We start from the raw sequence: 115343 nt of genomic DNA on the forward strand, positions 1-115343 counted from the left end.
ACCGCCGACCTCGCCGGCGGGCTCACCGTGGACTACGTCAACTCCGGCGCGGTCAGCCGGGCGGAACCGTTGCGCGGGGCCGTCGACGCCGCTCGGGCGGTCGCCGCCGTGAACGGCGACTTCTTCGACATCAACAACTCCGGCGCCGCCCAGGGTGTGGGCATCCGCAACGGCCAGCTGGTCCAGTCCGCGGTCAGCGGGCACCGCAACGCCGTCGCGATCACCACCGAGGGGCTCGGCCGGGTCATCGAGGTGAACTTCGACGGCACCGCGACGCTGCCCACCGGCCCGGTGACGTTGACCCAGTTCAACAACATGATCCAGGCGAACGGCATCGGCGTGTTCACCGCGCTCTGGGGGTCGTACACCCGGGAGCGCGCGGTCACCGGCGCCAACCGCGTCACGGAGGTCACGGTGGTCGACGGCCGCGTCGCCACCGTCGGCGGCACGGCCGGAAGCGGGCCGATCCCGGCCGGCACCACCGTGCTGCTCGGTCGCGACGCCGGTGCGGACGCCCTCGCCGGTCTGCGCCCCGGCGACCCCGTGACGGTCGCCTACCAGCCCAAGCCGGCCGACGGCAGCGCGCTGCACGCGGCGATCGGCGGCAGCCACGTGCTGGTCCGCGACGGCGTGGTGCAGAGCATCGCCGACCCGTCGCTGGCCCCGCGCACGGCGGTCGGCTTCTCCGCCGACGGCCGCCGGATGATCATGTTGACGGTGGACGGCCGGCAGGTCGACAGCCGTGGCGTCACCCTGACCGAGATGGGTCGCATGATGGCCGAACTCGGCGCGCACCACGCGCTCAACCTCGACGGCGGCGGCTCCTCGACGCTGCTCGCCCGGGAGCCGGGCGCGGCGGCCGTGCAGGTGGAGAACAGCCCGTCCGACGGCAGCGAGCGCGCCGTGCCCAACGGCCTGGCCATCTTCGCGCCCGAGGGCAGCGGCCGGCTCGCCGGGTACTGGCTGGAGACCGCCAGCGACCCGACCACCGCCCCCGGCGTCGCGCCGGTACGCGGCGGCCGGCCCGACCGCGTCTTCCCCGGCCTGACCCGGCGGCTCACCGCCGCCGGCTACGACGAGACGTACGGCCCGGCGGCCGGCGCGCCGACGTGGCGGGCCAACCCGGCGGTGCACGGCGTCGTCGACAGCAAGGGCCGCTTCCGCGCCCTGTTGCCCGGGAAGACCACGGTCACCGCCTCGCGGGACGAGGCCCGTGGCACCCTCGACCTGACCGTGCTGGGGCCGCTGGCCCGCATCGACTCCACGGTGGACAGGGTCGGCCTGACGGGCGCGCAGGGCAGCGCGCTGTTCGGCGTGGTCGGCTACGACGCCGAGGGCAACACCGCCCCCATCGAGCCGGACGACCTGAAGCTCGACTACGACAAGGACCTGCTGAAGATCGCCCCGACGGCCGACGGCAACCTCGCCGTCACCGCGCTGCGGGACACCGGCTCGGCGCTGGTCACCGTCCACGTCGGCCGGAACAGCACCGTCCTGCCGGTCACCGTCGGGCTGACCGACGTGCCGGTGGCCACCTTCGACGACGCGGCGGCCTGGAAGTTCAGCCAGGCACGCGCCAGCGGCGCCGTCGCGCCCGCGCCGGGCCGCACCGGCACGGGCCTGAAGATGACGTACGACTTCAGCCAGTCCACCGGCACCCGGGCCGCGTACGCGGACCCGCCCGCCTGGATCGAGGTGCCCGGCCAGCCGCAGGCGTTCGGCATGTGGATCCACGGCAACGGCACGGGGGAGTGGCCCAGCCTGCACCTGCACGACGCGCAGGACACCCAGCACGTCCTGCGCGGCCCGCTGATCACCTGGACGGGCTGGAAGTACGTCGAGTTGGCCGTGCCCGCCGGGGTGCAGTACCCGGTGCGGATCCGCCGGTTCTACGTGGCGGAGACCAACGCCGCCGCCCAGTACCGCAGCGAGGTGGTCATCGACGACCTGGTGGCGAAGGTGCCGCCGACGGTCGACGTGCCGGCCGAGAAGCCGCGTACCGACCGGGTGGTGCTGCGCGACGGCACGGTGGACGGTGCGCCCTGGCGCTTCGCCGTCATGTCCGACGCGCAGTTCGTCGCGGCGAACCCGGACAGCGACCTGGTCGCCCAGGCCCGCCGTACGCTCCGCGAGGTCAAGGCCGCGAAGCCGGACTTCCTGGTGATCAACGGCGACTTCGTGGACACCGCGTACCCGGCCGACTTCGCGCTGGCCAAGCGGATCCTGGACGAGGAGTTGGGCGGGGAACTGCCCTACTACTACGTGCCTGGCAACCACGAGATCATGGGCGCCCCGATCGCCAACTTCCGGGCCGCCTTCGGCGCCACCGAGCGGACCTTCGACCACAAGGGCACCCGGTTCGTCACGCTGAACTCGTCGACCGGCTCCCTGCGCGGCGGCGGCTTCGACCAGGTGCGGATGCTGCGCGAGGCGCTCGACTCGGCGGCCGGCGACCCGGCCGTCGGCTCGGTGGTCGTGCTGCACCATCACCCGCCGCGCGACCCGAGCCCGGCCAAGGCCAGCCAGCTCGGTGACCGGAAGGAGGCGGCGCTGCTGGAGCAGCGGCTGGCCGACTTCCAGCACCGCACCGGCAAGGGCGCGGCCTTCGTCGGCGGGCACGTCGGCACCTTCCACGCCGACCGGGTCGACGGGGTGCCGTACCTGATCAACGGCAACGCGGGCAAGAATCCCTCCACCCCCGCCGACCAGGGCGGCTTCACCGGGTGGACGGAGTTCGGGGTGGACCCGGTGACCTCGGCCGAGGCCGAGCTGGCCCGCATCAACCCCTTCGTCGAGGGCCCGCGCTGGGTCGCCGCCGAGACCCACGCGCACGTCGACGCGCTCACGCTGACCGCCCCGGCCAGCGTCGCGGTCGGCGCCCCGGCGACGGTCGCCGCCGCGGTGACCCAGCCCGGCGGGCGTACGGTGCCGGTGGCGGCGCCGGTGAGCGCGGACTGGTCCGCCTCGCCGAACGTGCACGTCGGCTCGATCCTCGGGCTGCGGCCCTGGCACGTGGCCTACTTCGACCCGGCCACCGGCAAGCTCACCGCCCTGCGTTCCGGCGCGCAGGTCAAGCTGGCCGTGGCGGTCAACGGCGCGCACGCCGAGGCGACGGTCACCCTGACGGCAGCCGCCGCGGCTCCCGCCGCCTGACACCGCCGCCCCGAGGCCCGTACCGGTTGCCGGTGCGGGCCTCGGTGGTGAGCGGTGCCGACCGGGTCGACCGGTGCCGACCTCAGAAGTCGCCCTCGGCGACCTGGAAGACGGTGAGGCCGAGGGCGCGCCACATCCGCACCACCTGCTGCCGGTCGTCGAAGACGCCGACCACCCGGTAGCGGCCGGCGATCTCGCGTTCGTAGATCTCCCGCTTGACCACGGAGTCCTTCCGGCTGTCGCCGACGGCGCGCAGGTGCAGGCCGAGGTAGGGGACCCGGACGTGCCGGGCCAGCCACGCCTCGGTGGCGGCGCGGGCGGTGGCGTCCCGGCCCGAGCAGAACACCACCCCGTACCCGGCGGCGTGCATCGCCCGGACCGCCGCGATCACCGCCGGGTTCGGCTCGTCCTCGGCGACCCGGGTCATGTCGTACGGGCTGCGCGAGACGTTCAGCGCGACCGTGCCGTCGATGTCGACCAGGACGATCTCCGGCGGCTCGGCCGACGGGGCGTGCACCGTGGCGGGCCGCCCCGGCCGGGCCTGCGGCACGGGCAGCGGCAGCGTACGACCCTCGAGGTAGCGCTCGTGCAGCCGGCGGATCCACGCCTCGCCTACCCGGTCGGCCTCGGGGCGGGCGGCGTCGCGGCGCAGGCACTCCGCCAGCGGCACGTCGGTGAAGTCGTGCACCTCGAACTCGGCACCGTGCCGGGCGGCCAGGTCGGCCCAGTCGCGCAGGGTCCGCGACCGCAGGTTGGTGTCGTCGACGCAGACGTCGGCCCGGGCCCGCAGCAGCGCCTCGACCTGGGCCCGCTGCACGACGGTGACCTGCCACTCCGCCCGCTGGGTGAACAGCCGCTCGCCGTGCAGCATCCGGCGCAGGTCGTCCCGGTTGACCCGGACCACGGACGGCTGGAGCGTACGGGCGAACGTGGTCTTGCCGGAGGCGGGCAGTCCCCGGGTGGCGATCAGGCGGGCCATCGGCTCCTCCGTGTCGTGACGTCCTCGGCGTTCCCCGTCGCCTCCGGCACCGTGCCACGCGCGGGGCACGACCGGGCGGCGGCCGTACCGGGGTGAATGCCCGGCGGCGGGCCGGGAATGCGGCAGGTACGGCGCGCGTTGTCGATGCCGGACCAGCCGTGCGGCCCGACTGCCGGGGCGGCGCGCGCCCATGGCACACTGGTCAATCGGCCACCGGTTCCGGTTCACGCCCGAGCCCGTCGCACCCGCGACGGACACCGACGGCGACCCGGCGACCACCCACGAGAGGACCGAGGCGAGATGAAGTCCAACATCCACCCGGAGTACGTGACCACCGAGGTCAGCTGCTCCTGCGGCAACACGTTCACCACCCGCAGCACCGCCAAGGGTGGCTCGATCCACGTCGAGACCTGCAGCGCCTGCCACCCGTTCTACACCGGCAAGCAGCGCGTCCTGGACACCGCGGGCCGGGTGGCGAAGTTCCAGCAGAAGTACGCCAAGGTTCAGGCGAAGAAGGCCAAGTAGCTCCTCGTTCGGCGCCCGCGTCCGGTTTCGTGCCGGGCGCGGGCGCCGTCCGTGTTGCCCCTGACACCGCCCTCGTCGCCGAAGGAGCCTCCCCCGCATGAGCAGCGAGCGTCTGGCCGCCCTCCTCGACGAGTACGCCGAGTTGGAGAAGCGGCTGGCGGATCCGGCCATCCACGCCGACCAGGGCACCGCCCGCCGGGTCGGCCGCCGGTACGCCGAGCTGGTTCCGCTGCACAAGGCGGCCGGGGAGCTGGAGCAGGCCCGCGCCGACCTCGCCGCCGCCCGGGAGCTGGCCGCCGAGGACGCGTCCTTCGCCGCCGAGGCGGAGTCGATCGCGGGGGCGCTGCCGGCGCTGGAGCAGCGGCTGGCGGAGCTGCTGATCCCGCGCGACCCGCACGACGCCAAGGACGTGATCGTCGAGATCAAGGCGGGTGAGGGCGGCGAGGAGTCCGCCCTGTTCGCCGGTGACCTGCTGCGGATGTACACCCGCTACGCCGAGCGGCGCGGCTGGCTCACGGAGGTGCTCGACGCCCAGGACTCGGACCTGGGCGGGGTGAAGGACGTCTCGCTGGCGATCAAGGCCAAGGGCGTGCCGGAGGGCGGCAACGGCGTCTGGTCGCGGCTCAAGTGGGAGGGCGGCGTGCACCGGGTGCAGCGCGTACCGGTCACCGAGTCGCAGGGCCGCATCCACACGAGCGCCGCCGGTGTGCTGGTGCTGCCCGAGGCCGAGGACGTCGACGTCACCATTGACCAGAACGAGCTGCGGATCGACGTGTTCCGCTCGTCGGGGCCGGGTGGGCAGTCGGTCAACACCACCGACTCGGCGGTACGCATCACGCACGTACCGACCGGCATCGTGGTCTCCTGCCAGAACGAGAAGTCCCAGTTGCAGAACCGGGAGCAGGCGATGCGGATCCTGCGTGCCCGACTGCTGGCGGCGGCCCAGGAGCAGGCCGACGCGGCCGCCTCGGACGCCCGCAAGGCGCAGGTGCGCACCGTGGACCGCTCCGAGCGGATCCGCACCTACAACTTCCCGCAGAACCGGATCACCGACCACCGGATCGGCTACACCGCGTACAACCTGGACCTGGCGCTCGCGGGCGACCTGGACGGGGTCCTCGACGCCCTCGCGGAGGCCGACCGTGCCGCCCGCCTCGCCGGCGACACCGAGCTGACCCGCCGCTGACCCCGCACGGGGTCAGGACGCGGGTGGGCGGTGCTTCGCGCGCAGCATCTCGCGGTCGGCGGCCTCGAAGGCGGCGCCGAGGGCGTCGCGCAGGCCGGGCCCGGCGGCGCCCACCTCGGCGAAGCCGACGCTGACCCCGACCGGGGTGCCGGGCACCAGCGACTCCCAGTCCTCGGTGCGCACCGCGGCGTCGATCCGGCGGCCCACCTCGGCCGCCTCGGCCATCCCGGCGCCGGGGAGCACCACCACGAACTCGTCCCCGCCGTAGCGGGCCACGAAGTCGCCCCGGCGCATCACCCGGTTGATCACCCCGGCGACGCGCTGGAGCACCAGGTCGCCGGAGTGGTGCCCGTGCCGTGTGTTGACGGCCTTGAAGCCGTCCAGGTCGCAGACGCCGATCACCACCCGGTCGCCCTGGGCGACGACGGTGGCGATGTAGCGCTCCAACCGCCGCCGGTTGGGCAGCCCGGTCAGCGGGTCGGTCAGCGCCTCGCCCTCGAAGCGGGCCGCCTCGCGGCGCATCTCCTCGTGGTCGATGCGGGCGGCGATGCCGTCGATGTAGACGTCGCGGAGCCGGTCGTTGCGCTGGGCGGCCAGCCGGAACGCCAGCCGGTCGGCCCGGTGCGCCCCGGCGTGGTCGCCGGCGCGGGCCAGGGCGATGCTGCGCAGCCGGGCCGGTTCGGCCGCGCCCAGCGTCTCGGTGGAGACCACGACGGTGTCCAGCCGGGTGACGGCCTCGATCGGCCGTGCCTCGGCGACCGCCAGGCAGACCTGGCCGAGCTGGCGCATGTCGCGGGCGCGGGCGCTGTCGCCGCCGTGGCCGAGCAGCCGGGCCGGGGCGGCGTCCGTGTCGACGTCCAGCCGGTCGCCGAGGGCGGAGCGCCGGGCGGCGGCGTAGCCGTACGCGGCGAGGCTGCTCGGGCGCAGTCTCCCGGCCCGCCCGCTGCGCAGGAAGCGGTCGAGGTCGGCGGCGACGTCCCGCAGCACCCGCAGGCAGCCGTCGCTGTCGCCGTTGTGGTCCAGCGCCACGGCGTTGCGCAGCCGGATGCCGGGGGCGGCGAAGGTCTCCTCGGGGATGCCGGCGGTGCCGCCGAGCTGCCGGGCGCGCTCGATCGCGCCGAGGGCGTAGCCGTGGAAGCTGAGGTACGAGTAGGCCATCGCCAGGTCGTGCCAGCCCCAGGCGGTGTCGCGGTCGGGGTCCTCCACGGCGCCCAGCGCCCGCGCGGCCTTCACCAGGTGGGTGACGCAGCGGTCCAGCGCGCCCTGGTGGTGCGCGGCGAGGGCGGCCAGCGCGTTGAGGTGCCCGAGCAGGTAGGGCTCGGCGAGGTCGCGGACGGCGGTGGAGGCCTCCTCGACGGCCCGGGTGTACTCCGCCGTACGCCCCAGGTTGATCACGGCGCAGAGGCGCTGCACCAGGGCGTCGGCCCGCGCGTACGGGTCGGTGGTGGTGGCGACGACCCGGTCGAGGATCGCGTACGCCTCGGCGGACCGGCTGGTCTCCTGGAGGGTGCGCGCCCGCGTCAGGGCGTCAACCTGGTCGGTGACCCGGTCGAGCCAACCCACCGCGACCTCCTGTCGGTGTGCGTCCGGACGCATCCGCTCGTGATGTCCAGCGCGACGCTCCATGATTATCTCGTGACCACAGTGCCGCAACACCCGTCCGAAGGGACGAGACGGCAACGCCCTTCCGTGGCCCTGGCCCGCGCGTCCCGCACCCTCGCCGACGCCGGGATCGCCTCGGCACGGGCCGAGGCGGAACAGTTGGCCGCGTACGTGCTGGCGGTGCCCCGGGGGCGGCTGGCGCTGGCCGACGACCTCACCGCCGAGCAGCTCGCCCGGTTCGACGAGCTGGTCGCGCGGCGGGCCGGACGGGAACCGTTGCAGCACCTCACGGGCAGCGCCGGCTTCCGGCACCTGGAGCTGGCCGTCGGGCCGGGCGTCTTCGTGCCCCGGCCGGAGACCGAGCTGCTCGCCGGCTGGGGGATCGACCAGGGTCGGCGGATGGGCGCCGGGCTGGTGGTGGACCTGTGCAGCGGCTCGGGGGCGATCGCCCTCTCGGTCGCCCAGGAGCTGCCGGCCGCCCGGGTGGTCGCGGTGGAACGGTCGGCGGCGGCGCTGCCCTGGCTGCGGCGCAACGCGGCGGACCGGGCCGCCGCGGGGGACCGGCCGATCGAGGTGGTGGCGGCGGACGTCACCGCCGCCGACCTGCTCGCCGACCTGGTGGGCCGGGTCGACGTGCTGCTCTGCAACCCGCCGTACGTGCCGTCGGACGTCGCCGTACCGCCGGAGGTCGGCCGGCACGACCCGGCGAACGCGGTCTTCGGCGGCGCGGACGGACTGGCGGTGATCCGCCCGGTGATCGCCCGGGCGGCGGCGCTGCTGCGCCCGGGCGGGGTGCTCGGCATCGAGCACGACGACTCGCACGGCACGGCGGTGCCCGACCTGCTCGCCGGGGACGGGCGGTTCGAGGCGGTCGCCGACCATCCGGACCTGACCGGGCGGCCCCGCTTCGCGACCGCGTCCCGTCGGTCGGACGGCCGGCACGCCGCCACCGGCGCGACGTGGCAGACTGACTCCTCGTGATGCTCTACGACTGCCGGTCGCCCGCCGACCGGGACCGCGGCATCGCCGCCGCCATTGAAGCCGTCAAGAACGGCGAGCTGGTCGTGCTGCCGACCGACACGGTCTACGGGATCGGGGCGGACGCGTTCACCCCGTACGCGGTCAAGGCGCTGATGGACGCCAAGGGCGGCCCTCAGGCACCGCCGCCCGTGCTGATCGGCTCCCGGCACGCCCTCGACGGCCTGGTCTACTCGCTGCCCCAGACGGCCCGGGACCTCGTCGAGGCGTTCTGGCCGGGGGCGCTGACGATCATCGTGGCGCACGCGCCCAGCCTGCGCTGGGACATCGGCGACGTCTCGGGGACGGTGGCGGTACGGATGCCGCTGCACCCGGTGGCGCTGGAGGTGCTGCGCGAGACGGGTCCGATGACGGTCGCCTCGGCCAACAAGACCGGCCAGCCGGCGGCCCTCACCGCCGAGGGGGCCCGCGACCAGCTCGCCTACTCGGTGCGGGCCTATCTGGAGGCGGGGCCCTGCCCGGATCCGGTGCCGAGCACCATCGTGGACCTGACCGGCGAGGTGCCCCGCGTCCTGCGCCAGGGCGCCGTCGGGCTGGAGAAGCTCCGCGACGTGGTGCCCGACATCCTCGCCGACCAGGGGGTCTGAGTGCCTCCGTTCACCGTGCTGCACGTGTGCATGGGCAACATCTGCCGGTCCCCGATGGCCGAGCGGCTGCTGGCCCTCGCCGTCCGCGAACGGTTGGCCCGCCGCGACGTCGACCCGGAGCGTGCCGACGAGCTGCTGCACAGCCACAGCGCCGGCACCGGCGGCTGGCACGCCGGCGAGGAGATGAACCCGCCGGCGTCGCGCCAGGTGCTCTCCCGGGGCGGCAGCGTGGCCGGCTTCGCCGCGCGCAAGCTGCGTTCGGACCACATCGACGCCGCCGACCTCGTGCTCACCGCCACCGCCGACCAGCAGGAGTACGTGGTGGCGCTGCGCCCCGACGCCGCGGCGCGCACGTTCGTGCTGGGCGAGTTCGGCCGGCTGCTCGCCGGGGTGGACGCCGCCGGGCTGCCGCCGGCCGAGGCGACCCCCGAGGCGGTGTACGCGCGCGGCGTGGCCGTGGTGGCGGCCGCCCACGCCGCCCGCCTGGGCACCACCTCGCTGCCCACCGACGATCTCGACGACCCGTGGGGGCGCGGCGACCAGTGCTTCGGCCGGGTCGCCGACGAGATCGAGGAGACCGTGCACCCCCTCGCCGCCGCGCTCCTGCCGTAACCCACCCGAGGTACCCCCGCGCGTGAGCTTCCTGCGGGTTTGGGGGAAAAGGGCGGTCGAGAGGAGATTTCGGGTCATTCTGGGTGGGTCCTGACCGGCTCCTGCGGGGAGAGCTGATGACCCGGGCACGCCTCGACAAACTGTTCACCGTGCTGCTCGCCGGAGTGCTGGCGGGGCTGGCGCTCGCGGTCGCGGCGCTACCGGCCGCGCTGGTCTTCGGGATCGGGTTCTCCACGCTCGCCGCGCCGTACTCGGAGCTGCCGAACACGCTGCGCACGCCGCCCACACCCCAGCGCTCGAACCTCTACGCCAACGACGGCACCACCCTGATCACCTCCTTCTACCAGGAGGACCGGGTGGACGTGCCGCTGGCCGAGGTGGCGCCGGTGATGGCACAGGCGGTCATCGCCGCCGAGGACGCCCGGTTCCACGAGCACAGCGGCGTCGACCTGCGCGGCGTGGTGCGGGCCTTCACCGTCAACCAGGGCTCCGGGGAGACCCGGCAGGGCGCGTCCACGCTGACCATGCAGTACGTCCGCAACGTGCTCAGCAACGACCCCCGGCTGAGCGAGCGGCAGCGTACCGCCGCCACCGAGCTGACCACCGCGCGCAAGATCCAGGAGATGCGGTACGCGCTGGCCCTGGAGCGGGAGCTGACCAAGGACGAAATCCTCGCCCGCTACCTCAACATCGCCTACTTCGGCGCGGGCGCGTACGGGGTGGCCGCCGCGAGCAGGCGCTACTTCTCGAAGCCGCCGGCGGAGCTCACCCTGGCCGAGGCGGCACTGCTGGCCGGTCTGGTCCGCTCCCCGCACACCGACGACCCGATCAACGGCGACGCCGACGCGGCGCTCGCCCGCCGGACGTACGTGCTCGACCGGCTGGTGGAGTCCGGGCAGGTCCCGGCCGAGGCGGCGGAGCGCGCCAAGGCCGAGCAGTTGAAGCTGCGCCCCAGCCAGACGCCGAACGACTGCTCGGGGGTTCCGGCGGAGCACAGCGACTGGGGCTTCTTCTGCGACTGGTTCACCCGTTGGTGGAACGCCCAGCCGGCGTTCGGCGCGACGGTCGACGAGCGGCAGCTCCTGCTGCGCCGGGGCGGCTTCTCCATCGTCTCCTCGCTCGACCCGGCCGTGCAGCGCGCCACCACCGAGCAGGTCCGCCGGATCTACTCGGTCGAGGACCGCTGGGCCGCCCCGACGGCGGTGGTCCAGCCCGGCACCGGCCGGGTGCTCGCGTTGGCGGTGAACCGGAACTACGGCGTGGCCGACAACCCCGCTGGGCAGAAGAACCACCCGAACACGGTCAACCAGCTGGTCGCCGGGGGCGGGGCGATCGAGGGTTACCAGGCCGGTTCCACGTTCAAGCTCTTCACGATGCTGGCCGCACTGGAGTCCGGGCTGCCGCTGAGTACGGAGTTCGACGCGCCGGACCGGATCGTGACCAACTACTCGGCGTCCGGGTCGGCGAGCTGTGACGGGTACTGGTGCCCGAGGAACGCCAGCGGGTCGATGGACGGCGAGCACACCATGTGGACCGCCTTCGGCGAGTCGGTCAACACGTACTTCGCCTGGCTGACCGAGCGGGTCGGCGCGGACCGGGTGGTGGAGATGGCCGAGCGGCTCGGCATCGTCTTCCGCTCCCAGGACGACGCGCAGCTGGCCCGCCACGGCGCGCGCGAGTGGGGGCCGTTCACCCTCGGCGTCTCCGCCACGACCCCGCTCGACCTGGCCGGCGCGTACGCCGCCGTGGCGGCCGAGGGATCGTGGTGCGCGCCGCTGCCGGTCGTGTCGATCACCGACGCGGCCGACCGTCCGGTGGCCGCCGGGCGGCCGGACTGCCGGCAGGCGGTGGACGTGGACGTGGCCCGGGCGGCGGCCGACGCGGCCCGCTGCCCCGTCGGCGACCAGTCGATGTACCGGGAGTGCGACCGCGGCACCGCCGAGGGGCTGCGCCGGCAGGTGGGCCGGCCGGTGGCGGGCAAGACGGGCAGCTCGGACGGGTACGCGACGGAGACCGTGGTCGCCTTCACCCCGCAACTGGCGGTCGCCTCGATCGCCGCCAACCCCGACGATCCGCGTGACGCGGTCGGCCAGCGGGTGCAGGGAAAGCTGGTCGAGGCGGTGGGGGAGGTGCTCGCCTTCGCGCTGCGCGACGAGCCGGTGCGCGACTTCGTGCCGCCCAGCGAGACCACGGCCTTCCGGTTCAGCGGCACCCGGACCGGCAACTGAACCCGGCCGGCAACTGAAATCGGCCGGCAACCGGAGCCGGCCCGGCTACCGGGAGCCGGTCCCGGCGAGTGAGCAGGGCCGGCGGCTGAACCCGGCCGGCAGGTGAACCGGGCCGGCTGCCGGAGCGGGCCGGCTCAGCGGCGCGGGGCCGGGGTGGCGGGCCGGCGGGCGGCCTGCTCGGCCTGGCGGGCGATGTTGCGGGCCATCCCGCCGAACACCACCGCGTGGAAGGGCGCCACCCCGCCCCAGTACGCGTGCCCGGACAGCCCGCGGGGCAGGAACACCGCCCGCTGCTGGTAGCGGCTGCGCTCCCCGTCCACCCGGATCACGCGCATCTCCAGCCAGGCCCGGCCCGGCAGCCGCATCTCGGCGCGCAGCCGCAGCAGTTCGCCGGGCACGATCTCCTCGACCCGCCAGAAGTCCAGCGCCTCGCCGACCTGGAGGCGGTGCGGGTCGCGCCGGCCCCGGCGCAGCCCCACCCCGCCGATCAGCCGGTCCAGCCAGCCCCGCGCCGACCAGGCCAGCGGGAACGAGTACCAGCCGTGTTCGCCGCCGACGCCCTCGACGACCCGCCACAGCTCCTCCGGCGGGGCGTGCACCGCCCGCTCGCGTACGTCGGTGTAGGCGGTCCCGCCGGACCACCGAGGGTCGCTGGGCAGCGGCTCGGCGGGCGCGTCGGGGCCGCTCGCGTTCGACCAGCGCGTCTCCACCTCGCCGTCGCGGACCTTCGTCAGGGCCGCCGCGACCGCCTCGTCGAAGCCGGTCAGCCCGTCGGGCGGGTCGGGGACGTACTCCGCGATGTCGTGCTCGTGGGCGACGGCCTCGTGGACCAGGCTCTCCACCAGGGGCCGGGCGATCGCGTTCGGCACCGGCGTGACGAGCCCCACCCAGTACGAGGAGAGCGACGGTGTCAGCGGTCGTACCGGCAGGACGACGCGTCGGCGCAGCCCGGCCACCCGCGCGTACCGCTGCATCATGTCCTCGAAGGTGAGCACGTCCGGCCCGCCGACGTCGAAGGCGCGGTTGACCTCCGGCGGCAGGCTCGCGCAGCCGACCAGGTAGCGCAGCACGTCCCGGACGGCGATCGGCTGGATCCGGTTGCGTACCCAGCGCGGGGTGACCATGGCCGGCAGCCGCTCGGTCAGGTAGCGCAGCATCTCGAACGAGGCGGACCCGGAGCCGATGATCACCGCGGCCCGCAGCACGGCCGTCGGCACCCCGCTGTCGAGCAGGATCCGCCCCACCTCGGCCCGCGAGCGCAGGTGCGCCGACGGGACCTGCCGGTCCGCCGCCGGCTCCGGCCCGCCGAGGTAGACGATCCGGCGTACGCCGGCGGCCCGCGCGGCGTCGGCGAACCGGGTGGCGGCCTCCCGGTCGGCGGCCTCGAAACCGGCCTGGCCGAGCGAGTGCACCAGGTAGTACGCGACGTCCACGCCGGCGAACGCGGCCGGCAGGGTCTCCGGCCGGCGCAGGTCGCCCTCGGCGATCTCGGCCCGCGCGGCCCACGGCACGTCCCGCAGCCGGCCGGCGTGGCGGGCCAGGCAGCGCACCTGGTGCCCCTCGGCCAGCAGACGGGGCGCGAGCCGCCCGCCGATGTAACCCGTCGCTCCGGTGACCAGGCATCTCACGGCCTCCAGTGTGCGGCCCAATAGACTTTGGCGCTGTGGCTACTGAGACGAGCACCTTCTGGGGGCCGGACTTCGACCAGCTCCGTGCGACCGACCCGGAGATCGCCGGGGTGGTGCTCGGCGAGCTGGACCGGCTCCGGGGCGGACTGCAACTGATCGCGAGCGAGAACCTCACCTCGCCGGCGGTGCTGGCCGCGCTCGGCTCGACGCTGACCAACAAGTACGCCGAGGGCTACCCGGGCCGGCGCTACTACGGCGGGTGCGCCGAGGTCGACCGGGCCGAGGAGATCGGCATCGCGCGGGCGAAGGAGCTGTTCGGCGCCGAGCACGCCAACCTCCAGCCGCACTCGGGCGCGAGCGCCAACCTGGCCGCGTACGCCGCGCTGGTCCAGCCGGGGGACACGGTGCTCGCCATGGACCTGCCGCACGGCGGCCACCTCACCCACGGCAGCCGGGTGAACTTCTCGGGCAGGTGGTTCCACACCGTCGGCTACACCGTCCGGCCGGACACCGAGCTGATCGACTACGACGAGGTGCGGGATCTCGCCCTCGCCCACCGGCCCAAGATGATCATCTGCGGGGCGACGGCGTACCCGCGTCTGATCGACTTCGCGCGGTTCCGCGAGATCGCCGACGAGGTCGGGGCGTACCTGATGGTCGACGCCGCGCACTTCATCGGGCTGGTCGCGGGGAAGGCCGTGCCGTCGCCGGTGCCGCACGCCGACGTCGTCTGCTTCACCACGCACAAGGTGCTGCGCGGGCCGCGCGGCGGCATGATCCTCTGCCGGGAGTCGCTCGCCCAGCGCGTCGACAAGGCGGTCTTCCCGTTCACGCAGGGCGGCCCGCTGATGCACGTCGTCGCCGCCAAGGCGGTCGCGCTGCGCGAGGCCGCCCAGCCCGAGTTCCGGACGTACGCCGAGCGGGTGGTGGCCAACGCGCGGGCGCTCGCCGCCGGGCTGGCCGACGAGGGGATGCGTCCCGTCTCCGGGGGCACCGACACCCATCTCGCCCTGCTCGACCTGCGCGAGGTCGGGGTGAGCGGCGCGGACGCCGAGGCGCGCTGCGACGCCGCCACCATCACCCTGAACAAGAACGCCATCCCGTACGACCCGCAGAAGCCGATGGTGGCCTCGGGCATCCGGGTCGGCACCCCGAGCGTGACCACGCAGGGCATGCGCGAGCCGGAGATGCGCCAGGTCGCCTCGCTGATCGCCCGCGCCGTACGCACCGATCCGGCCGCCCCGGGGGGCGCCGACACCCTCGCCGGGATCGCGGGCGAGGTCGCCGAGCTGGTCGCCGCCTTCCCGGCGTACCCCCGATGAGCGAGCCGCGCGCGGGCGAGCCGGGCGCCATCCGGTCCCGGCTGCCGCACCTGCGCCTGCCGCTGCTGGCGTGCGCGGTGCTCGCGCTGGTCGCGGTGCCGGTCGCGGCGGTGCTGCGCGGGGCCACCGGCGCGGCCGGCGTGGCCGCCGGCATCGCGCTGGTCATCGTCAGCTACCTGGTCTCCGGCGTCTCGGTGGCCTGGGCCGACGCCGTCAACCCGCGGATGATCATGTCGGTGGGACTGGTCACCTACGCCACGAAGATCGTGGTGCTCGGCGTGGCGATGGCCGCCGTGGCGGCCACCGGCTGGTCCGGCCTGCCGGACATGGGGGTCGCGATCATCGCCGCCGTGGTGGTCTGGACGGGGGCCCACCTGGCGTGGGCCCTGCGTTCGCCCCTGCCCACCTTCCATCGACGTGGTGAGTGAGCGAGCTGTCGGATTCACGCCCGGCATTTCGGGCTGCCGTGGCGGGCCGCACGGGAGTAACCTGACCAACGACTTTCGCGCCCGCACCCACGGCCCGCACGCTGCGATGCAGTGTGGGGGGTGCCGCACACTCCCGCGCGTCCCTGCTGATATTGTTCGCCACGTCATGGCCGAAGACCCACACCCCCGCAGGTCCGACGACCCATCGTCGGAAGGCGCGGCAGGGGCCGTCCTGGGCTACCTACTCGCCGGCATCGTGGTGTGGGGTTTCCTCGGATGGTTGGCGGAGCGACTCCTCGATCTGCGAACCGGCGTCGGGGTCGCCCTCGGCATGATCTTCGGCGCGGCCGGAGCGATTTACCTGATCATGAAGAGGCTCAGTGCTTGAGTGCCAGCACGCGCGGGTCTGTCGAGTGCGGAGGATGACACGGTGAGTGGACAGCTCGTCGCCGCAGAGGGGCTTCCCTGGCCCCCCAGCGTCGGAGATTTCTACCCGCCGGACGTGGCTGGCCCCTGGGTCACCAAGTTCGGGATCATGGTCTGGCTCGCGGTGGCGCTGCTGATCATCTTCTTCATGCTGGCCTACCGGAAGCCCAAGCTGGTCCCCAGCAAGGCCCAGTGGTACGCGGAGTCGGTCTACGGCCTGGTCCGGGACAACATCGCCCGCGAGCAGATGGGCAACGCCGGCATCCGCTTCGCGCCCTACTTCACGGTGCTGTTCAGCTTCATCGTGCTGACCAACCTCTTCGCCATCGTGCCCGGGTTGCAGATCTCGCCGAACTCGCACATCGCCTTCCCGATCGTCCTCGCGGCGATCTCCTACGTGATGTACCTCTACATCGGCGCCCGCAAGCACGGCCTCGGCAAGTACCTCAAGATGAGCCTGATCATCCCGAACGTGCCGTGGCCCATGCACATTCTGCTGATCCCGATCGAGTTCATGCAGACGTTCATCGTCCGGCCCGTCACGCTGGCGCTGCGGCTCTTCGCCAACCTGTTCGCCGGCCACCTGCTGCTGCTGGTCTTCACCATCGGCGGCTTCGTGATGCTCAACTCGAGCAGCCTGTTCATCCAGGTGACCTCGGTCTTCTCCTTCCTGATGGCGATCGTGATGGCCTTCTTCGAGGTGCTGGTCGCCGTCCTGCAGGCCTACGTCTTCGTCACGCTGAGCGCGAACTACATCGGAAGTTCGCTCGCCGACGAGCACTGATCGGGCTCGGCGGGCCACCCGGTCCGACCAAGCTTCTGGTACCGACCCGCGTACGCGTGAGTCCTCACGCGTCGAACAGGAGGAATACCCGCAATGACTGTTCTTGCCGAGATCGGCGGTAGCGTCAACACCATCGGCTACGGCCTCGCCGCCATCGGCCCCGGTATCGGTGTCGCCCTGGTCTTCGCGGCCTACATCCAGTCGAGCGCGCGTCAGCCGGAGTCCGCCGGCTACAACCGCACCTGGCTGATCCTGGGCTTCGCCCTGGTCGAGGCCCTCGCGCTGTTCGGCCTGGTGCTCGCCTTCGCCGTCGGCGGCTGACGAGAGTTCTCTCCCGACCCGGAGGTCTGACATGTTCATCGCCGCAGAAGGTGTGGAGCACAACCCGATCCTGCCCATCTGGCAGGAGATGGTCGTCGGGACCATCGCCTTCGCCCTGCTCTGCTTCGTCCTGCTGAAGTTCGTCATGCCCCGCATGGAGGCGATGTACCAGGCGCGGGTCGACGCGATCGAGGGTGGGCTCAAGCGGGCCGAGGCCGCCCAGGCCGAGGCGAACCAGGTGCTTGAGCAGTACCGCGCCCAGCTCGCCGAGGTGCGTACCGAGGCGGCCCGGATCCGGGACGACGCCCGGGCCGACGCCGAGGGCATCCGCCAGGACATCCTCGCCAAGGCGCGGGAGGAGTCCGACCGGATCATCGCGGCCGGCAAGGAGCAGCTCGCCGCCGAGCGGGCCACCATCGTGCGCGAGCTGCGTACGGAGGTCGGCACGATCGCGGTCGACCTGGCCAGCAAGATCGTCGGGGAGTCCCTCGCCGACGAGGCGCGTCGCAAGGGCACCGTCGACCGGTTCCTGAGCAACCTCGAGAGCGCGGGGGCCCGCTGATGCAGGCCGCCAGCCGGGAGTCGTACAAGGTCGCGGCCGAGCGCCTCGACGCGTACGTCCGCGGCGCGGAGCCGTCGGCGGTGGCCACCACCGCCGCCGACATCCTCTCCGTCGCCGACCTGCTGCGGCGCGAGCCGCGGCTGCGCCGGGCGCTCTCCGACCCGGCCCGCTCGGGCGCCGACCGCGCGGCCCTGCTCGGTGAGCTGCTGCGTGGCAAGGTCGGCGCCGAGGCGCTGGACCTGGTCACCGCGCTGGTGTCCGGCCGCTGGTCGGTGCCGTCGGAGCTGCTCGACGGCGCCGAGCGGATCGGCGTGGAGGCGCTGCTGGCCAGCGCCGACTCCGCCGGCGACCTCGGTGAGGTCGAGGACGAGCTGTTCCGCTTCGGTCAGGTGGTCGCCGGTCAGCCCGCGCTCTCCAACGCGCTGGCCGACCCGATCGCCCCGATCGGGCAGCGGGCCGGCCTGGTCCGCGAACTGCTCGCCGGCAAGGCCCGCCCGGTCACCGTCAGCCTCGTCGAGGTGGCGTTGAGCGGGTTCGGGGGACGCTCCTTCAACGGGGCGCTCACCCGGCTGGTCGAGCTCGCCGCCGACCGGCGGGACCGGCAGGTGGCGTACGTGACCGCCGCGGCCCCGTTGAGTGAAGAGGACGAGCGCCGGTTGGGTGCCAGCCTCTCCGCGATATACGGTCGAGAGGTTTCCGTCAAGCAGACGGTGGACCCCTCGGTTCTCGGTGGCGTGAGCGTACGGGTCGGCTCCGACCTGTACGACGGCACCGTTCTGCGCCGCCTCAACGAGAGCCGTAACGCGCTCGCGAAGCGCTGAGGCGGCACCGCCGCCCAGCGCCCTGATAGACGCCATTCGGACCGGTCGGTACTAGGTATCCCGGGCCCCTGATACTTAAGGAAGCAGAGGATGGCCGAGCTGACCATCTCGACGGAGGAGATCCGCGGCGCCCTGGAGCGCTACGTCTCCTCCTACTCGTCCGAACTCTCCCGCGAGGAGGTCGGTACCGTCGCCGACACCGGCGACGGCATCGCCCACGTCGAGGGCCTCCCCTCGACCATGACCAACGAGCTCCTGGAGTTCGAGGACGGCACCCTGGGTGTGGCGCTGAACCTCGACGTCCGGGAGATCGGTGTCGTCGTTCTCGGTGACTCCGCCAAGCTCGAAGAGGGCCAGCGCGTCAAGCGCACCGGCCGGGTGCTCTCCGTGCCGGTCGGCGACGCCTTCCTCGGCCGCGTGGTCAACGCGCTCGGCCAGCCGATCGACGGGCTCGGCGACATCGCCAACGAGGGCTTCCGCGAGCTGGAGCTCCAGGCCCCGAACGTGATGGCCCGGCAGTCCGTCGACGAGCCGCTGCAGACCGGTATCAAGGCCGTCGACGCCATGACCCCGATCGGCCGCGGCCAGCGTCAGCTGATCATCGGCGACCGGAAGACCGGCAAGACCACCGTCGCGCTGGACACCATCCTCAACCAGCGGGACAACTGGCGCTCCGGCGACCCGAAGAAGCAGGTCCGCTGCATCTACGTCGCCATCGGCCAGAAGGCCTCCACGATCGCCTCGATCAAGGGCATCCTGGAGGAGGCGGGCGCGATGGAGTACACCACCATCGTCGCCTCCCCGGCCTCCGACCCGGCGGGCTTCAAGTACCTCGCCCCCTACACCGGCTCGTCCATCGGACAGCACTGGATGTACGGCGGCAAGCACGTCCTGATCGTCTTCGACGACCTGAGCAAGCAGGCCGAGGCGTACCGCGCCGTGTCCCTGCTGCTGCGTCGCCCGCCGGGCCGCGAGGCGTACCCGGGTGACGTCTTCTACCTGCACTCCCGCCTGCTGGAGCGCTGCGCGAAGCTCTCCGACGAGATGGGCGGCGGCTCGATGACCGGCCTGCCGATCATCGAGACGAAGGCCAACGACATCTCGGCCTTCATCCCGACCAACGTCATCTCCATCACCGACGGCCAGATCTTCCTCGAGACCGACCTGTTCAACCAGGGCGTCCGGCCGGCCATCAACGTCGGCACCTCGGTCTCCCGGGTCGGTGGCGCCGCGCAGGTGAAGCCGATGAAGAAGGTCGCCGGTTCGCTGCGGCTCAACCTGGCCCAGTACCGCGAGCTGGAGGCGTTCGCCGCCTTCGCCTCCGACCTGGACAAGGCCTCCCGCGCCCAGCTGGACCGCGGTTCGCGCCTGGTCGAGCTGCTCAAGCAGCCGAACTACTCGCCGTACCCGGTGCAGGAGCAGGTCGTCTCGGTCTGGGCCGGCACCGAGGGCAAGCTGGACGACGTCCCGGTCGGGGAGATCCGCCGCTTCGAGTCGGAGTTCCTCCAGTACCTGCGTCACAAGCACGAGGGTGTGCTGGCCAGCATCGCCGACCACCAGTGGAACGACGACATCATCGGCTCGCTCGACGCCGCCATCGCCGACTTCAAGCAGGTCTTCCTCGGCAAGGAGGACGAGCGGCGGATCAACGAGGCCCCGGCCGCGCCGCTGGAGGGCGAGGAGAGCCGCGAGACGGTGACCCGCTTCCGTGACGGCGCCAGCGCCGGCCCGGCCGAGAACCAGTAAGGGCTGATTCATGGCGGCCCAGGTACGCGTTCTTCGTCAACGGATCCGCTCGGCGAAGGGGATGAAGAAGATCACCAAGGCGATGGAGCTCGTGGCGACGAGCCGGATCGCCAAGGCCCAGGCCCGGGTGGAGGCGTCCCTGCCGTACGCCCAGGCTGTCACCGGTGTGCTCACGGCGCTGGCGTCCAACGCGCAGATCGACCACCCGCTGCTCACCCCGCGTCCGCGGGTGCGGCGGGCGGGCGTCCTGCTGGTCACCTCCGACCGCGGCCTGGCCGGTGGTTACAGCTCCAACGCCATCAAGATGGCCGAGTCGCTGATCGCCCGGCTGCGGGCCGACGGCAAGGAGCCGGTGCTCTACGTCATCGGGCGCAAGGGCGTCGGGTTCTTCCGGTTCCGCGACCGGCCGATCGAGGCCAACTGGACCGGGTTCTCGGAGCAGCCGACCTTCGCCGACGCCCGCGCGGTGGGCGAGACGCTGATCAAGGCGTTCACCGCCGGTGCGGACGACGTCGACGGCGGCGCCGGGGCGGACGGGGTGCTCGGGGTGGACGAGCTGCACATCGTCTACACCGAGTTCCACTCCCTGATGACCCAGACCCCGGTCACCAAGGTCATCGGCCCGATGCAGGTGGAGGACCGGCCCCGGTCCGAGGGCGCACTGCCGGCGTACGACTTCGAGCCGGACGCGGAGGCGCTGCTCGACGCGCTGCTGCCGAAGTACATCAACACGCGGATCTACGCGGCGTTGCTGGAGTCGGCGGCGAGCGAGTCGGCGGCCCGTCGGCGGGCGATGAAGAGCGCCACCGACAACGCCGAAGAGATGATCGAGAAGTACACGCGTGAGATGAACTCGGCCCGCCAGGCCGGGATCACCCAGGAGATCAGCGAGATCGTCGGCGGCGCGAACGCGCTGGCCGCGTCGGGAAGTGAAGTGTGATGACTGCCCCAGTAGAGACCAAGACGGCCACGGGTCGCGTGGTCCGGGTCATCGGCCCGGTCGTCGACGCCGAGTTCCCGCGCGACGTCATGCCGGCCCTGTTCAACGCCCTGCACGTCAACGTGACGCTCTCGGGCGGCGAGAAGACGCTGACCCTCGAGGTCGCCCAGCACCTGGGCGACAACATGGTCCGCGCCATCTCGATGCAGCCGACCGACGGCCTGGTTCGCGGCACCGAGGTGCGCGACTCCGGCTCGCCGATCACCGTTCCGGTGGGCGACACGGTCAAGGGCCACGTGTTCAACGCGATCGGCGAGTGCCTCAACCTCACCGAGGGCGAGACGCTCCAGCCCGACGACCACTGGGGAATCCACCGCAAGGCCCCGGCCTTCGCGGACCTGGAGCCGAAGACCGAGATGCTGGAGACCGGCATCAAGGTCATCGACCTGCTCGCCCCGTACGTCAAGGGCGGCAAGATCGGCCTGTTCGGCGGTGCCGGCGTGGGCAAGACGGTGCTCATCCAGGAGATGATCACCCGTGTGGCCCGGAACTTCGGTGGTACCTCGGTCTTCGCCGGCGTGGGTGAGCGCACCCGCGAGGGCAACGACCTCATCGCCGAGATGACCGAGTCGGGCGTCATCGACAAGACCGCGCTGGTCTACGGCCAGATGGACGAGCCGCCGGGCACCCGCCTGCGGGTCGCCCTCTCCGCGCTGACGATGGCGGAGTACTTCCGCGACGTGAAGAAGCAGGAGGTGCTGCTCTTCATCGACAACATCTTCCGCTTCACCCAGGCCGGTTCGGAGGTCTCCACCCTGCTCGGCCGGATGCCGAGCGCGGTGGGCTACCAGCCGACCCTGGCCGACGAGATGGGCGAGCTCCAGGAGCGGATCACCTCCGTCCGGGGCCAGGCCATCACCTCGATGCAGGCGATCTACGTGCCGGCGGACGACTACACCGACCCCGCTCCGGCCACCACGTTCGCCCACCTCGACGCGACCACCAACCTGGAGCGTTCGATCTCCGACAAGGGCATCTACCCGGCCGTGGACCCGCTGGCGTCCTCGTCCCGGATCCTCGCCCCGGAGTTCGTCGGCGCCGAGCACTTCGCGGTGGCGACCGAGGTGAAGCGGATCCTGCAGAAGTACAAGGACCTGCAGGACATCATCGCCATCCTCGGTATCGAGGAGCTCTCCGAGGAAGACAAGATCACCGTGCAGCGCGCGCGGCGGATCGAGCGCTTCCTGTCGCAGAACACCTACGCGGCGGAGCAGTTCACCGGCGTGCCGGGCTCGACGGTGCCGATCCAGGAGACCATCGAGGCCTTCAAGAAGATCAGCGAGGGTGAGTACGACCACTTCCCCGAGCAGGCCTTCTTCATGTGCGGTGGTCTGGAGGACCTGGAGCGCAAGGCAGCCGAGCTCATGAAGAGCTGACCTGTCGGTCCTGACGAAAGGCCGCCCCGGGTTACCGGGGCGGCCTTTTGCCCGTCTTCGGGCGTCTTGATCGCCGCCGACCCGATCGGCGTACTCGGCGATCATGCCGTACGCGAGGTAACGTCGATCCGCCCACGCACCACGTGGGCGCCGATCGCAACGAACCGGCTGCATGCGCCCGTCTCCTGATCGTGGGCGTGACGAACGGAGATGATCGTGGGTAAGGCCGACAAGGGCGGCGCCAAGCCGTCCAGGTGGTCGGGTGTGCCGCGCTGGGCCCGGGTCTGCACCGTCTTCGGTGCCGTCCTGATGCTGCTCAGCGGCGCGGTGCTGGTCGGAGCCGAGGCGCTGATGGCCCGCTACGAGGGCGCCGTCGGCAAGGCCGACCTCTTCGGCGACCAGGCGGCCGGGGCCAAGGAGCGCAAGAGCGACATCAAGGGCCCGCTCAACATCCTGCTGGTGGGCATCGACCCGCGCAATCCGGAGATGCCGCCGCTGGCCGACTCGGTCATGGTGCTGCACGTGCCGGCGGAGATGGACCGCGCCTACCTCTTCTCCATGCCGCGTGACCTCATCGTGGAGATCCCCAAGTTCAGCCGCGCGGAGTTCAACGGCGGCACCGACCGGCTCAACGCGGCGATGTCGTACGGCAGCCGGGTGCCCGGCGCCAATCCGGACGCGGCCCGCGGCTTCGAGCTGCTGGCGACGACGGTGCAGAACGTCACCGGCATCACGCGCTTCGACGCCGGCGCCATCATCAACTTCAACGGCTTCAAGAAGATCGTCGACGCGATGGGCGGCGTCGACATGTACATCGAGCGCGAGGTGCGCTCCGAGCACCGGGAGCCGGACGGCAAGCACCGCAAGCCGAACCCGAACGGTGAGGGCTACGTCGGCCCGCAGGCGGTCTACAAGAAGGGCAACCAGCACCTCAGCGGCTGGCAGGCGCTCGACTACGTCCGCCAGCGCTACCCGAAGAACGGGGTTCCCGACGGCGACTACGGGCGGCAGCGGCACCAGCAGCAGTTCGTCAAGGCCATGGCGGGTCAGGCGCTGAGCGCCGACGTGGTGACCAACCCGGTCAAGCTGGACCGGGTGCTGCGCGCGGCCGGCGAGTCGCTGATCTTCAGCGGCCGGGGCCACGGCGTGGTCGACTTCGGCCTGGCGCTGAAGGACATCCGCCCGGAGACGATCCAGATGATCAAACTGCCGGGCGGCTCGGTCATCGAGAACGGCCAGTACCGGGGCGAGAAGTTCGAGCCCGCCGTGGACGACTTCTTCGCCGCACTGAGCAAGGGGCAGCTCGACGCGTTCCTGGTGGAGCATCCTGACTTCCAGAACAAGTCGAAGTAGCCGTGGCGCAGGTCTCGCCACCCGCGTTGGGGGCTGGTCGGAGGCACGACTAGACTTTCGACAATCCGCCGCCGCAGCAAGGAGACAGCGTGGCAAAGCAGCTTCACGTCGAGCTCGTAGCCGTCGAGGAGAAGGTCTGGTCCGGCGAGGCCGAGATGGTCGTCGCCCGTACGACCGAGGGCGAGCTGGGTGTGCTGGCGGGGCACGCGCCCCTGCTCGGCCAGCTTGCCGAGCCCGGCCAGGTGCGCATCAAGCTTCCCGGCGGCGAGCAGGTCTCCTACGAGGTGGCCGGCGGCTTCCTGTCGGTGACCGACGAGGGCGTCACCGTCCTGGCCGAGAGCGCCACCCCGGTCTCCGCCGCGCAGAGCCGCTGAGCCGAAGCGCCGATGGAGATCGTCGAGGGGATCGGAATCGGCGTCGCCGTCATCCTCGGCGCGCTGTTGATCCTCATCGTGCGGCGGGCCGTCGTCACCCGTAGCGGTGGCATCATCCGGCTCACCGTCCGGACCTCCACGATTCTCGACGGCCGCGGCTGGTCTCCCGGCTTCGGCCGCTTCGTCGGTGACGAACTCCGCTGGTACCGGCTGGTCAGCTTCGCCATCCGCCCCACCCGGGTGCTCTCCCGCAAGGCGCTCGCCGTCGAGCGGCGGCGGCTCCCCGAGGGGCAGGAACGCCTCTCGATGCCCGCCGACTGGGTCATCCTCCGCTGTACGAGCGGGCACGCTCCGGTGGAGATCGCCATGGCCCGTTCCACGGTCACCGGATTCCTCTCCTGGCTCGAGGCCGCCCCTCCGGGGGCGGTCTCGCCGCGTCTGGCCTCCCAGGACTGGCCCGCCGCCTGACGTCCCCTCGTCCTTGGGGGTTTCCGCCGGAGCCCACCCGCTCCGGTGGTCAGGCCTGATCCCTCCGCGGGCGGGCTGCCCGGAAACCCCTGCCGTCGCACTGCCCGCGATCCGGCGCACTCCCACCGCACCTTCCACCGTCAGCGGTCTACGACCTGCCGCCGGTGTACTGGAGCGCCGCGCACGCCGCAGAGGTCGGATCGACTGCCGGCGTGGCGACGCGACCAGTTCCGTCAACCGTGGGTGGTCAGCGCTTGCCGCCCGGCACCCATAGCACATCTCCGTCCGGATTTGCCGTTCTTGACAGGATAAAGAGCAAATCGGAGAGCCGGTTGAGATACTTTGCCGGGAGCGAGCTGGTCCGATCCGGGTCGTGCGCGACCAGGGCCCACGCCGCCCGCTCGGCGCGCCGGGCGACCGTCCGCGCCACGTGTAGCAGCGCCGCACCCGCGGTGCCGCCGGGGAGGATGAAGGAGTCGAGCTTGCTCAGGCGTGCGTTGTACTCGTCGCACCAGCCCTCCAGGCGCTCGACGTACGCCTCGGTGACCCGCAGCGGCGGGTACTCCGGATCGGGCTCGACCGGCGTGGACAGGTCGGCTCCCACGTCGAACATGTCGTTCTGGATCGACGCCAGGACGGCCCGCAGCTCGTCGTCGAGCTGCCCCAGGGCGAGCGCCACGCCGATCGCGGCGTTGCACTCGTCGACGTCCGCGTACGCGGAGATGCGCGGATCGGTCTTCGGTACCTGCTCGTTGTTGCTCAGCCTGGTCATGCCGGCGTCGCCGGCCCTTGTGTAGATGCGCGTGAGGTGGACGGCCATGACGCACAGCCTACGGATAGCGGACCTGACGATCCCGGAGCGCCCGGGCGGCGCCGCCGTCCGACCGGCCGGGGTGGGGCCCGGCGACGCCGCTGATCCGGCGGTCGACGAACTCGACGTCATCCGGGTACGCGGTGCCGCGCGCCTGGCCGGCACGGTGCACGTCGTCGGCGCCAAGAACTCGGCGCTGAAGCTGATGGCCGCCGCGCTGCTCGCCCCGGGCCGCAGTGTGATCACCAATGTGCCGCGGATCACCGACATCGCCATCATGGGCGAGGTGCTCCGCCGGCTCGGCTGCGGCGTCCACTTCGACGCCGACGAGCCGGTCGACCCGATGGTCGCGTACGACGGGGTGGCCCGCTCCCGGTCGGTCGTCATCGACGTGCCCGAGCGGCCCGGCACCGAGGCGGACTACGACCTCGTACGCCGGCTGCGCGCCTCGATCTGCGTGCTGGGCCCGCTGCTGGCCCGCCAGGGCTACGTGCGGGTGGCCCACCCGGGCGGGGACGCCATCGGCTCGCGGGGCCTGGACATGCACGTCTCCGGCCTGACCCGGATGGGCGCCGAGATCTCCGGCGAGCACGGGTTCGTGATCGCGTCGGCGCCGCACGGGCTGCACGGCGCGGAGATCGTGCTCGACTTCCCCAGCGTCGGGGCGACGGAGAACCTCGTCATGGCGGCGGTGCTGGCCCGGGGGCCGAGCCTCATCGACAACGCCGCGCGGGAGCCGGAGATCGTCGACATCTGCACGATGCTGAACCAGATGGGGGCCCGGATCTCCGGCGCCGGCACCTCCACCCTGCACATCGAGGGGGTGCCGGGGCTGCGGCCGGTGCGGCACGCCACGGTGGGGGACCGGATCGTGGCGGGCACCTGGGCGTTCGGCGCGGCGATGACGCAAGGGGACGTCACCGTGACCGGGGTGGAGCCGGCCTTCCTGGAGGTCGCGCTCGACAAGCTGGTCTCCGCCGGTGGCCTGGTGGAGACCCGGGGCGACGCGTTCCGGATCCGGATGGACGACCGGCCGAAGGCGGTGGACGTCGTCACGCTGCCGTACCCCGGGTTCGCCACCGACCTGCTGCCGATGGCGATCGGGCTGGCCGCGGTCAGCGACGGGGCCTCCCTGATCACCGAGAACATCTTCGACGGCCGGTTCATGTTCGCCAACGAGATGATGCGGCTGGGCGCGGACATCAAGACCGACGGCCACCACGCGGTGGTCCGCGGCCGGGAGGTGCTCTCGGGTGCGCCCGTGCGCGCCACCGACATCCGGGCCGGGGCCGGGCTGATCATCGCCGGGCTCTGCGCCGAGGGGGTCACGGAGGTCTCCCACGTGCACCACGTGGACCGGGGCTATCCGGACTTCGCGTCCGACCTGCGCGCGCTCGGGGTCGAGGTGGAGCGGGGGACCGCGCCGGAGGAGCCGGACCTGACCATCTGAGCCCGCCCGCGTCGGTAGGCACCAGCGCGGCCCGCTCCCGCTCGCGGGGCCAGGCCGGACGCGGCCGCCACATCGCCGACACGCCTTAGCATCCGTTCAGGCTCGCCGACTAGGGTGCTGGCAGACACTCAATCAGGCGAGGGAGAAGCAGATGGCGGGTCGACTCGCGGTCGTCGGGGCCGGGCTGATGGGCTCGGGTATCGCCCAGGTGGCGGCGCAGGCGGGCTGGCAGGTGACGCTGCGGGACCTGGACGACGCGGCCACCGGGCGGGGCGTGGACGGCATCCGGAAGTCGCTGGCGAAGTTCGCCGAGAAGGGGAAGATCGAGGCGTCCGAGGTCGAGGCGACCCTCGCCCGGATCACCCCGACCACCGACCTGGAGGCGGCGGCCGACGCGGACATCGTGGTCGAGGCGGTCTTCGAACGGCTGGAGATCAAGCACGAGGTGTTCCGCGCGCTCGACAAGATCTGCAAGGCCGACGCGGTGCTCGCGACCAACACCTCGGCCATCCCGGTGACGCAGATCGCCGCGGTGACCGAGCGCCCGGAGGCGGTCGTCGGCACCCACTTCTTCTCGCCGGTGCCGATGATGAAGCTCTGCGAGCTGGTACGCGGCTACAAGACCAGCGACGAGACCCTGGCGACGGTGAAGGCGTTCGCCGAGGGCATCGGCAAGACCGTCGTGGTGGTCAACCGCGACATCGCGGGCTTCGTCACCACCCGGCTGATCTCCGCCCTGGTCGTCGAGGCGGTCAAGCTCGTCGAGTCGGGCGTGGTGTCGGCCGAGGACCTGGACACCGCCTGCCGCCTTGGTTTTGGCCACGCCATGGGCCCGCTGGCCACCACGGACCTGACCGGCGTGGACGTGCTGCTGCACGCATCGAAGAACATCTACACCGACACGGCGGACGAGAAGTTCTTCCCGCCGGAGCTGCTCCAGCGCATGGTCACCGCGGGCGACCTGGGCCGCAAGAGCGGCAAGGGCTTCTACACGTACTGACGGGCGGGTCGGCGGCGACGCGCTCGGCGTCGTCGACGCAGCCGGGGCGACGTCCCCGGCCGCTCAGCGGACCGCCTCCGCCAGTGCGGGGGCGGTCCGTCGCAGCCCGGCGGTGAGCACGAGCGTGGCCACCAGCGACGCCGCGGCGAGCAGCGCGACGGCCCAGCTCGCCGGGACCAGGTCCGCGACCGTGCCGGCGAGCACGGCACACAGCGCCTGCGTGGCCAGCATCCCGTTGTGGTGCAGGCCGAGCACCTGGCCCCGGATCTCAGCGGGCGAGTGGGCGATCAGCCGCTCCTGCAACGGCAGCCCGGCGGCGAAGCCCACCGAGGCGACGACCGCGACGAGCATGGCCAGCGGCAGCGCCGGCGACAGCGCGAAGACCAGGTACGGCAGGGCGAGCAGCAGCCGGAGGACGGGGACCAGCCGGTCCCGCCAGTCCGGCGGCAGGAACCGTCCCACCCCGATGTCGCCGGCCAGCATGCCGAGGGCCGCGGCAGCGTAGAGGAAACCGGCCCGATCCCCGGCGTACGGCACGAAGAGCGCCTCGCAACCGACGACCAGTCCGCCCGGCACCCACAGGTTGAGCAGGAGCGAGCGACGACCGGGATCCGTCCACAGTTCCCGGTTCACCCGCAGGGTGCGCCCGACCGTCATCCGGGCGGTGGCCCGCGCCGGGCGCTCCGAGATCCCGAACCACCCGACCGCCGCCGCCACCACCCGCAGCACCGTCGAGAGCAGGAACACCTCGTACGGGTTCAGCCAGACCAGCACGACGCCGGCCAGTCCGAACCCGGCGATCTGCATCGCGCCGACGCTCGTGTTCATCGTGGACCTGCCCAGCACGTAGGCGTCGGTCGGCAGGATGTCGGTGAGCAGCGCCCACCGGGCCCCGCCGGTGATCGAGCCGACGTACGCGCCGACGAAGATGATCGCGAACCGGGCCCACAGCGGCAGGCCGGGCACGGCCTGCAACGCCGTGCCGGCGGCGACCACCAGGGCGGCGAGGGTCAGCGCCCGGCGGGGCGGCAGGCTGTCCGCGGCCGACAGCAACGTCAGGCTGCCGAGCACGCCGGCGAGTGGTGCGCCGAACATGCTCAGCGCGGTGAGCAGCGCCGAGCCGGTCGACGCGTAGGTCAGCGCGCCCAGCGCCAGCGCCGACGTCGTGTGCGCCGCGATCCCCGCGCAGTTCGCCAGGAACAGGTTGCGGAACTCCCGGACCGCGAACAGATCCGCGTACGTCTTCACGGCGCCATCGTCGAGGGCACCGGGCGGATCTCGTAGAGTTACGTCCGGAGGCGAAACGTGGGCGTCTGGCAGGTGCCGTCGGATCTACTCGCGCGCAGCCGCTTCACGGTCTCGCCGATGGTCGACACGATCGCCGCGCTGCGCGCGCTGCACGACCCGCGTACCCCGTGGCAGCGGGCCTGGCGAGCACGGCACGTCGAGGCGTTCCGACGGATGCTGGCCGGTCGACCGGTCATCCGGGCGCTGCTGCCCGCGTCGTTCCATCCCCGGTGGACCGCGGACTTCCTCACCGTCGCGCCCGCCGGGCCGGAGCCGACGTTCGCGGCGGAGCTGGCGGCCGTCGGGCGGCTGTCCGACGAGCGGATCCGGGCCGACCTGCGCGCCACCCGCCCGGAGCCGCTCTCCGCCGAGTTGCGGGCGGACGGTCTCGCCGGTCAGGTGGTGGAGCTGCTCGACTGGGTCTGGACGCACACCGTCGAGCCGGAGTGGCCGAAGCGGGAACGCCGGCTGCGGGCGGACATCGTGGCCCGCACCGCCGCGTTGAGCACGGGCGGCTGGGCCGCGGTGTTCGCCGACCTCAACCGCAACATGCGCTGGCTGGGCGACGGCCGTCTCCAGGTCAACGACTACCCGGAGCCGCCGCTGTCGCTGGACGAGGCCGAGCAACTTGTCTTCCTTCCGGCGCACTGCCGTCGTGGCTGGGTGGTCTGGGACAGGCCGGTCCGGTTCGGGATGGTGTATCCGGTGCGGGGGGTCCTGGTCGATCCCACGTCACCGGCCTCCGACGGGCTCGCCAGGCTGATCGGCGCGAACCGGGCCAACATCCTGGCCAGGCTGGACACGCCGCTGAGCACCTCGCAGCTCGTGGTGGTGACCGGGCTGTCCCTCGGGACGGTGAGCGACCACCTGCGGGTGCTGCTGGACGCGGGCGCCGTCGGCAAGCGGCGGTCCGGGCGCGAGGTGCTCTACTGGCGTACGCCGCTCGGGGTCGCGCTCGTCGCCGGCGGCTGAGCCGGGCCGCCCGCCCACCGGTGGCGAAAGGGCCGCCCGTGCGGCTGTCGCGCCTGGTCCACTCGGTGGGCTCAGGTGAAGTAGTGGCCCTGTTGGAGGTCCGCGATCAGTCCGGGGCCAGCAGGCCGCCATCCGAGAAGGTCGCGGGTGATCTGTGCCGAGGCGGGCCCGTCGACTGCCCAGAGATCGCCGAGCCAGCCGACGTAGTCGCCAGCTTCCTCAGAGCTGACGGAGACCGCCGGGACGGCCAGACGCGCGGCGAGGACCTCGGCGACCGTACGGATCGGCACGCCCTCGTCGTCGACCGCGTGCAGCACGGACCCGGCCGGCGCGGACTCGACCGCGAGGCGGAACAGCCGCGCGGCGTCGTCGCGGTGGACGGCGGGCCAGCGGTTGCCGCCCTCGCCGACGTACGCGGCGGCGCCCTTCTGGCGGGCGAAGCCGATCGCGGTGGCGGTGAAGCCGTTGTCGCCCCTGCCGTGGGTGGCGGGTGGGAGCCGCACGATCGAGGAGCGGATCCCGTGCTCGGCGAGGGCGAGGGCCCGGCGGGCGTTCGCCATCCGGCCGCCGGCGCCGCTGACCGGGCCCGTGCTGCCAGCGTCCGGGGCCAGCCCGTCGCGTTCGGTGGCGACGACACCGGAGGGCAGCCCGAGTACGCCGAGCATGCCGGAGGCCATGACGAACGGCTTGCCGGTGCCGGCGAGGGCCTCGCCGAAGGCCTCGACCGCCCCGCGATCGGCGTCGGTGGCGCCGGCGGAGTCGCCGACGAAGAACAGGTCGTGCTTGAACGCGAGGTGGACGACGCCGTCGGAGCCGGCGGCCGCGTCGCGCAGGTCGTCGAGGTCGTCGAGCGATCCCGGACGGGCCTCGGCTCCCATCGCCCGCAGGGACTCAGCCGCCGCGTCCGAACGGGCCAGCCCGGTGACCTTGTGGCCGGCGGCGATCAGCTCGGGGACGAGCCCTCGGCCGACCCAGCCCGACGCACCGGTGACGAACACGTGCATGGGGACCTCCCAGATCCTAGAACGATCGTGCTAGAAACAACCGTAGTACGATCGTTCTAGGAATCGCAAGACGAGAGGGATCGCGAGGCGGCGATGACGGGACGGCCGGTCAATCACCAGCGGCGGGCCGACCTGCTCGACGCCGCAGTGGACTACGCGATACGGCACGGGTTCGCCGAGCTGTCGTGGCGGCCGGTGGCCCGCGCCCTCGGGGTGTCGACCACCACGCTGGTGCATCACTTCGGCACCAAGGAGCAGATGCTCGAAGCCATCCTCGGTCGGCTGCGGGAGCGCGCTTTCGCGGCCACGAGCGATGCGGTCGGCGACCAGCCCGACCTGGCTGCGGCCGCGCGCGCGGTCTGGGCCCGCGCCTCCGATCCGCGGCAGTCGGCGGAGTTCAGGCTGTTCTTCGCGGTCTACGGACGCGCCCTGCAGGCGCCGCGACAGTTCGCGGAGTTCCTCGAGCGCGTCGTGGCCGACTGGATGAGCGCCCTGGTCGACGCACAAGGGTCGGACGCCGACGTGGCGGCGGCGACGCGCAGGGCCACCCTGGTGATCGCGACGATCCGCGGGCTGCTGCTCGATCTGCTGGCCACCGGCGACCGCGACCGCGTCCAGGCCGCGGCCGACAGCTTCCTGGCGACTCTCGAACGCGACGCGCCGCCGCGCTGAGCGACGCGCCGCCGCGCTGAGCGACGCGCCGCCGCGCTGAGCGACGCGCCGCCGCGCTGAGCGACGCGCCGCCGCGCTGAGCGACGCCCCGGCGCTGAGCGGCCGGCATCGGGGAACACGGCCCGCTATCGCTGACCCTCGAATCAGTTAACTGCCCGGTCGGAGCTGCCGCCGATCCGGCCGGCAAGCCTCTGACCTGCGATGTTACGCCAGTCACATCGGCTACGGCTATCCCGGGGAACTGACCCCTGGCTAATATCCCTATCTAACCGATCTGGTTTGTGGGACTTAGTGGATGGTCTGCGGCGTCAGCGGCAGTCGGCCGCGTGTCCGGACGGAAGGTTGTGATGAGTTCCACCGCCGCTCACTCGGGCATCTCGTGGCTGCGGCTGGGGATGCGTCTCGCGCCCTGGCTGAGCGTGCTCGCGATCGTCGCGATCTGGACCGTGACCACGGCGACGGGTTCGGTGTCGGCCCAGTTCCTTCCGTCCCCGACCGACGTCGCCGGTGCCGCGACGGAACTGGCCGAGACAGGTCTGCTGTGGCCCTCCATCGGGGTCACGGTCACCCGGGGGCTGCTCGGGGCCGGCATCGGCATCGCGGCCGGGACGCTGCTGGGCCTGCTCGCCGGGTTCGCCCGCTGGGCCGAGTTCGTGCTCGACAAGCCGGTCCAGATCGTGCGGGCCGTCCCGTTCACGGCCATGCTTCCCCTGCTCATTCTCTGGGTCGGCATCGGCGAGCAGACCAAGGTGCTGCTCGTGGTGCTGGCCACGGCGGTCCCGGTCTACTTCAACACCTTCGGCGGCATCCGGAACGTGGACCGCAAACTGGTCGAGGCCGGCAGGGTCTACGGCCTGACCGCGTACCAGCTCTCCACGCGGGTGCTCCTACGCGGAGCCCTGCCTTCGGTATTCATCGGGATCCGGTACGCGCTCGGCATCACCTGGGCGGTGCTCGTGATCGCCGAGAGTCTCAACGCGGTGAGCGGCATCGGCTTCCTCCTGACCAACGCACGCCAGTACGGGCAGGGTGACGTGGTCGTCCTCTGTGTCGTCCTGTACGCCGCGTTGGGACTGGTCACCGACGCGCTCGTGGCGCTGCTCGAGCGCCGGGTCTTCCGGTGGCGACAAGCCCACCGCGGTGTCTAGCCCCCACCGGACGGATCGGTCCGGGCAAGCGCGCCAACAAAGGAAACGTGACATGAGAAATCCACCCCGCCCCCGTATTCGTCGTCGCGCGCTCAGCGGCCTCGTGCTCGCTGCGGCCCTCGCCCTGACCGCCTGCGCCGGTGACCCGGCCTCCTCGGCCACCTCCACGGGTGCCTCCTCCTCGCCGGGAGGCCCGACCGATCCGGCCGTCGCCCGGGTCGGGTACTTCGGCGGCACCAACCTCTGGACTCTCGCCGAGGACAGCAACGCCGTGTCGGACGCCCTCAAGAAGATCGGCGGGTCCGTGCAGTGGAACGGGCCGCTCGCACCGGTCGAGGCATCCGAGGCGGCCAAGGCCGGTCGGATCGACTTCACCTCGAACTCGGTGGCGACCTTCTTCAACGAGGCGGACTCCGCGTCGAGCCTGGTGGCCTTCGCCCTGGTCCGCAACAAGGGCGACAACCAGGGAATCGTCGTCCGCAACAAGGCCGGCATCTCGACCGTCGCCGATCTCGCCGGGAAGCGGGTCGCGGTGAGCACCCCCGGTTCGACGGGCGAGTACGTGCTGCTCGCCGCGTTGGAGTCGGCCGGCCTCAAGGCCGACGCCGTCAAGGTCGTCTACATCGCCAATCCCGCCGACGGCGTCTCCGCACTCGCCAGTGGCGATGTGGACGCCCTCGCCACCTGGGACAACTTCCTGGCGTCGGCCCAACTGGTCAAGGACACCACGGTGCTGACGACCAACGCGCAGACGGGGGCGCGCAACTGGAGCCTGTTCGTCGTCACCCGGGCGTTCCTCGACGCGCACCCCGCCACCGTCAAGGCCGTGTTCGAGGGACTCGCCAACCAGGCGACCCAGATCCGCACCGACCGTGAGGTGGAGAAGAAGGCACGACTGGCGGACGGGCAACCGGCCGCACTCGTCGACGTCGTGGTGGGCTTCGACCCCGGAGAACTGGTCGCGATCAACAACGAGGTCCTGGCGCAGATCAAGGAGGTCGGCGAGCAGACCGTACGTTTCGGGTTCCGCAAGAGCGTCCCCGATCTCTCCAAGAACTACGTGGACGTCACGACCCTTGGCGACTGACATGCTCGAACTGGCCAGCAACGTCTCTCGCGCGTTCGGCGACCAGCGTGTTCTCGACGGACTGGACCTGACCGTCGGGGAGGGCGAGATCGTCGCCCTCCTCGGCCGGTCCGGTTCCGGGAAGTCCACCCTCCTGCGCCTGCTCGCCGGACTGGACGAGCCGGACGCCGGTCGGGTCTCGGTGCCGGACCAGGTGGCGGTCGTCTTCCAGGAGCCGCGGCTGTTCCCGTGGCTCAGCGTGCTCGACAACGTGACCGTGGGCCTGCCCGGCGCCTCGACCGGAGCGGGGCTCGACGCGCTCGCCGAGGTCGGGCTCGCCGACAAGAGTCACGCCTGGCCGTTGACCCTGTCGGGCGGGGAGGCCCAGCGGGTCGCCCTGGCCCGTGCCCTGGTCCGGGAGCCCCGGCTCATGCTGTTCGACGAGCCGTTCGGCGCGCTCGACGCCCTCACCCGCATCTCCATGCACCAACTCGTCGTCAGGCTCTGGGAACGGCACGCGGCGACCGTGGTGCTGGTGACGCACGACGTCGACGAGGCGGTGGCGCTGGCCGACCGGATCCTCGTGCTGCGGGAGGGGCGGATCGCCCGTTCGCTCGCGGTCGCCAGGGACGCCGCCGGCCTGGTCCCGGGGCCGGAACTGCTCGCCCACCGGGCCGAACTGCTCGGCTGGCTGGGTGTCGAGCGGCAGGGCAGCTTGCGCAGGAAGTCCCGCGCGGCGGTGCCCGCCGAGCCACCCGAACCCGACACGCAACGCCCCGACATCCCCGGGAACGCCGCGTCCGGCGGACGCCGGGTGTCCCCACCATCGCCCGCAGGAAGGTACGCCCCGAAATGACCCACGAGCATGTGAGACTCGGTCTCGTCTACAGCGGGATCGGACGCCACTCCAGCGCCTGGCGGCTGCCGGAGGTCAGGGCGGACGGCTACACCGACCCGACGCTGGTCGCCGAGAGCGTGCAGCTCGCCGAGCGCGGCAAGTTGGACTTCTTCTTCGTCGGCAACTCGCTGACCAGCTCCGCCCACCGGGGCAACTTCGCGTACACCGGCAAGAGCGTCCAGGTGTCGCACGACCACCTCTTCGCCGTCGAGGGCTTCGCCCTGATGGCCTACGCGGCGGCATTCAGCGAGAAGGTCGGCCTCGTGGTGACCTTCAACTCGACGTACAACGATCCGTTCCACATCGCCCGCGTCACCGCGACCCTCGACCACCTCTCGCGTGGGCGGCTCGGTCTCAACATCGTCACCGGGTCGGACCTCTCGGCGGCCTACAACTTCGGACGGGAGCGGCACCTGGACAACGAGGACCGGTACGACCGGGTCGAGGAGTTCACCGACGTGCTGCGGGACCTGTGGGACAGCTGGGAGGACGGCTGGCTCGTCGCGGACAAGGAGCAGGCCGTCTACCACGACGTCAGCAAGGCGCGGCGGATCGACCACACCGGTAAGCACTTCTCGATCCGGGGCCCGCTGAACTTCCCCCGGCCGCCACAGGGACACGTTCCCTTCATGCACCCCGGATACTCCGAGCGCTCACTCGAGTACGCCGCCAAGTACACCGAGATGCGGTTCATCCAGTGGCGGCACGCCGAGTGGAACAAGGCGTACTACGCCGACATCAAGTCCCGCGTCGTCCGGCACGGACGGGACGCCGACGACCACCTGCTCATCGCGGGGATCACCCCCTACGTCGCCGAGAACGCGCGGGACGCGCACGCCAGGTTCCGCGCGGTGCAGGACCTGAACACCAACGTCTTCGTACCGCAGGTGCTGTCCGAGCAGCTCGGGATCGACCTCGCCGGCCGTACGGGAGCGGACCGGGTGCTGGCCGCGATCGACCGTACGCTCATCCCCGAGAAGGCATGGATCATCGACAACGCGGTCGCGAGCTTCGACGACGAGGACATCACCCTGGAGGACCTGACCCACTACATGGGCAACAATCCCCAGTCGCAGCCGGCGATCGTGGGGGACGCGAAACAACTCGCCGACTTCGTCGAGTCCAACTTCCGGGACGGGGCGTTCGACGGCCTGGCGATCTGCCAGCCCTACTGGCCCGGACCGGCGGCGGACTTCGTCGACCTGGTGGTGCCGGAACTCCAGCGTCGGGGCGTCTTCCGGACCGAGTACACGACGTCGACGCTGCGTGAACACCTCGGACTCAAGCCCGCGCCGAACCGGCTGGCCGAACGCGCGGCGGTCGCCGAGGACGGCGGTGCGGCGTGACCACGGTCGCAACCGACCGGCAGCCGTACGTGCTGACGCTGCGGTCGACCGAGGTGGTGGGGCGCTTCGTCGCCGACGCTGACGTGGCGTTCACCATCGACAACGGCAAGCTGGTGGAGCACGTCGAGCACCCGGGCACGGCGGCGTACTTCCTGGCCAGCCTCGCGGGATGCGCGCTGAACCTCATCGCGGCGCGGTCGGTCGAGTGGGAGTTGCCGTACCCGCGACTCAAGGTCGGCGCGTCGTACCTGGTCGACGCGGACGACAGCACCCGCTTCGAACGCATCGAGCTGTCCTTCAGGTTCGCCGACACGCCCGAGGAGCAGAGCCGGCGCTACGTCGACGACTTCACGGCCCGCTGCCCGATCTACAACACCCTGGTGCGCGGTGGAGCACCGATCAGCATCGAGGTCCAGGTGGGCGATTGATCCCCAGGGGATCGCCCGACGGGGGGCCGGGCACGTCGTACCCCGACCAGGAGGAACCCATGACCGTCACCGCCGAGCCGGCCCAGCCGGTCGACCCGGACACGTTCCGTGCCCTGTTGCGCCGGCAGGCCGCGTCCGTCGCGGTGGTCACCGCCCCGGGCACCCCGCCGGTGGGGTTCACCGCCACCTCGTTCACGTCGGTCTCGCTGCGTCCACCGCTGGTGTCGTTCTGCCTGGACCGGTCGTCGTCGAGTTGGCCGACCGTCGCCGGCGCCGAGCACGTGGCGGTGCACCTGCTCGGCGCCGACCAGCAGGACGTGGCGCGGACGTTCGCCACCAGGGGCATCGACCGCTTCGCCGCGTGCCCCGGCTGGCAGTACGGCCCGTACGGGGTGCCGCTGCTGCACGGGCCGGTCGCCTGGCTGCTGTGCCGGGTCACCGAGCGGGTGCTCGCCGGGGACCACGCGATCGTGCTGGCCGAGCCGCTGGCCGGCCGGCACGGCGAGGGCGCCCCGCTGCTCTACCACATGGGCCGGTACGCCGCCCTGCCCCCGGATGGCGGCCCCACCCCTTGACGGGGCACGAACTCAGCCGTCGCGCTTGGTGGTCCAGCGGAACGTGGTCAGGCAGAGCACCAGGCCGATCACGCACCACGCGACGAGCACCAGGGCGACCCGGTCCAGCTCGAACGAGCCGCCCGGCTCACGGGCGCCGAAGGCCTCCGGCAGGAAGACCGAGCGCAGGCCCTGGCACATCCACTTCAGCGGGAAGAGCGCCGCCACCTGCTGCATCCACGTCGGCAGCTCGGTGAAGACGAAGAAGACCCCGGAGATGAACTGGAGCACCAGCGCGACCGGGGTGACCACCGCCGAGCCACTGCGGGCGGTGCGGGCCAGCGACGAGATGGCGATGCCGCACAGCGTGCAGGCGGTGATGCCGAGCACCGACACCCAGCCGAACGTCAGCCACTTCGCGGCGGTGCCGGGCAGCTCCAGGTCGAACAGCGCCACCGACACGGCGAGCAGCAGCACGGTCTCGGCGATGCCGATCGCCACCACCATGATCACCTTGCCGGCGAACCAGACCCACTTCGGCATCGGCGTGCCCCGGTAGCGCTTGAGCACCCCCCGGTCGCGCTCGATCGGGATCCAGACGCCGAGGTTCTGGAAGCTCACCGTCATCAGGCCGGTGGCGATCATGCCGGTGATGAAGTACTGGGTGTAGCTGACCCCGGGGGCGATCTCGTCACTGAAGATCGCCGCGAAGATCAGGATCATGATGACCGGGAAACCCATCGTGAAGACGACGGACTCCCGGCTGCGCAGGAACTGGGTGATCTCCAGCCGGCTCTGCCGCAGGCTGAGGCCGACCGGACCGGGCCGCCGGGCGGCTGCCGTGCTGGCCGGCGTGGCCGGCTTCATCGTGGTGGTCATCGGTGTCCGATCATCCGCAGGTAGATGTCCTCCAGGGTCGGCCGGGTCACCGTCAGGCCCGGGACCTCACCGCCGAAACGCGCGGCCAGCTCCGCCACGAGCGCCGTCGGCGTCGCACTCTCCGCCGTCTCCAGCACCCCCTCCGGCGTACGCCAGGAGACCGTCGCCAGGGCCTCCCGCCGGTTGCCGAGCTGGTCGGGCGTGGACACCTCGACCACCCGGCCGCCCGCGATCACGCCGACCCGGTCGGCGAGGGACTCGGCCTCGTCGAGGTAGTGGGTGGTGAGCACGATGGTGGTGCCGGCGGCGGCCAGGTCCCGGATCAGCTCCCAGAACTCCCGGCGCGCCTCCGGGTCGAAGCCGGTGGTCGGCTCGTCGAGGAAGAGCAGCTCGGGGCGGCCGACGATGCCGAGGGCCACGTCGAGCCGGCGCTTCTGCCCGCCGGAGAGGGTGTGCGTACGCGCCTTCGCCTTGCCGGCCAGCCCGACGCGCTCGATGACCTTGTCCGGGTCGTCGGCGTCGGCGTAGAAGCCGGCGAAGTGGCGCACCACCTCGGCGACCGTCAGCTCGTCGAACTCGCCCGTGCCCTGGAGCACGATGCCCACCCGGGAGCGCCAGTCGGCGGCCGGACGGGCCGGGTCGCTGCCGAGGACGTCGACGTCGCCGGCGTCGCGCCGCCGGTAGCCCTCCAGGATCTCCACGGTGGTGGTCTTGCCGGCGCCGTTGGGGCCGAGGAGGGCGAAGACCTCGCCACGGTGGACGTCGAGATCCACGCCCGCCACGGCGACGTTCCCGCCGTACGCCTTGCGCAGCCCCCGTACGGAGATCGCCAGCTCGTCATGCATGCGTCAAGTGTGCGACCTGCTCGCGGCGGCCGACCGGGCGGGGTGTGGCGGTCGCACCCATGTCGGGTGCTTCGCACCCGGGTTTCCGCTCCATGGAGCTGTGTGGTTTTCCACAACCTCGGTGACTGAACGGTAACTTAGACTCCGGCCATGGACGAGAAGGCTCTCCCCGGCCGGCTGCCCGAGCGCGACCGCCCCTGGGTGATGCGCACGTACGCCGGGCACAGCTCGGCCGCCGCGACGAACGCGCTCTTCCGCCGCAACCTGGCGAAGGGGCAGACCGGGCTGTCGGTCGCCTTCGATCTGCCCACGCAGACCGGCTACGACCCCGACCACGAGCTCGCCGCCGGTGAGGTGGGCCGGGTGGGCGTCCCGGTGGCGCACCTCGGCGACATGCGGGCCCTCTTCGACGGCATCCCGCTGGCCGAGATGAACACGTCCATGACCATCAACGCCCCGGCCATGTGGCTGCTCGCCCTCTACGGCACGGTCGGCGCCGAGCAGGGGGCCGAGCTGTCCCGCTGCGCGGGCACCACGCAGAACGACATCATCAAGGAGTACCTGTCCCGGGGGACGTACATCTTCCCGCCGGCGGCGTCGCTGCGGCTGACCGCCGACGTCGTCGCGTACACGCTGCGCGAGATGCCGCGCTGGAACCCGGTGAACATCTGCTCGTACCACCTCCAGGAGGCCGGCGCGACGCCGGTGCAGGAGGTCGGCTTCGCGCTCTCCACCGCCGTCGCGGTGCTCGACGCGGTCCGCGACTCCGGGCAGGTGCCCGCCGAGCGGATGGGCGACGTCGTGCAGCGGGTCTCCTTCTTCGTCAACGCCGGGGTGCGCTTCGTCGAGGAGATCGCCAAGATGCGCGCCTTCGGGGCGCTCTGGGACGAGATCACCCGCGAGCGCTACGGGGTGGAGAACCCGAAGCAGCGCCGGTTCCGCTACGGCGTACAGGTCAACTCGCTGGGCCTGACCGAGGCGCAGCCGGAGAACAACATCCAGCGCATCGTGCTGGAGATGCTCGGCGTGACCCTCTCCCGGGACGCCCGCGCCCGCGCCGTGCAGCTGCCCGCCTGGAACGAGGCGCTCGGCCTGCCCCGGCCGTGGGACCAGCAGTGGTCGCTGCGCATGCAGCAGGTGCTCGCGTACGAGTCGGACCTGCTGGAGTACCCGGACCTGTTCGAGGGCTCGCACGTGATGACCGCGCTGGTCGAGGAGATCGTCACCGGGGCCCGGGTCGAGCTGGAGAAGGTGCTGGAGATGGGCGGCGTGGTCGCCGCCGTCGAGACCGGCTACCTCAAGAACGCGCTGGTCGCCTCGCTGGCCGAGCGGCGTCGCCGGATCGAGTCCGGGGCCGACGTGGTGGTCGGCGTCAACAGGTTCACCGAGACCGAGTCGTCGCCACTGACCGCCGCCGGAGCCGGGTCGGTCGAGCAGGTCGACCCGGCCGTCGAGGCGGCGGCCACTGAGGCCGTACGCCGGTGGCGGGCCGGGCGGGACGACGCGGCGGTCGACGCCGCGCTGGCCCGGCTGCGCGCGGACGCCGCGACCACGACGAACCTGATGCCGGCGACGCTGGAGTGCGTGCGGGTCGGGGTGACCACCGGCGAGTGGGCCGGCGCGCTGCGCCAGGTCTTCGGCGAGTACCGGGCGCCCACCGGTCTGACCGGCGCCGCCGGCGTCGGCGGGGACGCCACCCTGGCCGCCGTCCGGCAGCGCGTCGCGGCCACCGCCCGCGAGCTGGGCAGCGGCCGGCTGCGGCTGCTCGTCGGCAAGCCCGGCCTCGACGGGCACTCCAACGGCGCGGAGCAGATCGCGGTACGCGCCCGCGACGCCGGATTCGAGGTGGTCTACCAGGGCATCCGGCTGACCGCCGGACAGATCGTCGCCGCCGCCGTCGAGGAGGACGTGGACCTGGTCGGCCTCTCGGTGCTCTCCGGCTCGCACCTGGCGGCGGTGCCGGCGGTGCTGGACGGCCTGCGCGCCGCCGGCCGGGCGGACCTGCCCGTGGTGGTCGGCGGGATCATCCCGGCCGACGACGCGGAGCAGCTGCGTGCCGCCGGGGTGGCCCGCGTCTTCACGCCCAAGGACTTCGCCCTGACCGGCATCATCGACGAGCTGGTGACCGTGGTGCGCGACGCCAACGGCCTGGGCTGACAGCAAGGGGTCCCCCGTCGGCGAGGGACCCCTTGCTCCGCTTCGGGTCGGTCAGCGGCTGACGTAGGTCATGCAGTCGGCCATGTCGTTGTCGGGGCCGACCTTGATCCCCGGCGCGCGGCACTCCAGCTGCTCGTTGTGCTGGCAGTCCGCGCGCTGACAGGCGCCGACCTGGGCGGTCATGCCGCCGTCCACCCCGCCACGGACCGCCGGCATCTCCACGAAGGTGTGGCAGTGCGCGTGGTCCGGGCTGCCGATGGTGATGGCGAAGGCGTGGCAGTCGTTGGTGTGGTTGTACGAGCACGCCGCCACGACACATTCCTGGACGCGGGGCATCTCCACTGCTGCGGTCATGGTGACCTCCCATAGAGTCTTGCCCCGATTTTAGGCTTTTGCGGCCTTTTTCGGGCTGGTTCAGCCCAGTCCGAGCACCTCCGACAGCGGGGCCGGCTCGAGGCCACGCTCGGCCAAGCCAGCCAGGATGTGTGGCAGCGCCTCGTCCGTCATCGGGGCGTTCGCCTCCGTCACGTGCAGGACGATCACCGATCCGGGACGTACCCCGGCCAGCGACGCGCGCACCACCGGCCGCCAGGACTTCGCGAACGGGTCGCCGCTGACCACGTCACCGTCCACCACGGTCAGGCCCAGCGGGGCCAGCGCGGCGAGGGCCTTCCGGTCGTGGCACAGCCCCGGAAAGCGGAAGTACCGGGTCTGCCGCCCCCTGTACGCGGCCATCACGTCGAACGTCCTGGCCACGTCGGCGGTCATCTCCCGCTCCGCGATGCGGGGCAGGCCGTAGCAGTCCGCGGTGAAGGCCAGGTGCCCGTACGTGTGGTTGGCCAGCTCGAAGCGCGGGTTCGCGGCGAGTCGGCGGGTCACGTCCGGGTACTGCTCGACCCACTTGCCCGTGAGGAAGAAGGTGGCCGGCACCCGTTCCCGCTCCAGCAGGTCGATGATCTTCAGGTTCGCGTACGACCGCACCGCGCCGCTGCGCAGCTGGTAGCGCATCGCGTCCGTCATGTCGGCGTCGAAGGTGAGCGCGACCTTGTTCCCCGTACGCGGCCCGTGGTCGACGACGGGCGGTCTGGTGCCGGGCGGGGTCGCCCCGGGCACCGTCCCGCCGGGCGCGGCCGCTGTGGCGGTCGGTGCCGGGGTGGCCGCAGGCTGCGGAGATCTGCCCGTCGCCGCGATGCGCGCGATGCCGGCGTTGGCCGGGTCGCGCAGCGGGGCAGGGGCGGCGAGGAGCGCTGCGGCGGCGGCCACGGCGATGAGCGTCGCGACGAGCGGAACGCGGGGGATCTTCACGTGCACCGAAAGATGATGTCAGCCGCCCGACCCACGGTCTCCGTGGCGGGCGGCACGGGTCCAAGGCGAGGGGTGCTGGCCACGTGATCAGGACGCCATGGGCCTTACCCGGCAGTCTTGAGGTCCATGGCGTCCTGATCACGGATGAGCCGGATGTTCCTGAACGGGCACGGTGGCCAATCACGGCCTGGTTGTCCGGTTTGCGGGTGTGGCCGGCCGCATCGTGGGGGCGGAATCGTGGCTGGGGCGGGGTCGTTACATGCGTACGGCCGAGCAGGGTCCACCCCGTCGAGTGAGCGACGGGCCGGCGGCCCGGGCCCCGGAATGATGGCGGCCCGGCAGGGGGTTCGGCACGCCGCCCAGGTAGGCACGCCGCCAGGTCGGCGGGGGGTAACGCCGGGTCGGCGGGCGTACGCCGGTCAGACGCGGAAGCCGGCGGCCCGCGCCGCCTGACGTTCCCGGCGGCGGTCGGAGCGGCGGCGCAGGAACCAGAAGAGGAAGACGACCAGCCCGAGCAGGAACGCCAGCACCAGCACCGGCAGCAGGATCGCCACCACCGACATGGCCACGCTGGTGGCGTCCTCGGCGGTGCTGGCCACCGGCGCACCGATGCCGGCCGTGGTCGCGTTGATGACCGGTCGGGCGGCGGCCTTCAGCACGTGCACGCCGAGGGCGATCACCACCCCCGCCACCACGGGGACCCACTGGTTGGACGAGAAGAAACTGCCCGGGTCGCTCACCGTCACGGTCTCCGACGAGGAGCCGGCGCCGAACGCCAGGCCGCCGGCGGTCGGCCGGACCACGGTCTGTACGACGTCGTTGACGTGGTCGACCACCGGGACCTTGTCGGCGACGATCTCGACCACCAGCAGGACGGCCAGGATGGCGATCACCCAGCCGTTGCCCAGCCACTGCCACCCGCCGGGCAGGTCGATCACGCTGGTGTAGCGGGCCAGCAGTCCCATGGTGAGCAGGGGAACGTACGCGTTCAGCCCCGCCGAGGCGGCGAGACCCGTACCGGTGAGAACTTCGAGCACCGTCTCAGCATCGCACCGGCACGCCAGTGCCGCTCGCTGGCGTGGGCCGGGGTCTCGGCTACCCTCGTCGGGTGCGGTTGGTCATTGCGAAGTGCTCGGTGGACTACGTCGGACGGCTCTCGGCCCACCTGCCGCCGGCCACCCGGTTGCTCATGGTGAAGGCGGACGGGTCGGTGTCGATCCATGCCGACGACCGGGCGTACAAGCCGCTGAACTGGATGAGCCCGCCCTGCCGGTTGGAGGAGGCCCCCGGCGTCTGGCGGGTCGTCAACAAGGCGGGCGAGGAGCTGCGGATCACCCTGGAGGAGATCTTCCAGGACACGTCGTACGAGCTGGGTGTCGATCCGGGCCTGCGCAAGGACGGCGTGGAGGCGCACCTCCAGGAACTGCTGGCGGCCAACCCGGAGACCCTCGGCGAGGGCTTCACGCTGATCCGCCGGGAGTACATGACGGCCATCGGCCCGGTGGACCTGCTCTGCCGCGACGCCGCGTCGGGCACCGTCGCCGTCGAGGTCAAGCGCCGGGGCGAGATCGACGGCGTCGAGCAGCTCACCCGCTACCTGGAGCTGCTCAACCGCGATCCGCTGCTGGCTCCGGTGGCCGGGGTCTTCGCCGCGCAGGAGATCAAGCCGCAGGCCCGCGTACTCGCCACGGACCGGGGCATCCGCTGCGTGGTCGTGAACTACGACAGGCTGCGCGGCATCGAACGCGACGAACTCACCCTCTTCTGAGGCGCCGCCGGCCCGTGCCACGGGCGCTCCCGCGCCGGGCGCCCGCGAAGGAGTGCGTCCGGGCCGTCACCTGCCGTACATGATCTTGATGGCCTTCACGAGCCGGGCGACGTCGGCCGGCGTGCGCTCGAAGGTCGTCGAGGGCAGCAGCGACCGGGCCCGCCGCCGGGTGATCGCCTTGGCGCGGCTGAACTCCCGCAGGCCGTCCTCGCCGTGGATGCGCCCGAAGCCGGAGTCGCCGACGCCGCCGAAGGGCAGGGTGGACATGCCGGCGAAGGTCAGCGCCGAATTGACCGACGCCATGCCCGAGCGCAGCCGCCGGGCGATCGCCACGGCGTGCCGCCGGCCGAAGACCGAACCCCCCAGGCCGTACGACAGGGCGTTGGCCCGGGCGACGGCCTCGTCGGCGTCGCGGACCCGGTTGATGGTCAGGGTCGGGCCGAAGGTCTCCTCGCGTACGGCGGCGGAGTCCTCCGGGACGTCCACCAGCACGGTCGGCCGCACGTACGGGGGCCGCACCGCGTCCGCGCCGCCGAGCACCGCCCGGCCGCCCCGGGACAGCGCGTCGTCGATGTGCCGGCGGATCACGTCGAGCTGGCTCGGCATGGTGATGGGGCCGATGTCCGCGTCGTCCGGGCCGACGGTCAGCCGGCCGGCCCGCTCGACCACCTTGCCGACGAAGGCGTCGAAGACCGGCTCGACCGCGTAGACGCGCTCGATGCCGATGCAGGTCTGGCCGGCGTTGGTCAGCGCCCCCCAGACGCACGCCTCGGCGGCGGCGTCCAGATCGGCGTCGGCGTCGACGATCATCGCGTCCTTGCCGCCGGCCTCCAGCAGCACCGGCGTCAGCGACTCGGCGCAGGCCGCCATCACCTTCCGGGCGGTCGCCGACGAGCCGGTGAAGGCCACCTTGCCCACGCCCGAGCGGCAGAGCGCCGCCCCCACGTCACCGAGCCCGTGCACGGCGGTGAACACCGGCTGCTCCGGCACCACCTCGGCGAACGTGTCGACCAGCCACTGGCCGACGACGGGCGTGTACTCGCTGGGCTTCAGCACCACGGCGTTCCCCGCCGCCAGCGCGTACGCGGCCGAGCCGATCGGCGTGAAGACGGGGTAGTTCCACGGGCCGATCACGCCGACGACGCCGTACGGCTGGTATTCGAGGTGGGCGGAGAACTCGGCCAGGACGAGCCGCGAGCGCACCCGGCGGGGGCCCAGCACCCGGCGGGCGTTGCGGGCCGCCCAGTCGACGTGCTCGACGGCGGTGACCAGCTCGACGACGGCGTCGGCGACCGGCTTGCCGCCCTCGGCGTGCACCAGCTCGGCGATCTCCTCGATCCGCTTGGCGAGCAGGGTGCGCCAGCGCAGCAGCCGCTCCCTGCGCCCGCCGAAGCCGAGCCCGGCCCACCACTCGCCGGCGGCGCGGGCCCGTTCGACGGCCCGTTCGACGTCCGCGGCGGTGGCGACGGGCAGGCGTCCGACCTCCGCGCCGGTCGCCGGGCTCGTGGAGACCAGCCGATCGTCCTCGATGACCGGGGTACCCGGGGCATGCACAGCCGTCATGGCGGAATTCTAGACCCGAAGATTACTCACCGGTAGGGCCGCGTAGGCAGGTCCCGCCCGTCGGACCCGGGCGGGACCGGGCGAGGTGGGCACGGGACGGGGTGGACGGCCGACGGCCGGACTTGTGATGATTCTTGCACCGCTGCGCGCCGAACCGCCGAACGTCAGGTGTCCGGCCGGGGACGCGGAGGTGACCACGCGGCGGTGGAGGGCGACTACCGCCTGATGGCAGGCTGACGCACGGGTGACCGTGTGGGGTGGAGGCGGACTGTCCGATGGAGGAACATCCGGAACTGAGACCGTTGTTGACGGTGGCCGGCGGGTCGATGCGAGGGCTGAGCGTCCGGGTGAGCCCTGAACGGCAAGTCATCGGTCGGGCGCCGACGGCCGACATCGTGGTGCACGACGCCCACCTGAGCCGCCGGCACGCCGAGGTCTGGCTGACGGGCGAGGGGGCGACCCTGGCGGATCTGGGCTCCACCAACGGCACCTGGCTGAACGACCGGCGCATCACCGGCGTGGAGCGGCTGGCCGACGGGGACGTGATCCGGCTCGGCCGCACCGAGCTGCGCGTCTTCGACCCGGGTGTGGCGCGTACCGACCCGGTGGGCTTCTCCTTCGCCGCGCCGCGCCGGGACCGTCGCCCGACCCTGCCGTTGCCGATCGCGACCCCGCCCGTACCGGCCGTCGGTCCGGCGTCGCCCGTGGCGATCCCGGCCGCACCGGCCGTCGGGCCGCCGCTGGCGGCGGTTCCGGCGGTGCGGTCCGCCCCGTCCTGACCGGCGGTCGGCCGACGCCGGCCCACCCCTCGCCGGCCGGCGTCCGGCCCCACACCCACCGGTGACGGGAAGTGGCGGGCCGGCCCATGGACCGTCGGGCGTCGTGATGGCAACATCCGGCGGATGGAGACCGGACAGCGGCTGGTGTCGGCGAACGGAATCACCCAGGCGGTGCGGCTGGCCGGGCCGCCGGACGGCGCTCCCGTACTGCTGATCCACGGCAACTGTTCGTCGGCGGCCTTCTGGGAGCCGCTGGTACGACGGCTGCCGGCCACCCTCCGGGTGGTGGCGCCCGACCTGCGCGGCTACGGGCTCACCGACACCGCCCCGGTGGACGCGACCCGCGGGCTGAGCGACTTCGCCGACGACGTCGCCGCGTTGCTCGACGACCCGTCCCTCTTCGCGCCCGGCGCCCGGCCGGTGGTGGTCGGCCATTCCCTCGGGGGCGGGGTGGCCATGCGGCTGCTCGTCGACCACCCCGACCGGGTGGGCGCGCTGCTGCTCGCCGCGCCGGTCTCGCCGTACGGCTACGGCGGCACCCGGGACGTGACGGGGACACCGACGACGCCCGACTTCGCCGGCACCGGCGGCGGCACCGCCAACCGGGACTTCGTCAAGCGGCTGGCCGCCGGCGACCGGAGCGCGGACGCCCAGACCAGCCCACGCGCCGTGCTGCGGGCTACCTACGTGGCGGACCCGGCGTCGCTCGGTGACGACGAGGAACTGCTGCTGGACAGCCTGCTCTCCACCGCGACCGGCGACGACAACTACCCCGGCACGGCGGTCACCTCGCCGAACTGGCCCGGCACCGCCCCCGGCCGGCGCGGCGTGCTCAACGCCCTCTCGCCGGCGTACTTCCGGGTCGCCGACGAACTCGTCGCCGTGGCCGACAAGCCGCCGATCACCTGGATCCACGGGGACGCCGACCTGATCGTCTCGGACACCGCGATGATGGACCTGGCCCACCTGGGCGCGCTGGGCGTACTGCCGGGCTGGCCGGGGGAGGCGGCCTGTCCGGCGCAGCCCATGGTGGCGCAGACCCGGGCGGTGCTGGAGCGTTACGCGGCGGCCGGCGGGACGTACCGCGAGGTGCCGCTGCCCGGCTGCGGGCACAGCCCGCACCTGGAGCAGCCGGCCGAGTTCGTCGCCGAGCTGCTGAGGCTGGCCGCCCCGCAGGGCTCGTGAAATTTCCCACGGCGTCTCGACAACCCAGCGTCACGTGGCAGACTCGCGCGCATAAACTTAAGGGTCGTTCACGCGGCCGTGCGAGCTTTGAGGAGGCTGGTCGTGGCGCGCGATTTCAGCAGCGTGGGCGTTGTGGGCCTGGGCACCATGGGTGCCGGCATCGTCGAGGTCTTCGCGCGCAACGGGGTCGACGTCGTGGCGGTGGAGGTCTCCGAGGGCGCGCTGGAACGCGGCCGGGCCATCCTCACCGGGTCGACGGACCGGGCCGTGGCCAAGGGCAAGCTCGCCGAGGCCGACCGGGACGCGCTGCTGGGCCGCGTACAGTTCGCCGTCGGGCTGGACGCGCTGCACTCGGTGGACCTGGTCGTCGAGGCGGTGCCCGAGCACCTGGACCTCAAGCAGCGGATCTTCGCCGAGCTGGACCGGGTCTGCAAGCCCGAGGCGATCCTGGCCACCAACACGTCGTCGCTGAGCGTCACCGAGATCTCCGTCGCCACCACCCGGCCCAACCAGGTCATCGGCATCCACTTCTTCAACCCCGCCCCGGTCATGAAGCTGGTCGAGGTGGTCCGGACGGTGGTCACCTCGACCGACGTGGTCGCCGACGTGGAGGCGCTCTGCAAGCGGCTGGGCAAGGTCGACGTCACCATCAGCGACCGGGCCGGGTTCATCGCCAACGCGCTGCTCTTCGGCTACCTCAACCACGCCGTCGGGATGTTCGAGTCGCACTACGCCACGCGTGAGGACATCGACGCGGCCATGAAGCTCGGCTGCGGCCTGCCGATGGGCCCGCTGGCGCTGATGGACCTGATCGGCCTGGACACCGCGTACGAGATCCTCGACACCATGTACCGGCGCGGCGGGCGGGACCGCCGGCACGCCCCGGTGCCGCTGATCAAGCAGATGGTCACCGCCGGGCTGCTCGGCCGCAAGTCCGGTCGGGGCTTCTACACCTACGAGCGGCCGGGTTCCCCGGTCGTCGTACCCGACGAGCAGACGCCGGTGACGGCGGAGTCGGCGCTCGGCGACGCCCGCGCCATCGCGAAGGTGGGCATCGTCGGCTCCGGGACGATGGCCACCGGCATCATCGAGGTCTTCGCCAAGGCCGGCTACGAGGTCGTCTCGGTGACCCGGGGCGCGGAGAAGTCCGCCAAGGTCTTCGAGGTGGTCAAGACCTCGCTCAACAAGGGCGTCGTACGCGGCAAGCTCAGCGAGGCCGACCGGGACGCGGCGCTCGGTCGGATCAACTGGTCGGCCACCCTGGAGCACCTCGCGGACGTCGACCTCGTCGTCGAGGCCGTGGTCGAGGAGCTGAGCGTCAAGAAGGCCCTCTTCGCCAGCCTCGACGAGATCTGCAAGCCGGGCGTCGTGCTCGCCACCACCACCTCCTCGCTGCCGGTGATCGACGTGGCCATGGCCACCCAGCGGCCCGCCGACGTGATCGGGCTGCACTTCTTCAACCCGGCGCCGCTCATGCCGCTGGTCGAGGTCGTGGAGACCATCCGCACCTCGGCGGAGACCACCGCCACCGCCCGCGCGGTCTGCACCGCGCTGGGCAAGACGGGCGTGGTCTGCGGCGACCGGTCCGGCTTCATCGTCAACGCGCTGCTCTTCCCGTACCTCAACGACGCGGTGAGGATGCTGGAGGCGAGCTACTCCACCGCCGACGACATCGACCACGCGATGAAGCTCGGCTGCGGCTACCCGATGGGCCCGTTCGAGCTGCTCGACGTGGTCGGCCTGGACGTCTCGCTGGCCATCCAGCGGGAGCTCTACCTGGAGCTGCGCGAGCCGGGCTTCGCGCCCGCGCCGCTGCTGGAGCACCTCGTCACGGCCGGCTACCTGGGCCGCAAGAGCGGCCGTGGCTTCCGCGACCACACCCGTCGCTGACCGGGTCAACGCCGCAAGCCGGTGACGGCGTCTGCATGGTGTGACCTTTGAGGAGTACGTCAGCAGCCGAGGCCCCGCCCTGGTGCGGCTGGCCCGGCTGCTGACGGGCGACGAGCATCGGGCCGAGGACCTCACCCAGGACGTCCTGGCCCGCGCGTACGTGCACTGGCGGCGGATCGCCAGAGTGGACCGGCCGGACGTGTACGTGCGCCGGATGCTGATCAACGCCAACAACTCGTGGTGGCGACGGCGAACGAACCGCGAGCTGGCCACCGCCGACTTCGCGGAACGACCGCAGCACGGCGACCTCGGCGGCGAGACGGCCGACCGGGACGCGATGTGGCGGCTCGTCCTCGCCCTGCCGACCCGCCAGCGGGCGGTGCTCGTGCTGCGTTACTACGAGGACCTCGACGACGCGACGATCGCCCAGATCCTCGGCTGCTCGCCGGTCACCGTCCGCACCCACGCCATGCGGGCGCTCGCCCATCTCCGGGAACGCTGCGGCATCCCGACGACCAACGGGAGCCGGCCGTGACCGACCTCGACGAACGAATCGTACGGACGCTGCGGGAACGCGCCGAGGGAACGGTCGACACCGACCGCCTCACCGCGCGTGCCGTCGCCCGGGGGAGGGCCCGCCGCCGCCGTCGCCGGATCGGCGGGGGCACCGCGCTGGGACTGGCGGCGGTGCTCGGCCTCACCGTCGCCACCGGCACCGGCCTGCCGGAGCGGGTACGCCCACCGGACACCGCCGCGCCGACCGTCGCCACCGCCGCGCCGCCCCGGCTGGACGACGTCCCCGGTGCCGCCGCCCGGCCCGACCTGGTCGGCACGGATCCGCAGGTGCTGCACTTCGGAGTCGACCCGGCCCGCGCCCGCTACCTGGGCTGGTACGTCGGGTTCGGCGTGGAGAGCGTCCGCGTCGACGTCGGCGGTGGCCGGCCGGTCAACGTCGCGCTGGCCCGTTCCGCCGCCGCGCTGCGAGGGCACGCGATCGAAGGGCTGCCGGTGCCGATCACCGGGATGACGCCGGAGACCGCCTTCGACGGCGCCGACCGCCCGCACCGAAAGGGCGGCACCTCCGTCTGGGTCCGGCTCTGGCAACCGGCCCCCGGCCTGTACGCCCGGGCCGCCGTGTCCGCCTCGACCGCCGAGGAGATCGAGGTGGCGGTCGGTGCCCTCCGGTGGGGTGAGGCGCGCCGCTGCGGCGCGCCGCTGCGGCTCACCACGCTGCCCGCCGGCGCCCGGCTGGACCAGTGCACCGCCGACGCGGGGTCCTTCCCCGCCACGTTGCACCTGTCGCTGGTGGTGTACGGGCCCGGCGAGACGCAGACGAGTGTCACGTTCTACTACGCGCGCTCGATGGTCACCGGTCGTACGGCGGGCAACCGGACGATCGGGGGCCGGGCCGCCTACCTCTATCCCCAGGGCGACCAGTTGGAGCTGCTCGGCATCCCGAAGGCCCACCTGATCGTCGACTTCAGCTGGTCGCGTGGGGGCTTCACGGAGGCGGACGCGGCCGTCCTGCTGGGCGGGGCGCAGGTCGCCGCCGATCCCGGTGACCCGCAGACCTGGGACTGACCAGTGCCCGGGCCGGCCCGCCCCCGGGCCGGTCCGGCCGTCGGCCCGTACGCTTGGCAAGCGTGAGCCCCCGTCGCAACCGACCCCGCCGCGATGACGCCGCGCACCTCGACTCCGACCGGGTCCGTCAGGGCGTCGCCTCCGTGCAGCAGTGGCGCGACGGCGACTGGCAGGTACGCGGCATCAGCGGCGGCGCCTCCACCAAGACGTACCGCTGTCCGGGCTGCGACCAGGAGATCCGGCCCGGCGTGGCGCACCTCGTGGCCTGGCCGGCGGACGGGCGGGGCGACCTGACCGACCGGCGGCACTGGCACAGCGGGTGCTGGCGGGCCCGGGACCGGCGCGGGCCGGTCGTGCAGCGCGGCCGGGGCGCTCCCCGCTACGGCTGAGCGATCTGGATCACGCTGTTTCCGCCCCGCCCGGCGGTTTCCGGCGGCACCGGCGAGACTGGTGGGGTGAGCACACCGATCCGCGCGTCCTCCATCCTGCCCGGGCACCGCGAGGACATCGAGCTGCACACCGCGGACAATCTGCGGCTGGTCGGCGAGCTGGCCCGTCCGCTGGACCGTGCGCCGGTGGGCACCCTCGTCTGCCTGCACCCGCTGCCGACGCACGGCGGGATGATGGACAGCCACGTGTTCCGCAAGGCGGCGTGGCGGCTGCCGGCCCTGGCCGACCTGGCGGTGCTCCGCTTCAACACCCGGGGGACCAGCAGCCTGCGCGGCACCAGCGAAGGGGCCTTCGACAACGCGGTCGGGGAGCGGTTCGACGTCGCCGCCGCCATCGAGTACGCCGAGTTCCACGAGCTGCCGAACGTCTGGCTGCTCGGCTGGTCGTTCGGCACCGACCTGACCCTGAAGTACGGCTGCGACCCGGCCGTCGTCGGGGCGATCCTGCTCTCCCCGCCGCTGCGCTTCTCCGCCCCGGCCGACCTGGAGCACTGGGCGGAGTCCGGCAAGCCGCTGACCGCGCTGGTGCCCGAGTTCGACGACTACCTGCGTCCCGACGAGGCCCGGGAGCGCTTCGCGGCGGTGCCGCAGGCCGAGGTGGTCGGGGTGCCCGGTGCGAAGCACCTCTGGGTCGGCGACGCCGAGACCGTGCTGGACGAGGTGGTCCGCCGGGTCAACCCGGCCGCAGCCGTGCCGCTGCCGACCACCTGGGACGGCCCGATGGAGACCGGCGACGTCAGCGCGTACGCCGACCGCACGGTGGCCTCCTTCGCGGACCGTCCGGTGCCCGGCCCGCCCGCCGGTCAGGCCGGCTGATCCACCCTGCTGTCGGTCGCCCCTCGCGCCGACCCGGATCGTCCGTCCCGGCCCTCGGGCCGTCCGGCTGGGCCGACCCGCGTCAGCGGGAGTCCTGCCGGGGCAGGACGACCTCCCGCAGGATGAGCTGGAGCGCGGCCACCGCCGGGATCGCGATCAGCGCGCCCACCACGCCCAGCAGGGAGACCCCGAGCAGGGCGGCCACCAGGGCGGCCACCTCGTTGACCGACACCGACCGGCGCATGATCTTGGGGTAGATCAGGTAGTTCTCCACCTGCTGGTAGATCAGGAAGAACACCGCGCAGGCGATGCCGACCGGCAGGTCGGTGGCGAAGCCGACCAGGCTGACGATCACGGCGCCCAGGGTCGCGCCGATCTGCGGGATCAGGTCCGTCACCGCCACCACCACGGCCAGCGCGAACGGGTACGGCAGCCCGACGATCAACGCGAAGACGTACGTGGAGATCCCGGCCAGCACCGCGATGGTGAGCGCGCCGACCATGTACGCGCCCACCTTGGTCAGGATCTCGTCCCCGATGAGCCGCACCCGCTCCCGGCGCGAGCGGGGCACCAGCGAGTAGCCCAGCTCGCGGAGCCGGTCGAAGTAGGCCAGGAAGTAGATGGTCAGCACCAGCACGGTCAGCGCCCGGAAGGCCGTGCCGAACACCAGCTGGGCCCCGCCGAGCACCCCGCCGAGGGCCTGGCCGATCGTGTCCGCGTTCGCGGCGCTCTGCAAGCGCTCCATCAGGTCGTACCGCACCACCAGGTCGTTCACCGTCTCGTTGCGGCGCAACGCCTCCAGGTAGCTCGGCAACTGCTCGATGAACTGCCCGCTCTGCGTCACGATCGGCGGCACCAGGGCGAACACGCCACCGCAGAGCAGCAGCACGACCGTCAGCGCGACCACCGCCACGGCGAGCCCGTGCGGCAGCCCCCAGGAGCGCAACCGCACCACGGCGGGGTGCAGGCCGACGGCGAGGAAGAGCGCGATGACCACCAGGACCAGGATCCCGGCCGCGTTGCGCAGGCCCAGATAGAACGCGTACGCGAGCAGCACCCCGGCCGCGCCGGTGAAGCCGACCAGGAAGCTGCTGCGCTTCAGCGGCCGTCCCGGCGTACCGAACCGGCTCGACACGGTCGCCGCCGGCTCGTCGAGGCCCGCGGTGCCCGTGGCTGTACCGCCGTGGTCCGTGGTGCCCGTGCCCTGGTCGTCGTGGTTCCTCGTGCCCGTGCCCGTGGCCTGGTCGTCGTGGTCCGTCGTGCCGGCCCGGTCGGCGTGCCGGGGCGCGCCGGCGTGCTTGGGCTTCCGGCTCCCGTCGCCCGGTCCCGGTGCGCTGCCGGGCTCCCCGCCGCCGCTCGACGCCTTCGGTCCGTCGTCTGCCATCGGACCTCCCCTGATCGATTCCCGCCGAGGCCCCGACCCGGTACGCGTCGGGCGGACCTCACCCGGGAGCGTACGCCGCCAGCCCGGCCGATCACGCGGTCCGGCCGACCCGACGCAGCTCGACCGACCCGACGCAGCTCGACCGACCCGACGCAGCTCGACCGACCCGACGCAGCTCGACCGACCCGACGCAGCTCGACCGACCCGACGCAGCCCGGCCGACCCGACGCAGCCCGGCCGACCCGACGCAGCCCGGCCGACCCCGCAGTCCGACCGACCCGCCTGCCCGACCAGCCGGGCCTTGCCGCCCACCCCGCCGGGGGCGGGGGCAGGCCCGAGTCTTGAGACCTCTGGCAGGAACGGGCCCCTCCAGGGGCCGGTTCCTACCAAGATCCGCCCGACGATCCGGGTCGTCGGGCGGAGGGGCTGGTCGGGGTCAGTCCTTCTCGACGACGACCTTGCTCGGCTTGGCGCTGCGCTCGTCGGTGGTCGGCTTCGCCGGGCGCTTGCCGTTCTCGCCGGTGCTGGTGATCTTCGTCGGGGTCGCTCCCCGCCCCGCCTCGCCGGGCACCGCCGCCACGGTCGGCTCGCCGTCCACGCCCGCGCTGGCCGTACCCCCGTCGACCGTGGTCACGCTGGCGACCTTGCCGTTGGCCGGCTGCCCGGCGTCGGCCGGCTCGATGCGGCCCTTGGCCGGCTGCCCGGCGTCCTCGGGCTCGACCTTGCCGCCGGCGGGCTTCCCACCCGGGGCGGACGCGCCCTCCCCGGTCGCCCCGACGCCCGCGCCGGCCGGGGCCTTGTCGCCCGCGCCGGTCGGGGCCGCGTTCGCGCCCACCGGGGCCTTGTCCGGCGTGCCCGCCTTCTCGTCGGCAGTGCCCACGCCCGCCGGGACCTTGTCGGCCGGAGCCTTGTCGGTGTCGGGGCGGGGCTTACCGCCGTTCGCGGTGGCCGGCTTCCCGCCCGCCACCACCGGGGCGGCGACGCCGTCCGTGCCACCCGGCCGGTCGGTCGCGCCGACCATCCCCAGCCGCAGCTCCGCCACCTGTCGCTGGAGCTCGTCGGACTCCTGGCGAGCCTGCCAGGTCTCCTGCCGCAGGTCGGCCAGCTGCTGCTGGGCCTGGGCGATCTCGAGCATGACCTGGGCGAGCTGCTGACGGCCGGCGGCGGCCTCCTGCTGCGTGGCGGCGAGGTGCTGCTGGGTGGTGGCGAGGTGCTGCTGGGTCGTGGCCGCGTACTCCTCGAACTGCCGGCGCGACGTCGCCACGTGCTCGTCGGCCTTGCGGCGCTTCTCGGCCGCCTCCGACTCGGCCCGGCTGAGCAGCGTCGTGGCCTCCTCCTCGGCCCGCTGGCGCATGGTCAGGGCGTCCTGCTCGGCGGCCTGGCGGATCGCGGCGGCACCCTGCTCGATCTCGTTCCTGCGGGCGGTGTACTCCGTCTCCAGCGTGGTGCGGCGCGCCTCGAACTCCGACTCCAGCTCGTCGCGCCGGCTCGTGTGCTGCTCGTCCAACTCGGTGAGCCGGGTCTTGTACGTCTTCTCCAGCTCGTCGCGGCGCGTGGTGAACTCCTGCTCGGCCGCCGCGCGGCGCTGGGTCAGCTCGCGGTCCGCGGCTTCGCGCCGGCTGTTGACCTCCTGCTCCACGCCGGCCCGCCAGGCACCCAGTTCCTGCTGCGTCTGGGCCCGCGAGTGCTGCACGTACGCCTCGGTCTCGCTGCGCATCCGCTGCACGTACGCCTCGGTCTCGGCGCGGTTGCGCTTGGCGGTCTCGGCCGCCTGGGTGGTGAGCCGCTCCGCCTCCTGGCGGGCCTTCTCGCGGGTCGCCCGGCCGGCGCCGGCGGCGTCGTCGATGATCTGCTTGGCGTCGCGCTGGGCCTTGGCGTGGGTGGCCCGGCCCGCCTCGGTGGCCTGGTCGACCAGGCGCTTGGCCTCCTGCTGGGCCTTGGCGTGCACCTCCTTGGCCGCCTCGCGCAGCTGGGTGGCCTCCTGCTGCGCCTTGGCGTGCGCCTCCTTGGCCGCCTCGCGCAGCTTGGTCGCCTCCTGCTGGGCCCGGTGGTGGATCTCCTTCGCCGCGTCCCGCAGCTGGGTGGCCTCCTGCTGGGCCTTCGCCAGCGCCTCCTGGGCGGCCTTGCGGAGCCGGGCGGCCTCCTCCTGCGCCGTCCGGACGGCGGCGTCCGCCTCGGCCCTGCGCGCCGCGCTGTGCCGCTCCTCCTCCGTACGGCGGGCGGCCAGCGCGATCTCGAAGTCCTTGAGGGCGGTGGCGGCCTGCTCGCGGGCCTCGTCGACGATGTGCTCGGCGGCGGCCCGGCGGGTCTCGATCTCCTCGTTGGCGGAGGCCAGGATCGCGTCGGCCTGCTCCTCGGCGAGGGTGAGGATCTGCTCCACCCGCGGGCCGAGGTGCCGGTAGGAGACGTTCTCCAGCGCCCCGGACGACTTGCGCGCCTGGGCGAGGTCGCGCTGGAGCACCTCGACCTGGCCGGCCAGCTTGTGGATCTGTGTGTAGGCCTGTTCCCGTTCGGCCGCGAGGGCCGCTATCTCGTGCTCCGCGCGAGCGACGTACCGATCGACCTGTCGTTTCTCGTACCCCCGCAGAGCGGACTCGAAGCTGGGCTCCGTGGTCACGTCTCCGCCGAGAGCGAACAGTTCCTCGCCGTGCGACATACCCCCATCCTCACACGCAACCAGTCCGGCTGGGGCGATACGGACGCCCCGGATAGGAGCTACTTCACTACCGGCGCGCGCGGGCAATTTGCGTGGAGAACAAACGCATACGGCGCGGGGCGCACCGGTCACCCGGTGTCACCCCGCGCCGCGGATCATGCCCCGTGCGGTTGGGTCAGTTGGAGGTCTCCGCGGTCACCCGCTCGTCGGCGCTGTCGGCCTTCTTCGCCTCCGGCTTGGCCTGCGCGGCCGGTACGCCCGGCACGATGCCGGCGAGGCCGGAGAGCATCTGACCGAGCTGCGACGTGACGGCGTCCTTCTGCCGGGTGAGGTCCTCGACCTCGCGGCGGGCCGCCTGGGTGGTCAGCTCGGCCTCGGTACGCGCCTCGGTGAGCAGGCGCTTCGCCTCCGCCTTCGCCTCGGTGAGCGTCTTGTCGGCGAGCGCCTTGGCCTTGTCGACCGTCTCGTTGGCGGTGCGCTCGGACTCGACCCGGCGGGCCTCGGCGCGCTGCTCGATCTCCTTGGCCCGCTCCTGGGCGGCGTGGGCGCGCTGCTCGGCCTCGCTGACCAGCTTCTGGGTCTGGGCGACCTGCGCGGCGTGCCGCTCGGACTCCTCGCGCTCGGCCTTCTCCCGGCGCTCGGCGAGCTGCAACTCCAGGGCCTGGAGGTCCTTGTCGCGCTTGTCGCGGGCGTCGGTGAGCAGCTTGGTCGCCTCGGCGCGCTTCTCCTCGGCCTCGCGGGCGGCCTTCGCGCGCTGCTGGGTGATCTCCCGCTCGGCGGTGGCCCGCAGGGTGGCGACCTCGCGTTCGACGGTGGACTTCAGCTCGGCGACCTCGTGGGCGGTCACCGTGCGCAGCTGCTTGGTCTCCCGGTCGGCGTCGGCGCGCAGCGTGTCGGCCTCGCGGCGGGCCTGGACGCGGACCTCGGCGGCCTCGCGCTCGGCGGCGGTGCGGACGCTGCCCGCCTCCCGCTCGGCGTTGGCCTTCATGGCCGCGGCCTCGGCGCGCGCCTTGTCGGTGATCTCGCGTGCCTCCAGGCGCGCGGCGGACAGGATGCCCTCCGACTCCCGCTTGGCCTCGTTGCGGTGGTCGTTGGCCTGCTCCTCGGCCAACCGGAGGATCTGCTCGACGCGGGTGCCGAGGCCCGAGAGGGTGGGCCGGCTGTTCTCCTCGAGCTGCTTGTTGGTGTCGGCGAGCTTCTGCTCCAGCGCGCTCATGCGCTGCTCGGCCTGGCGGAGCCGTCGCTGGGCGTCGTTCATCCGCTGCTCGGCCTCGGCGCGGGCCTGCTCGGACTGGGTCAGCGCGGCCGTCATCCGGCCGATGAAGTCATCGACCTGGTGGGTGTTGTAGCCGCGCAGGCCAACGGTGAAATCGGGCTGCGAGTTCGCGTTATCGAAGAACGCAAGAGGGGAGGACTGCTGGGGCATTGGGACATACTCGCAGACCCCCCAGGGTGCTTCGCAAGAGCGGTACGGAGCTTTCGTGTCCTCTTTACATGGTCAACTGCGGCCACACGTACGGTCGGACAGATCGCCGATCTTGGCAGGTCCCGGGCGGGTCGGACGGCACGGAGCGTGACAGGGAAGACGGCACGGAGCGTGACATGGAAAAGGGCCGCGGGAGCGCCCCGCGGCCCTTTGTCTCGCCATGGTCCGGGTCACTCGAATGAGCGTCCGGCGCCTCCGGCGGAAAGGCAATCGCCGTTCACCGCAATGGTCGACGACGCCTCACCCGTCGGGTCAGTGGCCGCGGAACCGGTTGATCGCGTCCTCGTGCCGCGAGCGGAGGTCGCGGTCGCGTACGCCGAGGCCGTCCGTCGGGGCGAGGCAGCGGACGCCGACCTTGCCCTGGTGCGCGTTGCGGTGCACCTCGTACGCGGCCTGGCCGGTCTGCTCCAGCGCGTAGGTCTTCGACACCGTGGGGTGGATCCTGCCCAGCGCCACCAGCCGGTTGGCCTCCCACGCCTCGCGGTAGTTGGCGAAGTGGCTGCCGACGATCCGCTTGAGGTGCATCCAGAGGTAGCGGTTGTCGTACTGGTGCTGGTAGCCGCTGGTGGAGGCGCAGGTGACGATCGTGCCGCCCTTCTTGGCGACGAAGACGCTGGCGCCGAAGGTCTCCCGGCCGGGGTGCTCGAAGACGATGTCCGGGTCGTCGTCGCCGGTCAGCTCGCGGATCCGCTCGCCGAAGCGGCGCCACTCGTCCTGGTCCTGGGTCTGCTCGTCCTTCCAGAACCGGAAGCCCTCGGCCGTGCGGTCGATGACCAGCTCGGCGCCCATCTTCCGGCACAGCTCCGCCTTCTCCGGCGAGGAGACCACGCAGACCGGGATCGCGCCGCCGTTGAGCGCCATCTGGGTGGCGTAGCCGCCCAGGCCGCCGGAGGCGCCCCAGATCAGCACCACGTCGCCCTGCTTCATGTTCGCCCCGTGGTGCGACACGAGCTGCCGGTACGCCGTCGAGTTGACCAGCCCCGGGCTGGCCGCCTCCTCCCAGCTCAGGTGGCGCGGCTTGGGCATCAGCTGGTTGGCCTTGACGACGGCCAGCTCGGCGAGGCCGCCGAAGTTGGTCTCGAAGCCCCAGATCCGCTGCTGCGGGTCGAGCATCGTGTCGTCGTGCCCGGCCGCGTCCTCCAGCTCCACCGACAGGCAGTGCGCGACCACCTCGTCGCCGGCCTTCCACTTCGTCACGCCGGGCCCGGTGCGCAGCACCACGCCCGCGGCGTCCGAGCCCACCACGTGGTACGGCAGGTCGTGCCGCTTGGTCAGCTCCGAGAGCCGGCCGTAGCGCTGGAGGAACTTGAAGGTCGGCAGCGGCTCGAAGATGCTGGTCCACACCGTGTTGTAGTTGATGGCGCTGGCCATCACGGCGACCAGCGCCTCGCCCGGTCCCAGCTCCGGCGTCGGCACCTCCTGCACGTGCAGCGCCTTGCGCGGGTCCTTGTCCCGGGTGGCCAGTCCGTCGAACATCCGGGTCTCGTCGGCACGTACCACCACGCCCCGGTACGACTCGGGTACCGGCAGGCCGGCGATTCCGGCGAGTTCGCGCTCCGGTTGGTCGGATCCCTCCGCCGCCATGATCGCTTCGAGGATGTCCTGCAACGTCGACCTCCCGTTCGTCCGCACCCCGCCCACGCGGGCCTGGGTGCTGCCATCGTCGGCGTCGGTGCGGTCGGCCGCCATGTCGGCATCCGACACATCCGGGCCGGCCGCGCTCCTGTGGGCGGGACGTTACTGAACGGTAGCTAACGCCGGAAGTCCTCTGTGAAAAACTGCATTGGCCGATGCGCGGAGGTGCCCGGGTGGCGGTCGAACCACGCAGCGGCGCGCTCGGTGGGGGTTCGTCGACCCGGCCCCCGCCCAGGTGACGGGGGCCGGAAGGCGGATCAGTGCGCGGCGGCGGGCTCGACGAGTTCGACCAGCACCCCGCCGGCGTCCTTCGGGTGGACGAAGTTGACCCGCGAGTTGGCGGTGCCGCGCCTGGGGGTGTCGTAGAGCAGCTTCACACCCCGTTCGCGCAGCTTCGCGCAGGCGGCGTCGATGTCCGCCACGGTGTACGCCACCTGCTGCACGCCCGCTCCCTTCTTGTCGAGGAACTTGGCGATGGTCGACTCCGGCGTCAGCGGGGCGAGCAGCTGCACGCAGCCACCCTCGGCGTCCGGGCCGACGGCCAGCATCGCCTCGCGGACGCCCTGCTCCTCGTTCACCTCGGTGTGCACGCAGCGCATCCCGAAGGTGCGCTGGTAGAAGTCGATAGCGGCGTCCAGGTCGGCCACGGCGATCCCGACGTGGTCGATGCGGCGAAGACCGATGTCTGTGACGTAGTCGGCAGCGGTCTCGACGGGGGAGTTCTCAGCCATGGCGCTAGTCTGACCGAACAATCGTTCAGGCGTACAGGTCGGCACCCCCTCGGAGGCAGGCATGGCTTCGGTGATCGTCAGCGGCGCGCGGACCCCGATGGGGCGACTGCTGGGCAACCTCAAGGACCTCCCCGCGACCAGGCTCGGCGGCATCGCGATCAAGGCGGCGCTCGAGCGGGCCGGCGTCGCCCCCGAGCAGGTCCAATACGTGATCATGGGGCAGGTGCTCCAGGCCGGCGCCGGGCAGATCCCGGCCCGTCAGGCGGCGGTCGAGGCGGGCATCCCGATGTCCGTACCGGCGCTGACCGTCAACAAGGTCTGCCTCTCCGGCCTGGACGCGATCGCCCTGGCCGACCAGCTGATCCGCGCGGGCGAGTTCGACATCGTCGTCGCCGGCGGCATGGAGTCGATGACCAACGCCCCCCACCTGCTGCTCGGCCAGCGCGGCGGCTACAAGTACGGCGACGTGGTGGTCAAGGACCACATGGCGCTCGACGGGCTCACCGACAGCTGGGACAGCTGCGCGATGGGGGAGTCCACCGAGCGGCACAACGGGCGGCACGGGATCACCCGCGAGGAGCAGGACGCGTTCGCCGCAGCCAGCCACCAGCGGGCCGCCGCCGCGCAGAAGAACGGCTACTTCGCCGACGAGATCACCCCGGTGGTCATCCCGCAGCGCAAGGGCGACCCGCTGGTGATCAGCGAGGACGAGGGGATCCGCCCGGACACCACCGTCGAGTCGCTGGCGAAGCTGCGTCCGGCGTTCGCCAAGGACGGCACCATCACCGCCGGCAGTGCCTCGCCGATCTCCGACGGCGCCGCCGCGGTGGTCGTCATGAGCAAGGCCAAGGCCAAGGAGCTGGGGCTGACCTGGCTGGCCGAGGTCGGCGCGCACGGCAACGTCGCGGGCCCGGACAACTCCCTGCACTCGCAGCCGTCCAACGCGATCCAGCACGCGCTCAAGAAGGGCGGGCTCGGCATCGAGGACCTGGACCTCGTCGAGATCAACGAGGCGTTCGCCCAGGTCGGCATCCAGTCCACCCGTGACCTCGGGGTCAGCCCGGACAAGGTCAACGTCAACGGCGGGGCGATCGCGCTGGGCCACCCGATCGGCATGTCCGGCGCCCGGCTGGTGCTGACCCTCGCGCTGGAGCTCAAGCGCCGGGGCGGCGGCACGGGCGCGGCCGCGCTCTGTGGCGGCGGCGGCCAGGGCGACGCTCTGATCATCCACGTCCCGGCCCCCGGCGAGAGCGGTCACTGACCGCCGGCCGACCGACCCGTAGAGGCAGCACAGTGAGCGAGATCGTCGACGACGTCCCGGCGGCGGGCGCACCCCCGGTGCGCCGCAGCCGGGACGTGCCGATGCTGGTCGAGCGGGCCCGCGCGGGCGATCCCCGCGCCGTCGCCCGGCTGATCACCCTGGTCGAGTCGGGCGACGAGACGCTGCCGCGGATCGCGGCGGCCCTCGCGCCGTACGCCGGTCAGGCCCAGGTGGTCGGGTTGACCGGCTCGCCCGGGGTGGGCAAGTCGACCACGACCAACGAGCTGGTCCGGGCGCTGCGCGCCCGCGGCCACCGGGTGGGCGTGCTCGCCATCGACCCGTCCAGCCCGTTCACCGGCGGGGCGATCCTCGGCGACCGGGTCCGGATGCAGGACCACGCCACCGATCCGGGCGTCTACATCCGGTCGATGTCCAGCCGGGGCCACCTCGGCGGGCTGTCGGCGGCCACGCCGCAGGCGGTGCGCGTGCTGGAGGGCGCCGGCTGCGACGTGGTGCTGGTGGAGACCGTGGGCGTCGGGCAGGCCGAGGTGGAGGTCGCCTCGCTGGCCGACACCACGCTGGTGCTGCTCGCCCCGGGCATGGGCGACGCGATCCAGGCGGTCAAGGCCGGCATCCTGGAGATCGCGGACGTCTTCGTGGTCAACAAGGCAGACCGGGACGGCGCCGACGCCACCTACCGCGACATCCAGGGCATGATCGCCCTCGGCGAGCGCGGCCCGGGCGAGTGGCGGCCGCAGGTGGTCCGCGCGATCGCCGCGCGGGGCGAGGGGATCGACGACATCGCCGCCGCCATCGACAAGCACCGTGGCTGGCTGGTCGAGCACGGCGAGCTGCGCCGCCGCCAGGAGGCGCGGGCCGCCGCCGAGATCGAGGCGATCGCGCTGGGCGCGCTCCGCGCCCGGATCGGCTCCCTGCGCGACGGTACGGAGCTGCCGGCGCTCGCCGCGAAGGTGGCCGAGGGCTCCCTGGACCCGTACGCGGCGGCCGACGAGTTGCTCGCCCAGATCGCCTCCTGACGGAGTTCCCGGGCTACGGGCCCGCGTCCGTCAGCGGGTTGGCGGTCGCGGGCCGGCTGACCGGTGCCGACAGCATGCCGGCGATGGCATCGGCGAGGAAGTCGCCGACCACCGGCCAGCGGGGGTCCTGACCGTCCCGTTCGGCCCGGGCCTCGACCTCGGCCGCCGCCGTCGTGACGATGCGGGCGATCAGGGCCGCCCGGCCGGCCACCACTCCCGGGTCGAGGTGCGCCAGGCGGGACGCCAGCGAATCGCGGATCCGCAGGACGCCGGGGGCGGACTCGAACGCCTCACGCGTCAGGGCACGCATGGTGGGGTCGTGCAGGGCCTGGCCGAGGAAACGGGCCCGCCAGCTCGGCCGGGGCAGGTCCGCCAGCACCGCCATGGCCGGCAGCACGAGGCTGCGTACGTCGCCGAGCACCGAGTCGGCGCGGTCGGACCGCGCCCAGTGCGCCCGCTCGAGGGCGTCCATGTGCCGGGCGATCAGGGCGCGCAACAGTCCCTCGCGACCGCCGAAGTAGTAGCGCACCGCGGAATGGTTGGTGTTCCCCGCCACCTCGGCCACCTTGCGGTCGGACACCTGCGCGATGCCCGACTCGGCGAACAACCGTTCGGCGGTGTCGAGCAGGGCGGTGCGGGCGGCCTCTGACCGTGCCATGAACTGGCCTCTCCTCGCGGGGTCCGGGTGGTGATGTGGCGTGGGTCAAACCTAGGCGGTTCGGATGCCGTGACCCGGGCGGCCTACACTCTGTAAGTCACGTGACTTACGTCGGCGTACCGCCACGCCCCACCGAGAACCCCAGGAGCATGCCTGTGCCCTCGATCGACCCGGGATCCGCCGAGCCGAACGCCGCGGAACGCAAGGAGCGGATCATCCGCTCGGTCGCCCTCTTCGTCATGCCGTTCCTCATGGTCACGATGATGTTCGCGACCTACATGGCGACCATGCACTCGCCGCAGCCACGGCAGATGCCGGTGGCGGTGGTCGGCAGCGGCGCGCAGGCGCAGGCGATCGTCGAGGCGCTGAACGCCGCGCCCGGCGAGCCCGCGAAGGCCCGGTTGGTCGGGTCCCGGGACGACGCGATGGAGCTGCTGCGCGACCGGGAGATCAGCGCCGCGCTCCAGCCGCCGGCCACCGACTCGACCTCGGCGACCATCTTCACCGCGACGGCGGCCGGTGCCTCCCGGGCCGCCACCGCCCAGCAGATCCTGGCCCCGGTCGCGGTGCAGCAGGAGTGGACGACCACGATCGAGGAGGTCGCGCCGCTGCCCGAGGAGGACCGGGCCGGCATCGCGGTCCTGTTCGCCGGGATGGGGATGATGCTCGCCGGCTACGTGCCGCTGAGCCTGCTCCTGATGGCCGCGCCCCACCTGCTGCGCCTGCGGCGGTTCGTCCCGCTGGTCGCCGGCTGGTCGGCGGTGACCAGTACCGTCATCTGGCTGATCCTCGGCCCGGTCGTGGGTGCGGTCGACGGCCACTACCTCACGTTCCTCGGTGTCGGCATGCTCGCGACCGGCGCCGTCGGTCTGGCCCAGCTGTTCTTCACCAAGGTGATGGGGCCGCTGGCGGTCCTGCTCGGGATGCTGCTCTACGTCGTGTTCGGCATGCCGGCGTCGAACCTGGCGCTGCCGACCGACACGATGCCCGCGTTCTTCCAGTTCCTGCACGGCGTGCTGCCCCTGCCGGCGGCCGGCGAGGCGCTCCGGTCGGCCCTCTACTTCGACGGCCGCGGCCTCGGCGGTCACCTGCTGACGCTGGCCGGTTGGGTCGTCGCCGCCCTGCTGCTCAGCCTGCTGATGGAGCGCCGCGGTGTCGCCGTCCCGCAGGCACCTGAGGTCGACGGCCCGGAGACGCCGCTGCCCGCGTTGGCCGGCGGTCCGCTGCGGTCCAAGTGGTTCCGGTACGCGACGGTCGCCGCGTTCCCGCTGACCATCCTGGTCGTCGTGGTCGGCCTGATGAGCTTCTCGATGCACAAGCCGGAGCCGCACGACATCCCGGTCGCGGTGGTCGCCGCCGATCCTCAGCAGGCCGAGCGGGCCGCGGCGGGTCTGCGGGCCGGGCTGGACGGCGTCGCCGACATCTCGGTGGCCGCGTCGGTGGACGAGGCGACGGAGAAGATCCGCGCGCGGGACCTGGTCGCCGCGTACGTGCTGCCGTCGGAACCCGGTGACGCGGCCACCCTGTACTCGTCGTCGGCCGCCGGGTTCAGCCAGCACACGATGGTGCAGACGATGTTCCGGCAGGTGACCGCCGGGCAGCAGTTGCCGCTGGCGCTGACCGACGTGGCGGAGCTCAGCAGCACCGACACGATGGGCAGCAACAGCCTGTACGTCGGCATGTCGTGGATCATGTCCGGGTTCCTGATGATGGCCGTGCTCCGGGGCGGGGCGCCGCACCTGCGGCGACTGCGCCAGTTCCTGCCGATCCTCGGCGGCTGGGCGGTCGGCATGTCCGTCTGGCTGTGGCTGCTGTTCGACGTACTCATCGGCGCGGTCGACGGGCACGCGCTGGAGATGATCGGCTTCGGCGCGGCCACCATCTTCGCCGTGTCGCTGGCGACCGGGGTGTTCACCCGGGCATGGGGCCTCGGCGCGATCATCCCGATGATGGTGGTGTTGATGATGGCCGGTGTGCCGGCCTCCGGGGGTGGCCTGTCGGTCTACCTGGTGCCGGAGTTCTTCCGGCCCCTCCAGGACATCCTGCCGCTGCCCGCCGCGGTGGACACGGCCCGGTCGCTGGTCTACTTCGACGGCGTGGGAGTCGGGCGGAACCTGGCGGTCGTCGCGGTCTGGGCGACGGCGGGCCTGCTGCTCAACCTGGTCGTGGACCGGTGGCTCGGGCGCCGGGAGAAGTCGGCCGGCGGGAACCGGCCGCAGTCGGCACCGGGCACGCCCGGTGGAGCGGACGGGATCGGCGAGCTGGAGCCGGTGGGAGCCCGCTGAGCCGGTCGCCGCGCGACGGTGCGGAGACGCCGTCGCGCGGCGACCACCCGTCCACTGCGGACGGCCCCGGCCTAGTACGCTCGCACCGCCGCACGGTCGGCGTGGGGCGGTGCGCGGCGGAGTGGGGAGACGATGGCTGACGAGGCGACGCAGGAGCTGTCGGTGACGCCGGGCGCGGTGGCGGGCGGGAGCACGCACGTGTCCGACGAGGTGGTGGAGAAGATCGCGGTCGCCGCCGCCCGTTCCGTACCCGGGGTGGTCGAACTCGGCGGGGACGTGGCCCGGTTCTTCAACGCGGTGCTCGACAAGGTCGGGCTCGACCAGGTCGGGGACGCGCGGCGCGGCTGCTCGGCCCACGTCACGAACGGCGCGGCGGTGGTCAACCTGGTCATCGTGATCGAGGCCGGCCGCCCGGTGCCGCAGGTGACCGCCGAGGTCCGGGCGCAGGTGACGGAGGCCGTCGAGGCGTACGGGCTGCGGGTCGACGAGATCAACATCAGGGTCGACGACGTGGCCCTGGGCGGTGGTGCCGCACCGGTGGCGTGAGGCGTCCGGCGACCGGAGTTACCTGCCGGTACGAACATACTTAGCGATCGTTCAGGTCTGGGCTCTACACTCGCAGTGCAGTCGAGGACTCGAGGAGGAGCCCTGCGATGAACGCCGACGAGATCGCTGCCGGACGGGCACGCTGGCAGGCCCGCTACGACGCCGCGCGCAAGCGGGACGCCGACTTCACCACGCTCTCCGGGATGCCCGTCGAGCCGGTCTACGGGCCGCCGGAGGGGGTCGCCTACCCGGGCTTCGACCGGATCGGCTGGCCGGGCGAGTACCCGTACACCCGGGGCCTGCACCCGACCGGCTACCGGGGGCGGACCTGGACGATCCGGCAGTTCGCCGGTTTCGGCAACGCCCAGCAGACCAACGAGCGCTACAAGATGATCCTGGGCGCCGGCGGCGGCGGTCTCTCCGTCGCCTTCGACATGCCGACACTGATGGGCCGGGACTCCGACGACCCGCAGGCGCTCGGCGAGGTCGGGCACTGCGGCGTCGCCATCGACAGCGCCGCCGACATGGAGACGCTCTTCGACGGCATCGACCTGGCCGGCGTCACCACCTCGATGACCATCTCCGGGCCGGCGGTGCCGGTGTTCTGCATGTACCTGGTGGCCGCCGAGCGGCAGGGCGCCGACCTGTCCACGCTGGACGGCACGCTCCAGACGGACATCTTCAAGGAGTACATCGCGCAGAAGGAGTGGCTCTTCGACCCGGAGCCGCACCTGCGTCTGATCGGCGACCTGATGGAGTACTGCGCCCGGGAGATCCCGCGCTACAAGCCGCTCTCGGTCTCCGGCTACCACATCCGCGAGGCCGGCTCGACCGCCGCGCAGGAGCTGGCGTACACCCTCGCCGACGGCTTCGGCTACGTCGAGCTGGGGCTATCCCGGGGGTTGGACGTCAACGTCTTCGCGCCCGGCCTGAGCTTCTTCTTCGACTCGCACGTCGACTTCTTCGAGGAGATCGCCAAGTTCCGGGCCGCCCGCCGGATCTGGGCCCGCTGGCTGCGCGACGTCTACGGCGCGACCAGCGAGAAGGCGCTCTGGCTGCGGTTCCACACGCAGACCGCCGGGGTGTCGCTGACCGCCCAGCAGCCGGTCAACAACGTGGTGCGTACGGCCGTGGAGGCGCTCGCGGCGGTGCTGGGTGGCACCAACTCGCTGCACACCAACGCCCTGGACGAGACCCTGGCGCTGCCCACCGACGAGTCCGCCGAGATCGCCCTGCGTACCCAGCAGGTGCTGATGGAGGAGACCGGGGTGACCAACGTGGCGGACCCGCTGGGCGGATCCTGGTACGTCGAGGCGCTCACCGACAAGATCGAGGCCGAGGCGGAGGAGATCTTCGCCCGGATCCGCCAGCTCGGCGGCGAGGGACCGCACCGGATCGGGCCGATGACCTCGGGCATCCTGCGCGGCATCGAGGACGGCTGGTTCACCGGCCACATCGCCGAGTCCGCCTTCGTCTACCAGCAGGCGCTGGAGAAGGGCGACAAGAAGATCGTCGGCGTCAACTGCCACACCGGCACGGTCGCCAAGGACCTGGAGATCCTGCGCATCTCGCACGAGGTGGAGCTGGAGCAGCGCCGGGTGCTCGCCGAGCGCAAGGCCGGCCGCGACGAGGCCGCCGTGCGGGACGCGATCGAGCGGATGGTCGCGGTCGGCCGTACCGACGGCAACATGATCCCGGCCATGCTGGACGCCGTCCGCGCGGAGGCCACCCTCGGGGAGATCTGCGACGCCCTGCGCGCCGAGTGGGGCGTCTACCGCGAACCCGCCCGTTTCTGACCCTTCCCGACCCGCTGATCCTGCCCTTCGCGCCCCCGGCGCACTCCGCGTGAATCGGAGTGCGCCGGGGGCGTTGCGGCGTCGTGTCGCGCGCTGCCGGGCGGCGGGTGGGGCAGGGGCCCGCGAAGGGCCGGAGCAGCCGTGACAGTCGCAACTGTCGCCGTCGCGGTTGATCTGAGTTCGGCGGGTCGCGTGCGAGACTAGGTAACCATGAGCGACCCACGGATCACCTCGTCGATCTTCACCCGCGGCGCGGTCGACCTCAGCGCGCTGCGCACCCCCGCACAGGCCCCTGCCCGCCCCGCCCCCACGGCCCAGCCCGCCCCCTCCGCCGAACTGCCCGGCGCCGCCGGTGGCGGCGTCGCCGTCATCGACGTGAGCGAGGCGACATTCCAGTCCGAGGTTCTCGAGCGCTCGCTCAGCACACCGGTGATCGTGGACTTCTGGGCCGAGTGGTGCGAGCCGTGCAAGCAGCTGAGCCCCGTGCTGGAGCGGCTGGCCGCGGAGGGCGGCGGCGCCTGGGTGCTCGCCAAGGTCGACGTGGACGCCAACCCCCGGATCGCCCAGATGTTCCGGGTGCAGGGCATCCCGATGGTCTACGCCGTGGTCGGCGGCCAGCCGATCGACGCCTTCTCCGGCGTGGTGCCCGAGGCGCAGCTGCGGCAGTGGATCCAGGCGGTGCTCAAGGCCGGTGGCGTGAGCGTCGCCGAGCCGGAGGACCCGCGCCTCGACGAGGCCGACGACGCCCTGATGAGCGGTGACCTCGACGCGGCCGAGGAGGCGTACCGCAAGATCCTCGCCGAGTCGCCGGCGGACGCCGCGGCGGAGGCGGGCCTCGCCCAGGTCGGGCTCGCCCGCCGGGTGGCCGGGGCCGACCCGGGCGCGGCGATCGCCGCCGCCCAGGCGAACCCCGACGACGTCGAGGCCCAGCTCCTGGCCGCCGACATCGAGGTGCTCAGCGGTCAGGCCGAAGCGGCGTACGCCCGCCTGGTCGGCCTGGTCCGCCGCACCGCCGGTGAGGAGCGGGAGAAGGTACGCCAGCACCTGGTCGGCCTCTTCACGGTCGCCGGGCCGGAGGATCCCGCGGTCGCCTCGGCGCGCCGGGCCCTGGCCAGCGCCCTGTTCTGAGCAAGCCTGTTCCTGAGCACGCCCTGTTTCTGAGCAAGCCTGTTTCTGAGTAAGTCCTTTTCTGAACAGCACGCCAGCGCGGGCCGGCGTTTCGGCCGGCCCGCCCGACGTTTCGAGGACGGGAGCCCATGATGCGCCGGATCGCCGTCCTCGACGCGCCCAGCAACCTCGGCCTGCGCCCACCCACGTCCACCTCGGTCCCCGGCTGCGGGAAGGCCCCGGGCGCGCTGCGCGACCAGGGGTTGCTCGCCCGGCTGCGGGCCCGAGACGCGGGCTGCCTCACCGCGCCCCGCTACGACCCGGGCGACTGGCGACCGGGCGACGGCGTCTGCCACGCCCGGGAGATCGCCGACTACTCGGTGGCGCTGGCGGAGCGGATCGGCGCCATCATCGACCGCGGCGAGTTCCCGCTGGTGCTCGGCGGTGACTGCTCGATCCTGCTCGGTTCGGCGTTGGCCATGCACCGGCTCGGCGAGGCGGTCGGTGGGCGCATCGGGTTGGTCTTCGTCGACGGCCACTCCGACTTCCGGCACCCCGGTAACGCCTCCTACGTGGGGGCGGCGGCGGGTGAGGACCTCGCCCTGGTCACCGGGCGGGGGCAGGCCGACCTGGCCGCGATCGAGGGACGCCGGCCGTACTTCCGGGACATCGACGTGGTGGTGCTCGGCATCCGGGCGCAGGACGAGTACCGCCTGGACCTCCAGGCCGCCGGGATCACCACCCGGCCGGTGCCGGCGCTACGCGCCGAGGGGGCCGCGCGTACGGCGCAGTGGGCGCACGAGCAGCTCGCCGACTGCGCCGGCTACTGGGTGCACGTCGACGTGGACGTGCTGGACCCGGCCGTGATGCCGGCCGTCGACGCCCCCGACCCGGGCGGGATCGCCTTCGCCGAGCTGGAGATCCTGCTCGCCGGGCTGGTCGACACCCCGCACTGCCTCGGCGTCGAGCTGACCGTCTTCGACCCCGACTACGACCCCGACGGCGCGTACGCGGCCGAGATCGTCAACACCGTGGTGGCCGGTCTCCGCCCGGTCTCCGCGCCGGCGGCGTCGCCGCCCCGGCTGCTCCCGGGCCCGTCGGCCTCCGCCCGCTCGGCCTCCCCTCGCTCGGTTGGTCCCTCGGCCTCCGCCCGCTCGACCGGTCCCACGTCGTCTGTGGCCGCCACCAGCCCCTCGTCTGCCGGCTCGTCTGTGCCCTCCGCGCGGCGGAGCGACTCTCGTCCAGAGGGCGGGATCATGCCCCCGAACGACTCCGCACCCACCTTCATCCCCGTGCCCGTTCCGGAGCGCGGCGGCGACCGCGCCCCGGGCGGCGCCGAGGACCTTTCGCCGGCGTCGCCCGGAGCTTTCGGGGCGTCCGGGCCGGTGGCGCTGCTCGGAGCTGTCGGGGCGTCGGGGCCGGTGGGGTCGCTCGGGGCGTCCTCCGGGCCGATGGGAGCGCTCGGAGCGGCCGAGCCGGAGGACCCGCTGCCCGAGGACGGCACCTCGCCGTCCACCGCCGGTATCGCCTGACCGCCGGCACCCCGCCATGGACGCGGCCCGGCTTCACCGCCGCCGCTGCATGCCGGGAACCGCTCGGACCGCGGTCGTCGCGGCGCGGGCCGGCTGCGAGCGGAAGATCGGGCGCCTCGGGCAACCGGCGGTGCCAGGTGCCGGGGAGTCGTAGGTCGCCCTGTCGAGTTGCCCCATCTGTGCGCCCATTCGATCGAGCATGTCGAGCCGGGTTCGCCGAGGAACGGGTGCCTTCCCACGTCCGATCGGCGAGGCGACGCCGGAGGCCACCCTGCTGCCGCCCCCGGAGGAAGCCGTCCACGCCCCGCGCGACCATCGCCCGGCGGTGCCTGGGGCCATCGGTGGAACCTCATGGGTGTCACCGACGGGTGTTGACACCCGTGAGGTTCCACCGGTGCGCCGCCCGAGACGCGTCCGATGCCCCGGGCCGCCCCGGTGACCAGCACGATCGGGCCAGCGGGTGCCCCGTCTGTAGGGGCATCTCGACACCGCCGTGCGGACCGGTGGCGCCGCTGGTCGACCTGGTCGGCGGCGTCGACCGGGTGGCGCGGCGGCTGGCGGAGAGCGTTCGGCCGGCTTCCGGACTCCGGAACCCACCGCGGAGGGGGCGACCGGCGACGCGGTGCAGCGGGGCGCCCCCGGGTAGGGAGCCGGGTGTCCACCAGGGCGGCGGCCGGTGCGCCCGGCGTGTCGGTCGGGTGGGCGCAGTGCAGCTGCGCGGACCCCGGGCCCACGGGACTCCGGGCCCACCGGACCCCGGGCTCACGGGACCCGGAGAGCCGGTGGGCTGGTCAGCGGGGGAGGGCGCGCAGGAAGCGTTCGGCGGCGGGGACGGCCGTGGCGGTGCTGGCGCCACCCTTCTCCACGAAGACCGCGAACGCGATGTCGCCCTGCCAGCCGACGAACCAGGCGTGGGTGTGCGCCGGGTTGTCGTCGTACTCGGCGGTGCCCGTCTTGCCGTGCACGGGTGCGCCCGGCGCGTCCCGCAGCGCGGCGCCGGTGCCGGCCGTGACCACCTCGCGCATCATCGCCCGTACCGCCTCGACCGACTCCGGCTTGAGCTGCGGGCCGGGGGCGGCGGGCTGGGCCGGGGCCGGATCGAGCACCAACTTCGGCTGCTCGAAGCGCCCCCGGGCGACCGCCGCAGTGGCCGACGCCATCGCGAGAGGGCTGACCAGGGTGGTGCCCTGACCGATGGCGGCGGCGGCCTGTTCGGTCGCGCCGCCGTTCGCCGAGACCTTGCCGGTGAAGGCGTCCAGGCCGACGTCCCACTGACCCTCCAGCCCGAGGGAACGGCCCGTCACGGCCAGCCCGTCGGGGCCGAGCTTCGGCGCCAGCGCCGCGAAGGCCGTGTTGCACGACCTGGCGAAGTCGGTGCGGAACGGCACCGCGCCCAGCTCGAAGTTGTCGGAGTTCTTGAACGGCCTGCCGTCGACAATGAACGTCTTCGGGCAGTCCACCGTCGCCTCCGGCGTCACCGCGCCCCGGTCGAGCAGGCCGAGCGCGCTGACCATCTTGAAGGTGGAGCCCGGCGGGACCTGGGCGGTGAAGGCCAGGTTCTCGCCGGCCGCGCCGGGACCGTTGGCCGCCGCGATCACCGCGCCGTCGCTGATCCGTACCGCCACCAGGGCCGCCCGGCGCTTCTCGCCGCGCAGGGCGGTGTCGGCCGCGTTCTGGGTGGCCACGTCGAGCGTGGTCTTGACCGGTTGCCCCGGCTTCGGGTCGCTGCGGAACACCTCGGTGCCGGTGGGCACCAGCGTGCCGTCCGGGCCGGGCCGCTCGATGACCACCGTCAGCCCGGGGACGCCACGGAGCCGCTCGTCGTGGCGGCCCTGGAGACCCCCGTGGCCGACGAGGTCGCCGGCCTCGTAGCGGTCGGGGTGCTTGGCGAGGTCGTCGGCCTGGGCCGGGTCCACGGAGCCGAGCACCGCCCGGGCGAACTCGCGGGTGGGGGCCAGGTCGAGCTTGTCGCTCTGGAACTTCGTGCCCGGCAGGTCGTAGATACGCGACTTGATCTGCCGGTAGGCCTCCTCCCGCAGGGTCACCACCTCGACGAACGCCCCCGGATCCGCGTCGGCGAGCCGCTTGGGCAGGTCGGAGAGGTCCACGGGCGGGTTGATCGCGGGCCGGACCGCCCGGAAGGCCGCGTCGAGCTTCCGGGTCAGGCCCGGGAGGTCGCTGACCTCCCCCGGTTGGAGCCCCACCCGCACCACGGGGCGGGGTGCCACGATCGGCCGGCCGGCGTCGTCGAGCACCGCGGCCCGGGTGGCGGCGTCGCGGCGCAGCCCGAGCCGGTCGCCCCGGGTGAGCTGCTCCTGCACCAGCTGCGGCTCCCAGATCACCCGCCACTCGTCGCCGCCGCGGGTGAGCCGCACCGGTCGCTCGTACGCCCAGCGGGTCTCGCCCGGAAGGGCCCAGTCGATCCGGACCACCGCGGTCGCGACGTCCTTGGTCACCTTCACCTCGCCCCGGCGGGTCAGCGTGGGCGGCGTCGCGACCAGCTCGCCGGAGAGCTCCTTGAGTTCGCGGACGACGTCGGCCGCCGGCACCTTCGCGCCCGTCGGGTCGACGAAGCCGACGGCCTGGAGGTCACCCGAGCGCCAGCCGGCCAGGAAGGCGTCGACATCGCGCTCCGGTCCGTCACCGTCCGAGCACGCGGCGAGGGCGCCGGCCGCGAGCGCGGTCGCGGTGAGCAGCGCCAGCGGCGCGCGGAGCGGGTTGGGGCGGGTACGGCGGGGGTACGGCAGGCGCATGGGAGCGGATCTCCGATCTCGGAAAACTGCCCTGCACGCTAGTACGGCGGCGTCGTTCGCACCGTCCCCCCGCACCGGGACGTGCGGAAAGAGGGGCCGGGCGGGGTGATGAACGACTGGAGGCGGGGTACTCCCGAACCGGCCAACCTCGTACCCGCAACGGGTGAAAGGACGAAGTCCGGATCCGAGTGTCCGCACTGTGGTCCGCCGAGCAAGGGGCGGAACCGCAGGGCCTAGGCTGGGCGGCAGAGTGACCCACGACGTGGTGGGTCGAGGGGAGTGGCACCGATGGACCGGCGTCCGGCGATCAAACCGGGACCCGACCTCCGGCAGGATGACACCAGCCGGGACGACAGCTTCGATTCGGCGACCGACGGGGACGGCTTCGGCCGGCTCGACACAGGAGTGACCGGGATGACCGGTTCGAGTATTGACACCCTCTATGATCTGGGCCTGCCCGCTGGCGCGCTGGCCGACGACGTGGAGGACAACGAGCTCGACGAGCCCGTTCCCAACGTGGAGCGGCTGGTCGCCCAGGCGGTCGCGCTGGCCGGCGACGACCACGACGCGGCGACCCTGGTCGGCCGTTTCTGGCGGTTCGCGCCGGACGAGGAGCTGATCGGCTTCACCGCCGAGGAGATGCTCGAGGCGGCCCGCGCGCACCGCGACCTCGCCCAGCAGCGGGTGCCGGGCGAGCTGAAGCTGCGCATCCACGAGCCCGACGCCGACCAGCACCACACGGTCATCGAGATCGTCACCGACGACATGCCGTTCCTGGTCGACTCGGTAACGGCCCTGCTCAACGCGCACCACCTGGACGTGCACCTGCTCGTCCACCCGCTGGTGGTGGTCCGGCGCGAGCCGCTGGGCCGGCTGGTCGAGGTCTCCGCCGACGTCGAGCCCGACGACGCCATCGCCGGCGACCTGGTCGAGAGCTGGATGCACATCGAGGTCGACCCGATACGCGACGCCGCCGAGCGGGACAAGCTGTGCCGGGAACTCCAGCGGGTGCTCACCGACGTGCGGGAGGCGGTGGAGGACTGGCCGAAGATGCGCCAGCGTGCCCTCGCCCTCGCCGACGAGCTGGCCGCCGCGCGGACGTCGGACAATCGCCCGCCGGTGCCGGAGAAGGACATCACGGACTCGGTGGAGCTGCTCCGCTGGCTCGCCCACGACCACTTCACCTTCCTGGGCTACCGGGAGTACCGGCTGGTCGACGCCGCCGAGCCGGCGGACGGCGAGCGCGGCGGCCAGGCGCTGGAGGCGGTGCTCGGCACCGGGCTGGGCATCCTGCGCCAGGACTCCCCGGACGGCCGGCCGCTGTCGTCGATGACGCCCGAGGCGCACGACCGGGTCGCCGAGAAGCGCCTGCTGATCATCACGAAGGCGAACTCGCGGGCCACCGTGCACCGCTCCGCCTACCTCGACTACATCGGCTTCAAGGTCTTCGACGAGACCGGTGAGGTGGTCGGCGAGCGGCGGTTCCTGGGCCTGTTCTCCACGGCCGCGTACCGGACCAGCGTGCAGGAGCTGCCGGTGGTCCGCCGCAAGGTGGCCGAGGTGCTGGACCGCTCCGGCCTGAGCCAGCGCAGCCACTCCGGCAAGGATCTGCTCCAGATCCTGGAGACCTACCCGCGCGACGAGCTGTTCCAGATCAAGACCGAGGACCTCTACCACGCGGTGATCGGCGTGCTGCGGATGGCCGGCCGCCGGCAGCTGCGGGTGTTCCTGCGCCGCGACGCGTACGGGCGGTTCATCTCCTGCCTGATCTACCTGCCCCGGGACCGGTTCACCACGCAGAACCGGCTGCGGATGCAGGACATCCTGCTGCGCGAGCTGAACGGTGTCGGGGTCGACTACACGACCCGGGTCACCGAGTCGATGCTCGCCCGGGTGCACTTCATCGTCCGGACCGACCCGACGAAGGTCCCGGGCGACATCGACGCCGACCTGCTCGCCGAGGAGCTGGCCGACGCCACCCGGCTGTGGGACGACGACTACCGGCTGGTGCTGGAGCGCAAGCTCGGCGACGAGCAGGCCAAGCACCTGTTCACCCGGTACGCCGACGCCTTCCCCGAGGGCTACAAGGACGGCCACACGCCGTACGAGGCGATGAAGGACCTGGCGAAGCTGGAGCTGCTGGAGGAGCCCGGCCAGCTGGAGATGCACCTGTTCCGCAAGCAGCTCGCGGCGCGTGGTGGCGGCCGGGGGCCGGACGTCGACGAGGCGATGGACGTCCGCTTCAAGGTCTACCGCTACGGCGAGCCGATGATGCTCTCCGCCGTGCTGCCGGTGCTGCACTCGCTCGGCGTGAAGGTGGTCGACGAGCACCCGCACGAGGTGGACCGGATCGACGGCCGGGTCTACCTCTACGACTTCGGGCTGCGGCTGCCCGAGGGGCACCAGGACCTGGCCGAGGTGCGCCCGCACGTGGAGAACGCGTTCGCGGCGTCGTGGCGGGGCGAGGCCGAGGTGGACGGCTTCAACGAGCTGGTACTGCGCGCCGGTCTGACCTGGCGGCAGGTGGTGGTGCTGCGCGCGTACGCCAAGTACCTGCGCCAGGCCGGCACGGTCTTCTCCCAGGAGTACATGGAGCAGACCTTCATCGCGTACCCGAAGATCGCCACCCTGCTGGTGGAGCTGTTCGAGGTGCGGTTCGCGCCCGGCGTGGACGGCCACGACCAGCGGCAGCAGCGCAGCGACGACCTGGTGGCCGACATCCGGACCGCGCTGGACGACGTCGCCAGCCTCGACCAGGACCGGATCCTGCGCGCCTACCTGACGATGATCCAGGCCACCCTGCGCACCAGCTTCTACCAGAAGCGCGCCGACGGGCGGCCGAAGTCGTACGTGGCGCTCAAGCTGGACCCGCAGTCGATCCCGGACCTGCCGGCGCCACGGCCGAAGTTCGAGATCTTCGTCTACTCGCCGCGCTTCGAGGGCGTGCACCTGCGGTTCGGGCCGGTGGCCCGGGGCGGGCTGCGCTGGTCGGACCGCCGCGAGGACTTCCGTACCGAGGTGCTCGGCCTGGTTAAGGCGCAGATGGTGAAGAACGCCGTCATCGTGCCGGTCGGCGCCAAGGGCGGCTTCGTGCTCAAGCAGAAGCCGGGGGACCGCGACGAGGCGGTCGCCTGCTACAAGGAGTTCATCTCGGCGCTGCTGGACGTCACGGACAACATCGTCAGCGGCGAAATCGTGCCGCCGGAGGACGTGGTCCGCCACGACGGCGACGACCCGTACATGGTGGTCGCGGCCGACAAGGGCACGGCGACGTTCTCCGACATCGCCAACGAGATCTCCACGGCGCACAACTTCTGGCTCGGCGACGCGTTCGCCTCGGGCGGCTCCGCCGGCTACGACCACAAGAAGATGGGCATCACCGCCCGGGGCGCCTGGGAGTCGGTGAAGCGGCACTTCCGCGAGATGGGCCACGACACGCAGACCCAGGACTTCACGGTGGTCGGCGTCGGCGACATGTCCGGCGACGTGTTCGGCAACGGGATGCTGCTGTCGGAGCACATCCGGCTGGTGGCCGCGTTCGACCACCGGCACATCTTCCTCGACCCGGACCCGGACGCCGCCACCTCGTACGCCGAGCGGAAGCGGCTGTTCGAGCTGCCCCGCTCGTCGTGGGAGGACTACGACCGGAAGCTGATCTCGGCCGGCGGCGGGGTGTACCCGCGTGGGGCCAAGTCGGTGCCGATCTCGCCGCAGGTCCGCGAGCGGCTCGGCCTGGACGCCGGCACCGAGCAGCTCTCCCCGCAGGAGCTGATGAAGGCGATCCTGACCGCGCCGGTCGACCTGTTCTGGAACGGTGGCATCGGCACCTACGTGAAGGCCTCCAGCCAGACCAACGCGGAGGTGGGCGACAAGTCCAACGACGCGATCCGGGTCGACGGCCGGAACCTGCGCTGCCGGGTGGCCGGCGAGGGCGGCAACCTGGGCTGGACCCAGCACGGCCGCATCGAGTACGCCCAGACCGGCGGGCGGATCTACACGGACTTCATCGACAACGCGGCCGGGGTGGACTGCTCCGACCACGAGGTGAACATCAAGATCCTGCTGAACACGGCGGTCGCCGACGGGGTCCTGGACCTGCCCGAGCGGGACGAGTTGCTCGCGGAGATGACCGACGAGGTCGCCGAGCTGGTGCTGCGGGACAACTACGACCAGGCCCGGGCGATCAACAACTCGCAGGCACAGGCCGCCTCGCTGCTGCCGGTGCACCGGCGGATGATCACCGATCTGGAGCGGTCCGGGGCGCTGGACCGGTCCCTGGAGGCGCTGCCGCCGGACGACGAGCTGGCGGTGCGCACCGAGTCGGGGCTGACCGCGCCGGAGTTCGCGGTGCTGCTCGCGTACGTCAAGATCGTTCTTGAGACGGAGATCCTGGCCGAGGGGCTCGCGGACGAGGAGTGGACGACCGACGTCCTGGTCAACTACTTCCCGACGCCGATGCGCGAGCGGTTCGCCGACCGGATGGGCCAGCACCGGCTGCGCCGGGACATCGTGACGACGGTGCTGGTCAACGAGACGGTCAACCGGGGCGGCATCTCGTTCGTCTTCCGGGTGGTCGAGGAGACGGCCGCCCCGGCGGCGGACGTCATCCGGGCGTACGTGGTGGTCCGCGAGGTGTTCGGGCTGCACGCGCTGTGGGACGCGGTGGAGGCCCTGGACAACAAGGTCGACCCCGAGTTGCAGACCAGCGTCTACCTGGACACCCGGCGCCTGCTCGACCGGGCGGTGCGGTGGCTGGTGACCAACCGCCGTTCGCCGATCGACGTGCCGGCGGAGATCGCCCGACTGCGCGACGGCGTGGCCCAGCTCCTGCCCCATCTGGAGGAGCGCTTCCACGGCAGCGAGCGGGAGTCCCTCGCGGCGCACATCGACTCGCTCACCGAGCGGGGGCTGCCGCGCGACCTGGCCGAGCAGGCGACCCGGTTGATGTACAGCTTCGGCCTGCTCGACGTCGTGGAGACGGCGGCGGGCAGCGGGCGGGACGTCGGCGAGGTGGCCTCGGTCTACTTCGTGCTCTCCGACCGGTTCCGGGTCGACTCGCTGCTGTCGAAGATCTCCCTGCTGCCGCGTGAGGACCGCTGGCAGACGCTGGCCCGGATGGCGCTGCGCTACGACCTGTATGCCGCGCTGGCCGCGCTGACCGTGGAGGTCCTCGACTCCACCCCCGGCAGCCTGTCGCCGCAGGAGCGGGTGCTCCAGTGGGAGCAGTCGAACGCGACCTCCATCCACCGCGCCGAGCGGGCGATGGGGGAGTTCGACGAATCCCGGGCGGACCTCGCCGCCCTGTCGGTGCTGCTGCGCCAGATCCGCACCCTGGTGCGGACCTCCGCCGCCGCCTGACGCGTACGGCACGCGGTCCGGCCGGTCGGTGTTCCGACCGGCCGGACCGCGTCGCGTCGTCCGGTGGCTTCCGTGTGGTCGACGGCTCAGACCGCCGGCATGGAGGCGAAGACGACCACGTTGTCCGGGTAGCTGCCGGCGGCCGGGTCGAAGATTCCGCCGCAGGTGACCACCCGCAGGCCGGGCCGGTCGCTGGGACCGTAGACCTGCTCGGTCGGGAACTCCGTCTTCGGGTACGCCTTGACCGACTCGACGGTGAAGGTGGCCTGCTGGCCGTCCTCCCGGGTGACGGTGATGGTGTCGCCCGGTTGCAGGGCGCCGAGGGAGAAGAAGACCGCCGGCCCCATCTTGGCCGAGTCGACGTGCCCCACGATGACCGCGTTGCCGATCTCACCCGGGCTCGGCCCCGGCTCGTACCAGCCGGCCAGCTGCGCCTGCTCGAGCGGGGGCACCTGGACCGTGCCGTCCGGGTTGGTGCCGAGCGACATGATCGAGGCGTCGACCCCGATCCGGGGGATGGTGATCGTGGTGGGGGCGGAGCGGGCCAGACCCGTGCCGGCGGCGACGTCGGGGTCGACGTCGGGGGCGGAGTCCGCCCCGGTGCTGGCGGGCGCGGCCAGGGGCTGCGGGGGCCGGGGCGCGGACGCGGTCTGGAGCGAGGCGCCGATCAGGCCGGCGCCGACCATGGCGACCAGGACGACGACGGCCGCGCCGGCGGCGCGCCACGGTCTCCCGTGACGGCCGCCGGCCCGTGTCGCCGTCAGGTCAGACGAAGGACTCATCGGTCCGACGCCGGCGCATCAGCACGAGGCCGCCCAGGGCGGCGGCGCCGATCAGGCTCGCCCCACCGGCGGCCAGGCCCCGGTCGGTGCCGGCGGCGAGGCCACCGTCACCACCGTCGACGCCGCCACGCGGCAGCACGACGAGCTCACCCTCGCCGCACGAGCCCTTGAGCTCGTAGCGGCCCGGCTTGGCGTCCTCGGACACCTCGGCCTCGCCGTAGTAGACGAAGTCCCGCTTGTGCTCCCAGCCCTTGTCCTCGGACTCCTCCTCGGACCAGCCGCTGTCGTGGCCCTTGCGGTCGTACTCGTCCGAGCCGTACTTGTCGTGGTCCTCGCGGCCCTCGCGGGCGTACTCGTCCGAGCCGTACTTGTCGTGCTCCTTGCGGTCCTCGCGGCCGGACTCGTCCGAGCCGTACTTGTCCTCGCGGGCCTCACGGTCGCCCTTGCCGTCCTTGTCGCCGCGGTCGCCCTCGGCGTCCTGGCCGTGCTCGTAGCCCTTCCAGTCGCGCTCGCCCTCGGCGCCGGCGTCGGCGGCGCCGCCACCCTCGCCGGTCGTCGACGGCTGCGGCTTGGGGGCCTCGTCCTTGCCCTTGTCGTGGTCGCGGCCCTTGTCTTCGTGGTCCTTGCCCTTGTCGTGGTCGCGGCCCTTGTCTTCGTGGTCCTTGCCCTTGTCGTGGTCGCGGGAGCCCTCCTCCCCGCCACGCCAGTCGCCGCGGCCCTCGGCCGGCTTGAGGTTGACCTTGCCGGTCACCTTCGACCACACGAAGGCGTGCTCCTGCCGCTCCGAGCAGACCTCGATCAGCTTGACCGTGTCGCCCGCCTTGACGACGTGCGGCTTGGCGTAGACCTTGCCCCCGTCGTCGTGGCCGTCCGCGAACGCGATTCCCGGCGTGAACACGAGCAGGGAAGCGCCGCCGAGAGCGGCTCCCGCAACGACCTTCCCCAGCATCTTGTTTGCCATGACCTGCGTCACTCCATCCCTGTTTGTTCTGGGCTCGGCGACAACCGAGCTACCGACGACGTTAGACCGTTTCATGAGTTATGAAGGGGAAGATTCGTGTTTTGGCGCTTCGGCGAAGTAAGCGCGGTAGAAGTACTACGCCGCTTTAGCGGCTTTTCTGGTCTGGGTAGGCGGTCTCCGCCCTCGCGGCCTCCCTAGGCCGCCTGGGTGGCCCGTGGCGCGGCGGACCGGCTCGTCCCGTCCCGGTAGCCCCGCTGGCACCGGAGCCCCCGCCCGCCCCCGGCGTCACATCGAGGCATTGCCATGGAAGCGCTCCCATGCAAGAATCGCTGCACGCGGTTCGGGGAGCCACACCGCGCAGGTAGGAGTCGAGGGCACCGGTCCGCCGGACGACCTCCCGCCTCCCGGCCGGCCGTCGCGCCGGTCGGACCACCACCGAACGCCCGTCCGGGTCGGGCACCCCCGAAAGAACCCGTGGCACCGGCGGACGTCCACCCGGACGCCCATCGGGCCGTAACGCCGGGCCGCTCGCGGATCCGGTCTCGCCCAAGGAGATCAGTGGCATGAATGTGTGGAGAAGGCTGTCCGGCCCCCGCCGGGCCCTCGCGCTCGGCGGCGCGGGCGCTCTGGTCGCGGGCGGACTGGTGACCCTGCCGGTCACCATGGCGCACGCCGCGACGCAGTGCGACGTGTCATACACGACCAGCGACTGGCAGGGCGGTTTCACCGCCACCGTCAACATCAAGAACATCGGCGACGCCCTCAACGGCTGGACGCTTGGCTTCACCTTCCCGGACGGCAACCAGCGGGTGCAGCAGGGCTGGTCGGCCCGCTGGTCCCAGAGCGGCCGGAACGTCACCGCGCAGAACGAGTCCTACAACGGCGCGGTGGCCAGCGGCGCCACGGTGAGCATCGGCTTCAACGGCGCCTGGAGCGGCAGCAACCCGAAGCCCACCTCGTTCACGCTCAACGGTGTGACCTGCAACGGCGGCAACCCCAACCCCACCACCCCGCCGCCCACCACCACCCCGCCGACGACGCCGCCGCCCACGACGCCGCCGCCGACCACCCCGCCGCCGACCACGCCGCCGCCCGGGCAGCGGGTCGACAATCCGTACCTGAACGCCAAGGGGTACGTGAACCCGGAGTGGAAGGCCAAGGCCGAGTCGGTCTCGGGCGGCAGCCGGGTGTCGAACAACCCGACCGCCGTCTGGATCGACCGGATCGCCGCCATCAACGGCACCCCGGACAGCAGCTCCAACGGTGCCATGGGCGTGCGGGACCACCTGAACAAGGCGCTCGAGCAGGGGGCGAACTACATCCAGTTCGTCATCTACAACCTGCCCGGCCGCGACTGCTCGGCGCTGGCGTCCAACGGTGAGCTGCAGGCCGACGAGCTGCCGCGCTACAAGGCCGAGTACATCGACCCGATCGCCGCGATCCAGGGCGACCCGAAGTACGCGAGCCTGCGGATCGTCAACATCATCGAGATCGACTCGCTGCCGAACCTGGTGACCAACACCTCCGGCAACCCCGGCGGCACGGTCATGTGCGACACGGTGAAGGCCAACGGCGCCTACGTCAACGGCGTCGGCTACGCCCTGGCGAAGCTGGGCGCGATCGGCAACGTCTACAACTACATCGACGCCGCGCACCACGGCTGGATCGGCTGGGACAGCAACTTCAGCCCGACCGCGCAGATCCTCAAGGACGCCGCCGTCGCCTCGGGTAGCACGGTGAACAACGTGCACGGCTTCATCGTCAACACCGCCAACTACTCGGCGCTGCGTGAGCCGAACTTCAAGGTCACCGACAACGTCAACGGCACCACCGTGCGGCAGTCGAAGTGGGTCGACTGGAACTTCTACGTGGACGAGCTCTCGTTCGCCCAGGCGTTCCGCAACGAGCTGGTGTCCAAGGGCTTCGACTCGAACATCGGCATGCTGATCGACACCTCCCGCAACGGCTGGGGCGGCACGGCCCGACCCACCGGCCCGGGCGCGACGACCAACGTGGACACGTACGTCGACGGTGGCCGGGTCGACCGTCGGTTCCACACCGGCAACTGGTGCAACCAGGCCGGGGCCGGCCTGGGCGAGCGCCCGAAGGCCGCGCCGGAGCCCGGCATCGACGCCTACGTCTGGGTGAAGCCCCCGGGCGAGTCGGACGGCTCCAGCAAGGAGATCCCGAACAACGAGGGCAAGGGCTTCGACCGGATGTGCGACCCGACCTACACCGGCAACGCCCGCAACGGCAACAACATGAGCGGTGCCCTGGCGGACGCCCCGATCTCGGGCGCGTGGTTCCCCGCGCAGTTCGCGCAGCTCATGCAGAACGCGTACCCGCCGCTCTCCTGACACCGGCGCCCACCCGCCGCTGGCAGTAGGTGAGGCGCTCCAGCGGCAGGTTCCCCGGGCCCCCGGTCCGACCGTCCGACGGTCGGGCCGGGGGCCCCCTCGCGTACGCGGGTCAGGGCACCGTCTTCTCGATCGCCGCGCGGCCCAACTCGGCCAGGTCCCGGCGGGCCCGCTCGACGTTGTCCGGCGTGGGATCCTGCCCCCGGGCCGCCACCAGGTCCTCCGGCTCCCAGGGCTGCTCGGCCCCGGTGCGGATGTCGTCCGGGGCCGCGCCCGTGCCGGTGCCCGTCGCGCCGGTGCCGGCGGCGTACGGGTCGCCGATCAGCGGCTCGTCGTCGGGCCCGGTGAACGACGGAGTGTCGCGATCGGGGCCGCCCCCGGTCATCAGCTGCGGGATGCCGGTGTCGTCCTCGGCCGCCGCGGACATCTCCGGGCTCTCCTCCAGCGGCCGGTCACGGTCACGGTCCGTCATGTCGCTGCCCTCCCGTCACCAGGTGCTCTCCTGATCCTGCTCGGGTACCCGGAGCGGCGGTGCCCATGCCGGGCGCAGCCGGTACGGCTCAGCGATCCTCGTCGCGGCGGTCTCGGGCGGTGCGGGCCGGATCGCGTCGCCGCGGAGGTCTGCGGCGGTTTCGACCGGATCGCACGCCAGGCCGGCGCGGGACCGCCGGGTCGATGGGCGTCACCGGCAGAGCCGCGCACTCGTGGTCGGGAGGGGCCGAATCCGGACGCGGAAGCGCCCCCGACCGGCGGCCGGGGGCGCCTCGTGGGAGCGGGCTCAGCGCCCGAGCACCCGGTCCAGGAAGTCGCGGTAGTGGCGTACGGCCATCCGCAGCTGCTCGGTGTCGGTCGAACCGGCGTCCTGCCAGCCGCCCAGCTTGTTCTTCTGCGCCGACAGCGCCGAGGAGAGCGCCTGGATGGCCTCGTCGACCAGTGACTGGGCCTCCCCGGCCGCCGCGCGGGGATCGTCCACGAAGCGCAGCTGGACGTCCCGCCAGCGGTCCCGGAAGCCCTGGGCCGTGGCGGGGTCGAAGAGGCTGGCCGGCTCGGCGGCCACCGTGGCACCCGCCGGCCGGTCGGTCCCGGCCGCCCCCAGGTCCCCGCTGTCCGAGGGCCCCGCCGGCGCCTGTGCGGCGTCCGGGTCGACCATGGCGGGCGCGGGGCTGCCGTACCCGGCCGCACCGCCGGCCGCGTCGTCGACGCGGTCGGTCAGCTCGGGGCGGCCGTCGCCGGTCTCCGGGGACACCTCAGTGTCGTCGTCCCGGCGGGCCTGCCGGTCGTCGGAACGGGCGTCACCGAGCCCGACGGAACGGTCGAACTCGGCGGTCGGGTCCGCTCGGCGGCCCTCCCGGGGGCCCCGCACGGCGCCGTCGCCCGGCTGGGCCGTCGACTCCGTACGCGGGTCGGGCTCGTCCTCCGGCAGGGGGCTGGCCAGCGCCGACGCGGCGACCGCGCCGCCGACGCTGGTGGCGCCGAAGGCGGTCGGCACCGGGCCCGGCTCGTGGAACTCGGTCCGGTCGCGGTCGGCGTCCCGGTCGTCCGAGCGGGACCCGACCCGGTCGTCGGTGTCGCGGTCGTCCGACCGGACCCTGCCGGCACCCCGGCCGCCCGACAGCTGGTCCGTGCTCCGGCCGTCGTCGCCGGCCACCGCCTCGAAGGTGCCCCGGTCGTCGAGGGCGTCCTCGGGTACGTCGGTCCGGCCCGCCCGGTCGCCCGGAGGGGGCACCGGCACCGGCTCGGAGCGGACGGCCTCGGGGTGCTCGTTGTCGACCCGCTGCTCTTCCTGGCGCATCGTCATCCTCCTAGCGGCTCGTGGCGTCATCGTGCTGGCTGTCCGGGTTGCGCTGCTCGGACGGTCGGGCGGCGACGGGCTCCTCGCCGAGCAGGTCGGCGAAGAGGGCGCGGTAGTGCACGACGGCCTGGCGGAGCTCCTCCGTGCTCGCCTCGCCCCGGGAGTTGCGCAGGTGGATCTCGTGGGCGTCGCGGTAGTGGCCGAGCGTGCGGGCGTGCTCGACGGAGAGGTGGGCGACCTGGTCGGAGAACTCGCCGGTGGGGTAGCCGCGTTCCGCGATGAGACGGGTGACCAGTTCGTCCGCTTCGCCCACGGTCTCGGCGGGCGAGTCGACGAAGCGGACCTGGAGCTCCTCCCACGCGGCGGCGTACCGGGCCCGGGATTCGGGGGCGAGGGGGGTGAGGGCGAGTTCCGAGTGCCGACGTTCCCGCTCCCGCAGCTCCCGCTCGGCGACGGTCCGGCTGTCCTGCTCGGCGACGGCTCGGTCGTACTCGGGCCCGAACCGCGACCGCAGCGCGCGGCGGCGGGCGTACGACCGGGCGACCACGGCCACGGCCGCGATCACCAGCACGACGAGAATTATGACTATTACCTGCGTGGGCGACATGGCTCCTCCTTCGTCAGGTGGTATTCCCTCCCCTGACTGATCGCCAATCCCGTTCCGGGGAACTTTCCTGACGGACCCGGTGCCCGCCGTCTCCCGCGTGCCATGACCGGTCACCCGCGGGGCCCGAGACTTGACCCATTCCAGGTCGGCGAGGCGGCCCCACCGCGAGCTGGCCGGACCGCCCGACCGGGCCGCCGGATGTCTGACCGGCGTCGGGACCGCCTGACCGGCACCCGTGCGAAGGCTCCGGCGGCGTCCGACGGGGCGTTCGTCGGGGGTGGACACTCGGCCGGTACGCCCGACGCGACGGACGGTAGTGCAACGGGCGAGGATTACGTATCCTGCCCAAGGCGTCCGCCGGACCTGCCCCGCACACGGGCCGGACCGTCCGTTCGTGACGCTGCCCGGCCGGCGCCGGCGCCCCCGCAGCCACACCTTCCGGGCGAGGTCTGATTGAACACCCGCGACTGGCCGATCCGCTCGAAGCTGACCGCATTGGTCGTCGTGCCGGTGACCGCGCTGCTGGCGCTCTGGATCTTCGCCACCACGCTCACCTTCGGCCCCGCCCTGGACCTGCTCGCCGCCCGGACCCTCCTCTACGACCTCGGCCGTCCAGGTGAGACGGTGGTGGCCGAACTGCAACGGGAACGCCGGCTCTCGGTGGTCCAGCTGGCCGGCGACGGCGCCGCCGCGGGGCTCGCCGAGCAGCGGCAGCGGACCGACCGGGCGATCGCCGAGCTGCGCCGCCGGATCGGCGGGGAGGAACTGCGCGACGCCGCCGACGACATCCTCGACGCCCGGCTCGACCAGTTGGCCACGGCACTGGACGCGCTGCCCGCGGGACGGGGCTTCATCGACCGGCGGGCGGTGGACCGGGCCGGCGCGATCGGTCTCTACAGTGGCATGATCAACTCGGCCTTCCAGGCGTTCTCCGCGATGGCCAACCTGCCCGACCGGGACCTCAACCGGCAGGCGCTGGCCGTCACCGCGCTCGGCCGGTCCCGGGAACTGCTCGGGCAGACCGACGCCCTGCTCGCCGGGGCGTTCACGGCCGGCCGGTACGCCGACGGCGAGCATCTCCAACTGGTGCAGACCATCGGCAACCAGCGGTTCCTCGCCGAGACGGCGGTCGCCGACCTGCCCGACGCCGAGCGCGCCGCGTTCCAGCGGATGACCGAGGGGGAGGCCTTCGGCCGGTTGCGGGCGATGCAGGACAGGCTGGTGACCGGGTCCATCACCCGCCCGGCCGTGGACCCGGCCGCCTGGCAGGAGAGCTACCAGACGGCACAGCAGACGATGCGGGACTTCGAACTGGCGCAGGCCGACGGGCTCGCCGAGCGTTCGGTGCCGTCGGCCGTACGCATCCTGATCCGGCTGGGCGCCGCCGGGCTGCTGGGACTGGCCGCCGTCGTGGTGTCGGTCCTCGTGGCGCTGCGGGTCGGTCGCCACCTCGCGCACCGGCTCTCCGGCGTACGCACCGCGGCGCTGGAGACCGCCGAGCGCCGGCTGCCCGAGGTGGTGGCCCGGCTGCGCCGGGGCGAGCAGGTCGACGTCGCCCGGGAGGCGCCCCCGCTGGAGTACGGCAGCGACGAGATCGGCCAGGTGGCGCGGGCGTTCACGGAGGTGCAGCGCACCGCGGTCCAGTCGGCCGTCGACGAGGTCACCCTGCGCCGCGGGCTCAACGAGGTGTTCCTCAACATCGCCCGGCGCAGCCAGGGGCTGGTGCACCGGCAGCTCGCCCTGCTCGACCGCATGGAACGGCACACGGAGGACCCGGACGAACTGGCGGAGCTGTTCCGCGTGGACCACCTCGCCACCCGGCTGCGGCGGCACGCCGAGGACCTCGTCATCCTGGCCGGGGCGGCTCCCGGGCGGGGCTGGCGCAACCCGGTCGCGACGGTCGACCTCGTCCGGGGCGCGATCTCCGAGGTCGAGTCGTACGACCGGGTCGACATCACGGCCGTGGCACCGGCCGGCGTGCTGGGGCGGGCCGTCGGCGACGTGATCCACCTGCTCGCCGAGCTGATCGAGAACGCCACCGCGTTCTCGCCGCCGCAGACCCGGGTGGAGGTCTCCGGGCAGCACGTGGCGAACGGCTACGCGGTGGAGATCACCGACCGAGGGCTGGGCATGTCCGCCGCCGCGCTGGAGGAGACGAACCGGCGGCTGTCCCGCTCGCCCGACTTCGAGCCGACCGAGACCGCCCGCCTCGGGCACTTCGTGGTGGCCCGCCTCGCCGCCCGGCACGGCGTCCGGGTGCGGCTGCGCCCGTCCGACGGCGGCGGGCTGACCGCCGTCGTGCTGATCCCCGCCGACCTGGTCACCGACGAGCCGGCCCTGCCCTCGGCCGGCGGCCCGCCGGTGGCGCGCCGTCCCGTCGATACGCCCGAGGAGCGGCGGCTGGCCCGGGCGAGCCGGCTCGGTACGCTGCCCCGCCCGGCCCGTACCGCCGGACCCGCCACGGCTGCGGCCTCCGCTCGGCCGGCCCAGCCCGGCCGGCCCTCGGCGGGCCCGGTCCAGAACGGGGTGGCTTCCGGCGACGCGGCTCCCGGCGGTCCGGCCCCGGTCGAGATCGTCGGGGAGATCGACGGGCTGCCCCGCCGGGTGCGCCGGCGACCGCCGGCGGACACGCCCGGGAGGCGGCCGTCCGCCGGCGACGGCCCGGGGCGGCCGTCCGCGCTGGACGGCCCGACGCTGCGGCAACCGGTGATCGAGAGTCCCGCCCCGCGCAGCCCGGAGGAGGCGCGCCGGGCCATGTCCGCCCTACAGGCCGGCACCGCCCGTGGCCGCGCGGCGGCCGGCGGAACGGCCCAGAACCAAGACACCCCCACCACGTCGACGGCCGGCGGTGGTGCGTCGGAACGGGCAGCCTTCCGGGACCGAGGCACCCCTGCCGCGTCGACGGCGGGCGGTGGTGCGTCGGAACGGGCCGCCGCCGAGGACCGGGGCTCCGTCCCCGGGCAGGCCGCCGTCGGCGCCGACCGGCCGGGCCGGCCGCGCGAAGACCCGACTCCGATGCCGGCCGAGCGGCCGGCGACCCCCGAACCGATGACCGCGACTGAGAGGGACGCCTGATGCATCCGACGAGGCAGAGCGCCGATCTCGACTGGTTGCTCGACGAACTGGTGGAACGGGTGCCCCCCGCCCGACAGGCGGTGGTGCTCTCGGCGGACGGGCTGCTGATCGGCTCCTCCGCCGGTGTGGACCGTGCCGACGCCGAGCACCTGGCCGCGCTGGCGTCCGGCTTCTCCAGCCTCGCCCGGGGCGCGAGCCGGCAGGTGGCCGGCGGGGCGGTCCGGCAGACCGTGGTGGAGATGGAGTCCGCGTACCTCTTCGTCACCGCCGCCGGGCAGGGTGCCTGCCTGGCCGTGGTCAGCGACGCGGACGCGGACATCGGCCTGGTGGCGTACGAGATGGCGATGCTGGTCACCCGGGTCGGGGAGACCCTGAGCGCCCCGTCCCGGTCGACGGCGGGAGCCGCCGATGCGGGCTGAGTCGCCCGGGCCGCAGCACGAGTGGCTGGACGACGACGCCGGTCCGGTCGTGCGGCCCTACACCCTGACCGGCGGCCGGGTCCGCTCCGCCGCGGACGGCTTCGACCTGGTCGCGTACGTGCTGGCCGAGGGGGCAGCCGATCCGGCCGTGCACCCCGACCTGCACCCCGAGCACCGGCGCCTGGTGGAGCTGGCCGCCCGGCCGGTCCCCGTCGCGGAGCTCGCGGCCGACCTCGACCTCGCGGTGGGCGTGGTCCGCGTACTCCTCGGCGACCTGCTGGCGCGCGGGCTGGTCGCGGTGCACCAGCCGACCTCCGCCGCGTACCTGCCCGATGACGACATCCTCAAGGCGGTGGTCAATGGACTCCGTGCGCTATGACCGAAACGGATCCGGCTCCCGGATCCCGCTCGCGCTCAAGATCCTGATCGCCGGGGGCTTCGGCGCCGGCAAGACGACGCTGGTGAGCGCGCTCAGCGAGGTCCGGCCGTTACAGACCGAGGAGGTGCTGACCGGCGCCGGCATCGGCACCGACGACCTCTCCGGCGTCGAGGCGAAGTCCACCACGACGGTGGCCATGGACTTCGGCCGGATCACGATCAACGACGACCTCCAGGTCTACCTCTTCGGCACCCCGGGCCAGGACCGGTTCTGGTTCCTCTGGGACGAGCTGGCGTTCGGGGCGCTCGGCGCGGTGGTGCTCGCCGACACCCGCCGGCTGGCCGACTGCTTCCCGTCGATCGACTACTTCGAGCAGCGGGGCGTGCCGTTCGTGGTGGGGGTGAACTGCTTCGACGGTGCCCGCAAGTTCAGCCTGGAGTCCGTACGCCAGGCGCTGGACCTCGACCCCGACGTGCCGCTGGTGCTCTGCGACGCGCGGGAGCGGCAGTCCGGCAAGGAGGTGCTGATCGCGCTGGTGGAGCACGTGGCCCGGCAGCGCGGCGAGCCGGTGCCGGCGGCCTGACCCGGCGGCGGCGGTCGCGGCGGGGCGTCCTGCGGCGCGCCGGCGCGATTCGGCGGGATTTTCGGGGCTAAGCGGGCAGCCGAGCGGGAAATGCTGTGGGGATCGGCGGAACAATCGGCGGAGGGCGGATCCGGTGACAGGTCGGGACGAGATGGTCCACATCGGCGGTTACACGGCGCACAGCGGGGGCCGGGGCACCGGCATCATCGCGGCGCGGCGGGACCCCGCCTCCGGCGCGCTGACCCCCCTCGGCACCGCCGCGGTCACCCCCTCGCCCTCATTCCTCGCCCGGCACCCGCGGCTGCCCGTGCTGTACGCCGTGAACGAGCTGCCCGACGGGCAGGTCAGCGCCTTCACCGTCGGCGCCGACGGTGACCTGACCCCGCTCGGCACCCGGCCCACCGGGGGCGCGGAGCCCTGTCACCTGGCGGTCGTCCCGGACGGCGGCCACCTCGTCGTGGCCAACTACGGCGGCGGCAGCGTGACCGTGTTCCCGCTCGACGCCGACGGGGTGCCCGCCGAGCGCAGCGACCTGGTGACGCACGAGGGGCACGGGCCGGACCCGGAGCGCCAGGAGCGCGCGCACGCCCACATGGTGAATCCCGACCCCGGGCGTGGCCCGCTGCTCGCCGTCGACCTGGGCACCGACTCGATCTACCGCTACGACCTGGACCCCGCCTCCGGCCGGCTGGTGCCCCGGGGGCCCCGCGTGCGTACGGCCGCCGGCACCGGGCCCCGGCACCTGGCGCGGCATCCCGACGGGCGGCGCTGCTGGGTGGCGGGGGAGCTGGACGGATCGGTCACCGCGTACGAGCTGACGGGCGACGGTGCGCTGCACCAGCGGGGCCGGGTCGAGGCCAGCGACCGGACGGGGCACGTCCAGCCGTCGGAGATCGTGGTCGGTCCGGACGGGCGTCACCTCTACGTCGCCAACCGGGGGGTGGGCACCGTCGCGGTCTTCGCTCTCGCGGGTGAGCTGCCGGAACTGGTCGCCGAGGTGGACACGGGCGGGGAGTGGCCGCGGCACTTCGCCCTGGCCGGGGAGCACCTCTACGTCGCCGACGAGCGGGCCGACATGGTGCGGGTCTTCCGGGTGGACGCGGCCACCGGCGTACCGGCTCCGGTGGGGGAGCCCGTGGCAGTCCCGAGCCCCACCTGCGTGCTGCCCTGACCAGGCGCGTCGGCCCCGGCGTCAACTCAAAGAGGCAGCTGCTTCACGCTGTGTAGCAATTTGACGCTCAACTGTTTCTCCTGAGTAACTTTCGTCCGAACGGCCCGTGGCAGTCGTCCCGAAGGGTCCGCAAGATGGTCAGCGTGTCAGCAGGCCGCCATCGCATGCGTACGAATCACCACGCAGCCACCGCAGCCGCCGCCGTGGGTGTACTCGTCGTCACGGCCGGCGGCTGGTTCGGCTACCAGCAGCTGGCGCAACCCGACTGCTCGGGGCGGATCGAGCTCTCCGTCGCGGTCGCGGCCGAACTCGCCCCGGCGGTCGACGACGCCGCCGCGCAGTGGGTGAAGGACGGCGCCGCGGTGGGCGGCACCTGCATCGCGGTGAACGTCACGGCGTCCGATCCGGTCGACGTGGCCGCGACGGTCGCCGCCAAGCACGGGGTCACCCTGGCCGGCGTGGGCCAGGCCAGCGGCACGTCGGTCAGCCCGGACGTCTGGGTGCCCGACTCCAGCACCTGGTTGCTGCGGCTCAAGACCGGTGGCGCCACCGCCTTCGACCCGGGTAACGGAGCGTCCATCGCGCGCAGCCCGGTCGTCGTGGCGATGCCGGAGCCGATCGCCACGCGCCTGGGCTGGCCGCAGAAGCAGTTCAGCTGGACCCAGCTCCTGCAGCAGGTGCAGAGCGACAAGCCGTTGCGCACCGGGATCGTCGAGCCGACCCGCGACGCCGCCGGCCTGTCCGGCCTGCTCTCCCTGACGGCCGCTGCCAGCGCCTCCGGCGGCCCCGACGCCGAACAGGAGAAGGTCGCCGCGCTGCGGGCGCTCGCCACCGACCGCTCGGCGCTGCGGCCGGACCTGCTCGCCCGGTTCCCCACGGCCTCGGATCCCACGACGATCGCGAGCAGCCTGGGCGCGGCGGCGCTCTCCGAAGAAGACGTCATCCAGTACAACAGCAAGAAGCCGCCGGTGCCGCTGGCCGCGCTCTACCTGGAGCCGGCGCCCGCGCCGTTGGACTACCCGTACGCGGTGCTGCCCGGCATCGAACCGGCCAAGGCGTCGGCGGCGCGGGTGCTCTACGAGGTGTTGACCACCGACGACTTCCGCGACCGGCTGGCGGGCCAGTCGCTGCGTGCGCCCGACGGCAACTGGGGCGCGGGCTTCGACGCACCGCAGGGCGCGCCCAGCCCGGCCGGCGGCGCACCGGCCCCGCCGGCCAACGGCGGTGGCTCGGCCACGGGCGGGCTGGACCCGCAGTCCATGGACCGGGCCGTCTCCAGTTGGTCGATCGCCACCCAGTCGGGGCGGATGCTCGCCGTCATCGACGTCTCCGGCTCGATGAAGGAGAAGGTGGCCAACGCCGGCAACGCGACCCGGCAGCAGGTCACCGTCGAGGCGGCCCGGCGGGGGCTGAACCTCTTCGACGACTCCTGGTCGATCGGGCTCTGGACGTTCTCCACGCAGTTGGTGGGCAACCGTGACCACCGGGAACTGGTCGCCATCGGGCCGTTGTCCCGTCAGCGCGGCAAGCTGGAGCAGTCGCTGGCCTCGATCCGCTCCTCGACCGGCAACACCGGCCTCTACGACACGGTGCTGGCGGCGTACCAGCAGGTGCAGGACAACTGGGAGCCCGGCCGGGTCAACTCGATCGTGCTGTTCACCGACGGCAAGAACGAGGACGCCGACGGCATCACGCAACAGAAGCTGCTGGGCGAGCTCAACAAGATCAAGGACCCGGAGCGGCCGGTGCAGGTCGTGATCATCGGTATCGGCAGCGACGTGAGCAAGGCCGAGTTGAAGTCGATCACCGACGTCACCGGCGGCGGGGCCTTCGTCACCGAGGACCCGACCAAGATCGGCGACATCTTCCTGAAGGCGATCGCGCTGCGCAAGGCCCCCGCCTGAGCCGCGACACAGCGCGGGGCGGGACCCGCGGACGGGACCGGTTGCCGTGGACCCTTTCCCCGAAAGGGGTTCCTCGGGGAAAGTAGTGACGGCAATGCGTCCGAAGCGATCGTCGAGCGCGGTTGCCGGGGCAGGATGTCCTGGTGCCCCTGCGCCGGGCCCGCGCATCGGGCTCGGCCCTCGGGCCGTCGGCGACCGAAGTGGGGAGGGCCGGTGACCTCAGCGACGCTGTTGACTCCCGCCAGCACGTCGTCGAAACCGGACGAACCACGACCAGGGCCGGCCCGCACCCGTGAGCGGGCCTACGTCCGCTCGCTGGTGGTGCTGGACACCACCGTCCTGACCGTCGCCGTGCTCGTCGGTTACGTCGCCCGGTTCGGCGACGAGACCCCCGGCGGCTCGAAGATCCCCTACGTCCTGGTCGCCCCCGGGCTGGTCCTCGCCTGGCTGGTCTCGCTGCGGGTGCTGCGCTGCTACGACGACCGCGTCCTCGGTTACGGCGCCGACGAGTACCGGCGGGTCAGCACCGCCAGCCTGCGTCTCGCCGGTGGCGTCGCGATCGCCGGCTACATCGCGGACGTCGGTGTCTCCCGGGGATTCCTCGGCATCTCCTTCGCCGTCGGCACGCTCGGCCTGGAGGTGGCGCGGTTCGCCGCCCGCAAGCGCCTGCACCGGGCGCGGTCCGAGGGCGCCGGCTGGTCGCGCAAGGTGCTGGTGGTCGGCGACACGGCCCACGTGCTGGAGTTGGTGCACACGCTGCGGCGCGAGCCGTACGCGGGCTACCAGGTCGTCGGCGCCTGCATCCCCGACGCGTTGCTGGCCCCGGTCGCGCAGCGGCTGGGCGACGTGCCCGTGGTCGGCTCGTTCCGCGGCATCCCCGAGGCGGCCACGGCCATCGGTGCGGACACCGTCGCGGTGACCGCCTCCGGCGAGTTGACCGCCACCCGGCTGCGCCGGCTGGGCTGGCAGCTGGAGGGCACCGGTATCGACCTGGTGGTGGCCCCCGCGTTGACCGACGTCGCCGGCCCGCGCATCCACACCCGCCCGGTCGCCGGCCTGCCGCTGATCCACGTCGAGGCGCCGGAGTTCCGTGGGGCCCGCAAGCTGGTCAAGGGCTTCGTCGACCGGGCCGTCTCCTCGGTGGCGCTGACGCTGCTGCTGCCGCTGCTGGCCGTCATCGCGCTGGCCATCAAGATCGACAGCCGGGGGCCGGTGCTGTTCCGGCAGACCCGGGTCGGGCAGGGCGGGCGGGAGTTCGGCGTCTACAAGTTCCGCACCATGGTGGTCAACGCGGACGCCCTGCTGGCCGCGCTGGCCGCCCGCAACGAGACCGACGGCCTGATGTTCAAGATGCGCGACGACCCGCGGGTGACCCGGGTCGGGCGGCTGCTGCGCAAGTGGTCGCTGGACGAGCTGCCGCAGCTGGTCAACGTCCTGCTCGGGCACATGAGCCTGGTCGGCCCGCGCCCGCCGTTGCCCTCCGAGGTGGCCCGCTACGACGGTGACGTGGCCCGCCGGCTGCTGGTCAAGCCCGGCATGACCGGCCTCTGGCAGGTCAGCGGTAGATCCGACCTGAGCTGGGAGGACGGCATCCGGCTCGACCTCTACTACGTGGAGAACTGGTCGCTCGCGGCCGACCTGACGATCCTCTGGAAGACCTTCGGTGCGGTGGTCAACAGCCGCGGGGCGTACTGAGCCTCAGTCCTGCGGGCCGGTCCAGTCCAGGCACACCACCACCGCGTCGTCGATCAGGTCGGCGGCCACGAACGCGCGCAGGTCGCCGATCAGCGCGCGGACGGCCTCCAGCGGCTCCATCGGCCCGGTCCGGCGCAGGAAACGCTCCAGCGCGGTCTCGCCGTACGGCACGTTATGCCCGGTGGCGTCGATGACGCCGTCGCTGACCACGAAGAGCCGATCGTCGCGGCACAGCTCGAAGCGCTGCTCCCGGTAGTCGGTGGCCTCGAACATGCCGAGGGGGAACTGCGCCTCCAGCGGCAGCTCCTGGACGTTCCCGCCGCGCAGCAGCATCAGGCGGGGCGACCCGGCGTCGACCACGGTGAGCACCCCCGAGCGCAGGTCCAGCTCCATCAGCAGCGTCGCGAGGTGCTGACCGCCCCGGTGCAGGTCGTAGACCGCCTGGTCGGCGAGGGCGGCCTGGTCGGCGAGGCCGAGGCCGGAGCGGCGGGCGTTGCGCAGCGCGTGGGTGGCGAGCGAGGTGAGCATCGCGGCGGCCACCCCCTCGCCCGTGCCGTTGATGGTCGACAGCCAGACCCGGCTGCCGTCGTCGGACCAGTCGAAGCTGTCGCCCCGCACCGCGTACGCCGGCTCGAGCTGCCCGGCGAGGCTGAACGACGGGCGGGTGCGGCTGCGGCCCGGGAGCATCTCCCACTGCATCTCGGCGGCGAGGGTGAGCCGCCTGCTGCGGTGCGCGCAGCGGTAGACGTCGGTGCCGCCGGTGACCGCGGCGATCTCGTGGGCGAGCGCGGTGGCGATCTGCGTCAGCTGGTCGAGCGCGGCCTGCCCGGTCGGCGCGGGCTCCACCACCAGGACGCCCCGGCGATCCCCGCGCATGGACACCGGCAGGTAGCCGGTGCCGGCCGCGACGATCGGGGTCTGGTGGTCGAAGCACCGCCAGGCGGGGTGCCCCGGCCCGGTGACGGGCTCGTCGCCGACGAGCGGCAGCAGCGCCGCCAACCGGTAGTCGACCAGGAGCAGCTCCACCCGGGTCGTGCCGTAGCCGGCGGCCAGGACGTCGGCGATCCGGTCCAGCAGGAGGTCGGCGGGCGCCTCGTTGAGGACACGCCGTGCCCGGTTGACCGGTTCGCTCATCATCGCTCCTTCTGCATGAGCCCAGACCAGCGGATTCGGAGTAGTCTCGGGCGCACCATGGCGGAAGTACACGGTCCGTACGGACCCGAGACGAGTATGGCGGTCGAGTTCGACGCGGTGGCCGATGCCCTGCTGACGGTCTGGGAGGCCGCGCGGGAGCGGACGACCAGTCGGGTCTCCGGCGCGCAGTTGCGTGCCATCATGCTGGTCGAGCAGCACGACGGCATCAACCTCCGCCGCCTGGCCACCGGGCTGGACATGCTGCTCTCCTCCGCCAGCCGGCTCTGCGACCGCCTGGTGGCCGCCGGCATGCTGGAGCGCGAGCCCGGCCGGTTCGACCGGCGGGAGATCTCGCTGCACCTCACCCCGGAGGCCCGCCGGCTCCTCACCGAGCTGCGGGACGACCGGCGCCAGCAGCTCGCGGCGATCCTCGCCGACATGACCCCCGAGGGGCGGCAGGCCCTGCTGCGGGGCATGCGGGAGTTCGACGAGGCGGCACGTCACCGCAACGCCTCCGTGCAGTCGGTCGAGGCGGACGATCCGTGGCCGGGCCGGCCGCAGGACCCTCCGGTCGGCCTGCCGACGCAGGACCGGCCGGGAAACGGGCCGCAGGTGGCCCGGACGGCCTGACCCCGGTCAGGCGGGGGCCGCCGCGACGACCAGCATCGCGATGTCGTCCTGGATCTGCCCGCCGAGCCACCTGTCGACGAGATCGAGGAGCCGGTCCACCAGCGCGGCCGGGGTCGACCCGGCGGCCGAGGCCAGCGCCGCGTGCAGCCGTTCCTCGCCGAACATCTCCTGGCCGTCGGGGCCGCCCCGCGCCTCGACGACCCCGTCGGTGTACGCGAACAGCAGTTCGCCGGGGGCGAGGCGGAGTTCCACCTCGGCGAACCGGGCGGCGGCGAGCGCGCCCACCGGCATCCCTCCGACCGCGACCGGGGTGACCCCGCCGTCGGCGTGGATCCGCAGCGGGGACGGGTGGCCGCCCCCGGCGATCCGGACGGTGACCCCGCCGTCGGGCGCGGCGTGGAGGGTGCCGAGCAGCAGGGTGGTGAACTGGCTGCGGCGGGCCGCGTCCGGTGCGTCGAAGAGCGCGTGGTTGAGCAGCCCCATCAACTCCAGCGGCCGCTGCTCGACCAGGCGCAGGGTCCGCAGGGACTGGCGGACCCGCCCGGTGAGGACGGCCGCGCCGACGCCCTTGCCGGCCACGTCGCCGAGGGCGAAGATCGCGCCACCCGGGACGCGGAACACGTCGTAGAAGTCGCCGCCGATGCGCAGCCCGTCGCCGGCCGCCCGGTAGCCGCCCGCGAGGACGGTGCCCGGCACGGCCGGCAGGTCGGGCGGGAGCAGGCTGTTCTGCAGCACCCGGGCGAGGTGGACCTGCCCGCCGTAGAGTTCGGCGGCGCCGAGGGCGGCGCCCGCGCGGGCGGCGAACTCCCGGGCCAGTTCGATGTCGTGGCGGGCGAAGTCGGCCCGTCCGACGCGGCGGACCAGCACGAGGGCGCCGGTGGCGCGCCCCGCCCCCGGCATGGGACAGGCCAGCACGGTGCCGGGTGGGCCGAACCCGGGCGGGAGCACGGCGGCCAGGTCGGCCGCCTCCCCGTCCGGCCACGGGGACGGGCCCGCCGGGTGGCCGGCCAGCGCCTCGGCCAGCTCCGGCAGCGAGCCGGTCAGCGACCAGGGCGCGAGCCCGGTCACCGGGGCGGGGTCGCTTCCGTCGTAGCGGATCCAGTGCGGCTGGCCCTCCGTCGGCGCAGGCGGCAGGTGGACCACCATGGCCAGGTCGGCGAGGTAGGGCACGGGCATCATCGTGGCGGTCCGCAGCGTCTGCTCGCGCTGGAGGGAGCGCCCGAGACGGCTGCCGGCCTCGGCGAGGAACGCCGTCCGGGAGCGCTCGACCTGTAGCGCCTCGACGCGCGCGTGCTCCTCGGTGACGTCCCGCACGTACCAGGCGTGCCGCCCGTCGGTGAGGTCGCGCCGTACGCCGTGCAGCCGGCGGCCACCGTGCTCGGCGGCGAAGCTGTCCGCTCCCGACGCCACCGCCCGGGCCACGGCCGGCACCGCACAGGCGTGCAGGTCCGTGCCGGGCGCGGCCTCGGGGAGGAGCGCCCTGGCCGTCGCGTTGACCAGCGTGACCGACCCGGCCCGATCCACCATCACCACCGCCTCGGTGAGCCCGTCGAGCACCTCCCGGGCGAGCCCGGAGTCGACCGGTCGCGCGGCGTCGGGGGAGCGGCCGGAACGCCCGCCGTCGGTGGGGCCCTTGACACCGTCCCGGGAGGCGGTGGTCACCGCCGCTCGCCGGGCGCCCCGGTCTGTCGACCTGTGCGCATGGTGGTCGTGCACTCCTCGGATCTGGTCGTTGCCTGAGGGCAAGCGTACCGAGGCGGAGCCGCGCCGCCATCGGAGGAACGGGGACTCAGGCCGGGCGGGCCAGCCAGCCGGTCGGCTGGTCCAGGATCCGGCGGACCACCGAACCGGCCCCGCCGACGGCCGCGGCGGCGGCGCCGAGGGTCGCCGGGCGGACGGTGACCGGTGACCAGGCCGCGGTGAGCACCCGCCGGGAGACCTCGGCGAGCACCGGCGGGCACAGCCACGGCGCCAGCGGGGCGTATCCGCCGCCGAGTACCACGGTGTCCAGGTCCAGCAGGTTGACCACGCCGGCGACGGCGACGCCCAGGGCGGTCCCGGCCTCGGCCAGGGCCCGGAGCGCGGCCGGGTCACCGGCTCCGGCCAGCTCGGCCAGCCGGGTCGTCGCGGTGTCCGCCGGGAGGTCCGCGCCGCCGAGCCCGGCCGCCGCGAGGACCGCCTCCTGCCCGGCGTACGTCTCCAGGCAGCCCCGGCCACCGCACCGGCAGGGCGGGCCGTCGGGCCGGATCGTGATGTGACCGATCTCGCCGCTCCAGCCGCGCGTGCCCCGGAACAGCGACCCGTCGAGCACGATCCCGGCGCCGATGCCGACCTCCCCGGAGATGTGCAGGAAGCTGGCCCGGTCACCGGGCCCGGCGTGCAGCTCGCCCAGCGCGGCGAGGTTGGCCTCGTTGTCGACCACCAGCGGCGGTACGCCGTCGACGTGCGCGGTCAGCGGCGCGGCCCGGCCGAGCAGCGCGGGTACGGGCACGTCGCGCCAGCCGAGGTTGGGCGCGAGCCGGACCAGGCCCGCCTCGCCGACCAGGCCGGGGACCGCGAGGGCCGCGCCGGCCAGCGTGAGCCGCTCGCGGGTGGCCTCGGCGCGGGCGTCGGCGGCCAGGTCGGCCAGCCGGGCGAGCGCCTCGGCGGGGGAGAGGGGCCGCAGGTCGGCGCGGTGCACCCGGTGGTGGCGGACCCGGCCGGCGAGGTCCACCACGCAGGCCGCCAGGTAGTCGACGTTGACCTCCAGGCCGAGCCCCGCCGGGCCGTCGGTGGCGAGCACCAGGCCCCGCGAGGGCCGCCCCGCGCCGGTGCGGGGGGTCGGCTCCGCCTCGGCCACCAGACGGCCGGCGAGCAGGTCCTCCACGACGGCCGAGACGGTGGCCCGGGTGAGGCCGGTGCCGGCGGCCAGTTCGGCCCGCGAGGGCGGGCGGTCGGCGGCGGCGATCCGGCCGAGCACCACGGCGAGGTTCCACTCGCGCAGGCTGCCCTGCCGTACCGCCGTCGGGGCGTCGGGTCGGGTCACCCCTTGACACTGTCACAGGTCGACCAAATAATTCAACCACTGAACAAATAGCGGACGACACCCGGAGGTCTGCCATGGCACCCCGTCCCACCCCCGCCGACAAGTTCTCCTTCGGCCTCTGGACGGTGGGCTGGCCGGGCCGCGACCCGTTCGGCGACGCCACCCGCGCCGACCTGGACCCGGTCGAGACGGTGCACCGGCTCGCGGAGCTGGGCGCGTACGGGATCACGTTGCACGACGACGACCTCGTGCCCTTCGGCGCGGACGCCGCCACCCGCGACCAGCACGTGGCCCGCTTCCGCAAGGCGCTCGACGAGACGGGCCTGGTGGTCCCGATGGTGACCACCAACCTCTTCACCCACCCCGTCTTCAAGGACGGCGGCTTCACCAGCAACGACCGCGACGTCCGGCGGTACGCGCTGCGCAAGGTGCTGCGCAACGTCGACCTCGCCGCCGAACTCGGCGCGCGCACCTTCGTGATGTGGGGCGGCCGGGAGGGCGCCGAGTACGACCTCGCCAAGGACGTCCGGGCCGCGCTGGACCGCTACCGGGAGGCCGTCGACCTGCTCTGCCAGTACGTCGTCGACTCCGGCTACGACCTGCGCTTCGCCCTCGAACCGAAGCCGAACGAGCCGCGCGGCGACATCCTCCTGCCCACCGTCGGGCACGCCCTGGCCTTCATCTCCACCCTGGCCCGTCCCGAGCTGGTCGGGCTCAACCCGGAGGTGGGCCACGAGCAGATGGCCGGCCTGAACTTCGCCCACGGCATCGCCCAGGCGCTCTGGCAGGGCAAGCTGTTCCACATCGACCTCAACGGGCAGCGCGGCGTCAAGTACGACCAGGACCTCGTCTTCGGCCACGGCGACCTGCTGAACGCGTTCGCCCTGGTCGATCTGCTGGAGCACGGCGGCCCCGGCGGCGGGCCCGCCTACGACGGGCCCCGGCACTTCGACTACAAGCCCTCGCGCACCGAGGACATGAGCGGCGTCTGGGCGTCGGCGGCGGCGAACATGCGCACCTACCTCCTGCTGAAGGAGCGCGCGGCAGCGTTCCGGGCGGACCCGGAGGTCGCCGAGGCGCTGGCCGCGAGCCGGGTCGCCGACCTCGGCACCCCGACGCTCGCGCCGGGGGAGGGCTACGCGGAGCTGGTCGCGGACCGGTCCGCGTTCGAGGAGTTCGACGTCGCCGGGGCCGCCGCGAAGGGCTTCGGCTTCGTCCGGCTCAACCAGCTCGCCGTCGAGCACCTGCTCGGCGCCCGCTGAGGGCCGCCGGCGATGCCGATCGTCGCGGGGGTCGACTCCTCGACCCAGTCCTGCAAGGTCGTCGTCCGGGACGCCGAGACCGGCGCCCTGCTCCGGCAGGGGCGGGCGCCGCACCCGGACGGCACCGAGGTCGACCCGGCGGCGTGGTGGTCCGCGCTGGGCGCGGCGGTCGACGCCGCCGGCGGGCTGACCGACGTGGTGGCGGTCTCCGTCGCCGGGCAGCAGCACGGCATGGTGTGCCTCGACGACAAGGGCGGGGTGGTCCGGCCGGCGCTGCTGTGGAACGACACCCGTTCCGCCGGGGCCGCCGCCGAGCTGGTCGCGGAGGCCGGCGGCGGGGAGGCCGGGCGCCGGTTCTGGGCGGACGCGGTGGGCAGCGTGCCGGTGGCCAGCTTCACCGCCACGAAGTTGCGCTGGCTGGCCCGCCACGAGCCGGAGCGCGCGGCGCGGGTCGCGGCGGTCTGCCTGCCGCACGACTGGCTGACCTGGCGGCTGGCCGGCGCGCCGGGCCTGGCGGCGCTGCGTACCGACCGGGGCGACGCCAGCGGCACCGGCTACTGGTCCCCGGCCACCGGCGACTACCGGCTCGACCTGCTGGAGCAGGCGTTCGGGCGGCGGCCGCACGTGCCCACCGTGCTCGGCCCGGCGGAGCCGGCCGGGGTCATACGCGCCGACGCCCTCCCGGGCCTGCCGGCCGGCGGGGCGGCGCTCGGCCCGGGCACCGGCGACAACGCCGCCGCCGCGCTCGGCGTCGGCGCGGGCCCGGGCGACGTGGTCGTCTCGATCGGCACCTCCGGCACCGTGTTCAGCGTCGCCGACGCCCCCGCCGCCGACCCGAGCGGCGCCGTCGCCGGGTTCGCCGACGCCACCGGCCGCTTCCTGCCCCTGGTCTGCACGCTCAACGCGGCCCGGGTGCTCGACGCCGCCGCGTCGATGCTGCGGGTCGACCTGGACGAGTTGGCCGGCCTGGCGCTCTCCGCTCCCGCCGGCGCGGACGGGCTGGTCATGGTGCCCTACCTGGAGGGCGAGCGGACGCCCGACCGGCCGCTGGCGTCCGGGGCCGTGCACGGGCTGACCCTGCGCACCTCGACGGCGGCCCACCTGGCGCGCGCCGCCGTCGAGGGGCTGCTCTGCGCCCTCGCCGACGGCCTCGACGCGCTCACCGCCCAGGGCGCGACGGTGCGTCGGGTGATCCTGGTGGGCGGGGGCGCCCGCTCGGCGGCGGTGCGCCGGATCGCGCCGCAGGTCCTCGGCGTACCGGTGGTCGTCCCGCCCCCCGGCGAGTACGTCGCCGACGGCGCCGCCCGCCAGGCCGCCTGGGTCGCCCTGGGCGGCGCGGCGCCCCCCGCCTGGTCCGTGGCCGGCACGGAGGAGTACGCGGACACCCCCGTCCCCGCCATCCGGGAGCGGTACGCCGCCGCCCGCGCGCACTTCCTCGACCGGCTCGACCCGGCCGTCGGGTAAACGACTGTACGGGCTGGACCGGGCTCGCGATCATCGACGGATGCGAACCACCCCCGAAATGGACGAGGCGCCCGGAACCGGCATTCCCTCGATGCTCCAGTACGACGACGCGGACACCCCCTGCGACGTCATCGACGCGTTGGTCCTCGCGGACTTCGTCACCGGCCGGCACCCGTGGTCGCACACCGTCCGGCTCTCCCGGGTGCGTCCCGACGCGCCACTGACCGTCCCCGACGGGCGGCTGCTGCGTACGGCGGTGGAGAACCGGCAGCGCTCCCGGCTGCTGGCCGGTGACGGCTGGACGGCCCGGGTGGTCACCTGGAAGGGGCGCGGCGCCGAGGTGACGGTCACGGCGGTCTCCGAGGAGGTGGGTCAGTCGGCCCTCGACCGGATCGTCGACGGCGCCGCCGAGCAGGAGGACCCGGGTGCCGGCCGGATCGGCTTCTGGCACCAGAACCCCCGCCGGGGCAGCCAGCGCGACGTGCGCGCCATCGCCGCGCCGGAGTGGGCGGAGATCCGGCCGAACTACGCCGCCGCCGCCCGCGACGCGCTCGACGAGCTGATGGCGACCACCCCGGAGCGCCTCGCCGGCCGGCTGGTGCTGCTGCACGGGGCACCCGGAACGGGGAAGACCACGGCACTGCGCGCGCTGGCCCGGCAGTGGCGTGACTGGTGCCAGGTCGACGCCGTGCTCGACCCGGACGTGCTCTTCGCCGACACGGCGTACCTGTCCGAGGTGGCGGTCGGCGACGAGGACGGCGAGCCGGGGACGGGCCGACGGTGGCGGCTGCTCATCCTGGAGGACTGCGACGAGCTGATCCGGGGCGAGGCGAAGCAGGCCGCCGGCCAGGCCCTGTCCCGGCTGCTCAACCTCACCGACGGGCTGCTCGGGCAGGGGCGCGACGTACTCGTCGCGATCACCACGAACGAGGACCTGTCCCGGCTGCACCCGGCGGTGGTCCGCCCGGGGCGCTGCCTGGCGCGCATCGAGGTGGGCGCGCTGTCGTACGAGGAGGCGACCGGATGGCTGGGCACGGCGGCGGGGGTGCCACCACAGGGCGCCACCCTCGCCGAGCTGTACGCGCTGCGGGCGGGCACGCCGGCCGCGCCCGCCGCCGCGCCCGTGATCGGCGGCTATCTCTGAGCGGCCCGGCGCGCCCGCGCGTCGTCACCCGCCCGTGACCTGACCCTGGTTGGCTGCCGCACATGACCTTGACCAGGGGTGGGCCGGCGCGGGCCCGGGGCGGGACGCGGGCGCACCGGCTCTACAGCGTCGTGGTCTTCGTGCTGCTCGCCTCGCTGGACAACGTCGCGATCGGTCTGGTGCCCCCGCTGTACGGGCCCATCTCCGACGCCTTCGAGGTGCCGCAGCGGCTGCTCGGTCTGGTCACCGCCGTGAGCTTCCTGGCCAGCGCGGTGGCCGCCGTCGGCTGGGCGTACGTCGGCGACCGCACGAACCGCAAGCCGCTGCTGATGGTCGGCACCCTGATCTGGGCGCTCGGCACGGGCGGCAGCGCGCTGGCGGCGAACTATCCCACCTTCCTGGCGGCGCAGATCGTGGCGGCGGTCGGGCTGGGCGCGGTCGGCTCCGTCGGGTTCTCGGTCGTCACCGACCTGATCTCGCCCCGCCGCCGGGGGCTGGTGATGAGCTTCTGGGGGCTGTCCCAGGGCGTCGGCACGCTGGCCGGCACGCTGGTGGGCGGGCTGCTCGGGGCCACCGACTGGCGGCGGCCGTTCCTGCTGCTGACCGTGGTCGGCCTGGCGGCGACCGGCGCCTACCTGTTCACCTACGACATCCGGCGCGGGCAGAGCGAGCCGGAGCTGGCCGGCGCGCTGGCCGAGGGCGCGGAGTACGACTACCGGATCAGCCGGGAAGATCTGCCAAGGATCCTGGGCCGCCGTACGAACCGCTGGCTGATCCTCCAGGGCCTCACCGCCCAGGCGGCCTTCGGGTCACTGGTCTGGCTGCCGGTGCTCTTCGCCGAGCGGGCCGAGGACCAGGGCTACTCCGCCGCCACCGCCGTTGTCGTGGGCAGCGTCTTCGCCACCCTGTTCCAGCTCGGCGGGGTGCTCTCCATCATCGGCGGGCTGGTCGGCGACGCGCTGCAACGCCGTACGCCCCGGGGCCGGGCGCTGGTCGCGGCGGTGGGCATCCTCGCGGCGCTGCCGTTCTACCTGGTCCTCTTCTTCGTGCCGGTACGCATCGACGTGCCCGACGGCGCCGGGGCGGGGGCGGTCGTCCGGGCGGTGCTGGCCAGCGTGTTCACCGAGCCGACGGTCGGGCTGAGCCTGCTCACGGCGGTGGTGGCGCTGGCGCTCACCTCGGCCAACTCGCCGAACTGGTTCGCCCTGATCGCCGACGTCAACCCGCCCGAGCACCGGGGCACCGTCTACAGCCTGGGCAACCTGGTCAACGGCGTCGGCCGCGCGGCCGGCAACGGGCTGGTCGGGGTGGCCTTCCACGGCCTGCGGGCGGCCTTCCCGCCGCCGCTGAACTACGCCGTCGGGCTGGCCGCCTTCCAACTCTTCTTCATCCCGACGGGCGTCATGTACTGGCTCGCCTCGCGGACCTCGCCGGGCGACATCACCGCCGTCCGCGACCTGCTGGCCGTCCGCGCCGAACGCCTGACGGAGTGAACCGCTGGCGGTCCGTCCGGGTCGGTTCGCAGGTCCGCCGCGTTCTTCGCGCCTCGCCTCAGATGCCGTGTCGTCCGACGGTCCGACATTGGGCCTGGTCATACGAAGGGCACTCGAACTGACTGGGCCTCATTGTCGAATGTCAATCTTGCGCCCGGGTCGGGCGGGTACTACTGTTGCTGGGCATACGGCTCAGTCGAACGGGGAGAAATTGATGACTGTCGGAAAGCGTGTCTCCGCCATAGCCGCAACCGCAATGGTCGGTCTTTCGATCGGAATTCTGCAGCCGACTGCGGCCAGCGCCGCCAGCTGCACCTCTAACGTCTGCACCTACAGCGGGGCGAACTTCACTGGCACCGAGGCCACCTCCGGGGGGAACGCGGGGGTGTGCTACCTGGGTGGCCCGATCCGATCCATAGTCAACAACTCATCCCGCAGTATCGTCGTCTACGAATTGAACAACTGCCGAATCGATGGCTTCAAGACGCGAACTGTCGACCCTTACACGTCGGTTTCGAGCATGAGTTTCACGGGATACAGCTACAAGTCGCTCGTTCTTCCCGCTCCCCCGGCCTGATCCCCTCTTCCGAGCTCGACGCGTCGACGATACGCGGCAAAGCGCCGTGCAGGGGACGGTACGGCGGCGCGCCCGGCGAGTGAGCGCGGGCGCGCCGCCGCACCGTCCTTTTATGGCACCGGATCCGGGGCACACCAGACCCTCGGTGCACCTCAGCCGCGGATCCAGACCGTGACGTCGGTGGGCACCGTACCGTCCTCGGTCAGCGGCGCGCTGGTCAGCGCCAGCTCGCCGCCGGCGGGCAGCGGCACGGCGGCGGCGCCGAAGTTGGTCAGCACGGTCAGCCCACCGTTGCGGAACGAGAGCACCTCGTCGCCGGAGGCGAGCCACTTCAGCGTGCCCTCACCGAGCCGGTGCTCGCGGCGCAGCCGCAACGCCGTCCGGTACAGCTCGTACGTCGAGCCGGGCGCGTCCCGCTGCCGGTCCAGGGCGTACTCCGCCCAGCTCGACGGCTGCGGCAGCCAGCTCGCGTCGGTCGGCCCGAAGCCGTACGAGGGGGCGTCGGCCTCCCACGGGATCGGCACCCGGCAGCCGTCCCGGCCCCGTTCGGTGTGCCCGCTGCGCCGCCAGGTCGGGTCCTGCCGGGCCTCGTCGGGCATCGTGGTGTGCTCGGGCAGGCCCAGCTCCTCGCCCTGGAAGAGGTAGGCCGAGCCGGGCAGGGCGAGCATCAGCAGGGTGGCCGCCCGGGCCCGGCGCAGGCCGAGTGCGGCGTCGGGCTGCGGGTCGCCGATGCCGATGCCGTTGGGCCGCCGGCCGCCGATCGGCAGACCCAGCCGGGAGGCGTGCCGGACCACGTCGTGGTTGGAGAGCACCCAGGTGGTCGGGGCGCCCACGGTGTCGGTGGCCTCCAGCGAGCGGGTGATCACCGCGTACTGGGCCGGCGCGGTCCACGCGGCGAGCAGGTACTCGAAGTTGAACGCCTGGTGCATCTCGTCGGGGCGGACGTAGCGGGCCAGGCGCTCGGCCGGCTCGACCCACGCCTCGGCGACCAGGATCCGTTCGTCCGGGTAGCCGTCCAGCAGCCGCCGCCAGTCCCGGTAGATCTCGTGCACGCCGTCCTGGTCCCACATCGGCGGGCGCGGCTTGTCGACCTCCTGGCCGGAGAGGATCTCCTGCGGCTCCCGCCAGTCGGCCAGATCGGCCTGCTTGATCAGGCCGTGCGCCACGTCGACGCGGAAGCCGTCGACGCCGCGGTCCAGCCAGAACCGCAGCACGTCCAGGAACTCCTCCCGGACCTCGGGGTTGTCCCAGTTCAGGTCGGGCTGGCCGGAGTCGAACAGGTGCAGGTACCACTGGCCGGGGCGGCCGTCGGCCTCGGTGACGCGGGTCCAGGCCGGCCCGCCGAAGACGCTCGTCCAGTCGTTCGGCGCCTGCGCGCCGTCGGGGCCCGACCCGTCCCGGAAGATGTAGCGCGAGCGCTCCGGGCTACCGGGGTCGGCGGCGAGCGCCGCGGTGAACCACCGGTGTGCCGCCGACGTGTGGTTGGGCACGAGGTCGACGATGACCCGCAGCCCGCGCGAGTGCGCCTCGGCGATCAACCGGTCGGCGTCGGCGAGGGTGCCGAAGAGCGGGTCCACGTCCCGGTAGTCGGCCACGTCGTACCCGGCGTCGGCCTGCGGCGACGGATAGAACGGCGACAGCCAGAGCGCGTCCACGCCCAGTTCCACGAGGTGGTCCAGGCGGGCGGTGATGCCGGGCAGGTCGCCGATGCCGTCGCCGTCGGAGTCGGCGAAGGAGCGCGGATAGACCTGGTAGATGGTGGCCCTGGTCCACCAACCGGTGGCCGGGGCGACGGGCGTGTCCTGGTGCGTCGGGTTGCTGTTCAGGGCCTTCTCCCGTGTGTCGAGCCGGACGGTCGGATACGGCCGGGCGTCGCCGTTTCCCGTTAGTGTGCCCGGGGTGCCGCGGTCGATTCACGCACGATCAGCCGAGTGGGCAGGATCACCGGCGACCCCGGCGGGTCGAGCTGGGGGCCGCTCCGCTGCCTGCGGACGCCGGGCTCCAGCGGGTCGAGCAGGATCCGCGCGGCGAGCCGACCCTGCTCCGCCGCGGGCTGGGCGATCGTGCTCAGCCCGAGCACGCTGGCCAGGTCGTGGTCGTCGACGCCGATCACGCTGACGTCCTGCGGCACCCGCAGGCCGGCGTCGCGCAGCGCCGTCATCGCCCCCATCGCCATCTCGTCGCAGGCCGCGAAGATCGCCGTCGGCGGGTCGCCGCGCCGCAGCAGCTCCTCGGTGGCCCGCGTACCGCCGCTGATGGTGAACTGCGACTCCACGTCGAGGTGGGGGTCCGGGGTGATCCCGGCGTCGCACAGCGCCTCCTGGTAGCCGCGCCGCCGGTCGAGGTGGGTGGTGTAGGCCAACTCGTCGTCCGGGTCGCCGGAGATGTGGGCGATCCGCCGGTGGCCCAGGTCGAGCAGGTGCCGGGTGGCGGTCCGCGCGACGCCCACGTCGTCGATGCGTACGCAGGGCCAGCCGGGCACCACCGTGCCGGAGCTGATGGTCACCCCGGGCAGCTTCAGCTTCGTCAGGGCGGTCAGGTCGGCGGGGCGCAGTGGCGTGGCGGCCAGCATGATCGCGTCGACGCGCTTGTGCAGGTTGGCGGTGCGTAGCACCCGCTGACGGATCTGCTCCCGCCCGCCGAGGTTGTAGAGCAGCAGGTCGTAGCCCGCCTGCTGGAGGACGTCCTCGACCGCCTCGACGACGGTGCCGAAGAACCACCGGGTGATGCGGGGGACGACGACGGCCACGGTGCCGGTGCGCCCGCCGGCCAGCCGCGAGGCGCTCGGCGAGACGGCGTACTCCAGCTGCTCGGCCGCCGCGAGCACCCGGCGGCGGGTCGCGGCCGAGACCGTCGGCAGCCCCCGCAACGCCCGGGACACGGTGGCGGTGGAGACCCCGGCCAGGCGTGCGACATCATCGATTCTCGTCACGTACCCCCCGCTCCGCCCCGCTCCGCCGCCGCCGGGGACCCGGCGGCGGCGGAGAGACCTCAGCCCTTGACGCTGCCGGCGAGCAGGCCGCGCACGAAGTAGCGCTGGAGGGACAGGAAGACGATCAGCGGTACGACGATCGAGATGAACGCGCCAGCCGTGAGCCGCTGCCACTCGTTGCCCCGGGTGCCGGCCAGTTCGGCCAGCCGGACGGTGAGCGGGGCGGTCTCGTTGCCGCCACCGGCGAAGATCAGCGCGACCAGCAGGTCGTTCCAGACCCAGAGGAACTGGAAGATGCCGAACGCGGCCAGCGCCGGGGTGATCAGCGGCAGCACGATGGAGCGGAAGATCTTCGGGTGGGTGGCCCCGTCGACGCGGGCGGCCTCCATCAGGTCACCCGGGAGCTGCGAGATGAAGTTGTGCAGCAGGAAGACGGCGAACGGCAGCGCGAAGCAGGTGTGGGCGAACCACACCTGTGCGAACTTCTGTTCGTCGACCAGGTCCCAGGCCGGCATGAGGGTGACCCCGGCGACGGTGACGCCGGTGGAGAAGAACTTCAGCAGCGGCACCAGGGCCATCTGGAGCGGCACGATCTGCAACGCGAAGATCGCGATGTACATCCAGTCCCGCCCCCGGAAGTTGATCCAGGCGAGCGCGTACGCGGCCAGGGCCGCGAAGGCGAGCGGGAAGAGCACCGACGGGATGGTGATCGCCAGCGAGTTGATGAAGTAGCTGGCGAGCTGCGGCGACGACGAGGAGCTCCCGAAGAGCACCTCCTGGTAGTTCTCCAGCGTGAACGACGGGTTGGTGAAGAAGGTCCACCACCCGCTGGTCTTGATCTCGTCCTCCGGCCGGACGGAGGAGATGAGCAGGCCGAAGGTGGGGATGGTCCAGAGCACCGCGATGACGATCGACACGAGGGTCGCGGTACGGCTGTTCAGCCGCTTGCGGACGCGCCCGGCGGCGCTGGTGCCACGGCCGGCGGTCTTCTGGGTGCCGGCGGCGACGGTGGGCGTTGCGGTGGTCATCTCAGCCCTCCCGCTGCTGACGGAGGTTGCGGATCTGGTAGATCACGATCGGGATCACCAGGACGAACAGGAAGACCGCCAGCGCCGAGCCCTGCCCGTTCTCGCCGTACCGGAACGCCTGGTTGTACATCTCGTTGGCGATGACGCTGGTGTCGTAGTTGCCGTTGGTCGACGTGCGGACGATGTCGAAGACCTTGAGGGTGGCGATCGACAGCGTCACCACGACCACGATCAGCGCCGGCCGGATGCTCGGCATGGTGATCTGCCAGAACATCTGCCACGGGGTGACCCCGTCGAGCCGCGCCGCCTCCACGATGTCGGCGGGGATCGCCTTGATCGCGGCGGAGAGCACCACCATCGCGAAACCGGCCTGGATCCAGACCATGATCACGATCAGCAGCAGCGTGTTCAGCGGTGACTCCAGCAGCCACTGCTTCGGCTCGCCGCCGAGGCTGACCACGATCTGGTTGAGCAGGCCGATCTGCTCCTGGTCCTCACTCCGGTAGGCGTAGACGAACTTCCAGATGATGCTGGCGCCGACGAAGGAGATCGCCATCGGCAGGAAGATCAGTGACTTGGCCACCGCCTCGAACCGGGCCTTGTCCACCATCACGGCGTAGAGCAGGCCGAACGAGGTGGCCACCAGCGGGACGAGGAGCACCCAGACCAGAGTGTTGATCAACACACGGACGATGGAGTCCTCGGAGAACATCCAGCCGTAGTTGCGCAGCCCGACCCAGTCGTTGCTGTTCGCGTCCATGAACGACAGCATCGTGGTGCGGATGGCCGGGACCACCAGCCCGATGGTGAGCAGCAGCAGCGTCGGCAACAGGAAGAAGAGCGCGAACATGCCCTCGCGCGGCTTACGCCGGCGGGGGAGCGGGGCGCCGCTGGCGGAGGCGGCAACGATCTGCTCCTCCCGGCGGCGGGCGAACCAGGCCGGCACCACGTCGAGGAGCAGGAGCAGACCGCCCACCACCGCGACGAAAGCGATCAGCCCGTACATCAGCATGAGGAACTTCGGCTGTTCCTCAGCGAAGTCGAACTCCATCGACCCTCCCAGGTCTCTGATCAGCCGGTGGGCCGGCCCGCGTGCGCGGACCGGCCCACCGGTTCAGATCACTTCCAGCTGCCCTCGATGCCGTCGAGCACCGTCTTGGTGTCCTTGCCGTTGATCCAGTCGACCATGCCCTTCCAGAACGTGCCCGCGCCGACGGCCGCCGGCATCAGGTCCGAGCCGTCGAAGCGGAAGACGGTGGACTTGTCCTGGAGGATCTGGACGGAGAGCTTGTCGATCGGGTTGGCGACGTTGGCCAGGTCGAGCTTGTTGTTGGCCGACACCCAGTCACCGATCTTGGCGCGGCTGTTGGCGTACTCGCCCGAGGCGAGGTACGTCTGCACAGCCTGGACCTCGGGGCGGTCGTTGAAGGCCGCGACGAACTCGCCGCCACCCAGCACCGGCTTGCCCTTGCTGGCGTCGATCGCCGGGAAGTAGAACGCGAAGACGTCGCCGTCCTCGGCCACCTTGGTGCCCTTCGGCCACTGGTTGGCGTAGAAGGACGCCTGGCGGTGCAGCGCGCACTTGCCCGTGGTGATCGGCAGGCCGGCCTCGCCGAAGGCGGTGGTGGCGATGCTCTTCACGCCGCCGTATCCGCCGTTCATGTACTTCTCGTTCTTCAGGATGGTGCCGGCCTTGTCGACGGCCTCGGCGACCTTCGGGTCGTTGAACGGGATGCCGTGGCTCGTCCACTGGTCGTAGACCTCGGGGGTCTGCGTCCGCAGCAGCACGTCCTCGATCCAGTCCGTGGCCGGCCAGCCGGTGGCGTCACCGGACTCGATGCCGGCGCACCACGGCTTGGCGCCGGTGCCCGCGATCTGGTCGCTGAGCTTGATCAGCTCGTCCCAGCTGGTCGGGACCGTCCAGCCCTTCTCCTTGAAGGTCTTCGGCGAGTACCACACGAAGGACTTCACGTTGGAGCCGAGCGGAGCGCCGTAGAGCTGGCCGTTGACGGTGCTGTACTTCAGCCAGTCGGCCGGGTAGTTCTCCTCGGCCATCTTCTTGGTGTCGGCGCCGACCGGCTTGAGCTTGCCCGAGTCGACGAAGCGCTTGACCAGACCCGGCTGCGGGATGAACGCGAGGTCGGGGGCGTTGCCGCCGTCGACCCGGACACCGAGCTGCGCCTCGAACTCGGCGCTGCCCTCGTGGTCGATCTTGATGCCGGTGCAGTCCTCGAACTGCTTCCAGGACTCCGCGAGGCGGTCGGCCTCGACGTCCCGGATCGACGAGTAGATCGTGACCTTCTTGCCGTCGTTGTCGCCGTACTTCTCGTATGCGGCGCACTCCGCGGAGCCCGCGGAGCCACTCTTCTTGTCGTCACCGGTGCCGCAGGCCGTGGCGCTCAGCGCCAGCCCCAGTACGCCGGCGATCGCGAAAGCCTGGCGTGATCTGGCAAACGCCATGCCGTTCTCCTTCCTTGCCGGCGCGTCAGGGATCGAACCCGCGCCGGTCCGATGGGCGTCACCACATGTAAGCGCTTGCATGTGGGCTGGTCCACCCCTATCCGGACACGAGCGAGTAACAATCCGGAAACCGCAGACCCCCCTATTGGGCGCGCTCCCACACGGGAATTCGACCTCTTCCCATCGATGTTATTTTCTGACACCCTGAGGCCAGGCAATCGAAAGATTTCAACATAGGAGGTGCTGGATGGCTAAGCGTTGGTTGGGCCTGCTGGCGGCCGGTCTGCTCGCCGCGGGCGTGCTGGTCCCGGCGGCCCCGGCGATGGCCGCCCCCACGTTCAAGGTGCCGTTCCCGTGCGGGCAGACCTGGTCCGGCCAGACCCGGTCGGCCCACAGCCCGGCGTACGCGGTGGACTTCAACCGCACGGACGACCTCGGCGACCCGGTGGTGGCGAGCGCCCCGGGCACCGTCGACCGGGTCACCGATCTCGGCGGCACCAGCTACGGAAAGTACGTCCGGATCAGCCACGCGGGCGGCTACCACACCTACTACGCCCACCTCAACGGCTTCAACGTCTCCGTGGGCCAGAGCGTCGGCTACGGCAAGGTGATCGGCTGGGTCGGCAGCACCGGTGGCTCCACAGGTCCGCACCTGCACTACGAGCAGCGGCTCAACGGCGCCGACATCCAGGTGCGGTTCAACGGTGCGCTCGCCCTCTACTGGGGCACGAAGAACTACAGCAGCGACAACGGCTGCGCCAGCAGCACCGGCTCCGGCACGATCAACACCACCAGCGGGGTCGCGCTGACCGTGCGCTCCGGCCCCGGCACCGGCTACAGCTCCGTCGGCACCATCGCCGACGGCGCCCGGGTGACCATCCAGTGCCAGACCAGCGGCACCAGCGTCACCGGCACCTACGGCACCAGCACCATCTGGGACAAGATCGGCGCCGGACGCTTCGTCTCCGACGCGTACGTCTACACCGGCTCCGACGGCTACATCTCCGGCGTTCCCCGCTGCTGAGTGAGCGACGCGGGGCTCCGGCAGCGCCGGGGCCCCGCGTCGTCGTGCCTGCCGCCGCCGACCGGACGACGACGCCGACCGGACATCGCCGCCGACCCGCGCGATCCGGTCGATCGTCGCCGAGGTGGCGCCGCCGCCGAGGCCGCTCCGGCCGGCGCAGGCTGCCTGTTCGGCCGGTCCGCCGCGCGCTGTCGGCCGGTCCGCCGCGCGGGCCGTCGGGCCCTTCCGGCACTAGCCCGGCCGCCAAGGCGGCTCAGGTGTTCAGGCGCCAGATGGCGAAGTTCAGGGCGGCGGCGAAGGTGACCCAGGCCCAGTAGGGCAGCATCAGCAGCGTGGCCGGGCGGGAGACCCTGCGGAAGAGAGCGACCGTCACGCCGATCGCCACCCACATCAGCAGGATCTCGACGAACGCGAGCCCGTAGCGGCCCGCGCCGAAGAAGAGCGGGGTCCAGATCGCGTTGAGCACCAACTGGACGATCCACGCCCAGAGGGCCGGGCCGAAGCCGACCCGCCGCCAGACCAGCCAGCCGGCCACCGCGATCATCGCGTAGAGCAGGCTCCAGACCGGTCCGAAGAGCCAGGACGGCGGGGCCCAGGCGGGCTGTTCGAGGCTCGCGTACTCGGCCGTGGTGCCCCGCACGCCGAGCCCGCCGATCGCCGCGGCGACGAACACCGCGGCCCCGAAGCCCAGCAGCGCCCACCACTGCCGGGCACCGCCTGCCCGTTCAGCGCTGCGAGAGATCTCCATGGTCGGGATGTCTCCGCCGGGGGCGGGCGGTAAACCTCCGGACGAACATGACACCGGGGTCGTCGAGGCCGGAAAGCTCCCGTCGGGAGGACGGAGTTCCGGTCGCGACGACCCCGGTGGGTCCCTGTGCGGCGGCCTGTAGCCGCCACGTCAATTGAAGATGCTCACACCACCCGGCCCGACGAGCAGGCCCACCACGATGAGGACGATGCCCCAGAGGATCTGCCGCCGGAACAGCGCGAGGATGCCGGCGACCACAAGTACGACTGCGAGAATCCAGAGAATCAGCTCCATGTTTGCTGGATACCCGACCCGCCGACGCGGGAAACCTGTGCCTGATCAAGGTGCTCGCCGAGGTGGAAGACGCTGTACGCCTGCTTGATGACGGGGTGGGCGACGTTGCGTACGCGGACCCCGCCGGGCGTGGTTCCCCGCTCGCTGCCGGCGTGCGCGTGCCCGTGCAGGGCCAGGGCTGTCGGCGCCGAGTCGATCGCCTGACCCAGCTGGTACGAGCCCAGGAACGGGTAGATCTCCAGCGGCTCACCGGCGAGCGTGTCCGGCACCGGCGAGTAGTGGGTGAGCGCGACCAGCACGTCGCAGTCCAGCCCTCGCAGGGCGGCGGCGAGAGCGTCCGCGCTCTCGGTGGTGGTCCGGACGAACGCCTTCATCTCCGGCTCGCCGAAGTCGCTGGCGCAGCGGCCCGCGAACCCTCCGCCGAAGCCCTTCACCCCGGCCACGCCCAGCCGGCGGCCGGCGCAGTCCAGCACCACGCCGTCGCCCTCCAGCACCCGGATCCCGGCGTCCTCGAGCACCTTGACCACCTGCGGCACCTGGTCGCACTGGTGGTCGTGGTTGCCCAGCACCGTCACCACCGGCACGCCCAGCCCGCCGAACTCGGTGGCCACGCAGCGGGCCTCCGCCTCGGTCCCGTGCCGGGTCAGGTCGCCGGCGAGCAACAGCACGTCGGCGTGCTCGGGCAACTCGTCCAGTGCCGGCCGGAACCGCCCGACCACGTCCTCGTCCAGATGCACGTCGCCCACGGCGGCGATCCGGATCACCATGGAACCTCCTCAGGGCAGTTGCTCGATCTCCGTGGGCGCCTGCGCGCGGATCACCCCGATGTCGCTGGTGACCGGCACGTCGGGGAAGCGTTCGGCCACCCGGCGCAGGATCTCCTCCCGCCGGTGCGGGCTCTCGACCTCGCCGTAGAGCACGAGGCCGCGCTCCCGGCGGACCACGGTGATCCCCTGCTCGGCCACGTCCGGGTCCTCGGCGAGCAGGCGGTGGATCTCCGCCTCGACGTACTCGTCGGGCGGTCCGGTGGCGACGTCGCGTTGCTCGGTCACGGTGTCCCCTCTCCCTCGCCGGTGCCGGAGTGCGGCACCACCTCCAGCCGGTCCAGCAGCACCAGGAACGCCTCCGCGTACGGCGAGTGCTGCGTCTCCTTGCGTACCCGTTCCCAGTCGATCTGCTCGCGCAGGGAGCGGGCCAGCGGCAGCCCCCGGGCGAAGTCGCAGTAGTGCTGCGAGAAGCTCAGCAGTTTGTGCACCATGAGCTGGCTGGCCGAGAGCACCGGCATGTGGATCGCGTCGACGGGCCGTACGACCGTGTCGGCGAACGTCTCCTCCGTCACCGGCGTCTCGATCGGTCGGTGGATCAGGTCCACCATGCGGCCGTCGTCGAAGACCTTGACCAGCCAGTCCTCGGGCGGCCGCTCGGCGGTGAACCCCGCCGCGACCAATGCCTCCAGGGCCCGATCCACGTCGACCTCCCGGATCAGGAAGTCCACGTCGTGGTCGCTGGAGTGACCGCCGTGGGCGTACACCGCGAAGCTGCCTCCGAGCGCGAAGGGAATCTCTTCCTGCTTGAGCACGGCGGCGACCTTCTTCAGCGTGTGCACCAGGCTCTCGTCCCCGCGCTCTGCCATTGGCGTCTCCCGTCGAAGGTGGTGGGCGGCTGATCCGACTCCGGTACCCGGCATCCCGTCGGACCACACCTGGCAGGAAGCGCGAGCCGTACCAACCTGGATCAAACGGCACATACTTTCCGAGCGCGCGAGCGTGGGTCGGATAACCTGTGCAGAGTGTCCAGATCACGAGG

The 115343-nt window shown here is 72.7% G+C and carries 99 protein-coding genes and 1 pseudogene (2 of these 100 only partly in view); 63 read left to right on the forward strand and 37 right to left on the reverse strand.

Translation table 11 applies throughout. The annotated features are described in order from the left end of the window. Positions 1 to 3153, forward strand: partial view of a phosphodiester glycosidase family protein gene (locus ACGFIG_RS04275; RefSeq protein WP_392998993.1) — the 3' portion only. Its footprint begins 345 nt before the window's first position; only the last 3153 of its 3498 coding nucleotides appear in the window; its start codon lies beyond the left edge, outside the window; it ends in the stop codon at positions 3151 to 3153. Between the two features lie 82 nt (positions 3154 to 3235). Here the strand turns inward: ACGFIG_RS04275 and ACGFIG_RS04280 are convergent, their stop codons facing one another. Beyond that, positions 3236 to 4132: an AAA family ATPase gene (locus tag ACGFIG_RS04280; RefSeq protein WP_392998995.1), complete on the reverse strand. Its 897-nt coding sequence runs from the start codon at positions 4130 to 4132 to the stop codon at positions 3236 to 3238. Positions 4133 to 4432: 300 nt separating this feature from the next. Between ACGFIG_RS04280 and rpmE the strand changes: the two genes are divergently transcribed. Continuing rightward, positions 4433 to 4657 carry a 50S ribosomal protein L31 gene (gene rpmE / locus ACGFIG_RS04285; protein ID WP_088998650.1) on the forward strand — a complete coding sequence of 75 codons (225 nt, stop codon included), beginning with the start codon at positions 4433 to 4435 and terminating at the stop codon, positions 4655 to 4657. A gap of 97 nt (positions 4658 to 4754) precedes the next feature. Continuing rightward, positions 4755 to 5843 (forward strand): peptide chain release factor 1, encoded by a 1089-nt coding sequence (prfA, locus tag ACGFIG_RS04290; protein ID WP_392998997.1) that lies wholly within the window; start codon positions 4755 to 4757, stop codon positions 5841 to 5843. A gap of 12 nt (positions 5844 to 5855) precedes the next feature. On the opposite strand, the gene ACGFIG_RS04295 is transcribed toward prfA, so the two are convergent. After that, entirely contained in the window at positions 5856 to 7406 is a 1551-nt protein-coding gene (locus ACGFIG_RS04295) for a GGDEF domain-containing protein (RefSeq protein WP_392999436.1), read from the reverse strand. Between the two features lie 81 nt (positions 7407 to 7487). On the opposite strand from ACGFIG_RS04295, the gene prmC reads away from it, so the two are divergent. The 4 genes from prmC (at position 7488) to ACGFIG_RS04315 (ending at position 11910) form a co-directional block, all read left to right on the forward strand. After that, positions 7488 to 8426: a peptide chain release factor N(5)-glutamine methyltransferase gene (gene prmC / locus ACGFIG_RS04300; RefSeq protein ID WP_392999438.1), complete on the forward strand. Its 939-nt coding sequence runs from the start codon at positions 7488 to 7490 to the stop codon at positions 8424 to 8426. Next, complete coding sequence (locus ACGFIG_RS04305) at positions 8426 to 9070, forward strand: L-threonylcarbamoyladenylate synthase (protein ID WP_392999440.1); 645 nt, start codon at positions 8426 to 8428, stop codon at positions 9068 to 9070. The genes prmC and ACGFIG_RS04305 overlap by 1 nt, the downstream gene beginning before the upstream one ends. Next, a complete protein-coding gene (locus tag ACGFIG_RS04310; protein WP_392998999.1) occupies positions 9071 to 9682 on the forward strand; it encodes a phosphotyrosine protein phosphatase in 612 nt (203 codons plus the stop codon). Positions 9683 to 9798: 116 nt separating this feature from the next. Beyond that, a complete protein-coding gene (locus ACGFIG_RS04315) occupies positions 9799 to 11910 on the forward strand; it encodes a transglycosylase domain-containing protein (RefSeq protein ID WP_392999001.1) in 2112 nt (703 codons plus the stop codon). 134 nt (positions 11911 to 12044) lie between these two features. On the opposite strand, the gene ACGFIG_RS04320 is transcribed toward ACGFIG_RS04315, so the two are convergent. Beyond that, positions 12045 to 13538, reverse strand: a complete 1494-nt coding sequence (locus ACGFIG_RS04320) for an SDR family oxidoreductase (RefSeq protein WP_392999003.1) — start codon at positions 13536 to 13538, stop codon at positions 12045 to 12047. Positions 13539 to 13573: 35 nt separating this feature from the next. Between ACGFIG_RS04320 and glyA the strand changes: the two genes are divergently transcribed. The 13 genes from glyA to ACGFIG_RS04385 all read left to right on the forward strand — a co-directional run bounded on the left by glyA (position 13574) and on the right by ACGFIG_RS04385 (position 24519). Beyond that, entirely contained in the window at positions 13574 to 14860 is a 1287-nt protein-coding gene (glyA, locus tag ACGFIG_RS04325) for a serine hydroxymethyltransferase (RefSeq protein ID WP_392999005.1), read from the forward strand. After that, the gene (locus tag ACGFIG_RS04330; protein ID WP_392999007.1) at positions 14857 to 15288 is read left to right on the forward strand and encodes a hypothetical protein; all 432 of its coding nucleotides are present in this window, start codon (positions 14857 to 14859) and stop codon (positions 15286 to 15288) included. The genes glyA and ACGFIG_RS04330 overlap by 4 nt, the downstream gene beginning before the upstream one ends. A 166-nt stretch (positions 15289 to 15454) precedes the next feature. Next, a complete protein-coding gene (locus ACGFIG_RS04335; protein WP_088998658.1) occupies positions 15455 to 15676 on the forward strand; it encodes a hypothetical protein in 222 nt (73 codons plus the stop codon). Further along, entirely contained in the window at positions 15677 to 16498 is an 822-nt protein-coding gene (gene atpB, locus ACGFIG_RS04340; protein ID WP_392999009.1) for a F0F1 ATP synthase subunit A, read from the forward strand. A gap of 93 nt (positions 16499 to 16591) precedes the next feature. After that, a complete protein-coding gene (gene atpE / locus ACGFIG_RS04345; protein ID WP_088998660.1) occupies positions 16592 to 16819 on the forward strand; it encodes an ATP synthase F0 subunit C in 228 nt (75 codons plus the stop codon). 31 nt (positions 16820 to 16850) lie between these two features. Then, positions 16851 to 17381, forward strand: coding sequence for a F0F1 ATP synthase subunit B (locus ACGFIG_RS04350; RefSeq protein WP_088998661.1), 531 nt, complete (start codon positions 16851 to 16853; stop codon positions 17379 to 17381). After that, positions 17381 to 18202 carry a F0F1 ATP synthase subunit delta gene (locus ACGFIG_RS04355; protein ID WP_392999011.1) on the forward strand — a complete coding sequence of 274 codons (822 nt, stop codon included), beginning with the start codon at positions 17381 to 17383 and terminating at the stop codon, positions 18200 to 18202. The genes ACGFIG_RS04350 and ACGFIG_RS04355 overlap by 1 nt, the downstream gene beginning before the upstream one ends. 90 nt (positions 18203 to 18292) lie before the next feature. Continuing rightward, positions 18293 to 19948: a F0F1 ATP synthase subunit alpha gene (atpA, locus tag ACGFIG_RS04360; protein ID WP_392999013.1), complete on the forward strand. Its 1656-nt coding sequence runs from the start codon at positions 18293 to 18295 to the stop codon at positions 19946 to 19948. 10 nt (positions 19949 to 19958) lie between these two features. Then, positions 19959 to 20888, forward strand: coding sequence for a F0F1 ATP synthase subunit gamma (locus ACGFIG_RS04365; protein WP_392999015.1), 930 nt, complete (start codon positions 19959 to 19961; stop codon positions 20886 to 20888). Continuing rightward, positions 20888 to 22324: a F0F1 ATP synthase subunit beta gene (gene atpD, locus ACGFIG_RS04370; RefSeq protein ID WP_392999017.1), complete on the forward strand. Its 1437-nt coding sequence runs from the start codon at positions 20888 to 20890 to the stop codon at positions 22322 to 22324. The genes ACGFIG_RS04365 and atpD overlap by 1 nt, the downstream gene beginning before the upstream one ends. A 210-nt stretch (positions 22325 to 22534) precedes the next feature. After that, entirely contained in the window at positions 22535 to 23677 is a 1143-nt protein-coding gene (locus ACGFIG_RS04375; RefSeq protein ID WP_392999019.1) for an LCP family protein, read from the forward strand. 89 nt (positions 23678 to 23766) lie between these two features. After that, positions 23767 to 24051, forward strand: coding sequence for a F0F1 ATP synthase subunit epsilon (locus tag ACGFIG_RS04380; RefSeq protein WP_392999021.1), 285 nt, complete (start codon positions 23767 to 23769; stop codon positions 24049 to 24051). 12 nt (positions 24052 to 24063) lie between these two features. Continuing rightward, on the forward strand, positions 24064 to 24519 hold the full coding sequence (locus ACGFIG_RS04385; RefSeq protein WP_392999023.1) for a DUF2550 domain-containing protein: 456 nt from the start codon (positions 24064 to 24066) through the stop codon (positions 24517 to 24519). A 247-nt stretch (positions 24520 to 24766) separates the two neighbouring features. Here ACGFIG_RS04385 and ACGFIG_RS04390 read toward each other — a convergent pair whose 3' ends face one another. Further along, entirely contained in the window at positions 24767 to 25339 is a 573-nt protein-coding gene (locus tag ACGFIG_RS04390; protein WP_392999025.1) for a cob(I)yrinic acid a,c-diamide adenosyltransferase, read from the reverse strand. Here ACGFIG_RS04390 and murA point away from each other — a divergent pair. Together murA and ACGFIG_RS04400 are read left to right on the forward strand one after the other, a co-directional pair. Then, entirely contained in the window at positions 25338 to 26780 is a 1443-nt protein-coding gene (gene murA / locus ACGFIG_RS04395) for a UDP-N-acetylglucosamine 1-carboxyvinyltransferase (RefSeq protein WP_392999027.1), read from the forward strand. The genes ACGFIG_RS04390 and murA overlap by 2 nt on opposite strands. A 151-nt stretch (positions 26781 to 26931) precedes the next feature. Beyond that, positions 26932 to 27780 carry a 3-hydroxyacyl-CoA dehydrogenase family protein gene (locus tag ACGFIG_RS04400; RefSeq protein ID WP_392999029.1) on the forward strand — a complete coding sequence of 283 codons (849 nt, stop codon included), beginning with the start codon at positions 26932 to 26934 and terminating at the stop codon, positions 27778 to 27780. 63 nt (positions 27781 to 27843) lie between these two features. On the opposite strand, the gene ACGFIG_RS04405 is transcribed toward ACGFIG_RS04400, so the two are convergent. Further along, a complete protein-coding gene (locus tag ACGFIG_RS04405; RefSeq protein ID WP_392999031.1) occupies positions 27844 to 29028 on the reverse strand; it encodes an MFS transporter in 1185 nt (394 codons plus the stop codon). A gap of 57 nt (positions 29029 to 29085) precedes the next feature. On the opposite strand from ACGFIG_RS04405, the gene ACGFIG_RS04410 reads away from it, so the two are divergent. Beyond that, complete coding sequence (locus ACGFIG_RS04410; protein ID WP_392999033.1) at positions 29086 to 30039, forward strand: helix-turn-helix domain-containing protein; 954 nt, start codon at positions 29086 to 29088, stop codon at positions 30037 to 30039. 71 nt (positions 30040 to 30110) lie between these two features. Here the strand turns inward: ACGFIG_RS04410 and ACGFIG_RS04415 are convergent, their stop codons facing one another. Continuing rightward, positions 30111 to 31043 carry an SDR family oxidoreductase gene (locus ACGFIG_RS04415; protein ID WP_392999035.1) on the reverse strand — a complete coding sequence of 311 codons (933 nt, stop codon included), beginning with the start codon at positions 31041 to 31043 and terminating at the stop codon, positions 30111 to 30113. Positions 31044 to 31136: 93 nt separating this feature from the next. Between ACGFIG_RS04415 and ACGFIG_RS04420 the strand changes: the two genes are divergently transcribed. From ACGFIG_RS04420 to ACGFIG_RS04450, 7 genes are all read left to right on the forward strand, one after another. Next, positions 31137 to 31715, forward strand: a complete 579-nt coding sequence (locus tag ACGFIG_RS04420; protein ID WP_392999037.1) for a TetR/AcrR family transcriptional regulator — start codon at positions 31137 to 31139, stop codon at positions 31713 to 31715. Between the two features lie 347 nt (positions 31716 to 32062). Next, a complete protein-coding gene (locus tag ACGFIG_RS04425) occupies positions 32063 to 32863 on the forward strand; it encodes an ABC transporter permease subunit (RefSeq protein ID WP_392999039.1) in 801 nt (266 codons plus the stop codon). Positions 32864 to 32915: 52 nt separating this feature from the next. Next, positions 32916 to 33950 (forward strand): NrtA/SsuA/CpmA family ABC transporter substrate-binding protein, encoded by a 1035-nt coding sequence (locus tag ACGFIG_RS04430; protein ID WP_392999041.1) that lies wholly within the window; start codon positions 32916 to 32918, stop codon positions 33948 to 33950. Continuing rightward, the gene (locus tag ACGFIG_RS04435) at positions 33940 to 34785 is read left to right on the forward strand and encodes an ABC transporter ATP-binding protein (protein ID WP_392999043.1); all 846 of its coding nucleotides are present in this window, start codon (positions 33940 to 33942) and stop codon (positions 34783 to 34785) included. The genes ACGFIG_RS04430 and ACGFIG_RS04435 overlap by 11 nt, the downstream gene beginning before the upstream one ends. Further along, positions 34782 to 36173, forward strand: a complete 1392-nt coding sequence (locus tag ACGFIG_RS04440; protein WP_392999045.1) for an NtaA/DmoA family FMN-dependent monooxygenase — start codon at positions 34782 to 34784, stop codon at positions 36171 to 36173. The genes ACGFIG_RS04435 and ACGFIG_RS04440 overlap by 4 nt, the downstream gene beginning before the upstream one ends. Then, entirely contained in the window at positions 36170 to 36601 is a 432-nt protein-coding gene (locus tag ACGFIG_RS04445; RefSeq protein ID WP_392999047.1) for an OsmC family protein, read from the forward strand. Before ACGFIG_RS04440 ends, ACGFIG_RS04445 begins: the two co-directional genes overlap by 4 nt. A gap of 59 nt (positions 36602 to 36660) precedes the next feature. Then, positions 36661 to 37176 (forward strand): flavin reductase family protein, encoded by a 516-nt coding sequence (locus ACGFIG_RS04450; protein ID WP_392999049.1) that lies wholly within the window; start codon positions 36661 to 36663, stop codon positions 37174 to 37176. A 12-nt stretch (positions 37177 to 37188) separates the two neighbouring features. Here ACGFIG_RS04450 and ACGFIG_RS04455 read toward each other — a convergent pair whose 3' ends face one another. Next, positions 37189 to 38034 carry an ABC transporter permease gene (locus ACGFIG_RS04455; protein ID WP_392999051.1) on the reverse strand — a complete coding sequence of 282 codons (846 nt, stop codon included), beginning with the start codon at positions 38032 to 38034 and terminating at the stop codon, positions 37189 to 37191. Then, the gene (locus ACGFIG_RS04460) at positions 38031 to 38879 is read right to left on the reverse strand and encodes an ABC transporter ATP-binding protein (protein ID WP_392999053.1); all 849 of its coding nucleotides are present in this window, start codon (positions 38877 to 38879) and stop codon (positions 38031 to 38033) included. The genes ACGFIG_RS04455 and ACGFIG_RS04460 overlap by 4 nt, the downstream gene beginning before the upstream one ends. A gap of 150 nt (positions 38880 to 39029) precedes the next feature. Here ACGFIG_RS04460 and ACGFIG_RS04465 point away from each other — a divergent pair, with 150 nt between their 5' ends. After that, entirely contained in the window at positions 39030 to 41036 is a 2007-nt protein-coding gene (locus ACGFIG_RS04465) for a protein meaA (RefSeq protein WP_392999055.1), read from the forward strand. A gap of 51 nt (positions 41037 to 41087) precedes the next feature. On the opposite strand, the gene ACGFIG_RS04470 is transcribed toward ACGFIG_RS04465, so the two are convergent. The 3 genes from ACGFIG_RS04470 to ACGFIG_RS04480 all read right to left on the reverse strand — a co-directional run bounded on the left by ACGFIG_RS04470 (position 41088) and on the right by ACGFIG_RS04480 (position 43378). After that, positions 41088 to 41390 (reverse strand): DUF1540 domain-containing protein, encoded by a 303-nt coding sequence (locus ACGFIG_RS04470; protein ID WP_392999057.1) that lies wholly within the window; start codon positions 41388 to 41390, stop codon positions 41088 to 41090. 60 nt (positions 41391 to 41450) lie between these two features. Continuing rightward, positions 41451 to 42347 (reverse strand): polysaccharide deacetylase family protein, encoded by an 897-nt coding sequence (locus tag ACGFIG_RS04475; RefSeq protein WP_392999059.1) that lies wholly within the window; start codon positions 42345 to 42347, stop codon positions 41451 to 41453. A 413-nt stretch (positions 42348 to 42760) separates the two neighbouring features. Beyond that, on the reverse strand, positions 42761 to 43378 hold the full coding sequence (locus ACGFIG_RS04480) for a DUF4126 domain-containing protein (protein ID WP_392999061.1): 618 nt from the start codon (positions 43376 to 43378) through the stop codon (positions 42761 to 42763). A 71-nt stretch (positions 43379 to 43449) separates the two neighbouring features. Here ACGFIG_RS04480 and nucS point away from each other — a divergent pair, with 71 nt between their 5' ends. Continuing rightward, positions 43450 to 44109: an endonuclease NucS gene (gene nucS, locus ACGFIG_RS04485; RefSeq protein WP_392999063.1), complete on the forward strand. Its 660-nt coding sequence runs from the start codon at positions 43450 to 43452 to the stop codon at positions 44107 to 44109. A 66-nt stretch (positions 44110 to 44175) separates the two neighbouring features. On the opposite strand, the gene ACGFIG_RS04490 is transcribed toward nucS, so the two are convergent. Beyond that, positions 44176 to 45672 carry an aldehyde dehydrogenase family protein gene (locus ACGFIG_RS04490; protein ID WP_392999065.1) on the reverse strand — a complete coding sequence of 499 codons (1497 nt, stop codon included), beginning with the start codon at positions 45670 to 45672 and terminating at the stop codon, positions 44176 to 44178. A gap of 326 nt (positions 45673 to 45998) precedes the next feature. Between ACGFIG_RS04490 and ACGFIG_RS04495 the strand changes: the two genes are divergently transcribed. From ACGFIG_RS04495 to ACGFIG_RS04525, 7 genes are all read left to right on the forward strand, one after another. Beyond that, the gene (locus tag ACGFIG_RS04495) at positions 45999 to 46451 is read left to right on the forward strand and encodes an FHA domain-containing protein (protein ID WP_392999442.1); all 453 of its coding nucleotides are present in this window, start codon (positions 45999 to 46001) and stop codon (positions 46449 to 46451) included. Between the two features lie 123 nt (positions 46452 to 46574). Beyond that, positions 46575 to 47636: an alpha/beta fold hydrolase gene (locus tag ACGFIG_RS04500; RefSeq protein ID WP_392999067.1), complete on the forward strand. Its 1062-nt coding sequence runs from the start codon at positions 46575 to 46577 to the stop codon at positions 47634 to 47636. Positions 47637 to 47738: 102 nt separating this feature from the next. After that, positions 47739 to 49526 (forward strand): 3-hydroxyacyl-CoA dehydrogenase family protein, encoded by a 1788-nt coding sequence (locus tag ACGFIG_RS04505; RefSeq protein ID WP_392999069.1) that lies wholly within the window; start codon positions 47739 to 47741, stop codon positions 49524 to 49526. A gap of 40 nt (positions 49527 to 49566) precedes the next feature. Then, positions 49567 to 50061, forward strand: a complete 495-nt coding sequence (locus tag ACGFIG_RS04510; RefSeq protein ID WP_392999071.1) for a SigE family RNA polymerase sigma factor — start codon at positions 49567 to 49569, stop codon at positions 50059 to 50061. Continuing rightward, positions 50058 to 51107: a hypothetical protein gene (locus tag ACGFIG_RS04515; RefSeq protein ID WP_392999073.1), complete on the forward strand. Its 1050-nt coding sequence runs from the start codon at positions 50058 to 50060 to the stop codon at positions 51105 to 51107. Before ACGFIG_RS04510 ends, ACGFIG_RS04515 begins: the two co-directional genes overlap by 4 nt. 62 nt (positions 51108 to 51169) lie before the next feature. Next, positions 51170 to 51496, forward strand: a complete 327-nt coding sequence (locus tag ACGFIG_RS04520) for a hypothetical protein (RefSeq protein WP_357723595.1) — start codon at positions 51170 to 51172, stop codon at positions 51494 to 51496. A 66-nt stretch (positions 51497 to 51562) separates the two neighbouring features. Next, on the forward strand, positions 51563 to 52372 hold the full coding sequence (locus ACGFIG_RS04525) for an alpha/beta hydrolase (RefSeq protein ID WP_392999075.1): 810 nt from the start codon (positions 51563 to 51565) through the stop codon (positions 52370 to 52372). Between the two features lie 82 nt (positions 52373 to 52454). Here ACGFIG_RS04525 and ACGFIG_RS04530 read toward each other — a convergent pair whose 3' ends face one another. The 5 genes from ACGFIG_RS04530 to mce form a co-directional block, all read right to left on the reverse strand. Continuing rightward, positions 52455 to 53756, reverse strand: a complete 1302-nt coding sequence (locus tag ACGFIG_RS04530; protein WP_392999077.1) for an AI-2E family transporter — start codon at positions 53754 to 53756, stop codon at positions 52455 to 52457. A 436-nt stretch (positions 53757 to 54192) separates the two neighbouring features. Further along, positions 54193 to 56412: a hypothetical protein gene (locus ACGFIG_RS04535; RefSeq protein WP_392999079.1), complete on the reverse strand. Its 2220-nt coding sequence runs from the start codon at positions 56410 to 56412 to the stop codon at positions 54193 to 54195. Positions 56413 to 56587: 175 nt separating this feature from the next. Next, positions 56588 to 57838, reverse strand: a complete 1251-nt coding sequence (locus ACGFIG_RS04540; protein ID WP_392999081.1) for a cell division protein DivIVA — start codon at positions 57836 to 57838, stop codon at positions 56588 to 56590. A 312-nt stretch (positions 57839 to 58150) separates the two neighbouring features. Further along, positions 58151 to 59506, reverse strand: coding sequence for a crotonyl-CoA carboxylase/reductase (gene ccrA / locus ACGFIG_RS04545; protein WP_392999444.1), 1356 nt, complete (start codon positions 59504 to 59506; stop codon positions 58151 to 58153). A gap of 284 nt (positions 59507 to 59790) precedes the next feature. After that, positions 59791 to 60264, reverse strand: coding sequence for a methylmalonyl-CoA epimerase (mce, locus tag ACGFIG_RS04550; RefSeq protein WP_392999083.1), 474 nt, complete (start codon positions 60262 to 60264; stop codon positions 59791 to 59793). Between the two features lie 61 nt (positions 60265 to 60325). Between mce and ACGFIG_RS04555 the strand changes: the two genes are divergently transcribed. Together ACGFIG_RS04555 and meaB are read left to right on the forward strand one after the other, a co-directional pair. Beyond that, the gene (locus tag ACGFIG_RS04555) at positions 60326 to 61525 is read left to right on the forward strand and encodes an acetyl-CoA C-acetyltransferase (protein ID WP_392999085.1); all 1200 of its coding nucleotides are present in this window, start codon (positions 60326 to 60328) and stop codon (positions 61523 to 61525) included. Positions 61526 to 61626: 101 nt separating this feature from the next. Beyond that, positions 61627 to 62562: a methylmalonyl Co-A mutase-associated GTPase MeaB gene (gene meaB / locus ACGFIG_RS04560; protein ID WP_392999446.1), complete on the forward strand. Its 936-nt coding sequence runs from the start codon at positions 61627 to 61629 to the stop codon at positions 62560 to 62562. Between the two features lie 13 nt (positions 62563 to 62575). Here meaB and ACGFIG_RS04565 read toward each other — a convergent pair whose 3' ends face one another. After that, positions 62576 to 63220, reverse strand: coding sequence for a TetR/AcrR family transcriptional regulator (locus ACGFIG_RS04565; RefSeq protein ID WP_392999087.1), 645 nt, complete (start codon positions 63218 to 63220; stop codon positions 62576 to 62578). A gap of 155 nt (positions 63221 to 63375) precedes the next feature. Between ACGFIG_RS04565 and ACGFIG_RS04570 the strand changes: the two genes are divergently transcribed. The 5 genes and pseudogenes from ACGFIG_RS04570 to ACGFIG_RS04590 all read left to right on the forward strand — a co-directional run. Then, positions 63376 to 65505, forward strand: a complete 2130-nt coding sequence (locus tag ACGFIG_RS04570) for an ABC transporter permease (protein WP_392999089.1) — start codon at positions 63376 to 63378, stop codon at positions 65503 to 65505. A 132-nt stretch (positions 65506 to 65637) separates the two neighbouring features. Next, positions 65638 to 66051, forward strand: coding sequence for an Asp23/Gls24 family envelope stress response protein (locus ACGFIG_RS04575; RefSeq protein ID WP_392999091.1), 414 nt, complete (start codon positions 65638 to 65640; stop codon positions 66049 to 66051). Between the two features lie 107 nt (positions 66052 to 66158). Continuing rightward, a complete protein-coding gene (locus tag ACGFIG_RS04580; RefSeq protein WP_392999093.1) occupies positions 66159 to 67847 on the forward strand; it encodes a methylmalonyl-CoA mutase in 1689 nt (562 codons plus the stop codon). Positions 67848 to 68057: 210 nt separating this feature from the next. Further along, positions 68058 to 68975: a tetratricopeptide repeat protein gene (locus ACGFIG_RS04585; RefSeq protein ID WP_392999095.1), complete on the forward strand. Its 918-nt coding sequence runs from the start codon at positions 68058 to 68060 to the stop codon at positions 68973 to 68975. Positions 68976 to 69103: 128 nt separating this feature from the next. Beyond that, positions 69104 to 70234 (forward strand): annotated as a pseudogene (locus tag ACGFIG_RS04590) (arginase family protein); the annotation flags it as partial. A gap of 1043 nt (positions 70235 to 71277) precedes the next feature. Here ACGFIG_RS04590 and ACGFIG_RS04595 read toward each other — a convergent pair. After that, a complete protein-coding gene (locus ACGFIG_RS04595) occupies positions 71278 to 73239 on the reverse strand; it encodes a penicillin-binding transpeptidase domain-containing protein (protein WP_392999097.1) in 1962 nt (653 codons plus the stop codon). Between the two features lie 288 nt (positions 73240 to 73527). Here ACGFIG_RS04595 and ACGFIG_RS04600 point away from each other — a divergent pair, with 288 nt between their 5' ends. Continuing rightward, positions 73528 to 78597, forward strand: coding sequence for an NAD-glutamate dehydrogenase (locus ACGFIG_RS04600; protein WP_392999099.1), 5070 nt, complete (start codon positions 73528 to 73530; stop codon positions 78595 to 78597). A gap of 86 nt (positions 78598 to 78683) precedes the next feature. On the opposite strand, the gene ACGFIG_RS04605 is transcribed toward ACGFIG_RS04600, so the two are convergent. Together ACGFIG_RS04605 and ACGFIG_RS04610 are read right to left on the reverse strand one after the other, a co-directional pair. After that, the gene (locus ACGFIG_RS04605; protein ID WP_392999448.1) at positions 78684 to 79361 is read right to left on the reverse strand and encodes a class F sortase; all 678 of its coding nucleotides are present in this window, start codon (positions 79359 to 79361) and stop codon (positions 78684 to 78686) included. Position 79362: 1 nt separating this feature from the next. Continuing rightward, positions 79363 to 80340: a hypothetical protein gene (locus ACGFIG_RS04610; protein WP_392999101.1), complete on the reverse strand. Its 978-nt coding sequence runs from the start codon at positions 80338 to 80340 to the stop codon at positions 79363 to 79365. A gap of 563 nt (positions 80341 to 80903) precedes the next feature. On the opposite strand from ACGFIG_RS04610, the gene ACGFIG_RS04615 reads away from it, so the two are divergent. Next, positions 80904 to 82697, forward strand: coding sequence for a glycoside hydrolase family 6 protein (locus tag ACGFIG_RS04615; protein ID WP_392999103.1), 1794 nt, complete (start codon positions 80904 to 80906; stop codon positions 82695 to 82697). A 112-nt stretch (positions 82698 to 82809) separates the two neighbouring features. On the opposite strand, the gene ACGFIG_RS04620 is transcribed toward ACGFIG_RS04615, so the two are convergent. The 3 genes from ACGFIG_RS04620 to ACGFIG_RS04630 form a co-directional block, all read right to left on the reverse strand. Beyond that, complete coding sequence (locus ACGFIG_RS04620) at positions 82810 to 83169, reverse strand: hypothetical protein (RefSeq protein WP_392999105.1); 360 nt, start codon at positions 83167 to 83169, stop codon at positions 82810 to 82812. Positions 83170 to 83475: 306 nt separating this feature from the next. Then, a complete protein-coding gene (locus ACGFIG_RS04625; RefSeq protein WP_392999107.1) occupies positions 83476 to 84489 on the reverse strand; it encodes a hypothetical protein in 1014 nt (337 codons plus the stop codon). A 10-nt stretch (positions 84490 to 84499) separates the two neighbouring features. Further along, positions 84500 to 85096, reverse strand: coding sequence for a hypothetical protein (locus ACGFIG_RS04630; RefSeq protein ID WP_392999109.1), 597 nt, complete (start codon positions 85094 to 85096; stop codon positions 84500 to 84502). A 453-nt stretch (positions 85097 to 85549) separates the two neighbouring features. Between ACGFIG_RS04630 and ACGFIG_RS04635 the strand changes: the two genes are divergently transcribed. The 7 genes from ACGFIG_RS04635 (at position 85550) to ACGFIG_RS04665 (ending at position 94322) form a co-directional block, all read left to right on the forward strand. Beyond that, positions 85550 to 88171 carry a nitrate- and nitrite sensing domain-containing protein gene (locus tag ACGFIG_RS04635; protein WP_392999111.1) on the forward strand — a complete coding sequence of 874 codons (2622 nt, stop codon included), beginning with the start codon at positions 85550 to 85552 and terminating at the stop codon, positions 88169 to 88171. Beyond that, the gene (locus ACGFIG_RS04640; protein ID WP_392999113.1) at positions 88171 to 88590 is read left to right on the forward strand and encodes a roadblock/LC7 domain-containing protein; all 420 of its coding nucleotides are present in this window, start codon (positions 88171 to 88173) and stop codon (positions 88588 to 88590) included. Before ACGFIG_RS04635 ends, ACGFIG_RS04640 begins: the two co-directional genes overlap by 1 nt. After that, positions 88580 to 88969: a DUF742 domain-containing protein gene (locus ACGFIG_RS04645; protein ID WP_392999115.1), complete on the forward strand. Its 390-nt coding sequence runs from the start codon at positions 88580 to 88582 to the stop codon at positions 88967 to 88969. The genes ACGFIG_RS04640 and ACGFIG_RS04645 overlap by 11 nt, the downstream gene beginning before the upstream one ends. Then, the gene (locus ACGFIG_RS04650) at positions 88950 to 89552 is read left to right on the forward strand and encodes an ATP/GTP-binding protein (RefSeq protein WP_392999117.1); all 603 of its coding nucleotides are present in this window, start codon (positions 88950 to 88952) and stop codon (positions 89550 to 89552) included. The genes ACGFIG_RS04645 and ACGFIG_RS04650 overlap by 20 nt, the downstream gene beginning before the upstream one ends. Before the next feature lie 151 nt (positions 89553 to 89703). Next, the gene (locus ACGFIG_RS04655) at positions 89704 to 90723 is read left to right on the forward strand and encodes a lactonase family protein (RefSeq protein WP_392999450.1); all 1020 of its coding nucleotides are present in this window, start codon (positions 89704 to 89706) and stop codon (positions 90721 to 90723) included. Between the two features lie 143 nt (positions 90724 to 90866). Then, the gene (locus tag ACGFIG_RS04660; protein WP_392999119.1) at positions 90867 to 92627 is read left to right on the forward strand and encodes a substrate-binding domain-containing protein; all 1761 of its coding nucleotides are present in this window, start codon (positions 90867 to 90869) and stop codon (positions 92625 to 92627) included. A gap of 213 nt (positions 92628 to 92840) precedes the next feature. Beyond that, a complete protein-coding gene (locus tag ACGFIG_RS04665) occupies positions 92841 to 94322 on the forward strand; it encodes a sugar transferase (protein WP_392999121.1) in 1482 nt (493 codons plus the stop codon). 3 nt (positions 94323 to 94325) lie between these two features. Here the strand turns inward: ACGFIG_RS04665 and ACGFIG_RS04670 are convergent, their stop codons facing one another. Beyond that, positions 94326 to 95456 carry a PP2C family protein-serine/threonine phosphatase gene (locus ACGFIG_RS04670; RefSeq protein WP_392999123.1) on the reverse strand — a complete coding sequence of 377 codons (1131 nt, stop codon included), beginning with the start codon at positions 95454 to 95456 and terminating at the stop codon, positions 94326 to 94328. A 96-nt stretch (positions 95457 to 95552) separates the two neighbouring features. Here ACGFIG_RS04670 and ACGFIG_RS04675 point away from each other — a divergent pair, with 96 nt between their 5' ends. Further along, entirely contained in the window at positions 95553 to 96086 is a 534-nt protein-coding gene (locus tag ACGFIG_RS04675) for a MarR family winged helix-turn-helix transcriptional regulator (protein ID WP_392999125.1), read from the forward strand. Between the two features lie 6 nt (positions 96087 to 96092). On the opposite strand, the gene ACGFIG_RS04680 is transcribed toward ACGFIG_RS04675, so the two are convergent. Both ACGFIG_RS04680 and ACGFIG_RS04685 read right to left on the reverse strand, forming a co-directional pair. Beyond that, positions 96093 to 97748 carry a SpoIIE family protein phosphatase gene (locus ACGFIG_RS04680; protein ID WP_392999127.1) on the reverse strand — a complete coding sequence of 552 codons (1656 nt, stop codon included), beginning with the start codon at positions 97746 to 97748 and terminating at the stop codon, positions 96093 to 96095. 127 nt (positions 97749 to 97875) lie between these two features. Further along, positions 97876 to 99111 (reverse strand): ROK family protein, encoded by a 1236-nt coding sequence (locus tag ACGFIG_RS04685; protein WP_392999129.1) that lies wholly within the window; start codon positions 99109 to 99111, stop codon positions 97876 to 97878. A gap of 74 nt (positions 99112 to 99185) precedes the next feature. On the opposite strand from ACGFIG_RS04685, the gene xylA reads away from it, so the two are divergent. From xylA to ACGFIG_RS04710, 5 genes are all read left to right on the forward strand, one after another. Next, positions 99186 to 100373, forward strand: coding sequence for a xylose isomerase (gene xylA, locus ACGFIG_RS04690; RefSeq protein WP_392999131.1), 1188 nt, complete (start codon positions 99186 to 99188; stop codon positions 100371 to 100373). A gap of 12 nt (positions 100374 to 100385) precedes the next feature. After that, on the forward strand, positions 100386 to 101837 hold the full coding sequence (gene xylB / locus ACGFIG_RS04695) for a xylulokinase (RefSeq protein WP_392999133.1): 1452 nt from the start codon (positions 100386 to 100388) through the stop codon (positions 101835 to 101837). 40 nt (positions 101838 to 101877) lie between these two features. Continuing rightward, positions 101878 to 102981: a DUF5925 domain-containing protein gene (locus ACGFIG_RS04700; RefSeq protein ID WP_392999135.1), complete on the forward strand. Its 1104-nt coding sequence runs from the start codon at positions 101878 to 101880 to the stop codon at positions 102979 to 102981. A gap of 62 nt (positions 102982 to 103043) precedes the next feature. After that, on the forward strand, positions 103044 to 104474 hold the full coding sequence (locus tag ACGFIG_RS04705; protein WP_392999137.1) for an MFS transporter: 1431 nt from the start codon (positions 103044 to 103046) through the stop codon (positions 104472 to 104474). A gap of 214 nt (positions 104475 to 104688) precedes the next feature. Next, positions 104689 to 105051, forward strand: coding sequence for a peptidase inhibitor family I36 protein (locus ACGFIG_RS04710; RefSeq protein WP_392999139.1), 363 nt, complete (start codon positions 104689 to 104691; stop codon positions 105049 to 105051). A 152-nt stretch (positions 105052 to 105203) separates the two neighbouring features. Here ACGFIG_RS04710 and ACGFIG_RS04715 read toward each other — a convergent pair whose 3' ends face one another. The 5 genes from ACGFIG_RS04715 to ACGFIG_RS04735 all read right to left on the reverse strand — a co-directional run bounded on the left by ACGFIG_RS04715 (position 105204) and on the right by ACGFIG_RS04735 (position 111471). Beyond that, positions 105204 to 106877, reverse strand: coding sequence for an alpha-amylase family glycosyl hydrolase (locus ACGFIG_RS04715; protein WP_392999452.1), 1674 nt, complete (start codon positions 106875 to 106877; stop codon positions 105204 to 105206). 59 nt (positions 106878 to 106936) lie between these two features. Further along, positions 106937 to 107983 carry a LacI family DNA-binding transcriptional regulator gene (locus tag ACGFIG_RS04720; RefSeq protein WP_392999141.1) on the reverse strand — a complete coding sequence of 349 codons (1047 nt, stop codon included), beginning with the start codon at positions 107981 to 107983 and terminating at the stop codon, positions 106937 to 106939. Between the two features lie 59 nt (positions 107984 to 108042). Further along, positions 108043 to 109011, reverse strand: coding sequence for a carbohydrate ABC transporter permease (locus ACGFIG_RS04725; RefSeq protein WP_392999142.1), 969 nt, complete (start codon positions 109009 to 109011; stop codon positions 108043 to 108045). A 1-nt stretch (position 109012) separates the two neighbouring features. Next, entirely contained in the window at positions 109013 to 110062 is a 1050-nt protein-coding gene (locus ACGFIG_RS04730; protein WP_392999144.1) for a carbohydrate ABC transporter permease, read from the reverse strand. Positions 110063 to 110130: 68 nt separating this feature from the next. Further along, the gene (locus tag ACGFIG_RS04735) at positions 110131 to 111471 is read right to left on the reverse strand and encodes an ABC transporter substrate-binding protein (RefSeq protein ID WP_392999146.1); all 1341 of its coding nucleotides are present in this window, start codon (positions 111469 to 111471) and stop codon (positions 110131 to 110133) included. 247 nt (positions 111472 to 111718) lie between these two features. Between ACGFIG_RS04735 and ACGFIG_RS04740 the strand changes: the two genes are divergently transcribed. Continuing rightward, on the forward strand, positions 111719 to 112495 hold the full coding sequence (locus ACGFIG_RS04740) for a peptidoglycan DD-metalloendopeptidase family protein (RefSeq protein WP_392999148.1): 777 nt from the start codon (positions 111719 to 111721) through the stop codon (positions 112493 to 112495). Positions 112496 to 112748: 253 nt separating this feature from the next. Here ACGFIG_RS04740 and ACGFIG_RS04745 read toward each other — a convergent pair whose 3' ends face one another. From ACGFIG_RS04745 to ACGFIG_RS04765, 5 genes are all read right to left on the reverse strand, one after another. Further along, positions 112749 to 113243, reverse strand: a complete 495-nt coding sequence (locus tag ACGFIG_RS04745) for a TspO/MBR family protein (protein WP_392999150.1) — start codon at positions 113241 to 113243, stop codon at positions 112749 to 112751. 150 nt (positions 113244 to 113393) lie between these two features. Then, positions 113394 to 113537, reverse strand: a complete 144-nt coding sequence (locus tag ACGFIG_RS04750) for a GPGG-motif small membrane protein (protein WP_007464364.1) — start codon at positions 113535 to 113537, stop codon at positions 113394 to 113396. Next, on the reverse strand, positions 113528 to 114304 hold the full coding sequence (locus ACGFIG_RS04755; RefSeq protein WP_392999152.1) for a metallophosphoesterase: 777 nt from the start codon (positions 114302 to 114304) through the stop codon (positions 113528 to 113530). The genes ACGFIG_RS04750 and ACGFIG_RS04755 overlap by 10 nt, the downstream gene beginning before the upstream one ends. A gap of 9 nt (positions 114305 to 114313) precedes the next feature. Continuing rightward, positions 114314 to 114589 carry a hypothetical protein gene (locus ACGFIG_RS04760; protein WP_392999154.1) on the reverse strand — a complete coding sequence of 92 codons (276 nt, stop codon included), beginning with the start codon at positions 114587 to 114589 and terminating at the stop codon, positions 114314 to 114316. After that, the gene (locus ACGFIG_RS04765; protein ID WP_392999156.1) at positions 114586 to 115224 is read right to left on the reverse strand and encodes a nucleotidyltransferase; all 639 of its coding nucleotides are present in this window, start codon (positions 115222 to 115224) and stop codon (positions 114586 to 114588) included. Before ACGFIG_RS04765 ends, ACGFIG_RS04760 begins: the two co-directional genes overlap by 4 nt. Positions 115225 to 115326: 102 nt before the next feature. On the opposite strand from ACGFIG_RS04765, the gene ACGFIG_RS04770 reads away from it, so the two are divergent. Beyond that, positions 115327 to 115343: the 5' end (the start) of a dTMP kinase gene (locus ACGFIG_RS04770; protein ID WP_392999158.1), read on the forward strand. 724 nt of this gene lie beyond the right edge of the window; the window shows 17 of its 741 coding nt (coding positions 1-17); the start codon lies at positions 115327 to 115329; its stop codon lies beyond the right edge, outside the window.

The organism is Micromonospora sp. NPDC049048 (genome assembly GCF_043197615.1).
Taxonomy (GTDB): domain Bacteria; phylum Actinomycetota; class Actinomycetes; order Mycobacteriales; family Micromonosporaceae; genus Micromonospora.

Coding starts and splice junctions, on each gene's coding strand:
- ACGFIG_RS04580 (WP_392999093.1), top strand. CDS start 66,159: ATGAACGCCGACGAGATCGCTGCCGGACGGGCACGCTGGCAGGCCCGC.
- ACGFIG_RS04735 (WP_392999146.1), bottom strand. CDS start 111,471: ATGGCGTTTGCCAGATCACGCCAGGCTTTCGCGATCGCCGGCGTACTG.
- ACGFIG_RS04430 (WP_392999041.1), top strand. CDS start 32,916: ATGAGAAATCCACCCCGCCCCCGTATTCGTCGTCGCGCGCTCAGCGGC.
- ACGFIG_RS04455 (WP_392999051.1), bottom strand. CDS start 38,034: ATGACCACCACGATGAAGCCGGCCACGCCGGCCAGCACGGCAGCCGCC.
- ACGFIG_RS04375 (WP_392999019.1), top strand. CDS start 22,535: ATGATCGTGGGTAAGGCCGACAAGGGCGGCGCCAAGCCGTCCAGGTGG.
- prfA (WP_392998997.1), top strand. CDS start 4,755: ATGAGCAGCGAGCGTCTGGCCGCCCTCCTCGACGAGTACGCCGAGTTG.
- xylB (WP_392999133.1), top strand. CDS start 100,386: ATGCCGATCGTCGCGGGGGTCGACTCCTCGACCCAGTCCTGCAAGGTC.
- ACGFIG_RS04585 (WP_392999095.1), top strand. CDS start 68,058: ATGAGCGACCCACGGATCACCTCGTCGATCTTCACCCGCGGCGCGGTC.
- ACGFIG_RS04745 (WP_392999150.1), bottom strand. CDS start 113,243: ATGGAGATCTCTCGCAGCGCTGAACGGGCAGGCGGTGCCCGGCAGTGG.
- ACGFIG_RS04425 (WP_392999039.1), top strand. CDS start 32,063: ATGAGTTCCACCGCCGCTCACTCGGGCATCTCGTGGCTGCGGCTGGGG.
- ACGFIG_RS04400 (WP_392999029.1), top strand. CDS start 26,932: ATGGCGGGTCGACTCGCGGTCGTCGGGGCCGGGCTGATGGGCTCGGGT.
- rpmE (WP_088998650.1), top strand. CDS start 4,433: ATGAAGTCCAACATCCACCCGGAGTACGTGACCACCGAGGTCAGCTGC.
- ACGFIG_RS04415 (WP_392999035.1), bottom strand. CDS start 31,043: ATGCACGTGTTCGTCACCGGTGCGTCGGGCTGGGTCGGCCGAGGGCTC.
- ACGFIG_RS04315 (WP_392999001.1), top strand. CDS start 9,799: ATGACCCGGGCACGCCTCGACAAACTGTTCACCGTGCTGCTCGCCGGA.
- ACGFIG_RS04540 (WP_392999081.1), bottom strand. CDS start 57,838: ATGCCCCAGCAGTCCTCCCCTCTTGCGTTCTTCGATAACGCGAACTCG.
- ACGFIG_RS04555 (WP_392999085.1), top strand. CDS start 60,326: ATGGCTTCGGTGATCGTCAGCGGCGCGCGGACCCCGATGGGGCGACTG.
- ACGFIG_RS04490 (WP_392999065.1), bottom strand. CDS start 45,672: ATGACGGCTGTGCATGCCCCGGGTACCCCGGTCATCGAGGACGATCGG.
- ACGFIG_RS04500 (WP_392999067.1), top strand. CDS start 46,575: ATGGAGACCGGACAGCGGCTGGTGTCGGCGAACGGAATCACCCAGGCG.
- ACGFIG_RS04330 (WP_392999007.1), top strand. CDS start 14,857: ATGAGCGAGCCGCGCGCGGGCGAGCCGGGCGCCATCCGGTCCCGGCTG.
- atpE (WP_088998660.1), top strand. CDS start 16,592: ATGACTGTTCTTGCCGAGATCGGCGGTAGCGTCAACACCATCGGCTAC.
- ACGFIG_RS04440 (WP_392999045.1), top strand. CDS start 34,782: ATGACCCACGAGCATGTGAGACTCGGTCTCGTCTACAGCGGGATCGGA.
- ACGFIG_RS04670 (WP_392999123.1), bottom strand. CDS start 95,456: ATGAGCGAACCGGTCAACCGGGCACGGCGTGTCCTCAACGAGGCGCCC.
- ACGFIG_RS04385 (WP_392999023.1), top strand. CDS start 24,064: ATGGAGATCGTCGAGGGGATCGGAATCGGCGTCGCCGTCATCCTCGGC.
- ACGFIG_RS04595 (WP_392999097.1), bottom strand. CDS start 73,239: ATGCGCCTGCCGTACCCCCGCCGTACCCGCCCCAACCCGCTCCGCGCG.
- ACGFIG_RS04450 (WP_392999049.1), top strand. CDS start 36,661: ATGACCGTCACCGCCGAGCCGGCCCAGCCGGTCGACCCGGACACGTTC.
- mce (WP_392999083.1), bottom strand. CDS start 60,264: ATGGCTGAGAACTCCCCCGTCGAGACCGCTGCCGACTACGTCACAGAC.
- atpA (WP_392999013.1), top strand. CDS start 18,293: ATGGCCGAGCTGACCATCTCGACGGAGGAGATCCGCGGCGCCCTGGAG.
- ACGFIG_RS04565 (WP_392999087.1), bottom strand. CDS start 63,220: ATGGCACGGTCAGAGGCCGCCCGCACCGCCCTGCTCGACACCGCCGAA.
- ACGFIG_RS04700 (WP_392999135.1), top strand. CDS start 101,878: ATGCGAACCACCCCCGAAATGGACGAGGCGCCCGGAACCGGCATTCCC.
- ACGFIG_RS04765 (WP_392999156.1), bottom strand. CDS start 115,224: ATGCCGGGTACCGGAGTCGGATCAGCCGCCCACCACCTTCGACGGGAG.
- ACGFIG_RS04465 (WP_392999055.1), top strand. CDS start 39,030: ATGGACGAGAAGGCTCTCCCCGGCCGGCTGCCCGAGCGCGACCGCCCC.
- ACGFIG_RS04535 (WP_392999079.1), bottom strand. CDS start 56,412: ATGTCGCACGGCGAGGAACTGTTCGCTCTCGGCGGAGACGTGACCACG.
- atpD (WP_392999017.1), top strand. CDS start 20,888: ATGACTGCCCCAGTAGAGACCAAGACGGCCACGGGTCGCGTGGTCCGG.
- ACGFIG_RS04750 (WP_007464364.1), bottom strand. CDS start 113,537: ATGGAGCTGATTCTCTGGATTCTCGCAGTCGTACTTGTGGTCGCCGGC.
- meaB (WP_392999446.1), top strand. CDS start 61,627: ATGCTGGTCGAGCGGGCCCGCGCGGGCGATCCCCGCGCCGTCGCCCGG.
- ACGFIG_RS04725 (WP_392999142.1), bottom strand. CDS start 109,011: ATGACCACCGCAACGCCCACCGTCGCCGCCGGCACCCAGAAGACCGCC.
- ACGFIG_RS04740 (WP_392999148.1), top strand. CDS start 111,719: ATGGCTAAGCGTTGGTTGGGCCTGCTGGCGGCCGGTCTGCTCGCCGCG.
- ACGFIG_RS04420 (WP_392999037.1), top strand. CDS start 31,137: ATGACGGGACGGCCGGTCAATCACCAGCGGCGGGCCGACCTGCTCGAC.
- ACGFIG_RS04335 (WP_088998658.1), top strand. CDS start 15,455: ATGGCCGAAGACCCACACCCCCGCAGGTCCGACGACCCATCGTCGGAA.
- ACGFIG_RS04655 (WP_392999450.1), top strand. CDS start 89,704: ATGGTCCACATCGGCGGTTACACGGCGCACAGCGGGGGCCGGGGCACC.
- ACGFIG_RS04755 (WP_392999152.1), bottom strand. CDS start 114,304: ATGGTGATCCGGATCGCCGCCGTGGGCGACGTGCATCTGGACGAGGAC.
- ACGFIG_RS04625 (WP_392999107.1), bottom strand. CDS start 84,489: ATGCGCCAGGAAGAGCAGCGGGTCGACAACGAGCACCCCGAGGCCGTC.
- ACGFIG_RS04640 (WP_392999113.1), top strand. CDS start 88,171: ATGCATCCGACGAGGCAGAGCGCCGATCTCGACTGGTTGCTCGACGAA.
- ACGFIG_RS04390 (WP_392999025.1), bottom strand. CDS start 25,339: ATGGCCGTCCACCTCACGCGCATCTACACAAGGGCCGGCGACGCCGGC.
- ACGFIG_RS04645 (WP_392999115.1), top strand. CDS start 88,580: ATGCGGGCTGAGTCGCCCGGGCCGCAGCACGAGTGGCTGGACGACGAC.
- ACGFIG_RS04705 (WP_392999137.1), top strand. CDS start 103,044: ATGACCTTGACCAGGGGTGGGCCGGCGCGGGCCCGGGGCGGGACGCGG.
- ACGFIG_RS04350 (WP_088998661.1), top strand. CDS start 16,851: ATGTTCATCGCCGCAGAAGGTGTGGAGCACAACCCGATCCTGCCCATC.
- ACGFIG_RS04575 (WP_392999091.1), top strand. CDS start 65,638: ATGGCTGACGAGGCGACGCAGGAGCTGTCGGTGACGCCGGGCGCGGTG.
- ACGFIG_RS04675 (WP_392999125.1), top strand. CDS start 95,553: ATGGCGGTCGAGTTCGACGCGGTGGCCGATGCCCTGCTGACGGTCTGG.
- ACGFIG_RS04355 (WP_392999011.1), top strand. CDS start 17,381: ATGCAGGCCGCCAGCCGGGAGTCGTACAAGGTCGCGGCCGAGCGCCTC.
- ACGFIG_RS04650 (WP_392999117.1), top strand. CDS start 88,950: ATGGACTCCGTGCGCTATGACCGAAACGGATCCGGCTCCCGGATCCCG.
- ACGFIG_RS04600 (WP_392999099.1), top strand. CDS start 73,528: ATGGACCGGCGTCCGGCGATCAAACCGGGACCCGACCTCCGGCAGGAT.
- ACGFIG_RS04610 (WP_392999101.1), bottom strand. CDS start 80,340: ATGGCAAACAAGATGCTGGGGAAGGTCGTTGCGGGAGCCGCTCTCGGC.
- ACGFIG_RS04470 (WP_392999057.1), bottom strand. CDS start 41,390: ATGACCGCAGCAGTGGAGATGCCCCGCGTCCAGGAATGTGTCGTGGCG.
- ACGFIG_RS04530 (WP_392999077.1), bottom strand. CDS start 53,756: ATGGCAGACGACGGACCGAAGGCGTCGAGCGGCGGCGGGGAGCCCGGC.
- ACGFIG_RS04305 (WP_392999440.1), top strand. CDS start 8,426: ATGCTCTACGACTGCCGGTCGCCCGCCGACCGGGACCGCGGCATCGCC.
- ACGFIG_RS04365 (WP_392999015.1), top strand. CDS start 19,959: ATGGCGGCCCAGGTACGCGTTCTTCGTCAACGGATCCGCTCGGCGAAG.
- murA (WP_392999027.1), top strand. CDS start 25,338: ATGACGCACAGCCTACGGATAGCGGACCTGACGATCCCGGAGCGCCCG.
- ACGFIG_RS04710 (WP_392999139.1), top strand. CDS start 104,689: ATGACTGTCGGAAAGCGTGTCTCCGCCATAGCCGCAACCGCAATGGTC.
- ACGFIG_RS04495 (WP_392999442.1), top strand. CDS start 45,999: ATGCGAGGGCTGAGCGTCCGGGTGAGCCCTGAACGGCAAGTCATCGGT.
- xylA (WP_392999131.1), top strand. CDS start 99,186: ATGGCACCCCGTCCCACCCCCGCCGACAAGTTCTCCTTCGGCCTCTGG.
- ACGFIG_RS04615 (WP_392999103.1), top strand. CDS start 80,904: ATGAATGTGTGGAGAAGGCTGTCCGGCCCCCGCCGGGCCCTCGCGCTC.
- ACGFIG_RS04620 (WP_392999105.1), bottom strand. CDS start 83,169: ATGACGGACCGTGACCGTGACCGGCCGCTGGAGGAGAGCCCGGAGATG.
- ACGFIG_RS04280 (WP_392998995.1), bottom strand. CDS start 4,132: ATGGCCCGCCTGATCGCCACCCGGGGACTGCCCGCCTCCGGCAAGACC.
- ACGFIG_RS04630 (WP_392999109.1), bottom strand. CDS start 85,096: ATGTCGCCCACGCAGGTAATAGTCATAATTCTCGTCGTGCTGGTGATC.
- ACGFIG_RS04460 (WP_392999053.1), bottom strand. CDS start 38,879: ATGCATGACGAGCTGGCGATCTCCGTACGGGGGCTGCGCAAGGCGTAC.
- ACGFIG_RS04730 (WP_392999144.1), bottom strand. CDS start 110,062: ATGGAGTTCGACTTCGCTGAGGAACAGCCGAAGTTCCTCATGCTGATG.